The following is a 109,879-nucleotide window of genomic DNA, read 5'->3' as shown; positions in this document are numbered from 1 at the left end:
GCGCAGATCGTTGTCGAGCTGGTTATAGACCTCCCGGTCGGTCACATAGCGGAACACCTCCGCCTCGATGATCGCCTGGTTGGCTGTGACCGACGTCGCGCCCACCGAAGCCTCGGGCAGGGCAAAGCCAGTGGCGGGATCATAGGGCACGACCACAGGCGGCGGATCGACATCGAGAATTGAGACAGCCGCCGCACTCAGGCATCCGAGAATGCCGAAGATGAGCCCGATCAGCCCAAGGCGCTGCCAGAGCCGTTCGCGGCGCAAGGCACCGTAGACCAGTTCTTCCTCGATGATTTCTTGTTCACTCGCCACCATTCATGCCCCCGCTCGGCGTTTCGAAACAAGCGGCATCGGTTCTTCGCTGCCTCTCGCTGCGCTCGAACGCGAAAACCGATATTTGATATTCTGGGTCAATTTCGAAACGCCCTAGTCAGCCCGCAGGTCCGGCAGCGTGAAGTCCATAAACCGCTGCTCCTCGGCAATGGTGGCGGCATCGATGACGCCGCCGGTGCCATCGCCCACGGTCTGCACCGCTTCGAGCTGCCACATGGCCACGAGCGCGATCGCCAGTTCCGCCGTCACGCGCGTGTTGAGATCGATGCTTTCCTTCATTTCATCCATGTCATCGATCAGCCCGACGAGGCGGTCGACGCGTTCGAGCGATTGCCCGGCATCCTCGTAGCTGTTCTGGGCCGCCGCCGAGACAAGAGCACCGGTGGTGGCTTGGGTCGCCACGCGGTTGGCCCCGGGATTTCCGCTGGTGGCCATTTCCGAGAGGGTGTCGTCGTCAAATCCGAGATCGGCCAGCACCCGATCCATCTGGGTTTCAATCTCGCCTGCTCCAGAACCGGACAGGCCGGAGAAGTCCCCCGTCTTGATGGCCTCAATGGTGGCGAGGATGTCGCCAAATTCTTGGTCGAGCAGACCGTTCAACTCATCTTCCATCTCGGTGCGGATGATCTCGGGAAGTTCGGCGAGGCGCGTCAGTGCCTCATAGGTTCTTTGCAGCTCCGCGAGTTGGTCCGTGAGTGTGGCAAGCTGTTCGCGGAGCTGCGTCAGCTGCTCGTTTTGCAGGATCTCGTCTTCGATCATCTGCTGGAGCTGCTGGATGTTTTGCGCAATATTCTGGGTGTCGACGACGGGCACGCCTTGTGCGAGGGCTGGGGACAGGGTGCCGAATTGAAGGCCAATCCCAAGCGTCGTGGCCAAGGCCGTTCTCAAAAACATTCGTCCCATCAGTCAATCTCCCTGATCGTGAATTCCATGAAGGCGCCCTCGGCCATGCGGGCGCTGGCCTGTGCCAATTCCTCGGCCGAAAGCACGCGGGTCCGCGCCGCTTGAAGACGAATACGCGCGGCGACGAGACGCACGAGTTCGGCGCGGGCATAGGTGTTGAGCGCGACGCTTTCCTGCACGTCTTCCGTCTCAGAAATCCGCTCGACGATGTCCGCAATACGCAAGGCGGCCTGCCTGATCGCCGCAGGGGAATTGTTGCCATAGAAGGCCGCGCCGTGCCCGGTGATCGAGAGGTTCGCATTGGCGAGAAGCGCCGGATCGATCGTGCCGAGCGCTTCGATCCCGCCGATGCGGCTCAGATAGAGATTGTAGCGTTCAGGAATGACCTGGACGTAGTGCTGGGTCTCGGCAAAGGGCGGGACACCGCCATATTCAAAGACCCGGCCGGGTCCGGCATTATAGGCCGCGAGGGCGTTGATGATGTTGCCGTCAAAGGTGTTGAGCTGGGCCGCCAGATACCGCGCGCCGCCATGCACCTGCAGGTAGGGGCTGTCATAATATTCCGGGTTGATCCCGAGATCGCTGGCCGTGCCGGGCATGATCTGGGTGAGGCCAAAGGCCCCGACAGGCGAGCGCGCACCGATGGTGAAGCGGCTTTCCTGCCAGATGAGCGCCTGCATGAGGGCCCGCCATTGGACGGGGGAGAGGCCGGCGCGGCCCACGCCCGCAAAGCCGCTGGTTTCCTGCGCGACGCGGATGATGAGCTGCTCGATGTTTTCCGAGGCGTCCCCGAACATCTGTGCGCCGCCGGGGTTGGGATCGGTTCCGGCATTGCCATAGACGGCCTCGACGGAACGAGCGGGATCGCCGCTTCCGGTTTCCAGCCCTGAAATCATCGCGGGCAGGCCCTGACCGCCGAAGCTGGTTTGGGCATCGAGGATGCGTTGCAGGGTTTCCAGTTGCTCGCGTTCGATCTCGGCGATGAGTTCGCGCACGGAGAGCTTGTCAGCCTGGATGGTAAGGTCCGCCTCCCGGTCACCGGTCTCGACGATATCGCGCGCGGTCAGCCCGCTGTCATTGGTCGGCACACCTTGGGACAGGGCGATGCCGGGCAGCAGGCAAAGCACGAGGATATGGGGCAGTTTAGACTTCAATGCCGCCCTCCGGCGCATCTAGAGGCGTGAAGGTGCAATCAGGTGCTGTGGGTACCGTCGAGGCCAGGAAGGTGAAACAATTGGCCTGTGGCTCCTGGTACTGGGCGCAGGAGGCCAACACACCTAGCGCAGAAAAGAACAACAAGATACGGGTCATGAAAGCCTCCAGAAATCAGGGCGGTTGCGGTAATCGGCGCCCACAAGCGCTTCACCTTTTTCCATGCCGCCGAGGATGGTGAGATTGGGCCCAAGGGCGCTCAGATCGGCATCGACGACGATCGAGCCCTGGTCGTCGCGGATCAGCGCGAGGCGGCTGTCGCTGCCGGTGTTGAGAAGCACATCGAGTTCCTTCTCATAGAGGTTCAGCATCGCGTAGTCTGCGGCATGGGCTCGGATGTTCGGAAGCAGGATCTGCGTCGGCACGGCCTCGACGATGGTCTTGCCGGTCCGAGTGCGTTCGAGCTGGCTGGCATATTGCGTCATCATCACCGCGACGGTGTTCTGCTTGCGCGCGGTCACCAGCCAGTTCGACAGCCGCTCGGCGAAATACGCGTTGTCGAGCGCCTTCCAGGCCTCGTCGATCACGATGATGGTGGGGCGACGATCCTCGATCTCGCGCTCGACCCGGCGGAAGAGATAGGAGAGGACGGCCATGCGTTCCTTCTCGGCCTCGCTGTCGAGAATGCCGGTGAGATCAAAGCCCACCACATCGCCTTCGAGCGAGAAGGTGTCTTCCAGCGTCTGTCCGAAGATCCAGCCGTATCGGCCCTCTTCCGTCCATTCGAGAAGGCGCTGGTGCAGATCGCCGCCATCATCGGTGGAGACAAACAGCGATGCGAAGTCCCGCCAGTTCCGCAGGGCCGGATTGGAGGCCTGCGCGTTCTGGCGCACGACTTCCTGGATGCGGTTGGTCTGGGCAGGTGTGAGCGGTTTGTCGGCACGGTAGAGCAGGGTGGCGAGCCAGTCTGAAAGCCAGGCCGTGCCGCGCGCGTCGACCTCAGTCCAGAGCGGGTTTAGGCCGGTGGGTTGTCCGGCTTTCAAAGACGCGTAGCGCCCGCCATTGGCGCGGACCGCCATCTCCATACCGAGACGGTAGTCGAAGACGAAGATCCGCGCCCCTGCTCGACGGGCTTGCGTCATGAGGAATGCGGAAAGCACCGATTTGCCCGAGCCGGGCCTCCCCATGATGAGCGTATGCCCGCTGGTCGGTTCTTTGTCGGGCGAGCCTTGCTCGTGATAGGAAAACCGGTAGGCGCTCTGTTCGGGGGTGGGCAGATAGGTGATGACTCGGCCCCAGGGGGTTTTCGTGGCGGGTTTGCCGAGTTGGGTCCGGTGGAAGGCCGCGAAATCCGCGAAGTTGCGATTGGTGATCGCACTGGCGCGCACGCGCTTGGGCTGGTTGCCAGGATGCTGGCTGAGGTAATGCGCTTTTGCCGCGACGCGCTCGCCGATCATCTTCACGCCTTCGGCGGCGGCGGCGTTGACAATTTCGGCGCTGAGCGTCTGCAGCTCATCGATTGTATCGCAGAAGATCGTCACGATCATATGGTGCTCGCCAAAGCTCTGGCGCTTGGCCTCGAGATCATCTGCGGCGATGTCGAGCGCTTCCATGAGCGACAGGGCCGCGTCCTGCGAAGCCTGCATCTGGCGCTTTTGCCGTTTGATGCGACCCGCCATGAGGTTCGAATTGATCGGCGTGAAGGAGTGCGTGACGATCATGTCGACAGGCAGGTTCAGCATGTCGAACATGGTGCAGGAGGTGGCCTCGGAATATTCCCCGATGGTGAAACTCTTGCCGTAGCGATGTCCCACGACGCCTTCGGATAGCTCGAAGTGATCTCCGTGAAACGTCACCCGGGTATTGGCGATGTTGAAGGACAGGAAGCCGTAGGTGTTTGCCGGATAGAGCGGCAGTTCCGTTCCCGTGTTGAGCGCCCCCAGAAACCCGATCAACTCGCCGCTTTTGGCGGTCAGTACGCGCGGATTCAGCTCCGTCAGGCCTGACAGGAAGACACTCACGGCCTCGCCCAGACGGCGCAGGCGCTTCTCGGTTGCTTCTTTGAGGCGATCCGGCGCGCTGCGGTTCAGGAATGGCAGGACGCTTTTTGGAGGCGGGCGATGGATGATCGTAAGGGTGAGCGTCTTGTCGCGCAGCCCGCTGGTCTCCAGCTTCGCGCGCCAGAGACGGTCAACTTCTCCAGCAAAACTGTCCTCACGCACGGGTTCGAGGTCCGGCGTGATCGCTTTTGAGACCTTATGGACGTAGTAGCTGAACTCCGGCCCCAGCTGCGCGATGATCCGGGCGAAGAGCGCGGTCACCTTGTCGAGATAGGCATCATCTGTCGTGTAGCTGTTGACCCCGTCGAGCCGGATGCACTGGAAAAGCTCGTTCACTCGGGTCCGCACGGTCTGGTCATCAACTAAGCTCACATAGGGCAGCATATGCGCGAGGCGGGTTTCGCGGGCATACCAGTCCGGCGTCATCGTGCGGAGATCGAGCGCAGCATCACGGGGCATAGCTGTCCCCGCCGTGAATGCTGCGGTTCCGCGTGGGCGGGGTTTCCTGCAGCGCCGTCATCATCACGTCGATGAAGCGCGGATCCCAGTCTGCGGCCTTCCAAAGCACCGGGTAGAGCAGGGCCGCGACAGCCAGCACCGCGATATGCTGGACCCAGACGAACAAGAGCACCGAGCCGAAGAGCCAGACCATCGCATACATGATGGGCAGGCCCAGGAGCTTGGGCGGGCGCACGAGGCCGAGAAAGAGAGGCGAGCGCTCAGCCACCGGCAAAGACCGCGGCAACGATGGTGGGGGCGGCGGCGACACCAGCGATGCCAACAAGCACCCAAAGCGCTTGGCGCAGGTCGATGATGTTGAAGAACCAGCTCAAGAAAACGCCGAGGACCGCGAGTGTGGCGATGACGACGCCAAGCGGGCCGGTCAACGCATCGACGATACCTTGCAATAAGCTTTGGATCGGGGAGAGATCGATGCTTTGGGCAAGGGCGGGCTCGGCAATGAGCAGGAATAGCGCCAAAGAGGCTACGAATAGGTTTGAAATCTGTCTCATGAATTTGATCCTTCCAATCGGGCCACGACGGCCATGACGCGGGCCACGTGGTTCTGGGTTTCTCTGTAGGGGGGAATGCCGCCGTACTGGCGGACCGCATCGGGTCCGGCGTTGTAGGCTGCAAGGGCAAGGCGTGGATCGCCGAACGTGTCCAACATCATCGCGAGGTAGCGGGCGGCCCCGTCGAGGTTCTGCAGCGGGTCGCGTGGGTCAACGCCGAGATCGCGGGCAGTGGCGGGCATCAGCTGGCCAAGGCCAATGGCACCTGCACTTGAAATCGCATCCTGCCGGTAGGCGCTCTCAACCTCGATATTGGCCCGATAGAGAGCCAGCCAATCCGTCACGGAAAGCCCCGCGCGACGCAGGCCGGGATGGCCGGCATAGCGCAAAGCCGTGGTCTGAATCCCGGAGAGGACATCTGCGTGGGGCAGGGGAGTCGGGCGGGCAAGGGCCGCGACTTGGACGCCCTCTTGCTCGGCCTCTAACTCGCCGAAGATAGCGATCCCATCGTAGGCCGAACCCTGACCAATGCCGTCATTGTAGTTCCGGGCAATACTGTTCTGAGACCGGGATGGGGTCAGAGAGCCGTCGCTCTCCATGACCAGGACCATTTGCGCTGAGGCTGGCGCGGCGACCAGCCAGAGACAGACAAGGCTAGGTGTCAGCGCCCTTGTCTGATGGGGCTTTTTCTGACGGCGCAAGTTTGTGCGTACGGCTTGTGCCCGCCTCAAGCGGCAGATCGACATGCGCAAAGCCAAGGCCAATGAAGAATGACACCACGCCGGAGATCGTCTTGAACTCGCGGATCTTGATATCGTTGTAGGTCGTCCGAGTGCGGGCGGTGACGAGGAGCTTTTCCACGCCTTCGTTGGAGACCACACGCATGATCCAGACCCCGTAATAGCTGGGGCCTTTCTTGTGTGCCGATTCTTGGCACAGGATTTCTGCGCTATAGCCGCTTTCCACGAGTTCGCGGAAACGTGCTTCCGTAACCACATTTGGTGCTTCGATGTCCCAGTTCATGGCCCGGCTCACGCTTTCTCCAATGGCGCGACCCTAGGCATTCCCACTTGAAGCCCAGAGTTACGATAGTATATTATCAACCGCAAGATGTAATATCGTGCTTTGGCTGTAGTTTGGTCACGCAAACACTAGTCTCGGCCAGTGTCCGCGATCAAGGAGATAACAGGTTTGAGAAACCCGAGGTTGATATGCCTGCTCCCTTTGCAATCTCTGGCCCTTCTGATCTGCGTTCCCGGGCCGGTTTTGGCGGAATCCTGCTTCGCTCCACCCCGTCCCTTCCTGCCAAGTGATTCGCAGGCCGCGCGGGACTATGCGGCTATCATCCGCAGCGATTTCGAAAATTACATCCAGGATATCCAGAGCTATTTCCGTTGCCTCGACAGCGAACGCGCCCGCGCGTTCGAAGAAGCGCGGGAAGTCAGCGAGGACTATGGCCGATTTCTGCAATTGGTAGGGGATTGATGGGCAGCCTTGGGAGCATCGGACTAGCAGCCCGTGGAAATCAGACGCCGATAACACCTTCAAATATCTACTTTTTAGATAACAGATTTCATCCGCTAGCGACGTCACAAAAGGTATGTGACGCGTGGCAAAAACAATCAGAACAAATGGCCAGTTGGCGCTCGTCCGTGCGTTGGTTGATGCACGTCGGAATGCGGGTCTCAGCCAGCAGCAATTGGCGGCGAAGCTCAAACGCCACCAGTCGTTTGTGGCACGTCTCGAAAGCGGGGAGCGTCGTATCGACGTCGTGGAGTTTACAGTTCTGGCGAGGGTCATTGGCTTTGACAAAAATGAAGTCCTGTCGATTGTCGAAGCCGCCACGGAGGCCGACCACAAGATTTGAAATCAATGCAATTTTAGGGCTTACCGCATTGGTTATCCCCTCGTGAGATCAGCTACCTCAAGGAAGAGCAGTTAGCCAATATCCACCACGTGCGGCCTGCGGCGCGAGCTGGCGCCTTATGACACAATGCCGCAAATTTAGCGCCACAGTGCAGGAAGTCAGTAAACAGTGAGCGATGATAAAGGTGAGGGCGTCGCGATCGCCAATCTGATCGGGACCGATGGGTGCAGCATTGTTGGTTGGGTGTATCGATGGACGACAGGCGCGCATGCGGTGATGTGGGACGTCCACGGCCCCCAGCCGGTGTCGGAAACCCGGCCGGATCTGACTACGGAACAGAAACTGGAAATCGACTTCGATGGTTTGAAGCAGATTGGAAGAGACGAGGGCGGATAAGCTTGTCAGCTAATCGCCAGCTCATTTGGAAGGGAAATATCCGCTGGCACACCGGACATTTGAGCAGATGGCGGCGAAGGACGCGAAAGAGCCCAGAGTGCTGAATGCTGCAACCGGAACAAATGGCGGCTTTTCAAAATACAGATCGCACGATTTGAGTGTGGATGGCGCTAAATGCCGATGATCGACACCCAATACAGCCACATCGTGAAGAACCACGAAATACAAAACAGTCCATATTTTGTGGTCAGTAAATATCCGAAAAATGCTCCGATGGGAGAATAGCCTTCCCCCATGATATCAGCTCGCCGAACGCTGGAAAGCAACACGCTGAACGCCAAATAGCAGAGCCAAACATGAAACGGGAAATAAACTAAGAAGCCGGGGATCATAACAGGCCTCCCAAACACAACATGCGGCACGACGCCGAGCGCAAGTCCCAAAGCGAAGCCCAAGAAAAAGGCGTTTGCAACGCTAAGGCGTTCCCAAGTCGGACGGATGCTCAAAATCAGGTTTCTCACGGTGCCACCTACCAAGCGCGCTCTTTCATCATCGGATTTACCACTGGTAAAGCTCAATACCATGCCCTGAAAATACGGCTAGTCCTTAACCCCTCGCCAAAGCGGACCTTGGCGCAGCCGCAGCGAACTGGTGCTTTGTCCCGCGACCTGTGAGTTGCCCTAAAAAAGCTCGCTGCGCGATGTTCGAATGGGCGAGTTTGGAGCCGCGCTGCGGCACGCCAGACTCAGCGCTTGCAGAAATTTCTACGCTGCGAGCGCACGCAGCGGAAAATAACAATGGCCGGGTTGGGGCTCAAAGCCGCCTTGCGGCAGCACAGCGGGCTCCTCACATGAATAAGCCGGCGCCGTGCAGCAATCGGCCCTTTGCGGACATTGGCCGTTGCTATCGACGCTGCGATGCAGCTTCCCGAAAGCCGACATTGGCGAAGGAGCGCAGCAATCTGATACGCCCGAGGTCCGCTCTGCGGGAGGCTTTTTTGCACAAATCCCGGTAGGGATTCATCTCGCGAATCCAGCATGATAGCTGGAAGGCATGAGCAGTTGGGCCCCTACGAAGTACAAGACCACGAATTGGTCGTCCTACAATAACGCACTGAAGCAACGCGGATCATTGTCGATCTGGCTTGACCCGGAGATGGTCTGGGTGCCACCACCGCGCGGCAAGCGTGGGCGCCAACACCAATTCAGCGATGCCGCGATCCAGGCCTGTTTGACCTTGAAGGTGCTGTTCGGAATGCCGCTTCGGCAGACGACCGGTTTCGTGGAAAGCCTTTTGCGGTTAGCCGGGCTGGACTGGGCCGTGCCGGACTACAGCACCCTGTGCCGCCGCCAGAAGACGCTGAGCGTGACCCTTCCATATCACCTTGGAACCGGCCCTCTGAACCTCCTCATCGATAGTACCGGCATCAAGGCCGAGGGCGAAGGCGAGTGGAACGCACGCAAGCATGGCGGCCCGAAACGCCGGATATGGCGCAAGATACACATAGGGATCGACGAGGAAACACTTGAGGTCCGAGCTGTTGAGGTCACCACCAGCAATATCGGTGATGCACCGATGCTGCCGGAATTGCTCGACCATATCCCGCCCGATCAAGACATCGGATCAGTGACCGCAGACGGGGCCTATGACACGCGCAAATGCCATGATGCGATTGCCGCACGCGGTGCCCATGCCGTAATCCCACCGCGCAAGAATGCCAAGCCGTGGAAGCCTACCAGCGCCGGGGCCATCGCCCGCAACGATGCGATCAATGCCTCACGTTATCCTGGTCGAACCATCTGGAAGCGTTGGAGCGGATACCATCGCCGAAGCCGCGTCGAGACCAAGATGCATTGTATCAAACTTATGGGCCAAAGCCTCATGGCGCGGGACTTCGACCGGCAGGTAGCGGAAATACAGGTCCGCATCGCGGTGCTCAACCGTTATACCGCACTTGGCATACCCGTCACTGTGCCCGTAGGATAAATCCGTCTGGGGAAAGGGGAAGACCGCCCTTAAACCGATTTGTGCAACAAAGCCTCTGCGGGACAAAACGCCATTTCGCTGTGCCTGCGCAAGTGGCTGCTTTCGGGAAACAGAAACTGGATGTTCGGTGGCGTCGGCGATACGCGCCGATTACCTAAATCGCCCTATCCTGCAAAAAAACCAGCTCCTGGACGCCACGGAATATCCGTAGCACCATAATCAATACCCATGGAGTGCAACGCACTGGTGACTTGACTACGATGGTGGGTTTGGTGGTTGAAGAGCTGCACCACCATCACCCAGCGTGGGATCGCAGGCAAGTCATCACCATGTGGGTCGCGATTAGTGGTTTTCTCGGCCAGCCAGTCCTTAGTCCACTCTTGACCGCCTTTCGACAGAAGATCGTCCTGTTCAAGACGAACGGATTTCAACTCTTCCCAGTCGGACCATACCGCATGACCGGGTGGGTTTCGTTCTGGAAGGGTGCCATTGAGTAACGTCAGGATAGAGCGATTGACCACACATATGTGGTCCAGAGTATTGTGGATCGAACCGAAGAACATGCCGCGATCCCGCTTTCGTTCTTCCGGCCCGATCTCTTCGCAGCACCTATAGATATTATCGTTCTGCCAGCGAGCGTAGGTCGCCATCTCGTCGATGTATTCATTTGTGATCATTGTTAAATTCTCAAATCTGTCTGATGGTTACCGACGCTATACAACGCCGTCGGGCTTTGACTAAGAACAGTGTTATCGTCGCCCGCTAAGAATTGATAGATGCAGACATTCGAGCAGGCCGCAGCATCGGTCAAATATGGGCTCATTCCGGACCTCTGCCGCGCGCCGCACCTATGCCTGCAACGCGGACAAAGTGAGCTTTCGCTGCGGGCGCTCGATCGACAGTTCTTGGCTTGTCGCGACAGCGATCTAAGGCTGGCCGAGAAATGCCTGGACATACGCAACGCAAACGGTACGAGTCGGACACGCTGAAAATCGATCAGTCGGCATCCGAGTTGAGGTGGAACCAGCTATTATCGGAGTTTCCGCAAAGGCGCTGCGAACCATGTACCCTGCATCATGAAGAATGAGTTGAAGGTAGACAGGCGCTGCAAGATACGTACAGACGGGCCCGACGAAATGGTCGGGCCCAATCACTTTAGTGGTCTTGTTCCAATAGCCGCCCGCCGTGCGGGTTGTCGATCACCATCTTCCATCCTCCATCGGGCTGCTTTCGCAGGACCGCGACGGACAGCCCGGATTGCTCGACGGTCTGGCCGTCAGGGCTCTGGGCTGTCATTGTCCAGGGCGCGATGTGGACCGCGATGTCGCCACTTACGATGACCTCGTGCCCCGCGGGGTAGGTGAACTCCGGGCCCATTGCGGCCATCCCTGCGAACATCTGTTCAAGCTGGGCGGCATCCGAGACCGGCGCTTCCGGCTCGAACACAACGGTGGCTGCTGGTTCATAGCTCTGCATGACCTCGGCCAAATCACCGGCCTGAAAGCCTGCCGTCATGGTTTCGATTGCGCTGAGCACGTCTTGTTGGTCCTGTGTCATTTTTTGTCCTTCTGCGGTTGAAATATTGGGGATCGTGACGGCAAGCGCCATCAGCCATGCGAATGCATGTTTCATGGTTTCTCCTTGGGTTGGTTTGGGTATTCGGGGGCTAGCCGGGTGGGTTCACGATGTTCAGAACCTCAGCGGCATAGTCACTCTGCGGCGTCAAAGGGCCGGTCGCGCGTTGCAGTTTAGCGGCGATAAGGTCAGCCTGCGTTTGGTATGCCTGTTTCTTGACCTCAGCGAAGCTCGGAGCTTGCGCAAACTCGGGGGACGGTGCGGTGCTGACCCGCCCCATCTCCATCGCTGCGGGCAGACGTTTGCGGCAGGAGCAGCGCGCACCGGCGCCCGCAAGGCCGCAGTATTGCGCTGTAAACTCCTGCACCAAGACGCGCGCCCGCGACAGGCGCTTGCGAAAATTCGCCGGGGAAATGTCGAGCGCCTCTGCTGCCTCGGCGTGATCAAACTCGATGATCTCGCCCAGAACATAAGCCGCGCGACGCTTTTGATCGAGGCAGAGCAGCATCGCCATCGTGCAGCGCAGCCGCAATTCGTTGAGCATCACGTGGTCTTCCGGCGCGGCCTGCGCCTCGTCGGCCAACCCGCCCAGCAAATCCTCGCCAAACATCTGGAACGAGAGGCCGGGGTCATTGGCGGTGATCTTGCGCGCGGTCAGCAGGTAATTTGTCGCGACCCGATAAACCCAGGTCTCAAACCGGCTGTCCTCGCGGAATGTCGAGAGCTTGGTCACGATCCGAATGAGGATTTCCTGTGTGGCGTCCTGCGCAGCTGCTGGGTTGGCCAACATGCGAAACGCTAGCCTGTACACGTTACCTTGCACAGCGCGCACCAGCGCTTCGAGCGCTTTCGCATCGCCCTGCTTCGCGGCGGCGATGTCGGCTGTCTGAATAGGGTCCATCTTTTTCGCGCCTCTCGTCTTCCTGATACATTGTTAGACAGCCACAAGAGCCGGAGTGTGACAAAAAAAGTTCGATCCGATCAGCCGATCATAGGGACGTCTTCAAGTCGCCTTCAAAACCTTGCTTGCGTGCGCCTCGACTTCCGCCGCAAGCGCCGCAATCACCTTCGATCCCCGGCTGTCTTGGTTGTGCAAAAGCCAGACCGAACGCGCCGCGCTGAGCGGGGTCGTCTGGCTCAGCACTGCGCCGCGCAACCGGCCGCCCACTGCTCTGGGCAAGGCCGCCACACCCATCCCGTGTTCCACGGCGCTCGCCAGTGTCGAGAAATCATTGACAACAACGACCGACTGAAACCGGTCAGGGTCTACTGGCCATATCTGAGCGTGGCGCTCGGCCTTCATACGGATGAGGCAAAGCGTGTCATACTCGCCTTGATCCAACGCCGCGATATGGTCCGCATGACCAAAGACCCCCATGGACAGGGTGCCAACGGACCTCCCCAAAAGATCCTCTGGCGGCGCATCCGTAAAGCGCAGGGCAATATCCGCCTTGCCGCTTTGAACATCCACCGGATTGTCCCCCGAAATTAGATCGAACGACAATGCCGGAAAACGGCGGCGAACAGCGGCCAAGGCCGGGAGAACCAACAGGTCGAACCCCCATGTGTTACAGGCGATAGACACATGGTCGATGGCATCGGGGTGCTCACGGCGCGCGAACTGGGCCATCTCGTCAACCACGGCGTTCATCTTGCCCGCGTGATCACAGATGACCTTTCCGTTCTCGGTTAGGGTCCAGGGGTGGCGCTCCCGATTGACCAATCGCAGCCCCAAAGCGCGTTCCAGCGCGGTGATGCGCCGCGACACTGTTTGATGGCTGAGCCCGAGCGCACGCGCGGCCGGGGTTGCGCCCCCATAGGTCCGCAGCGCCAGAAGGACCCGCAGATCGGACCAGTTGAGGCCGTTTAGATCGTCCATTTTTGAACCTTCTTTGTTCAGGCTTGTCTATTTTTGCACCAAAGACGCCGTGATAGACAGAGAAAAAGCAAAGGAACCACTATGAGTATGTCAGTCATTTTGATCGTCGCGGGCCTGTTTCACCTGCTCCTGCTGATCGGTCACGGCACGCAAATCGCGTTGAGCCATGGCATTTGTTGGGGCACGGGGCGACGCACGGTCGCGCCCGTTCTGAGTGACCTTGACCGCCGGTTTGACAGAACGGTCACGAACAACACCGAAAGCATGATTGCCTTTGTGCCCGTGAGCGTTGCGGCCCTGACACTTGGTGCCGAAACGGCCCTCGCGCTCGTTGCCGCGAAGGGTTTTATTGCTGCGCGTATTGCCTTTGCCGGGTTGTACCTTCTCAATATTCCCTACGTGCGCACGCTGGTCTGGTTTATCGGAAACCTGTGCATCGCGGCCATCGCGTATGAGACAGTTGCCGTTGTGGGATGGTGATAGCACCAGCGCGACCATTTGTTCCCTGATTTCCGCAGGGTACAGGCTCCTCGTTATCGGCATGAAAAACACTCTCCTTCATCAAGTGAAAAGTGTCCATCAAGCCGGGGAAACTCCATATCTATCACCGATCAGTCTTCGTTGTTTGGCGTGACTATGAGGGAAGCCATGATTTTGAACAGGTGAACTGCTAGCGACGTCAAATACAACCTTGCCATCAAACCGCAGAATTTTGGGCATGCTGAGTTACTCAAATACCGGCCATTCGCTGCTGTCGGCACCAAGGTCCGGCAAGCGGGACAAAGCACCATTTCGCTGCACTTGCGCCAATGTCTGTTTTGAGCGACTGGTGAAAGACAATGACACTTAGAAAATTCGGTAATCTCACTGGTACTGTCGGTGTGCTCGTAGCACTGTCTGCGTGCTCTTCAGAGTACATTTCTGTCGCCAACCTTCACGGAAGCGCGACCGTCAGCATGGCTGTGACCCCAATGTTCGGTATACACAGCGACTGGAACAGAGCACTCACCATTAGTGACGGCGACACAACGGCTTCCATCGACCTTTTCGGAGATACAGGATGGTGGCGAGGCTCACACTTATATCTCCACCCTTCAGGCACTTATGTTGTCCACGAAGGGCAAAATGGGTGCTTTGGCTTTACCCTCGAGCCCGTTTCGTTTGCCTCTCGCACCTCGATATCTTGCGTCAAGATGGCTGATACGGCTGCTCGGCTCTCGGCTGACAGTGCGGAACTGAATGGATATCCAGCATCTCGATACTACGTCGGCTTGTTTTACGTCGGTAGGTTTGTTGAAGCTGGTCGTGTACCAGAATTACGGGACACGCGTGCGGAAACACCGATCGTGTTTCAAACATACGAGCAACAAGCCGAGCCCGAACTCCCAGAAATCCTTTAGCGGCTATTCGTGCGCAACGCAGCATCAAGCACTTTGGGCTCTAAACTGCCCTTCGCTGCAGGTTTTCTGAACGGCGGCTTAGGGCCGATTGCTGCACGGCGCCGGCTTATTCATTTGAGGAGCCCGCTGTGCTGCCGCAAGGCGGCTTTGAGCCCTTGTCGTCCGTTGATCGCTCTGCACCCAGCGTGTAACATGCCTAGATGGAAACGCCCAAGAAAGTATGTCCTGTTGTTTTTCGTCTGTGCGATGGACAGCCGGAGGTTCTGGCTTTCACGCATCCTTCCGCGGGCAAGCAATTTGTGAAAGGAGGGATCAAGGCCGGAGAGAGCCCTGTCGAAGCAGCCATCAGAGAGCTTCGCGAGGAGAGCGGCATCAGAGCCTCATTGCCATTGGACTCACTTGGTCATTTTCAGATCGGCGAAACGCGCGCACGATGGCTTTTCTTTGCGGGCAAAGTGCCGGATCTTCCTGACAGTTGGCGGCACCAAACCGAGGATGATTTTGGCCATACCTTCGCGTTTTTCTGGCACCCGTTGAGCCAACCGCTTAACTTGGATTGGCACTCTGTCTTTCACGAAGCATTTGCGTTCTTCGCCCCACGTCTCTTAGCTAAAAGACCGCAAAATTTACGATCCTGAACCGTGCCCGACATAATCACCTGTTATTTGCCCACTGTGCTGCCTCAAATCGGCTTTGAAGTCTGATTGACACATTCTATACGGAACGCTAGCGACATATTCCGGGTCGCAGTGCCCTACAGCCGAGGTGTTTATCCAAGTGGGCGGAAATCATGCCAAATTACGTTCCATTCATCGAAGCGCATGAAATATTGGAGCAAGCGAACAGAGTTCTCGTGATCGGCTGTTCAGGTGGCGGAAAGACCACCCTGGCGCTGCGGATTTCCGAAAAATATGCTCTCGCATATCAGTCTATCGACCGTGACGTCAGATGGCTTCCTGGGTGGCAGGTCCGTGATCGGACCGAGCAACGACAGATCATCAGTGAATTGGCGGGCCGAGACAGGTGGGTCATGGACGGCACCAGCCCTTCGTCTTTCGATATCCGCGTGCCAAGGGCCGACCTTATCGTCTGGGTAAGGCCGCCGCGAAGGATCGCAATTGCCGGTGTGGTGAAACGTGTTTTAGTGAATTACGGCAAGGTCAGAGTGGCTATGGCAGAGGGTTGTCCGGAGCCCATCCCAGACCGAGAGTTTCTTTCGTACATTTGGAGCTTTGAGCGAAAATCCGCGCCCAAATTGATCACGCAGATCGACAAACATGGCCCAACAGTTCCAGTTGCTGTCCTGAAATCGCGCGCGGACATCGCGAACCTGGTTGTAGGCGAATGAACCTTCCACGGTCTGATCGAACGACTAAAACGTTATCAATTATTGGTTCAGCCCGTTTCAATGCCTCAGTTTGGTAAAAAGGCGATGGGTCGCGCTTTGATGCTCCACGCGTTCAAAACCTAAGGCGTCATAGAACAGACCAGCGGAAGCGTCCGAGGTTCGTAGTCTGACAACTTCAAACGATGATTTGCTATGCTCTAGCAACTGTTGAACAAGGGCCGCTCCGATACCCTGTTTTCGATACGCACGCAGCACGTATAAGTGTCGAAGGCGCCCAACCACTCCAGTTACATATGGGTCCCTATTTAGGCCGCCGCATCCGATGAGCATGCCGTCAGCAATAGCCCCCAAAAAGCACTCACCCGGTCTTTGGAAACCGTTCTCACCAGAGCGAACTTCTGCAGCCAAGCGATCCATAAAGAAATAACCGTCTTGACGTGCCTCATCAGAAAGGTGCTCAAGGTGCTGCCCGTGGGGGTCGATTGGTTTTATGTGGAAGTTTTCCATCATGGGTCTTCCTACCATTTGACACACCGAATGTCAGCTTTAGTCCGCTCTGCCGACTTTCGTCCTCCGAAGATGCTGCACCATGGACGAATGGCCGGTGTGGTGAAGCTGTCGCGCAGCATCGGCATGGTGGCTGGACGGCGGCTCTGGGCCGTGAGCATTAGTTGGTGCGCGAGCTATCAAGCAAAATGCTGCAAGGCGGAGAATGGCCGCCACGAGCCCAATGAGACGGATGCTGCGCGGCGCGCGGAGGTCCGCTGTTTGAACTCCTCGCCACACGCTGGACCTAGTCTACAGATCAGCCAGACGAAAACCCGTGTTTTCTCGCTTTTGATCTTCTATAGTTGCGATCATGACAATGATGCAGCTTACACCATTCCTTCCTGTTCGTGATGTTGAAGAAGCAGTGCGGTTTTATGAGGCGGTTCTTGGGTTCAAATGCACCGCGCGTCGAGCTGGCTACGCGCACCTGAAGCGTGATCAGGTAGCTTTGCGCATCATATCCGCGGCAGCCGGCAAGGACATGGGTTCGCCGGACAGCCAGCTGCACCTCTACGTTGATGTTGATGATGTTGACCAGTTATACAACGAATTGAAGGAAGCACTTTCAGAGCTGCCCGAAAACCGCTGCAAGCCGTTGTTTAACACGACCTATGGGCGACGCGAGTTCCACGTCATCGACAACGATGTCACTCTGATTTCGTTCGGCTCACCGCAGAAGCGAGAGTTCGAATAGTGTGACGCAGTTCTCTGTCCTACTGTCTTTGGTTGGCAACTCAAAGTCTGATCTTCAGCGCCAAAACCGGACATTTGCTTGTGAGCTACTCCCCATATATTGGACAATATCAGGCGTAGTTTAAGCTACTCTTTGCACCTGCTGATCGGGTTGGGTTGTTTCATTTCGCTGCCAATAGATCACAGCGGGTGGTTGGCCGCCAAGGGTTGAATGAGGGCGCTTGGGGTTGTAGAGCGCGATCCACTTACTGACGCCAGCTTTGGCCTCTGATCCGGTCTCCCATGCATGCGGATAAACGCATTCGTATTTCAGAGATCGCCAGAGCCGTTCCACGAAGATGTTGTCGAGGAACCGCCCCTTGCCATCCATGGAGATACGCACGCCGGATCGGCGCAACCGGTCCGTCCAGGCGAATGACGTGAACTGGCTGCCCTGGTCGGTGTTCATAATTTCTGGCGGGCCGAACTTATGGATGGCTTCGTTCAGCGCATCGACGCAAAACTCTGCTTCCAGCGTGTTTGAGATACGCCACGCCAGCACCTTGCGCGTGTGCCAGTCCATGATCGCGACCAGATACAAGAAGCCGCGCCGCATGGGCAGGTAGGTGATATCCGAGCACCAGACCTGATTGGGCCGATCCACACGCAGACCGCGCAGCAGGTAGGGGTAGATCTTGTGCCCTTTCGCGGCTTTGCTTGTATTGGGCTTTTGATAGATCGGCATGAGGCCCATCAGCCGCATGAGACGTCTGATCCTCTTCTCGTTCACGAGATGGTCGTCATTCCGCAGGTGCCATGTCATCTGGCGCACCCCGTAAAACGGGGTCTCAAGGAACTGCTTGTCGATCACGCGCATAAGATCGAGGTGGACCTGCCACGGTTTTGTGCCGCTCCAAGTGCTCGTTTAGGCCACTTTCCGTTCGAAGGCGACCGGGCTTTTCCAGCTCAGTGCTGAATGGCGTCGGCGTGGATTGTAGAAACCGTTGATGTATTCGAAGATCGCCATCTCAGCCTTGCGTCTTGTTTCCCAAGGGTGGCGCCAGATCAGTTCAGCCTTGATGGTTTTGAAGAACGTTTCGACGGCAGCATTGTCGTAGCAATTGCCTTTGACACTCATCGACACTTTGAAGCCATGCTGGCGCAGGAGCTTCTGGTAGTCGTGTGAACAATATTGCGACCCACGATCCGTGTGATGAATGCAGCCATTGGGCGGTTGCCGGAACGCGATGGCCATCTTCAACGCTCGGATCGCCAGGTCACGTTTCATCCGATTGCTCACCGCCCAGCCGATCACACGCCTTGAATGAAGGGCCAGGATCACTGCCAGATAAAGCCAACCCTCGCGTGTCCAGACATAGCTGATGTCACCGGCCCATTTCTGGTTGGGCGCATCAGCGTTGAAGTCTCGATCCAGCAGGTTCGGCGCAATATTGAACTTGTGATCGCTATCGGTCGTCACCTTGTGTTTGCGGGTTCTGACCACTGATATGCCGTTCTGGCGCATCAGACGACCAACACGACGATGGCCAACATCCAAGCCGATCTCTTTCAGCTCTTCCGTCATGCGTGGTCGACCATAGCTGCCCAAACTAAGACGGGATTGTTCTTTGATATGGGCCAACGTGATCAAATCAGACCGCTGTCTGCGGCTGGCTGGACGGCTGCGGAACGCACGCAAACCACGTGAACTGATACCAACAACCTCGCATAACCGATTGGCTGGAAAGCTGGACCTATGTTCTTCGACAAACCTAAACCTCATTGCTTTAGGCCCGCGAAGAACTGGGTGGCCTTTTTTAGAATTTCCCTCTTGCCGCGGGCAAACAGTCTCCCGGACTGTTTACTGATCCTTGCAAGTCCTTGAGAAGCCGGATCTCGCGTCGAAGCCGCTCATTCTCTTTGGCGAGATCTAAATCTTCTTTCGACACCACGTCAGTATCTCGATGCGCGGTGATCCATTTGTTCAGTGTCGACATGCCGACACCCAGATCGTCAGCCACCTGCCTGCGTGTAAGCCCACTTGTCAGCGCGATACGCACCGCATCAGCGCGGAATTCGTCCGTCCGTTTCAGTCCCATAGTTCGTCTCCTTTGCTGCAATAAATGCTATCAAAGGAGCGGCATCAAACCGCGACAGGTCCAAGGTTCATCTCACTTTCGCCCTTGGGCTCGTAGTAAAACGATGATCGCGAGATCGACAGCAGCTTGCATTGCTTGCTGATGGACAGGTTGGCGTTGTCAGGCTCAATCATCTTGCGCTTCACTTGCCGGTCCAGGGTTTGAGCTTTCTGGCCAAAAATCGTTGGCGACGGCCAACTCCCCAATCTTGGCATGCAGGTCTTTTATTTGTTCTTCATCGACTTCCGGCGCCTTCCGGCCACCGCGCTCAAATACGCCTGACGCGCCCTCAAGCAACGCACGCTTCCATTGATGGATCATTGTTGGATGCACCCCAAACCGACTGGCCATCTCGCTGACTGTTTCTTCGCCTTTCAGCGCTGCCAACACCTTCTTGGCTTTGAACTCTGGGTGATGTTGCTTCCGTTTCGACATATCTGATCTCCTGCGTGTTGAAGATCAGCAGACTACAAATCGCAGCTTACGTCAGTGTCCGAATTTCGGGAGGTAGCTCAGAGGCCGAGGCTGCCACACAAGAGGACAACGTTCGGGCCTCTGTTAGTGCGGCGTTGAGCCTTGCGCTAAGCCACCCTTTCGCGGGCGAATTGGCCAACCCTCGGCAGATGACGCCCTATACCTATGCGGACAGTCCCATTGTGTCGGCTGATGATCCGGCGTTTGCGGGCGGCCCAATCCCCGGTGCGCCGCTGCCTGAAGCGCGGGTGCCGGGTGGGTATCTGTCCGACCAGCTTGGGCGCGGGTTTACGCTGATCACCACCAACCCCAATCTTGCCGTTCCGGGCATCCACGTTGTCGTGATCCAGCCCACGTCCGAGGCTGCCCAAGTGCTGGGCGCTGATCCCAACAGTGCCTATCTTGTTCGGCCCGACAGCCACATCGCGGCCCGGTGGTTTGACGAAACCACCGCCGCCGTTCAATCCGCCCTGTCTCGCGCCATTGGAGAGACCGCATGACCCCGACCGACCTAGAAACCGTATACGAGGCTTTGGCTCGGCAACTTGACAGCGTCAGCGCTGACCAACGAGAGCTGTTCCTTACGAAACTGGCCCTGCTTTTGGCGCATCAGTCAGGGGATGCCGGCGCTGCGTGTCAGGCCATTGCCAGCGCCGCGCGCGACCTGTCGGTTTAATGCTTACGACCCGCCCGGTGTTTCGACATCGGGCGTGACCTCGTCCAGATCATAGTTCGCGCGTTTTAGCTTTTGCGCGATCTCTAACCCTTGGGCGGCGGCGCGATCCACGTACAGGCGGCCCAAGTCGGGATCATACGGCACGCCAAACCCGCGCAGCAGGTCCAGCCCATAGTTATACTGACCCACAGGATCGCCGGCATCCGCAGCGCGGCGGTCCCAATTCGCGGCAGAGGCCAGGTCTTGGGGGCCTCCGATCCCGTTGGCGTCGAACTGGCTGATCCAGGTCATGGCCTTGGTGTTGCCCGCCTCGGCACAAACCGTCGCCACATAGCGGGCGCGAGGGTGGTCATCGTATTTCGTGGTGTTAAACGCCAACGAGCAGGTCACGGTGTCCCGCGCGCCCATCTCTATTTTGCGGATCAACATCTCGCGCCCAGTATCGTCGGGGTTCAGCGATCCATAGTCGTCTTGCACCTTGACCGGCGGATCGGCAAAGGCAGGGGTGGCTAAGGCCACCAAGGCCAGCAGATATCGTTTCATTCTTCGCCCCTTGGCCATCAAAACAGGCGCTGTTCGTATTTCCACTCATCCGCATCCGGTGTCACCGAATCCAGATCAAAGTCATTGTCGATCAGGTGTTGCGCAGATGTGTCTCCCATTGCGGCGGCCTGCCGGATGATCTGCTCGCCATAGGCCTGATCCAAGGGCACACCTCTGCCTCGCAGCACGTCCAACCCATAGTTGAAGGTCGCGACCTCTGAACCCAGCTCCATCGCTTTGCGATCCCACATGGCGGCGGCTTCGGGGTTTTCGGGGCCTGCGAGGCCGTTGTCCTCCATCCACGACAGCCATGTTATGCCCTGCACGTTGCCACGCGCGGCACTGTCGGTGAAGATCTCGCGCGCCATCTCGTGCATGCCCGCCTTGGCCGCACCATAGCCCAGTGCGCTGGTCATCGGGTGCCACTCGCCATGACGAAGCCGATCTAGCGCCCCGCGCAGGGACAGTTCCTCGGGGTTGTGGGTGCCATAGGCATCAGAAACATGGGACTCGATTTCCTGCGCGGCAGCGGGCGCGGCTATCGTGGCGATGATCAGGGTCAAAGGTTTCAGCATTGGGGGTCTCCTGCGGTCTAGATTCCCCCATTCTGTCGCAAATTCGCGCCCGGCCTGTGCAAGGTTTACGTAAGAAATGCGTCAGGCGAGCGTTAAAACTGCCTACACCACCAGTTTATAGCCCGCGCCGCGCACGGTTTCGATCAGAACGGGTCGCGATTTGTCTGGGTCCAGCTTGCGACGCAACGTGGCGATGTGTTGGTCCAACGCCCGCGAGTTCGGCATGAAGTCGCGACCCCATCCGGCATCGTAAAGCTCGTCCTTGGTAACAACAGCCCCCGCGCGGGCTTGCAGCAGGATCAACAGCTTTAGATCGCGTGGTGTCAGGGCGATTTCCAAAGTCCCGCGCGTGGCACAATGACGATCAGGATGCAGATGAAACACGGCCTCGGTCGGGGTGGGTTTCGTTTGCGGCCAGATCGCGACGGCAAGCGCAGCCAGACTGGCCAGCGCTAAAACGACAGCACGCCACGGCCCGGTGGGGTCGTCCAACAATTGGCCGGGTGGCATCGACAGGGCGGCCTCTAACTGGGGACGAAGATATTCCACGCATATGGCCGGGGCAGGGCGGCAGTGAAACTGGGTCCGGCCGGTGGCATCAAGGCGGAACCATTGCGGCTGGGTCAGACCGACGCGTAACTGTGACAGTTCGCGGTCTAGGTCCTCTCCGATCTTATAGGGCACAGGGGTAAACTGTTCCGTCGGAGGATAGCGCCGGTCGCCCTTGTCATCCCACAACACCGCCCGCGCGATCGCCGGGTCTTCGGACAGGCGCCAGCCGATGCGGTCGGGCTGGTCGATCAGGGCAGCTAAGCGCGCCGTATCCGCAACCGCACGTCGATCAGCTGCGGCCCAAGGATCGGGCCACAGCGCAGTGGCAATCGCGCCAACCGCTAGGATCGCACCCAAAAGATAAGCGAGCCGCCTCATTTGGACAGGCTAGGTGGATCGCAGCGCTACTGGAATGCGGCTTTGGTCTTAGCGCCAGCGTGTTCCAATGCTGTTCAAAGAAGTTGGCCTCCCATTCCGCAACGATGGACACGCGCAAAGCCACCTACGCCGCGTGCGCCAACTCGACCTGCACCACATCGCAGCGGCCGGTTTCAAAGGCGGCGGCGCAACCGTCTAGGTAGAACTGCCAGCACCGCAAGAAGCTGTCATCATAGCCCAAACGATGGATGCGGGATTTCTCTGCCATCATGCGCTGCGACCACTCGCGGCAGGTTCGGGCGTAGTGATCCTCCCCCACTGAAGTGGTCCGCCGCTATGTTTATGACAATCTCGAGTTGGCCTATGTTGCAGAGTGTGAAAGCGAATTTTAAGGCGGTAACACCGAATAGAATGTCAAACGAAGTTGAGCCGGGCGCGGCCCGAAGCGGGCTTTGATCGCCTGCTAACATGCTGCAGCGCGGCTTCCGCAAAACTGTCATTGGCGAGTGAACACAACAGCCCCTCCAAAGCGCACCCACAGCGCTTCACTCAAGCCGCGCATATCGAATACGTCGGTCATGAAATCAACCAAGCCTGATCCGATTTAGTGCTAGTGAGGGGCACCTCAAAATGACTGTTTGAAACTGCATTAAGAAGAGAACTGCCTTTGGAATTTGTTGTGCAAAATGCATTTGAGATCGTTTCAATCCTGATTGCCGCTAGCGCATTGATCTACGCGGCGCTTGCGTTCAGCGCCTCAAAGCAAGCAATCAAAGCTACAAAAGAATCAGAAATCACAGTTCTGCAGGTTAAGGCGCAGGACGGCATCTCGGATGCGAAGCGTAGTTTCTTACTACTTCAAGAGGCTTGCCTTCTAACGCGACGGGAATGGGAAAATCACAAGAGCCGGCACTTTCCTGTATTAGGCAGTGATCTAGGGCGCTCGATGTTTGCAGAACCGGACGAAACACGACACATCAGCGAAATTGAGCGAACAGGATCGAAAACGCTTAACGAGCTACTTGCTTCAATACCCAAGTTTGATGCGCCGACTTCTTCAGAATTGCATCGGTTCATTGCAAGAGCACAGTCTGCGTCTACTCAGATCGAAAGGCTTAAATTGGGCCTTGAAGGGCCAAAACCGCTCCGACACTGACGGCCCAAAATAGCCCTTCGTAAACAGCGCGGCGAACGACAACTCTGAGCCCAATGTGTCCGATGCTGCATCTGTCATGAATGTCGGCTTCAAGGATCAGTTAGCTTTTGGGACGATGCTGTTGCACACATCGCTTCGAGGCAATCAAGGTATTCGCGGAACGCCGCAGCCCCACTTTCAGAGAGGCAATAGACGGTATGTGGCCTCCCTTCGATTACCATTCGGCTGTGGAGGTATCCGACCGCGCCTAGCTTCTTCAAATGGGCGTCCAGATTACCGTCAGTAATAGAAAGCAAAGCTTTCAACTGTGAGAAGCTTGGCTCGCCACGGTAAAGAAGCAAACTGAGGCGCGTTCGGACAGGTTGGTGGAAGATTGCATCAAGGATAGGAGGGGCGGTATTCATCAGATTGCGCGACGCAGGAACTCTGCGGTCTCTTTGTCCCAAGTCCAGATCGCACCGAATTCCACAACGTTCACGCCTCCGAGCCACCCGTCGCGCTGCATCAGGTCAAAAGCGTCTCGCATGCCATTTAGCACCCTGCACCCCGCCTCTGTAATGCTAAGGTGTTGCATGTTGAATGCGGCGTGCTTTTCACGCGAGTACGATGGAAAGCGGAACGGTGGAGGATTGCATGCGGCAAGCCCGCTGGCGCACAAACTGTCCAGTGTTCGGTAGGTTGGCCAATCCCCGATGAAAAGCGTTGTTTCCATCTCCATGTTTTGCAAGAACAACTGTTGCGGAGCATGAACACCGTCGGCCATCAAACCGAGCAATTGCCTCTCCGTTCTGTTCAAACCCGTTGAGGCGTCTGGGAACTCCTCAATATGACGGCGCAACGCTGCGGTCAAAAAGGGTAGTTCACTAAGGTCATGATTTAGAAAGGCCAATAGATCGCGAGGATCGTTGGAGCGAAATGCGGCCCAGCCGGACGTCGCAATCGCCAGCATATTATCTGTCACCGGTTGCCGTAGCTCCGTCAGCGACGCCATTTCCTCTGGGGAGAGTTCGCCAATTCCTCTGAACCGGGACTTTCCCGGAAACCTGTCGATACAAATCATATCGAGGATCGCACCTTGTGTGCGTGGCCCTGAGAACCAATCGAGAATTTGCAGTATCTGAAGCTGATCTAGAAGGTCATGCTCGAACCACAGAGTGATTTTGTCGTAGTTTTCTGAGGCTCGCAGATGTTGATCCCTGAGTTGAAAGTCTCTCTCAATTTCTGTCGGGTCTGCATCCGGACCAGCGAGATAAGCAGCGCGCAGCTTGCCCAGTTCAGCAAGAGACAACTTTGATGGAAACGGGCCATGGTGCATTGGGTCTCGCCACGGCAGAACATCCCCAACCACAGTGCTTTGCTTTATGATGTTTGCGGCACCATCGCCGTTTGTGATGTTCAGAATTTTCATGACGACCTCAGAGTTGCTTTAAACTCTGTACAGCAGAGTCACTCTGAAGTACAGAGTAAATTCCCCATTCCTAGTGGACTGCTCGCTAAGGTTTTGCCGAAGGAAAAAGCTGACATTGGCCCAGCCGCAGCGAATTTCGGCTCCGTCCCGCTCAGCTGACCTTGGTATCGACAGCAGCGAACGTCCGGTGATTGAGTAGCTCCGGGCACTTGGGCCGACACGGATGAATCCCAACACTGTCTTTGTCGGCGCTAGTAGTTTACCTGCTCAAAGCCGTAGTTCCCTTCATAGTCACGCCAGTCGACGAAGACAGAACGGTGGTAGATGCTGGGGCAATTCTGGCCCCATCGTTCAAGGCCCGCATGGGCGGCGGGTAGGGCAGCTATGGAAGACCTCTGCCAGGCGAAATCACCTTGGATACCATAGGTGCCGAGGACCACGGTGGCGCTACGGTTGCAGTCACCATCACGTCCGGATTCGTGCTGTCGCGCATACCGGACATCAAAGACGCGGATTGATCGTACGAAGTTGAACTCAGGTCCGCTGATATCGATGTCCGCGCGATCTTGAACGAGCTGTAGGGCTTGGTCGGCAGGAACGAAGTCACTAGGTGCTTCTGGAATGCGCCAAACAGCCATAATTGGAACAGCGGTATCGCGCGCTGGAAAGGATTGTCGTGGTCCAGTGCTGTTGTTCAGGAACAACGCTTCAAAGATGCGGTCTGCACTGTTTACTGTTGGAGCGGTCTCAAAGGACGCGCCCATAGGACAGCGCCAGATTTGAAGCGGCGGTTCCACTGGCCAAGGCGTGATGCGTCGGATGAATTCGGCTCGAGCCCTTGCGCATGGTTGGGAAGCAGGCCAGCCGCCAGACAAACACAAGAGGATCGCGCAATCGATCGGGTACGTCTGCGCGCGGACGGACATCGGCAGCGAAAGGCCTGTCACGGTCAAGGCAACTGCGACCGAGGGGAGGAGCTTCTTGAATAGATGGTGCATGCTGAGGGTCCTCTGTGACAAGGCTCAGCATACATACGAAAATATACTATCGCAACATTAAGTATAAATACGTATAATTAAGTTTATGTAAATTAAACTTTGAAAACACTGTGATGATCATGCGGTGGATCATCAGCACAATGGCGACTTGAGGCCAAAACATTCCACAAAAAGAATGTGTTGGGCGTTTGATTCAGGTCAAAGTTGTTCGTGCGATTGAAGTTTAGATGCTTTTGGAACTCGACACTGGCGGGGCTCCGATGAGGTCACTGGAAGGCAGACGAAATTTCCTGCGCGGGCGTTTCCGGCAGAGCGATGGGTTGGCGATGTATCCACCCGGCGCACAGGAGGCGTTTGCCGACCTCTGCACAAACTGCGGCGACTGTGCCACCGCTTGCCCCGAAGCCATCATCGTCAAGACCGGTAGCGCACATCCCGTCGTCGATTTCACACGTGGGGCCTGTACGTTCTGCGGCGAATGCAGCGCAGCTTGCCCCAGCGGTGCGCTGTTGGCCGAGAAAATCACTCTTTGGCCTTGGCGCGCGACGATCCAGACCAATTGCCTTTCATTTCAGGGCATCGCCTGCCGCGCCTGCGAAGATGCCTGCGAGCCTCGCGCCATCCGTTTTCAATTGATGACGGCCGGTCGCGCCGTTCCCGAGATCGACACGGATCAGTGCTCGGGTTGCGGCGAATGCGCGTTCACGTGTCCGGCGCAGGCCGTGCGGTTTGAACATGTCGAACATGCCGGGAAGGAGACTGTCCAATGAACATCTGTGGATGCCTGATCCATGTCGCACAGGCACAGCTGCCCGTTGCGCGGGCACGCATGGAAAGCACCGATGGCGTCGAGATCCACGCCGCGACCGACGACGGCCGCCTTGTCGTCGTGGTCGAAGACACGAACGAGGCGCGGGCTTCGGAGATCATCATGGGCCTCCATCAGATCCCGGGCGTGATCTCGTTGTCCCTCAACTACCACCATTTCGAAGACCTGTCGCAGGCGGCACCCGCCGCCGACCCCGTCCTTCAGCCGGAGATCTGACATGACCGTATCTGAATCCCGCCGCACCTTTCTCAAGGCCACCGCCGCTGCATCGACTGCCGCCGCAGCAGGATTGACCCTGCCGGGCGACGCTGTTGCTCAGGCTGCCGGCATTGCCGGCATCCGTTGGGACAAGGCGCCCTGCCGTTTCTGCGGCACCGGCTGTTCCGTGCTTGTGGGCACCAAGGAAGGGCGTGTCGTCGCCACGCAGGGCGATCCCGAAGCACCGGTGAACCGCGGTCTGAACTGCATCAAGGGCTATTTCCTGTCCAAGATCATGTATGGTCATGACCGCCTGACCATGCCGCTGCTCCGCAAGACCAACGGAGTTTACGACAAGAATGGCCAGTTCGAACCAGTGTCTTGGGATGAAGCCTTCGACATCATGGCCGAGAAGTGGAAAGAGGCGCTGGCCAAGAAAGGCCCGACCTCGGTCGGCATGTTCGGCTCGGGCCAGTGGACCGTGTGGGAAGGTTATGCCGCCGCCAAGTTGATGAAAGCCGGGTTCCGGTCGAACAACATCGATCCTAACGCGCGGCACTGCATGGCGTCTGCGGTGGTCGGCTTCATGCGTGCCTTTGGCATCGACGAACCGATGGGCTGCTACGACGACTTCGAGCACGCGGACACGTTTGTCCTGTGGGGGTCGAACATGGCCGAGATGCACCCGATCCTGTGGTCTCGCCTGACGGATACCCGCCTGACCAAGCCCGGTGCCGAGGTCCACGTTCTGTCGACCTACGAGCACCGCAGCTTCGAGCTGGCCGACAATGGCATGGTGTTCCGCCCGCAGTCCGATCTCGCGATCCTGAACTACATCGCGAATTACATCATCCAGAACGACGCGGTGAACTGGGATTTCGTCAATAAACACGTCAACTTCAAGCGCACGGATACCGATATCGGCTATGGCCTGCGCGACGAACACGAACTGCAACAGGCCGCCGAGAACCCGAACTCGGGCAAGCTATCGGACATGACGTTCGAGGAATACGCGGCCTCCGTGGCCGAATACACTGTCGAGAAGGCCTCCGAGATTTCTGGCGTTCCGGCGGCGCAACTGGAACGCCTGGCCCAGCAATACGCCGATCCGAACCGCAAGGTCATGTCGCTGTGGACCATGGGCTTCAACCAGCACACCCGCGGGTCGTGGGTGAACGGGTTGATGTACAACGTGCACCTTCTGGTGGGCAAAATCTCCGAGCCGGGCAATTCACCGTTTTCGCTGACTGGGCAGCCGTCGGCCTGTGGCACTGCGCGCGAGGTCGGCACCTTTGCCCACCGCCTGCCCGCCGACATGGTGGTGATGAACGACAAGCACCGTGAGATTTGCGAGACCGCGTGGAACATCCCCGCCGGAACCATTCCGCCAAAGCCGGGCTTTCACGCCGTTCTCCAGAACCGGATGCTGAAGGATGGCGTGCTGAACGCCTATTGGGTGCAGTGCAACAACAACATGCAAGCCGCGCCCAACATGAACGAAGAAGGCTTCCCGGGCTATCGCAATCCCGAGAACTTCATCGCGGTGTCGGACCCCTACCCCACCGTCACCGCATTGGCCGCCGACCTGATCCTGCCCACCGCGATGTGGGTCGAAAAGGAAGGCGCCTATGGCAACGCCGAACGCCGTACCCAGTTCTGGCGCCAGCAGGTGAATGCGCCGGGCGAAGCACGGTCGGACCTGTGGCAAGTCATGGAATTCGCCAAGCGGTTCACCGTCGAGGAAGCCTGGGGCGAGGAGCTGCTATCGCAGAAACCGGAACTGCGCGGCAAGACCCTGTACGAGGTCCTGTTCGAGAACGGCAAGGTCAACGCCTACCCGCTGTCGGAAACCGCCGAAGGCTTCGAGAACCAGGAAAGCAAGCATTTCGGCTTCTACGTTCAAAAGGGCCTGTTCGAGGAATACGCGGATTTCGGTCGGCATCACGGGCACGATCTGGCCCCGTTCGACATGTATCATCAGGCGCGCGGTCTGCGCTGGCCGGTCGTCGACGGCAAGGAGACCCTGTATCGCTTCCGCGAGGGATACGATCCCTACGTCGTAGAGGGTGCCGACGTGCAGTTCTACGGTCGCCCCGACGGGCGCGCGAACATCATCTTCGCGCCCTTCGAAGAAGCCGCAGAGGTGCCGGACGAGGAATTCGACCTGTGGCTTTGCACCGGGCGCGTGCTGGAACACTGGCATTCGGGTTCCATGACTCGCCGCGTGCCGGAGCTGCACCGCGCTTTCCCGAACGCCGTGGTCTTCATGCATCCGGACGACGCGAAGGACCGCAATCTGCGGCGCGGGCAAGAGATCATGATTTCCACCCGTCGCGGCGAAATGCTGAGCCGCGTCGAAACCCGTGGCCGCAACAAGCCGCCGCGCGGTCTGGTCTTCGTGCCGTGGTTCGACGAGGGGCAGCTGATCAACAAGCTGACGCTGGATGCCACCTGCCCGCTGTCGAAGGAAACCGACTTCAAGAAATGCGCCTGCAAGGTCGAGCGCGTGTAACCCTTTTCGGAGACTGAAAAATGCCCGGTCCCACACCCATGTCCCCAGCCCGCCGGAGGTTTCTCACGGACACCGCCCGCATGGCTGGCGGTTGCGCGGTGGCGGGGCTGGGACTTGCGTATCTGGCCACCGATGCCCGCGCGCTACCAGCCGAGGCGCTTCGACCGCCAGGCGCCCTGCCGGAGGATGACTTTCTGGGGGCCTGTATCCGGTGTGGGTTGTGCGTGCGCGATTGCCCATACGACACGCTGTCCTTGGCCGAGCTGGGCTTTGATGGCCCCGCCACCGGCACGCCTTTCTTCACCGCGCGCACCGTCCCCTGCGAGATGTGCGAGGACATTCCTTGTGTGGCCGCCTGCCCGACCGGGGCGCTTGATCCTTCGTTAACCGATATTGACGACGCAAAGATGGGCACCGCTGTGCTGGTCGATCAGGAAAATTGCCTGAACTTCCTCGGCCTGCGCTGCGACGTCTGCTACCGCGTCTGTCCCGTTATCGACGAGGCGATCACGCTGGAGCTGTCGCACAACGACCGTTCGGGGCACCACGCCATCTTTGCGCCGACCGTCCACGCCGACCGCTGCACCGGGTGCGGCGTCTGCGAGAAATCCTGCGTCCTGCCCGAGGCCGCGATCAAGGTTCTGCCGATCCGCCTCGCCCGCGCCACAAGCGCCGACCACTACCGCAAGGGCTGGGAAGAGCAGGAGCAGAACGGCGCGCCCTTGGTCGACGGGCTGATTGACCTGCCCGATCGTCTTCCGGGTCCGGGAACGGACAACCTTGCCTCACCCGGAGGCTTCGAGCCGGTTTTCCAGCTGCCGGGAACGGAGGCGGGCCAATGAGCGCGAAGACACGGCTCCCCACCGGGCAAGAGGCGATTGCCGCCAAAGGCTGGTTCGGGGCGCATAAATGGCTGCTGGCGCGCCGCGCATCGCAGCTGTTCTTTCTGACGATTTTTCTTGTCGGACCGTGGTTCGGATGGCGCATCGTCGACGGCACGCTGGCGGGATCGCGCACACTGAACGTGCTGCCGCTGACCGACCCGTTCGTCGCGGCCCAAGGCATCGTCGCGGGCCACTGGCCGGAACTGACCGCCCTCATCGGTGCGCTGATCGTGCTGACGACCTACGCCCTCATCGGTGGGCGCATGTATTGTTCCTGGGTCTGTCCGATCAACCCGGTCACGGACGCCGCGCACTGGCTGCACGCGAAATTCGACATCCCGAAGGGCTGGCAACCCAAGCGCCACACCCGCTTGTGGCTGCTTGGCACCGTACTGGTCGTCTCGGCCCTAAGCGGCACCATCGCCTGGGAAGTCATCAACCCGATCACAATGCTGCATCGCGGACTGGTCTTCGGCATGGGCGCGGCATGGGGCGTCGTGATCGCGGTTTTCCTGTTCGATCTGTTCGTGTCCCGGCGCGGCTGGTGCGGGCACCTGTGCCCCGTCGGAGCGTTCTACGGCCTGCTTGGAAAACGATCCTTGCTGCGGGTCAGCGCCTCGAAGCGTGCCGCCTGCGACGACTGCATGGATTGCTTCGCCGTCTGCCCCGAGATGCAGGTCATCACACCCGCCTTGCGTGGAAAGGGCGACGAAACGCCCCTGATCTTGAGCCCCGATTGCACCAATTGCGGCCGCTGCATCGACGTGTGTTCCGTCGATGTCTTCACCTTCACCCACCGGTTCGACCATCGCATCGATGATGCCACGCAACCGGCCAAGCCTCATGCCGCGGAAAAAGCCGCCTAACCGAAAACACGGAGAGCATAGATGAAACTTCTTGCCATATTGGGGGTCTCCGCCTTCGCGTCCACCATTGCCCTTGTGGGGCTGTCAGTGGCTCAACAGGCGGCCAACGTACAAACCCTGCGCAATACCAACATCGACGGCTTGAACATCGTCGATGACGTCTATCAGCAACAGGAAGGTCGCGAGGCGCGCAACTATCGCCAACAGCCGCCGATCGTGCCGCACTCTTTGGACCAGTATCAGATCGATCTGCGCACCAACCAGTGTCTGACCTGCCACGATTGGTCCAACGCAGGCGACCGCGGTGCGCCGACCCTGTCCATGAGCCACTATCTCGACCGGAATGGCACGCAGCTGGACACGGTCGCGGGCACCCGCTGGTTCTGCAACCAGTGCCACGTTCCGCAGGCAGATGCCCCGGCACTGGTAGGGAACACGTTCCAGCCATCGAATTCGCGCTAAGGGAGACGATCCATGTCCGAACCGACAGAAAAGCGCCGCCTGATCCGTCGCATCTGGGATGCCATCTGGACCCCGACCGCCGTTCTTTCGACTGGCTTTCTGCTGATTGCAGGCTTTCTGGCCGGTATCCTGTTCTGGGGGGGCTTCCACTGGACGCTGGAAATGACCAATACCGAAGAGTTCTGCACCTCGTGCCACACGATGGAAACGAACCTTGGCGAGTATCGTGAAACCGTCCACTACAACAATCATTCGGGCGTGCGGGCCATTTGTTCGGATTGTCACGTACCTCATGAGTGGCAGTACAAGATGAAGGCCAAGATCATGGCCGTAAAAGACGTCTATCACGAGATGCTCGGCACGATTTCAACACCCGAGAAATATGAGGAACGACGTCTCGAAATGGCGGCCGCCGTCTGGAAAAAGATGAAGGCTTCAGACTCGCGCGAGTGCCGCAATTGCCATGCCTTCGAGTACATGGACTTTACCATTCAAGAGACCCGCGCGGCGGACAACCACCAGAAGGCCATTGATACTGGTATGACCTGCATCGACTGCCACCAGGGCATCGCGCATGACCTGCCGCCGGGCTATCTTGATGAATACAATCACGTCGTTGAGACCCTCGCAGAGGCAACGCGCGAGATCGATGGCGATATCGCTGCGATCAGGTCCTATCTCGGTTCGGTCACCGAGTGACGATGATGAAGGAGACTCACCATGCTTAGTTTACTCGACCTTCTCGGCACAATCGGCGCCAGCATCCTTGGCCTGCCCGGCATCCTGGGCGTGGCCTTGGGCATGATGACCCGCAACCTGATCATTGCCGCCATTCTGGGCGGCGGGGTCGGCGTCGTCTCGCCACTCTTGCTGGGCGGATCACATTCGACCCATGTACCGATTACCTCGTTGGAATACGGCATCGCGCTGGCGATCGGTGTCCTTGCTGGACTGATCGGATGCGCGATCCGGCGCAAGGGCGCAACCGTCTGACAAACGCATGAAACCCGGTCCATCAGGCCGGGTTTCCATTCGACGGCATCCGGGCTTGTGCTGCGGTCAGGCCGGAACAGGGGCGCTCAGCCAGTCGTGCAACACGTCCTCCCGCAGGTCCAGTCGCGTGGCCAGACCTCCGGCAAACTGCACGAAACCATCGTGGTTCAGCCGGTTGACAGAAGTGAGGACGGGGATGCCGCGCGACATTGCCAATGCGATGGAGTCGCAAAGTCCGCGCCCCTGGCATTCCTGCGCGCCGAACTTGTTGATAATCAGCGCTTCCGCACCAGCTTCGAGCGCGTGGCACACCGCGATCGAGGCAGCCTCCAGCGACGCGGGATCAAGCCGGCAGCCACGTGACCCGATGCCAAGTTTCTGGGCAATGGCTATGCGCGGACCGGACGGCAGAACGGCAAGGTCCATATCGCACGGATGGTCGGACCCTTCGGGGGCACGGCATTGCACAAGCCCCGCCACGACCCGGCCTTCGGATTGCAACCGCGCGGCAAGGGCCGACAGCATGGTATCCGCACCGCCGCGCGTGTCTGGCAGCACATAGCCAAGTCGCGTTTGGGCAATCTGTGACATCGGTCAAATCCTTTGGTTGAACGGCAAGAAGTCCACCATATCACCGGGGGACAAGGCTTCGGCGTCGGCGGGGATCAGGACGCAGCCATCGGCCAGCACGATCGGCGTCATCCGTCCCGAATGCACCGGACCGCCAATCGTTACCGAACAGCCGGTCGCGTCGAGCACCGCTGGCCGGACCTCAGAGCGGCCGGGTTGGTGCCTGACCGTGTTCAGCACGCGCACCCGATGCAAGCGCTGCGCGCCGGGCGTTCCGCAGAGCGCGTCAAGCAAGGGCAAGCCCAGAAGCGTGACAGTCACAAAGGCCGACATGGGATTTCCGGGCAGGCCCAACCAGCGCGCAGCGCCGATCTGCCCAACCTCCACGGGTTTGCCGGGTTTGAGGGCAACCGATGGAATGTCGATGCGTCCGTCCAGCAGTGCCGCGGCGGCCCGCATGTGATCCTCGACCCCAACCGAGACGCCACCGGTGGTCACCACCAGATCAGCCACGGCGCTGGCCTGTGCAAGCGTTTCGAGATGCGCGTCGAGCGTATCGGGCACGTGCCTGTGCATGACCAGGTCCGTGTCGGGCCGAGACAATAGCGCCGCCAGCATCGGGCCGTTCACATCCGGGATCTGCGCATCCGACAAGGGCTCGCCCGCTGGTTGCACCTCATCGCCCGAATTCAAAAGGGCGACCCGGACGCGGCGGCGCACCGTGACGCGCCCAACACCGCCCGAGGCTGCCACGGCGATGGCTCTGGGTGTCATCCGGCAACCGATGGGAAGGATTTCAGCCCCTTGGGTCACTTCCTCGCCCTGTCTGCGGACATGCGCGCCTTTCACCGGGCGTCGATTGATCTGAACACGGTCGCTGACCAGCACGACATGTTCCTGCATCACAACGGTGTCCGTGCCTTTGGGCAAGGGTGCACCGGTGAAGATGCGCACGGCATCGCCGGAGGCGACCGGAGCGCCCGAGAAACCCGCAGCGACACGGCCTGTCACCCGAAGCTCCCATGGCCCCGCGCCCTCCAGCGCCGAACTGGACAGCGCAAACCCGTCCATCGCGGAATTGTCAAAGCGTGGGACAGGAAAAGCCGAACACACGGGCTGCGCCAGAATACGACCGGCGGCCTTAGACAGCGCAATGTCCTCGACCTCGGGCACCGGCTCGGCCAACCGAGCGGAAAGCGCCATCGCGTCTTTCAGATCAAGGCTTTCGGACGCTGTGCATCCGCAGCGGCAATCCTGTTCGGCGGTCATGTCTTTCATCCGAGCCTCCGGGCCATCTGTGTCGGTAAATCCTATAAAGATGATTTTCGAGGGCAGATTTAACAGATCCGGCAGCGCGCGATTTAATCTGGATCAAACCGCACGAAGGAATTGCTGACACGGGTCATCGCGCAGCCCGAGAAACGGCTTTCTGCGCGACCTTGGCTTGCAGAAGCCAAGGCCCAAGCCGCCACGCCAAAATTGCAAAGGCAACGGTCCAGGCAACCGCGGCAAGGTCAATGCCATCCAATCCGCCAAGCGCGACCTGCGCTGCCGTGACCCGGAACACCATCGCAACCAGCACAAATGCAAATGCGATGGACAGAGCGCGCCCGGCAATCAACGAACGACCGGTGTGCCCCATCGTTGCCCGCATCATGACGGCCACGGTCATCGCCGTCACGGCCCCGATGCCCAGCACATGTGCTCCGACATTCTGCGCGATCAGGTCCAGCGCCGAGGCCGCCACCGATGCCAATCCCATTGGAACCATCAGGTAGGCAAGATGCAGCATCAAAAGCAGCGGCGAACGCCAGGTTGCGTGACCACGCCAGCGGACAAGCCGAAACAGATGCAGGACGGTGGCCAAGCCTGCAACAACCGCGGTGGCCATGCCGACAGGTGCGGCAACCCAGCCGACCAAAGCAGCGGCGCCTATGACAAGGCAAACTCCATCGAACCGATTGAACGCAGTTGGAAGGGATTTAGCGGCGCGCTGCACCAACCAGTTCCGGCTGAAGCTTGGCACGATACGGCCACCAATCAACATGATGAGGAAGATCAAAAGCGCCATTCCAAACCGGCGGCCATGGTCGGCGGTGCCCGCGTTCATCGCTTCGACGTGAAACAGGACATTCGCCAACCAAAGCAGCGACACAGGCACCAGAACCTTGAGATTGCGCCAGTTTTTCCCGGCCACGACCTCGCGCGCGATCATCGCGGCCACGGCTAACAGGAAAACCTGATCCACTAGCAACACGAGTACCGGCCCAAGCCCGATCAGCCCGGCCACAGACAGACGCCCCGCCAGCCAGAGCGCCAGCAGGACAGCCAGCGGCCAGCCTCGCGTGGGCAGCCGTCCGGTCCAGTTTGGCACGGCGGTGAAGAGAAAGCCTGCGACCACGGCAGCGCCGTAGCCGAAAATCATCTCGTGGGCGTGCCAGTCCGTCGGCGCAAATGGACCGTCAAGAACGACGCCGCCGCGCCAGACCGACCACCACAGTGGCAAGATCAACACCGCAAACACAGTCGCGGCCAGGAAGAATGGCCTGAACCCGTAGGAAAACACGGCTGGTCCGGCAAAAGGCGCGCGCGGGGTCATGGGGCAACTCCTTCAATAAGATCGGGCGACGCTGACGTGTCGCCCGAACAAGTCTGATGACGCGGGACGATGCGTCATTCGACCTGAGCCAGAATATCCGCCATGCGGGCCTTGGCCTTGCCCTTTTGCTTGACCGCAGCGGCCGCATCGAGGTTCACCGGATCACCAACCTGGATCACCGCGACCATGCCCATGGAATAGTGCGGCGTGCATTTGACTCCGTAGACCCCTTCGGCATCCACTGTCAGCTCGAACGCGTCATCGAACTTGGTCTTGAAGCTTTCGACGCCCTCGGGAAGCATTCCGTCGATGCTTTCGACATTGTGCCCCTTGTCGGTGGGCACGAAGTGGATCACGTCGCCCGGCGCGGCCTTCACGAAGGCGGGTTCAAAGACCATCACACCCGCCTCACCCTTGTTCTTCATCTGGATCTCGAAGGTCTCGGCGCCCGCCACGGTGGCGGTCAGGACAAGTGCGGCAGTCATCATCATGGATTTGAACATCGGAGCATCCTTTCTGCGTTTCCGTCTATTTCGTTTGCCCCTGATTTGCCGTAGAAGGTCGACACGAACGTTGCTCTTGCACAAACTCCGGATACGAAACCGTGCCGAAACTCGACGAAAGCCTGCTGACCGGATTGCCACCGTTTTCCCTGCTGGACCGGGCGCAGATTCGCGAGATCCTCGATCAGGCCACGTCACGGCTCTATAGCGAGGGGACGGCGATCTTCCGCGAAGGGCATGACGCCGATCGGTTCTACCTGTTGCTGGATGGTTACCTGCGGGTGATCCGGTCGACTCCAGGGGGCGACCAGATCATTGTACTGCATATTTCCCCGGGACAGTTTTTCGGCATCGCCCCCGCCTTGCAGCGCGACACCTATCCGGCGACCGCCATCGCCGCGGCAGAGTCTATCGCGCTGTCATGGCCGGTCCGGGTTTGGGACGATTTCATCGCGCGCTATCCCGGCTTTGCCACCGAAAGCTACAAGACACTTGGCCAGCGCCTTGGGCAAATTCAGGAAACCCTGACGGAAATGGCGACGCAGGCCGTCGAAAAGCGCGTCGCCTGTGCGCTGTTGCGGATGGTCCACCAAAGCGGGCGCAAGTCGGACAAGGGAATCGAGATCGCCTTTCCGGTGACACGGCAGAACATCTCGGACATGACGGGGACGACATTGCACACGGTCAGCCGCCTGCTGTCGGCGTGGCAAAAGGACGGGATCGTGGAGTCGACCCGCAAACATATCGTGGTCACCGACCCTCATGCGCTGGTGGTGCTGAGCGAGGCGTAACGTCTAAGGCTTGATGCGGGCCTGCAATTCTTCGCGAAACGCGCCTTCGTCCAGATCATATTCCAGACAGGCGTCGGTGATGGCGTGAAACGGCGCGATCAGGCAGCCAGGGCAGAGCATCCGCCTCTGCATGAAGCTTTCTGCCATATCCGGCCATGCCATAAACAATTCGGTCAGGGGCAGATCAGGATCATCGAAATCGGGCTGTGGCATGGGCGGTCCTTTCATAGCCACATGGTGCCCGCACCTTTCGTCCGCTTCTTTGCGTTTGCACAACAAGCGGCCCGTCAGCCCCCGGTAGACAGCGGTTATACGAAACAATTCGACAGGACCGCGACATGTCTGAATTTCTAACCAAATCGCGGGCGAGGAACGTGTTCTACGGGGGATCCATATTCTTCGTCGTCGTGTTCGTGGCCCTCACGGCACAAAGCCACCGCCACATCGTAGACAACGCCACCGCCGGGATGCCGCTGACCGAAGAGGTCGTGCTTGGCAAACATGTGTGGGAGCGGAACTCCTGCATCAATTGCCATACGCTGCATGGCGAAGGTGCCTATTTCGCCCCCGAGGTCGGCAACGTGATGACCCGCTGGGGCGTGGCCGACGACCCTGAAGGCGCCTACGAGATGCTGGATAGCTGGATGGCCGCACAGCCCTCGGGGATCGAGGGGCGCCGCCAGATGCCGCATTTCGAGATCACCGAAGAGGAAATGCGCGGGCTCGCGGAATTCCTCCGCTGGGCCGATCAGACCGACACCCAGAACTGGCCGCCGAACGACGCGGGCTGAGGGAGAAAAAACCATGAAATACCAATCGCAAAAGGTGGCCTACGCCTATTTCCTCGCGGCCATGGCGCTGTTCGGCATACAGGTCCTCGGCGGACTGCTGCTGGGCTGGATATACGTCTCGCCCAACACGCTGTCCGAGGTCCTGCCCTTCAACATCGTGCGCATGATCCACACCAACGCGCTGATTGTCTGGCTGTTGCTGGGCTTCTTTGGCGCGGCCTACTACCTTGTTCCCGAAGAGTCCGAGCGCGAGATCTTCTCGGTCAAGCTCGCCTATATCCAGCTCGCGATCCTCGTGGTCGGCACGCTGGGCGCGGTCGGGTCCTACCTTGTCGGCATCCACGGTGGGCGCGAGTTCCTTGAACAGCCGCTCTGGGTCAAGTTCGGCATCCTCGTCGCCGCCGTGATCTTCCTTGTGAACGTCTCGCTGACCTTCCTTGCGGGGCGCAAGACGGCGATCACCAACATCCTGATGATGGGCCTGTGGCTGCTGTGCCTGCTTTGGGTCTTTGCCTTCATCAACCCCGACAACCTGAGCCTCGACAAGATGTACTGGTGGATGGTCGTGCACCTGTGGGTCGAAGCCACGTGGGAGCTGGTCATGGCCGCGATCCTCGGCTTCCTGATGCTGAAGCTGACGGGCGTCGACCGCGAAGTGATCGAGAAATGGCTTTACGTCATCGTCGCCACCGCGCTTTTCTCCGGCATCCTCGGCACCGGGCACCACTTTTACTGGATCGGCACGCCGGGCTACTGGCAGTGGATCGGCTCGATCTTCTCGACCTTCGAAGTCGTTCCGTTCTTCGCCATGATGTCTTTCGCCTTCGTCATGGTCTGGAAGGGCCGCAAGAACCACCCGAACAAGGCCGCGCTGCTGTGGTCGCTGGGATCGTCCACCGTCGCCTTCTTCGGCGCGGGCGTCTGGGGTTTCCTGCACACGCTGCACGGGGTGAACTTCTACACCCACGGCACGCAGATCACCGCCGCCCACGGGCACCTTGCTTTCTACGGCGCCTATGTCGCCCTCAATCTTGCGATGTTCACCTATGCGATGCCGCATCTGCGCCAGCGTGATCCCTATAACCAGGTGCTGAACATGGCGAGCTTCTGGCTGATGACCGGCGGCATGGCCTTCATGACCTTCACCTTGACCTTTGCCGGGACGATCCAGACGCACATGCAGCGCATCGTCGGCGACTACTACATGGATGTGCAGGACCAGCTGGGGCTGTTCTACCTGATGCGCTTCGGGTCCGGCATCGCCGTGGTGCTGGGTGCGGTGCTGTTCATCTACTCGATGCTCGTGGTGCGCCGCGAGGTGGTGAAACCCGGCCCCGTGGCCGTTCCGGGAGAGTGAGCCATGAAAGACCTGACCCATGCCGACCTGCCGTTCTACCATGCGCAATCCGATGAATGCGCGGTGTTCCAGACGGCCTATGAAAACTGCCTGCCCCTTCTTCTGAAGGGGCCGACAGGCTGCGGCAAGACCCGCTTCGTCGAACACATGGCCGCACGGCTGGGCCTGCCGTTGCACACCGTCGCCTGCCATGACGACCTGTCTGCGGCGGACCTGATCGGGCGTTACCTGTTGAAAGGTGGCGAAACCGTCTGGGTCGATGGCCCGCTGACCCGCGCCGTGCGCGAAGGCGGCATCTGCTATCTCGACGAGGTAGTCGAGGCGCGCAAGGACGTCACCGTCGTCCTGCACCCGCTGACCGATGACCGGCGTCGTCTGGTCATCGACCGCACCGGCGAGGAATTGCAGGCGCCGGGGCCCTTCATGCTGGTCGCCAGCTACAACCCCGGCTATCAGAACGTGCTGAAAAAGCTGAAGCCGTCCACGCGGCAGCGGTTTGTCTCCATCGGCTTCGATTTCCCGACACCCGAGGTCGAGACCCCGGTGGTCATACGTGAAAGCGGGCTGGACGAGGCGCGCGCCTTGGCGCTGGTGCGGCTGGCGGGCAAGATCCGCGCGCTGTCCGGCATGGACCTGGAAGAAGGGGTGTCCACCCGCCTGCTGATCTATGCCGCCACGATGATCGCACGCGGCATGCCAGTGGACCGCGCCATCGAGGCCGCCATCATCGAACCGCTGTCGGATGAGCCCGACGTGCAGCAAGCCCTGCGCGACCTGGCCGCCGTGATCTACGGGTGACGCCATGATCCACGTCCTCGACCTGATGGAGCCCGAAGAAACCGTCGGCAACCTCTGGCACGACATGGCCACGCGCTGGGGGGCGGTTGCGGGCAATGCGGACCGCGCAGTGACGTTCGAGGCCATGCGGTCTTCGGTGCTGGCGCTGTTCCGGGCGTTGGGCGGCGCGGCGGGGGTGGAAATCACCCCGGCCCCGCTGACCACATCGGACCACCGCCCCGACCGGCTGAGGCGCATCGGCACGCCGCGCGAAAAGGCGCATGTGGCCGATTTCGACGGTGACCGACTGCGCCTGCCGCCGGTGATCGACACCTTTCCCACGCGCGATCTCAACCGCGCCTGCTACCTGTGGCTGACCGCCCTGGCGGCGCTGGTTGACCTGCCCGACACGCAGGCCGATCCGCTGGCCGCCGACCGGGCCGAAATTGCCGCGCTGGCGCAGGCCTCGGACCGCGCCTATGTTGCCTGCCCCGGTCTGCGCGTGCCTCATACCGCGTTCTGCACCCACATCACCCTGCATCGCCACCGTACCGGGCTGCCGCGTTGCGAAGCCGGGATCGAGCGGATGCTGCTGGACCAACTCTGCGGCCACGCGCAACAGCGCGAATGCCTGACCTGCCCCGCCCCGCGCGGTTACCGCAGCTTTGCGCCGCTGCCGATCTGGCCGCGCCTGCGCACCCGCATGCGCAGCGACCAGCCCGCCGCCGCCAGTGACGAGGCCCCCGCCCCAGCCATGGCCCTGCCCACCCGCAAGGAGGCCCGCCGCGAAGACCGCGATCAGGCCAACCGCAATGACAGCTTCATCGTGCACCGGTTCGAATCGATCATGTCCTGGGCCGAAAGCCTGAACATCAACCGCATGGTCGATGACGACGATCAGGACAACGCCGCCAAGGCCGCCGAGGATCAGGACCACCTGACCTTGTCGCAGAATATCAAACGCGCGGCGACCCGGCTGCGCCTGTCGCTGGACATGTCGCCGCAGGATGCCGATCACGAACGGCTTGCCGGGCGTTTCACCTATCCCGAATGGAACCGCCGCACCGGCATCTACATGCCGGATCATAGCCGCGTGCTCGAAGCGGAGGCCGTGCCGCGCGCCGACTACGCCCCCGATCCGCGCCTTGTCGCCCGCGTGCGCCGCCAGTTCGCGCCCCTACATCCGCGCCGCGTCATCCTGCCCCGGCAACTGGACGGCGACGATCTGGATCTTGACGCCGTCGTGACTTCGCAGACCGACATGGCGTGCGGCCAGCAGGGCAGCGACCGGGTCTGGCAATCGGGCCGCCCGATGGCACGTGACCTGAGCGTGGCGATCCTGATGGACTGCTCGCGGTCCACCGAAGCGGCCCTTGGCGACACCTCGGTGATCGAAACCGCACGCGAGGCATTGGCCGCGTTGGCCTGCGGCATCGACACGGCGGGCGACCGTCTGGGCATCTGGGGGTTTTCATCCCTGAAACGCGACCGGGTGTTCCTGCACCGCGCCAAGACCTTTGCCGAGCCGATGTCCAATGCCGTCACCACCCGTATCGGTGGCTTTCGCCCCGGCCACTACACGCGCCTCGGGGCGGCGATCCGACATGTTTCCGCGCAACTGGCGGACGAAGGCGCAACCCGCCGCCTGTTGCTGGTGCTGACCGACGGCAAGCCCAACGATCTTGACCATTACGAAGGCCCACATGGCATCGAAGACAGCCGCATGGCCGTCCGCGAGGCCCGCGCGCTGGGTCAGGCCGTGCATGGCGTGATCGTCGATCAGGACGGGCAGGACTGGTTCGCGCGCATCTTTGGCCGCGCGGGCTTTACCCTGCTGCCCGATCCCGGACGCCTGCCCCGCGCCCTGCCCGACATCTACCAGACCCTGACCATGGAGAGCTGACATGAAACGCCTTTTCGCCCTTGCCGCCCTGATCCCCGCCCCGGCGCTTGCCGGGTTCGAGCGGCCCATCCCGCAACCGCAGAACGACGTGGCCGAGTTCTGGTTTTTCGTGGGCTCCGTCGCTCTGATCGCGGCGCTGGTCGCCGTACAGATGCTGGTCAGCCGTCGATGAGACCCTCGTGGAAGCTGCTCGCGGCGCTCTATCCGTTTGGCGCGGGCGCGATGGGAGTGAACCTGTTCTTTGCCTCGCTGATCGGGTCGTGGTTGGGCTGGCCGGTACTGTCGCCTTGGCAGTCTGCCGCCGGGGGGCTGGTGATCGGTCTCCCGGCAACCTTTGCCTTTGCCTGTCACATCACCCGACTGATGAAGGAGGTCGACGAAGCATGAGCGGCTGGACCGAATACACCCTTGCTCTGGCGCTGTTCGCGGCCAGCCATTTTGTGCCCCGCCTCGGTGGCCTGCGCGAAAAGCTGATCGGTGCCTTCGGTCGGAAAGCCTATTTCGCCGTCTATGGCGTCATGTCGCTGGTGCTGCTCGTCTGGTTGATCGCCGCCGCCGGGCGCGCGCCCTTTGTCGAGCTTTGGCCGCAGATGTCCTGGACTCGCTGGGTGCCGAATGTCGCGATGCCCGTGGCGCTGGTGCTGGTTGCTTGCGGCGCCGGGATGGCGCAACCCTTTACCCTGGGTGGACGCAAGACCTTCGCCCCCGCCCAACCCGGTTTCGCCGCCGTCTCGCGCCATCCGCTGTTCCTTGCGCTGGCGCTGTGGGCCGGGGCGCATCTGGTGCCGAATGGCGATCTGGCCAATGTGATCCTGTTCGGCAGCTTCACCGCCATGGCGCTGACCGCCATCCCAGCTTTTGATGCCAAGGCGCGGCGCACGCTTGGCCCTGCGTTCTTCGATCAGACCGCGCTGTTTTCGCTGAAGCCCTTCGCCGACCCGAAGTGGCGTCGGGCCAACCTGCGCCGACTGCTGATCCGCTGCGCCATCGGTATGATCCTGTGGATGGCCTTGCTGCATCTTCATACGGCGGTGATCGGCGTTTCGGCCTTTCCGGTCTGAAGTTGATCCTGCGCAAAGTCGCGGCGTTACAAAAAGCGCATATCACGCATATGAAACAGATCGACCGCCTCAGAACCCTTGGCCTGTTCGACAGCCGGGTGCCCCGCTACACCTCGTACCCCACCGCCCCGGTCTTTTCGCCCGGGGTAGGCGCGGCCGACCAAACCCGCGCGCTGGCCGCGCTTGACCCGGACCAACCCGTCTCGGTCTATATCCACATCCCGTTCTGCGAACGCCTGTGCTGGTTCTGTGCTTGCCGCACTCAGGGGACAAAGACCTTGTCACCGGTGGAAAGCTACCTTGGCACGCTGGAACAGGAACTGGCGCTGCTGAAGCACATCCTTCCCAAGGGCCTGCGCATGGGGCGGATGCATTGGGGCGGCGGCACGCCGACGATCCTGCCGCCAGAGATGATCCATCGGCTGGCGCAGGCCGTGCGTGCGGTGATCCCGCCGACCGAGAATAACGAATTCTCGGTCGAGATCGACCCCACGATGGTCGACCGCGCCAAGATCGCGGCTCTGGCATCCGAAGGCATGAACCGCGCCAGCATCGGCATTCAGGATTTCGACCCGCTGGTGCAGCAGTCCATCGGGCGCGAGCAACCCTTTGACATCACGCGGGCCTGCGTCGACGATCTGCGCGCTGCCGGAATCCGGTCGCTGAATGCCGACCTCGTCTACGGCCTTCCGCACCAGACCGCCGCGCGGCTGGACGACACCGTGTCCAAGGTGCTGGACCTTGCCCCGGACCGTGTCGCGCTGTTCGGCTATGCCCATGTGCCGTGGGTCTCGAAACGGCAAAAGCTGATCCCCGAAGATGCCTTGCCCGCCGAAGAGGCCCGCCACGCGCTGGCCAACCTTGCCGCTGATCGCTTTATCGGCGCCGGGCTGACAGCCATCGGCATCGACCACTTTGCCCGTCCCGAAGACGGGCTGGCCCGCGCCGCCGCCAGCGGCCACCTGAGGCGTAACTTTCAGGGCTATGTCGATGACACCTGCCCAACGCTGATCGGCCTGGGGGCGTCGTCGATCTCTCGCCTGCCGGAGGGCTATGTGCAGAACGCGTCCGCCACAGCCGCCTATATCCAGCGGATCGAGGCCGGGCAGCTGGCGGGGGCGCGGGGCCACATTATGACCGGCGACGACCTGCTTCGCGCCCGCGCCATCGAGATGCTGATGTGCGATTTCCGGCTCGACCGCGCCGCGCTGCGCCGTACATTTGGCGCGCTGGCCGCGACGCTGGATGCGCAGATCGCACTGGTGGGCGAACGGTTCGGAGATCTGGTCGCCGTGACGGACGACGCGCTGAGCATCGCCCCGGAGGGCCGAGCCCTGACGCGGATCATCGCCAGCGCCTTTGACGCGCATGTGCCGGACGGCATCCGCTTCAGTCAGGCATCATAGCGGGGGTCACTCCCCCCGCACCAACCGAAACCCGAGGTGATCCGGCGGCAGCCCAACGGCACAGCCGCCGCCACTGGCGTCGCGGACAAAGTCGATCACCGCCGCCCGGTGGACACCCCCCGCGATACGGACCCCGCAATAGGGATCGGTCTTGGCCACCCGGCCATCCTCCGTCAGCGTGCCGGTCTGCATACACCCGTCCGTCCATTCCCAAATATTGCCCGAAACGTCCGCCAACCCATTGGAATTCAATCCGAAGGTTCCCGCAGCATAGAGCGCCGGATCGGCCTTGAGGCGCAGCGTTGCGCCGTTTTCGTAACTCGCCAGCATCTGCGCGCCGGGATCGGCCGCCGCAGGGTCCGGCGCACTGTCGCCATAGCGTTCCGCAGCGGCCAATTGCCATTCGACGTCCGAGGGCAGGCGCCAGGACGCTCCGGTCTGCTGCGAATACCATTGGGCAAAGGCCGTGGCGTCCTGCCAGTTGACGCCGGTCTGCGGCGCATCCGGGGCCAACACGCGCGCGCCTTCGCAGGCGCCATCGGCGACACAGGCGGCATATTGCGCGCCCGTCACCTGGTATTTCATGATGTCAAAGCCCGGCACGGTCGTTTGCACGACCCTTGGCGTGCGTGTCTTGCCGGACAAGGCAAAATTCCCCAAGGGCCTGAACGCAATCTCTCCTGTGGCGACACGAACCATCTCCGGCGGGTCGAACGGTGGGTCCGAGGGGCGTTTCGCCCCCACGCCCAGGACCGTCACAAGCCCGACCGCAGCCATTACCAACGTAACTTTCATCGAAACCTCCTTGAAACGGCAAGGGGGGCCGCATTGTGCAACCGCCCCTCTCCCGTCCTCTCCGTGGTTGCCTCAGAAGGCGTTCAGGTCGCTGGGCGCAAGGACCTGTTCCATCAGGTCGTTGTTCCACTCACCCTCGACCTTGACGTGGGCCGTCGCGCCAAGGTTTACCGCCTCGATCAAGTTGTGGTTCACGTAGGCGTAGACCCCCGGTTGCAGGAAGGTATACAGCGCCGCCCCGGCCGAGCCGCCCCGAATGAACCATGTCTCCATGTCGCGGTCGGGGATGTTGTTGAACTTGCCGTGTTCCCAGACCAGGTCGCCATGCCCGCCGATCAGGTGCGGACGGGTGTCGCGGTTGGCTTGGCTGTGCACGAACAGGACCCGTTCACCGACATTGGCGGTCATTGCGTTGTCGCCGGTCAGCGCGCCGACCTTGCCGTTGAAGACCACATGCGTCGGGATCAGCCCGTTCATGACTTCGAGCGTGTCAGGATAGCTTTCGCCCGGATCGGCGTAGCGCTTGTAATTGCCATCCTCGTCCTTCGGAATGTAGAACTCATTCTCGCCGATATAGTAGACGCGGTCATAGCCGACGGGCTTGCCCTCGTGGTCCTTCAGCCCGTCGCGCGGCAGCACCATGATCGTGCCGGCCATGCCGGACGCCACATGCCACGGGATCATCGGGCCACCTGGTGCGCAGTGATAGACGAAGGTGCCGGGACGGGTTGCCTTGAACCGCAGGATGGTCTTTTCGCCCGGGTTCACGTGGGTCAGCGCACCACCGCCCAACGCGCCGGTCGCGGCGTGGAAATCGATGTTGTGCTGCATCAGGTTGTCTTCGGGGTTGATGAGGGTCAGTTCGACGTAGTCGCCCTCATGCACCACCATCATCGGTCCGGGGATCGACCCGTCAAAGGTCATGCCTTGCAGATAGGCCCCGTCATCGACCTCGATTTCCTTTTCGATGATCTTCATCTCGAATTCGACGATGCGCGGCGCGCCCGGCGCGACCTGTTCGTGATCATGCACAAAGGGAGGCGCGACCAGTTCGCGCTTTACACGGGTGAGGCTCGACAGGTCCGCAGGAGCGGCAAGCGGCGCGGCCTCCGTCTCGGCATGGACGGCCTTGGCCAGGATCGGAAGTGACGCAACCCCGGCTGCGCCCATCAGTGCGGCTCTTCTCGTAAACATGTTCTCATTCCTTTTTCGGTACATCTGCGCGTTGAAGAGAAGTTACCCAGAGGTCCGGCGCGGAACGTTGCGAAAATGCAAACTCCGCCCAATTTGCCGCGAATTCTACTCGTGCGGAGCAGGGGCTTGCCGGCTCGGTTCCGTACAAAAGGAAACGCCCCCACGGGTTGCGCGGGGGCGACAGGTGAGGGGTTCAGTTTTTTCAGGCGCGCACGAGGTCGACCCCGACCTTGTCGAGCAGGTGAAGCCGATCATCAGGCAGGACGACGGCAGCAGTCGACGCGGCATCCGCCACGGCAGCACTGAAGTGCAGGGCACTGACAGGACCGGACCGGAGCACGGCCCCGCCATTCGGAGCGAAGATGTGCCCAACCCCAAGAGGCGCCGAGATCAAGGTCCCGGCAGCGTCCGACGTCGCGACAGCCCGGTCCGTCAGGGTCAAGCTACGCCCCGAAGGCAACCGCACCGGCCAGCCTTGTCCGTTCAAACGCCCCATGGCGCGGATCTCGCCCGCGTTCACCATGACATCGCGCAAGCCCTGTCGGCGCATGAGCCGCGACAGGCTGTCCGTGGCATATCCTTGCGCAATTCCGTTCAGCGTCAAGGCCATCCCGGCCCGCCCGAGGCGCACGGAATTTTCATCCATCGACACGCGGTCAAATCCGACCAGAGCTTGCGCCGCCGCGATGTCGTGGGGCAACGCCGCCCGACCCAAAGCGGCCGCCTTGGCATGGGCATCGAACAGCGGCTGCACGGTCGGGTCGAATGCGCCTTCGGTCGCGTGATACATCTCGCGTGCCAGCGATAGCAGGGCCAGCATGTCGGGATCAGGCGCACGCAACACGCCGTCCCGGTTCAGGCGCGATAGGGCACTGTCAGAGCGATAGAGCGAGAACAGCCCTTCGATACGGTTGAGTTCCGCTTCGATCGCGCGAAAGATTGGGGTGGCTTCATCCTCGGAGATACCGGAAAGGGCAACCTGCGCTGTGGCCCCAAGCGCGGTTCCGCGCCAGACGGCCACCGGCGTGCCTGCGGTCAGCCGGGTGGCCGCACAGGTTGCACCAGCCAGTGTCAGAAAACGTCTTCGGGTCAGCGTCATTGGCCTGCTCCCGCGTGCGCCGGATGGCCGGACATCTGCGCCATGTCAGGTCGGACATAGGTTTCGGGCACCGCATCCCACGCGACGACCCTGCCGCCGTGGTCCGCCACAAACGCCGCCGCCGCATCAGTAGAGCCAAAGGGGATGACCTCGGGCACACCCATCCCGCCAAGCCGGTCGCTTTCGATCACAAAGGCCGCGCTGCCAGACGCCAGCCAGTTGTCGAGGCCGGGCAAAGCCCAGCTTTCGGCGCGAGACATGTCGGACACGAAGACGCCCATAACCTCGGCATCGCGTTCCGGGTCGTGCATATAGGCCACCGCGTCAGAGACCTGGCTGAACCACAGTGGGGCAGAATGACCCTTCAGGTGGACCTGCGCCTTGGGGCCGGGATGGTCGGCGACGAACATCTGGCAATAATGGCCAAGCGCCTCATCCGTCATCTCAACCGGGGCAATGGTAGCGATGTCCTCCTTGCAGGCAGCAAGGCCAAGGACGAGGATGGCGAGGACAACAGGTTTCATGGGACGATCCTTTTCGTACGGCGAATGCCAAGTGCCAGCACCGCCAAAAGCCAGAGCCCCAGCACGGCAAGCGCCGCTGTCGGCGGGAATGGCAGGGTTGAGGCAAGCCCGTCGATCCCGGCCACCGGCGCGGTGTCAATCAGAGCGAGGTTGTACAGGCGAAACGCGTCTGCTGGATTGGCAACCACCAGCCAAGGGAAAACCTGTGACGCGAAGATGCCCTCGCTTGCGGCCATCACACTGCCGAGCAGCGCAAGATCATAGATCACCACCAGGACCAGCCAGAGCCCCACAGCCGATGCTGCGGCAGTCGCCGTGCGCCCGGCCATGGCAGACAGCATCAGGCCAAAGCCGACAAAGACCGACCCCAGGACAAAGGCCGTGGCCATCAGGCGCATCCATGCGGCAATGCCGGATGGCCCGGTGCCAAACGACAGCGCCAGAAATGCGCCCGCAGCGCCGAAGGCCAGAAGCGTTGCCGCTCCGACAGCCAACGACTGGGCCGCGAACTTTCCGACAAAGATCTCCCACCGTCGGACGGGGCTGGCCAGTGTCAGGGCCAACGCACCGCGCTCGATTTCTCCAGCGAAGGAATCGTAGGACATCAGCAGAGCGATCAACGGGATCAGGTAGACTGACAGCGTCGCAAGGCTCGCCGCCGTCAGGGTCAGGGCATCGGCGTCCAGCGCGGCCCCCTGCCCTGCGCCGAAAATGCCCAGCACCACGGCAAACAGGCCCAAGATGCCGGTTGCCAGTCCGACCCACAGATTGCGCCGGGCCAGCCTGAACTCCTGCACAAAGATCGTGCCGATACGCGTGGTCATGCCTGATCCCCCTTGGTATCCGAAAAATGGCGGTAGATGTCGTTCAGCCCGGGGGCCAAGACGTCGACCTCGTGCAGGGCATCCCGGTGCTGACCGAGTTGAAGCAACACGCCAAGTTTGGCATCGGGTGCGCAGTCGATCTCAAGTCGACATCCGTTCACCCGACGCCCGCCCAGATCGGATTGCAGTTGGTCTGCCTGCCCCTGCTTTGCGGTCACGCGAATGGTCGTGCGCAGCGCGGCGGCGGCGGCAAGCTCGGCCAAAGTCCCGGACGCACGCAGGCGACCCCGCGACAGGATCGCGACGCGGTCGGTCTGGTCCTGAACCTCTTCCAACCCGTGCGAGGAGAGCAGAACGGCGCAGCCGCGCGCCGCGGCCTCGGCGATGACGGTGTAGAAATCGTGGCGCGATACAGGGTCGAGACCGCTTGTCGGCTCGTCCAGCAACAGCAGGCGGGGCGCGCCGATCAGGGCCTGTGCAAGGCCAAGCCGCTGTCGCATGCCTTTGGAATAGGTGCGGACCCGGCGGTCGGCGGCGTCTGCCAGTCCAACCCGGTTCAGCAACCCGTCGATCTCGGACCGGGACGCCCCCCGCAGACCCGAGAAATAGGCCAGCACTTCGCGCCCGGTCAGGCTTTGCGGAAAGGACACGACTTCGGGCAGATAGGACATGGCAATCCGCGCCGCGTCCGAGCCGGGCCGGTGTCCCGCCACGGTGATCGCCCCCTCACCCGGCGCAAGAAACCCGAGGATCGCCTTGAACAGCGTGGATTTGCCCGCACCGTTATGGCCCAGAAGCGCCAGACGTTCGCCGGGCGAAACGGCCAGTGTCACGCCGTCCAGCGCTTTGAGCGGGCCAAAGGGCAGGCTGACATCGCGAATGTCGAGAATGGGCTGTGTCATGAGGGATCTCCCTGCGGAAGGCCTGCACCCTCGGGCGAGACCAAAGGATGGCTGTCGATCACACCGCCGGGCAGAAGCCCCGGGAACCGCGATTGCGACCAGCGGATGAGCTGTACGGCCGGGGTGCCCATCAGGAGACGCGCCGCCGGTTGTGACCAGACCAAACGATCAATACTGTCGTTGGGGCGGTAGGGGCTGTCGACCAATCCGTCACCGTTGACGTCAAAGCCCGCCTGATCGGACCAGTAGTTACCGCGTGCGCCGTCTGACCATTCCAGCCAGCGGGTTCCGACATATTTTACCTGTGTCCGATTGCCGACAAAGGCATTTCCTGTCAACACGTTACCCTGACTTCCAGCGGTGAAATGCACGCCGATCCCACAACCCTCAAACAGGTTCCCGTCAAAGACGTTTTGGTTGGAGTTGTAGACGAACAAGCACTTCTCGCCGCCATTACGGACTTCGTTCTGCCGCAGCTCGGCCTTGTTGGCGAAGTTCATGAAAAAGCCGTGGTTGGCGTCGCCATTAGATAGATTGCGCTCCACGGTCAGCCGGGTCGAATACATGAAGGCAAAGCCCATGTCGTTGCCGTGGCTGATGTTGTCCGTCACCTCGATCCGGTTGGCATACATCGAATGAAAGGCAAATCGCAGGTCGCTGAAATGGTTGCTCCGGTAGACCGCCTCGTTCGAGGTGGTGATGAAAACACCGTCGCGTCCCTTGGAAATCTGGTTGTCCTCGACCAACAGGCGCGGTGCATTCCAGACGTAAATGCCCGGACCCCGTTCAGGCACCCGAAGGTCGTTGCGGCCCTCGATCCGGTTGCCTCGGATCGTGACACCCGTGGCGCCATGCACGTCGATTCCGATCAGGTTGCCGGTCAGGGTCACGCCTTCAACCCGAGCGCCCTTAGCGCCCTTCAGCAGGCGAATACCGCTGTCGAACTCGCTCAGCCGCGCGCCAGCGCCGGTGATCGTGACGCCGGAAATCGTAACGTCCGGGGCCGTCACGGTGATGACCGATCCCTCGCCCGGACCGTCGACCCGGGCGAGAGCCCCCGTGAGGGCAAGTGGCTTGTCGATCTGCACCGGCCCGGCATAGGTGCCTTCACCAAGCACCAGTTCATCGCCGGGCCGGGCGGTCGCGATTGCCCGCGCCAGCGCCCCCTTCCCCGGTCGCACCTCGACCCTTTCCGCCAAACAGGCGAACGGGGTGAGGATCATCAAAAGGACCGGGATCAGGAAACGCATGACGGGCCCTCCTCTTACGCGACCGGCTTGACCAGCATCCGGCCGCGCATCTCCATGTGGAGCGCGTGGCAGAACCACTGGCAGTAGTACCAATGCACGCCGGGCCGGTCGGCGGTGAAAGTTACGGAAGCAGTGGCCTGCGGCCCGACCTCGAAGGCGACGCCATGATTGCCAAGCGTGAAGCCGTGGGTCAGGTCGTCCACCTCGTCCATGTTCGAGACGTAGATCGTCACCTCGTCGCCCTGGTTGACCTCGAACTTGTCGAGGCTGAAGGCTGGCGCGACCGAATGCATGTAGACTCGCACTTTGTTGCCGTCGCGGATCACGTCGGCGCCCCAGTCAAGGTCGACACCGTCCTTTTCCGCCTGAACCCGCGCCTCTTCCCAAAGCGGATCGGCCCGGTCATAGACCGCCGCCGGGTTGACCTTGTCGGCGCGCACCAGAATGCAGTCATGCGGCTCGGCAAAGGTCGGGCCATCGTGCACCAGTTCCATTCCGCCGCCGGAAATGTCGATCAACTGATCGTTCTCGGGCTTCAGCGGGCCGACATTCAGGAAACGGTCCTTCGAGAACTTGTTGAGCGATATCAGGAATTGCCCGTCCGCCTCCAGCGTCTCGCCCATGGTGGTGTGGTTGTGGCCGGGTTGGTAATGCACATCGATCTTTTTCAGGATCGGGTCCACATCGGTGCCGTCATAGGCACGCACCGCGTCTTCGATGTTCCACATCACCATCTGGCTGTCGAGGAACAGCGTCGTATACGCGTTGCCCTTGCCGTCGAAGGCGGTGTGAAGCGGGCCAAGACCCAGTTGCGGTTCCGCCACCACGGCAGAGCGCGGCTCTGCCCCGTCGAACACCGCCTGAAGCTTGGTCACGTCGATCACGGTGACGGTGGGGGACAGCTTGCCGTTGATGCACAGGTGCACCTTGTCGGGGGCCATGTTGCAGCCATGCGGGCTGTTGGAGACGGGGATATACGCGGTGTATTTCGACCCGTGCCGACCGTCCAACACCTTGACGCCGTTATATTCCTTGTAATCCCCGGCCTGGATACCCGCCTCGATGGCGGCGATGCTGAAGACGACGACCCAGTCCTGTTCGTTCTCGGTCATCTCGGCCAACGTCACGCCCTCTTCGGAGTTGTAAGAGGTCGAGAACGCCCATTTGCCCTCGTAATCCGCATCGCAGTTGTCGAGATTGCCGTCGACGATCACCTGCCAGGCGATCTCCATCGTGTCGCCGTCGATGGCGGTGAAGATAGAATGGTACTGCTTCGGATCATCCAGGATGGCCCCGTCATTGGGCAGCGGGATGCGGTGTTCGCCATTGGCAAAGACATAGCCGGTGCGCGGATATTTCTGCGGCCGCAGGCCGTGGATGTCCGAGGTGTTCGGAATCTCGATGATCTTGTCGGTCTTCATGATGTCGCAGCGGATGCGCGCGACGCGGGTGTTGGCCTTGTCGTTGGCGAACAGGTAGCGCCCGTCATAGGTGCCCTCGGTAAAGGACATGTGCGGGTGGTGCAGGTCGCCGTTGTCATAGGTGACACGGCCCCGCTTGGCGAGGAACGCCTTGGTTTCCGGCAGCAGGCCATCGGTCAGGATCTTGAGGCTTTCGTTGGTCGAGCCCCAGCCGGTTGCCGAACAGCGGTTGAACACGGGGATGCGCATCAGCTCGCGCATGGACGGCACCCCGATGATGCGCACCTCGCCCGACTGGCCCGAGGACCAGAAGCCGTAATAGCTGTCCAACTGGCCGGGGGCGATTTCGGGCGCGCCGGTCGCCGCATAGGCGCTGCGCGCCGAGGCCAGCAGGCCAAGCCCGCCCGTTCCGGCAACGGTGGCCAGCGCCGCTGCCCCGGCCGTGCCCTTGAACAAGCCCCTGCGGGATACGCCGTGGGTTTCTTCGGTCATGGGGTTCTCTCCTTCATTTCATGTTTGAAAGCTGGTTGGGATGGCCGAGGTTCAGCCGGTCGGCGTGGGCAGTCAGTGCCGCTGCCGAAGCCGCATCCCGTGCGCGTCGCTTGTCTTTCTTGATGACGACCGGGCAGCGCGCGTGATCCTGGTAAAGCACTTGGCAATTCAGGCAGGAAATGCACTCGTTCGGGTTGATCTCGCCGGTGGGGTGGATGGCGTCGACCGGGCAGTCGCTGGCGCACAGCTGACAGGGGTTGCCACACTCCTTGTAGCGCTTGAGCCAGCGGAACATGTGCATCCGCGCTGGGATCGCCAGCCCGCCGCCCAAGGGGCAGACGTAGCGGCAGTAGAACCGTTCGATGAACAGACCCGGCAGCAGGAAAGCGAGCGCGATCAGCACATAGGACAGCGGGCGCGCGAATTTCAGGATGATCGCGGTCTTGAAGGGCTCAATCTCGGCAAAGCGTTCCGCCAGTTCCAGCGAATAGAGCGACATCCCGAATAGTCCGAGGAAGAGGATGTATTTCACCGCCCAAAGCCGTTCGTGCAGCCCCCAGGGCAGCGTCACTTGTGGCACCCGGAACCGCCGCGCGATCTTGTTCGACAACTCCTGCAAGGCACCGAACGGGCAAAGCCAGCCGCAATAGGCCCCACGCGCCCAGAACAGCAACGCGGCGGCGACGGAAAACCACAGGATGAAGATCAGCGGATCCATCAGGAAGGTGTTCCAGTCGAAATCGCTGAACAGCGCGTTCACCACCGCGAGGATGTTGACGACCGAAAGCTGCGCGTTGGCGATCCAGCCGACGAAGACCAGCGTGAACACAAGATAGGCATTGCGCAGGATGGCGAAGTGGCGTGCGTGCCGGGTGGCAAAGCTTTGGAAGAAGAAGACGCCGGACAAAAGCGCGAGCGCTGTGGCCAGCACGATGACCTGAAGGCGCTTGGTCTGCCAGATGCGTTGCCACAGGGCATCGCGGGCGTCGGCGTCGGTCAGCTCGGGTTGGGTCTTGGCGACGGGCACCGGGGCAATTGTGCGGGTATAGGTTTGGGGCAGTTCGTATCCCAGATCATAGGTCAGAAAGACCTTCTCGATCGGCCCGACTGCCCGGCTGACAAGGAACTGCAACCGGAAGGGTGCGGCAGGGTCGAACCTGGCGTCAGCCGGAATGACGAAGATGTCCATCTCGGTCAGATCGGGCGCGCCCTCGGCGGCGGCTTGCACGATCCGGCTGTGGTTTCGGTCGTGGAACCGCACGGAAATGTCACCCTGGATCAGTTGGAAGCGATCGAAAATTCCGCCACGCACATAGCCCGATCCCTTGAAGGACCAGCGCCCGGCCCCAAACACGGCGATGGCTTCGTCGCCCGGTTCCAGCCGCGCCGACAGGTTCTCCCACGCGGCGTCGCCCAGCAAAGACCGCCCGATTGCAGGCTGGCTGACCACCGCCGTCCAGATATCGACATAGGGATCTGTTTCTGGCCCCGGCTCGGCATTCTTCGCAGTGCGCGAATCGCCAAGCGCCGCGAAATCCGAATTGATCAAAGCCACGTCCAGCGTCAGCCGCCGCAAGGCGCCATTGCCCGCCAGCGTCTGCCAATCGGTGACTTGACCGGCGTCGCGATCAATCTCGCGCACGGGCCCACGCGCCTCGGGTGCGGTAAAACCATCCAGACCCAGAGCCCGCGCGGCCTTGACCCCGGCGCGCAGGATCGAGTCGTCGATCACCATGATTGTGACCGTCGCACCCGAGACGATTTCCAGTTCATCGGCGTCACGCGGACCGGAAACGCCGCGCAGGTCGAACCCCGTATAGTGTTCGATCACGGCGCGAATGTCAGCCTCGGGAATGCCGACCAGAACGATCGGCTCCGAGTGTTTCAACAATTGCGCGCCGGTCAGAACGGCGTCCGGGGAAATCCCGACGGCGACATGGATCGGTTTGCCGGAATACCCTGTTGTTGGCACGAAATCCGACGTCAGGAATATCCAGCCTACCGTTTCAGTGCCTTTCAATGCGGGCACAAGACCGTCTTCACGCACCGGCCCGAGACTGGTTGCGCCGGGCACAACCGAGCCGATCTCCAGTTTTCCCAGAAACTTGCCGATCAGCGGATCGGCTGTCACCGAAAACGCGCTGCCCCACAGCAGGACCAACGCAATGAGCATGCGGATCATCAAGTGTTGCATCGGTTCTCGCATCGCCTCGCATCAGGGTCGTCCTGTCAGGCAAGGCGTAGCGGCGATCGGCCGGTCGAAGTTTGCGTTTCCGCAATATCGCGGACGATTTGTGCTGGCCGAAAATGCAAAACGGGGCCCCGATCGGCCCCGCTGGTCGTTGTCTTTACCCTGTCCGACGGCTTTGTTGCACAAATCGGAGCGTGACGGCACTTCCCCTTTCCCCGGACGGATTTAGCCTACGACCTCAGTAACAGGTATGCCAAGAGCGGTGTACTTGTTGAGGACGGCAACACGGATCTGGATTTCTGCGACCTGGCGGTCGAAGTCCCGCGCCATAAGGCTCTGCCCCAGCAGCTTCACCCAGTGCATCTTGGTTTCGACATGGCTTCGTCGGTGATATCCGCTCCACCGTCGCCAAATGGCACGGCGGAGATATCGTGATGCGTTGACGGCCTCGTTGCGGGCTATTGCACCGGCGCTGGTGGGTTTCCAAGGCTTGGCACTCTTGCGTGGAGGGATGACAGCATGGGCATTACGGGCAGCAATCACGTCATGGCATCTGCGTGTGTCATAGGCCCCGTCGGCGGTCACTGGCCCGATGGTCTGATCGGCTGGGATTTGATTGAGTAGCTCTGGCAGTATTGGCGCGTCACCGACATTGCTGGTGGTGACTTCAACGGCGCGAACTTCCAGCGTTTCCTCGTCAATGCCAATGTGTATCTTGCGCCAAATCCGGCGCTTGGGGCCGCCATGCTTGCGAGAGTTCCACTCGCCTTCACCCTCAGCTTTGATGCCGGTGCTGTCGATGAGGAGGGTCAGCGGGCCGGTGCCTCCGCGATAGGGTAGGCGCACGTTCAGGGTTTTCTGGCCCCTCTCGGCAGATTTGCCATGCAAATCGCCTGCCGGGCAGTGGGACGGCACAGGGTGCTGAAATCTGGCACCGACCAATCCAAGCCGATGAGCTGCAACAAGCTTTGGACAAAGCCCGTTGTCTGCCGAAGCGGCATCCCAAACAGCACCCTCAGCGTGAGGCACGCCTGGATCGCAGCATCACTGAAACTCTGTTGCCGGCCGCGCTTGCCGCGCGGCGGCGGCACCCAAACCATCTCAGGATCAAACCAGATCGGCAATGATCCGCGTTGCTTCAGTGCGTTATTGTAGGACGACCAATTCGTGGTCTTGTACTTTGTAGGGGCCCAACTGCTCATGCCCTCCAGCTATCATGCTGGATTCGCGAGATGAATCCCTGACCACGATTTGTGCAACAAAGCCCTAGACCTGTACAAATTGCCGCGGTCAAACTGAGAACGCTAGCCCTTTTATCCGTGGCCACATTGGCGGCTGCTCTTTCGGCTTCAGAGCAAGGTTGCGGCCAGATCTTCGTCAATCACCATGTGACTGGGATAGCCGCCCCGCAGTGCGGCGTGCGTGGCGCTGGATTTGGCCAGACCGCTGACGACCAACAGGCCCGCCATATCGCGCATCAACCCCTGATCTGCGCCGATCATCCGGTCATCCAGATCGCCAAGGACGGGCGCGCCGCCCTCGTCGATGAACCGGCCCGCGATGATCCCCACCGCGCCGCGCTCGGCATAGGCCGCCACATCCGCAGGCGTGGCGATGTTGAACTGTACGACATGGGTATCGGCCGTGCAGGGGCTGAGGGAATAGATCGCCTTGGTACAATCGTGCAAACGCGCCAGTTGCTCGGCAATGATCGGCTCGGACTTGAGGCTGGATGCCAAGGCGGGGTCGGTACAGACCGCAGGCGCGTTCAGGTTGATACATTGCCCCGACATGCGCCGCGCGATTTCCGTGGTGCAGCTTTCGCAGGTCGGTAACAACGGATTTGCAATCGAGCCGATCAATTGCCGCACGATCAGGCCGTCAACCGGCCACCATGGCATCCGCTCCGATACAAAGGACACCGTCTGGCCCCAACTGACCCCAAGCGTTTCACCGGCCTCGACAAAATCCGGCAGGAAATGCGCGGCCGCGTCACAGACCTGCAACATGCTGTCCATCGGGTTTTCACCGGCGGGCACGACATAGGCCGAGGTCAGACCATAGGTTTCACACAGACGGTCGGCCAGATCGTTGACGCGGAAATGCTCGCCCGAGATTTTGACGCCCACGATCTGACGGTCGCGCGCAAGGCGCAGATAGGTGATCACCGTGGGCCGTGACAGCCCCAGTTTCTTGGCAATCTCGGCTTGATTGAGGCCCTTCACGTAGTAGAGCCACGCCGCCTCGGCAACGGTCCGATCAGATGGGTGATTGGCGCGCACCATTAACATTGCCTCCTGTGAAAACGGCGTGATCGCAGGATGTTATACGCCCGCTTCAGCCGCGTCAAAACGCAGAACCGGCGCGGTGACGCGGACATCTTCGGCCAAGGTGCGATCGGGTGACAGTCCCGCGCGTGCCAGATCGTCGTGATAGCCCTGAACCGCCTCAAGCGCGCTGATCTGACGATCGGCCACTCGGCGCATCCATGTGATCAGCGTCGTCTGGCATTCGGCCTGATTGATCTTGCGCCCAAACAGCGCAAGCCGCGCCCCGTGGCGTTCCGATTGTGCGATCAATTCAAACGTATCGCGGTGCGTGGCCCCCGCCCCGCCCAGAACCCCGACCACCATCGACGGATCGTGACGGCACAGCTCGGCCATGGCATCGGGGCCGTTATAGGCGACTTTGAGGAATGCGGGTCGTTCGGCGCGGGTCAGGCTGGCCATCAGGCGGATGATGTTGTCATTCACAAAGGCCCCCATATCGGCCTCGGCCACCACGTCCGGCACATTGGGGTTGAACACCTCTAGAAAATGCTGAGTGCCACGCGCCCGCGCCTCGTCGCGAAAGGCTGCATAGGCCTCAAGCGCGCGCACGTCACGCTCTACATCATTCACAAAGGTGATCGAATAAAGGCACAGGTTCGCGGGCGCCAGCATCAGATGCGCCCCGCGATAGGGCTGCGAGGGCGCGGCGTTATAGGCCGCCCCACGGATGTTACCCCAGACACAGGTCGTTTCATTGGCCCGAAAGGCCGGTTCGATCCCCGTCCCCACAAAGGCGCGCGCGTCTTGCAGCACCTCCATCGTTCCGGCGGCGGTCAACATGATGTCGACCACGTCCTGCGCGATGACCTTGCGCACCTCGTCGATAAATTGCGCACGGGTGCGCGGTGCAATGGCCCGCCCGCCCGCATCGCGGTGCATCCCAAGCGCGGGCACACCCCCGGTCACCTCGGTATCCTTGGCATCGGCGATCATGTAATCGCCAACCTGATAGTCCCCGGCGCGGATACGGGCGATCTTTTGTTCAAAGCGTGTTTGCATGGCTTATTTCCCCAACAGGCTCTGGCCCGTTTCGGGGTCGAACGCATGGATTTGATCGGGGCGCAGGGCGAAATGGACCGCATCCCCCGGTTTGATGGTGCGAAACCGGGCGGTGACGAACGAAATCTCGCGCCCTGCAACGTCGGTGATAACCTGTCCCTCGGCCCCCATGTTTTCGACCAGAACCACGCGCCCCGTGATCGCGTTGGGCGCATCCGGCGCGGCCAGATCCATCGACGCCGGACGCAGGCCCAGTTCGACACTTTGCCCCACGCGCAGACCCGGGAACAGATCGGGCGACAGGGACAATGCCATCCCGTCCGCGCGGGCGACATGGTTCGGTTCGATCACCGCATCGACGAAATTCATCGCGGGTGTGCCGATGAAATCCGCAACGAAATGCGACGCGGGTCGTTCGAAAATCTCGTCCGGCGTGCCCATCTGTTCGATCTCGCCGTCGCGCATCAGGACAATGCGGTCCGCGATGGTCATCGCCTCTAGCTGATCATGGGTCACGAAAATCGTCGTGGTTTTCAGCTGTAGGTGCATCTTGCGGATTTCCGTGCGCAGCTTTTCGCGCAGCTTGGCGTCGAGGTTCGACAGGGGTTCGTCGAACAAAAACACCTTGGGCGTCTTGATCATCGCGCGCGCCATCGCGACGCGCTGTTGCTGACCGCCCGACAGGTTCTTGGGGCGCCGGTCCAGAAACGGTGCAAGGCCCAGCATCTCTGCAACCTGCGCAAGGCGCGGCGCGATTTCGGCCTTTGACAGGCCCTGACGGCGCAGGCCAAAGGTGATGTTTTCGGCCACGCTCATATGTGGATAGAGCGCATAGCTCTGGAACACCATGGCGACGCCGCGATCCCCCGGCGGCAGGTCGGTGACATCTGTTCCCCCGATTTCGATGCGCCCGCCGGTGACCTCTTCGAGGCCCGCGATCATACGCAACATCGTCGATTTCCCACAGCCCGACGGCCCGAGAAAGACCACGAATTCATGGTCAGGGATGTCGAGATCCAGTTGGTCGATCACAGGGTAGGCGCCATAGGATTTGACGATTTTGCTACAGGTAATATTGGCCATTTGTCTGTCCTATTTCCGGCCGCTCTGGACCGAGGTATTGAGAAGGCCCATCAACAGGCCGATAAACACAAGCGGGGGGATCACCAGCACCACGGTGGCGGCATTGATCACGCCCCATGGCACCTCTTTGCCCAGCGACGTGATCGAGGCGGCCACCACCGGCAGGGTGGCGTTTTGCGCCGCCAGCGTCAGCGCCAAGAGCAGCTCATTCCACACCAAAACAAAGGTGAACACGATCGCCCCAAAGAGAGAGGGCGCAGCGACCGGCAGGGAAAAGCGCCAGAACACCTCAAGCGGTGAGCACCCCTCCATCGCGGCCGCCTCTTCGATGTCGCGCGGCACCCGCTCAAACGCCGGCACCGACAGCCAGATCACCGTGGAAACCGTCGTGACCAGATAGACAAGGATCAACCCGAACAGCGTGTCGTAAATCCCCAAATCCAGATAGATCACGATGAACGGGATCGCGATCGCGACCGGTGGCATAAAGCGCAACGACAGCACAAAGAACTGAACGTCATCGCCAAACCGGCGCGCGTGACGGGCCAGAGCATGGGCCGCCGGTATCCCCAGAACCGCGCCGATCAGGACCGCAACCGACACAACCACCGCCGAATGCAGCAGCCCGTCGCGAATGGTCGGATTGCCCAGAATGGTGGCGAAATTGTCCAGCGTCGGCTCAAAGATCAGCTTTGGCACCGGTGTCACGATATCGCGCAGCTCTTTGAACGCGCCCAGAACGGTCCACAAAATCGGCCCCAAGGCCACGAAGATCAGCAGCGCCAGCACGCCGCGCGACAGGGTTGCAGAAACTATGCGGCCCATTTTTTCCCCGCTTTCCAGATGATGGTAAAGGCGATGGTCGTCACAAGCAGCAGCAGCAGAGACATCGCCGACGCATAGGAAATCCGCCCGCCCATATTGATCCCCATCTGATAGGCATAAAGATCCAGCGTCTCGGTCGCCTTGCCCGGTCCCCCGCCCGTCATGACAAAGATCAGATCAAAGGACCGCAGGCTTTCGACCGCCTTCACCAAGGCCAGACTGATCAGTGGCCCCTTGAGCATCGGCAGCGTGACATAGGCGTGGATTTCCCAACGTCGCGCATTGTCCAGCATCGCCGCCTCGATCGGGTCGCGCGGCAGGGTCTCCATCAGCTTGAGCACGATGACCGTGAAAAACAGGCCCCATTGCCAGATATCCACCACCGCCACCGACATCAGGGCCAGCGACGGGTCGGCCAGAAATTCCACCGGCCCGATCCCGACCAGACCGCAGAGATAGTTGATGACCCCCAGAGAGGGCGAATACATGAACCGCCAGATGAACGCCGCCGCAACACGCGGCAACAGGACCGGCACCAGAAAGGCAAAACAGATCACATTGCGCCAAAGCGGTTTCTGGACGGTCTCGTAAATCAGCACGGCCAACAGCACCGCAAGACCAAGCGTGCCGGTGACCGTGATCAGCTCCCACTTGGCCGAGATTTCCAGCGCGTTGAAAAAGCGGCTGTCGCGCAGGAGGCGCAGAAAATTATAGGCGCCGACGAACTCATAGTCGGGACTGCGCAGGGTTCGGTTCGACAGCGCGAACCAGATCGCCCCCCCGATCGAGACCAGCGCAAGCGTCGCAAGCAGCACAATCGCAGGCACAAGCGTGAGCCGGATAAAGGATGTGCGGGTCATGGTGTTTCCTTGAACGGGACGCCGCACCGGAACAGACCCGATGCGGCGCAGCGTGTCATTTCAGGCGCGCAAGGCTGTCCTCGGCGAAAAAGGCGGCCTCATCCAGCGCGCCCTGCACATCGTCGCGCGTGCCCGAGAACACTTCTTCAAGCGCAAGGCCAAGGTTGTCGCCGATTTCGGGCCACGCCGGGCTTGCCATGATCAAGAGGCTGGTCTTGGGCCCCGTGGCCAACAGCGCGTCGATATATTCCTGCGGCACGAGGGCTTTGTACCCATCGCTCTGCAGGGTCGAGACGCGACCGATATCGGATGCGATACCTGCGTTGATCCGGTTCTGCTCCATCTCTTTGGATGTGGCCCATCCAACGAAATCGCCGGCGATGGTTTTGCTGCAGTCTTCGGCGGCGCCGACCTTGGACACGGCCCAACCATGCGACCAGCCCGCCGAAGGCAGCGGCGCAGGCGGCGGGGCATATCCGACCTTGCCCACGATCGAGGATTTTTCAGGATCTTCCATCCACGGGCCGAACACGTCGCTCTCGATCAGGATCGCAACCTGACCGCCGCGGAACGCCTCAACCGAGTCCGACCAGTTAAAGGTCGCCACGCCCGGCGGGGCATAGGTCATCAGATCGGTATAGAGTTCGGTCGCCGCGACGGCCGCGTCGCTGTTAAAGGCGGGGGAATCCCCGTCCATCCATTCACCGCCCATCGCGCGGAAAAACGGGGTCCAGCGCCAGACGTTCATGCCCGATCCGCGTTGACCGCGCGCCGACCAGCCATAGGCGCCATTGTCGGCGGCGCTGAGGGTTTTGATCGCCGCGACCATATCGTCCAGCGTTTCAGGCGCGGATAGTCCCGCCGCCTCAAACAGGTCCTTGCGATACATCATGACATCGCCACCGCCGACAAAGGGCGCGAAATACTGCACACCATCTACGGTCGCGACATTGCTGAGGTCCGTGCGGAAATCGCCAAGATCATAGGTGTCCGGCACCACATCGCCCAGCGGATAGACCCAGCCCGCCTCGACATATTCGGCAAGGTTCGCCTCGTCGATATAGATAACCTGATAGGACCCTGCCCCGGTCGAGGCATCCAGGCGCGACTTGGCGCGGCGCTCATTCTCACCCAACAGGGTGATTTTGACCTCGGTGTCCCATTTGTCGTTGAACTCGGCCAGATGCGCGTCCAATGCGGTAACCGCGGGCATGCCTTGGGCAATCACATTCAGCGTATCCAGCGACCCGACACAGGCATCCTGTGCGAAAAGGGGCGCTGCAATCGTGCATAATGCCGTGGTTAGGCCTAGTGTTTTGATATCCATTTCTTCCTCCCATGGATTGTTTCAGATACCGCGTTCTGTCGCGGGTCGTTGTTCTGCCAAGGCCAACAGATGCGCATCCAGCGCCGTGAACCGGGCAAATCTCTGGTCATAAAGGTCGGCAAGGGACGGGTCGGGCACATAGCGATGCGCAACGCGCGTCATGTGCGACACCGCCTGATGCAGGTCGCCATAGGCCCCCGCCGCCACCGCCGCGCAAATCGCCGCGCCAAGCGCGCCGACCTCTTGGGCATCGACGGCCTCAACCGGACGCTGACACACGTCGGCAAAGATCTGACACCAGACCGGCGATTTCGCCGCGCCCCCCGCCAGACGGATCACCGGCGGATGCGCCCGCCCGGCCAAGGCGACCGTGTCCTGCGCGTGACGCCGCGCCTGAAAGGCGACACCTTCGTAAATCGCACGCAACATGGTCCCCAGATTGTCGGCGGCACTTATATCCAAGAACCCGCCCTGCTTCGGCGCGGGGCCAAAGACATAGGGCAGGAACTGACACCGTGTGCCCACGACCGGGGATTGCGCGACCAAGGCATTCGCGGTTTCCAGATCGACACGCCCGCCCAAAGCCGTGTCCAAAAACCAGCTCAGGTTCGCGGCCGAGCACGGGCTGCCCTCAGCCACCAGACGATGTCCGGCAGGGCCATAAATCATGTTCAGGATCGGATGGGCCGTGCCGGTTGGCGGCGTGTCGACCTCAATCGAATTGATCGACCATGTGCCTGCGATCATCGTAAAGACATCCGCGCCATAGGCCCCGGTGCCAAGGGCGCAGGCGGCCACATCCATCATGGACCCCGCCACCGGCACCCCCTCGGGCAGACCGGTTTCGGCGGCGGCCCGTGCGGTGATGTGCCCCGCGATGGCGTCACTTGGCACAATCGCAGGCAGGCGATGGGCATGCTCTGCCAAGCCCAGAAGGTCCAGCGCGCTGTTGGCATAACCGCCCCGCTGCTGATCCATCAGACCGCCGCCGCTTGCATCCGTAGGATCGGTCAGGGCCTCACCGGTCAGCATGAACCGGATGGCATCTTTACAGGCCAAAATCCATCGAGTACGCGCCATGACGTGGGGTTCTTGCATCGCGAGATGACCAAACAGCATCAGGGACTGCCCGCCCCATAGACGCGAGCCGGTGATATCGGAAATCTGCGCGCCCTCTCCCGTCTGGCCAAGGCGATCGACCAACGGCGCGGCGCGATGATCCACCGAAACGATGCCCCCGCGGGTGCCATGGCCATCCTCATCCAACAAGAACAAACCGTTACCAAAACCGGTACAGGCCACCGCGATTATTCGGTGATCGGCACAATCGGCCACGATGGTGCGCAGGGCGACAACCGTCCCCGCCCAGAACTGGCCAAAATCGCGTTCGACCCGCCCGTCACCCAGATGCGTGGTCTGAACATCCGCCGCCCGTGTGGCGACCTGAACACCGTTCAGATCATAGGCCACAACCTTGACCGCCGTTCCACCCGCGTCGATGGCTATGATGATATCCGTGCTCATGCCGCGCCCTCTATCGGCCAAGGGCGCAGTCCGATGATGCGGGGATCGCACAGCGCGGCGTCGCATTCGGCGCGGATCTCGGCCGCGTTCCGCCCGGTTTCCCGGCGCAGGATCTCGGCAATGTCGCTCAAGGTGCGCGCGGACAGCCCCGCGCCATAGGTCAGCCGCAACCGTCGCAACACGATGTCCTCAACCTGCAACGCCCCGCGCGCATGGATGGCATAGACCACCTCGCCGCGACAAAACTGGGGGGCATCGACCAGAGCGTTGGCGCCCTCACCGTCGCAATAGCGGGCGACATCCCGCGCCAGCGCGCCATAGCGGTCGATCAAACGCGCCCCCAAATCAGGGGCGATGCCAAGGGAAGCAAGATCAGCAGGAACAATCGGCGCGGCACCCGGATAGGCCCGGTCCCGCGTCGATGTTTCCCGCCTGCGCCCGAGCAGGGTCAAAACCCGATCTGCCGTCTCTTCGCCAAAGGCGCGAAAGGTCGTCCATTTTCCGCCGACCAACGACAGGACCGGCGGCGTAAGGCCTGAAATCCGGTCCTCTTCCAAGGCGTGGTCGCGCGCCGCGCTTGTTACCGATGCCCCACCGTCACCACGGCGCAGCGGACGGATACCCGTGGTCAGGGCAACGATATGCTCCCGCGTGATGGTGATGTCATCAAACAGCGCATTGATCGCCCCCATCAGATAGGTGATTTCCGCATCGGCAATGCCGCGATCCTCGGGGGAGGTCGTTTCAACCTCGGTCGTGCCGACAAGGACATTGTCCCCCACCGGCAGCGTGATCACCATCCGCCCCGTACCGTCGTCAAAATAATAGGCCCGCCCGTCCATACGCGCGTGCAGACCGGAATGATGTAACACCAGATGCGCCCCCTTGATCCCGCGCAGATAGGACGTGCGCGCACCCAAATCGGCGTTCACCAGATCAATCGCGGCACCGGTTGCATTGACGATGACACGCGGGCGCAGCGTCATTCGCTCGCCGCCGATCGGATCGGCCACGGCAATCGCGTCGCCTTCCCGCATCCATTGAACGTGGTTCAATGCGCAGGCGTTCCCTGTCGCCAAGGCCTCGCCCAGCATTTCAAACACCAGACCCTCGGGCTGAATAATCTGGCCGTCGTAATAGGACACCACGGCACGCGTGTCGCGGCCCAGACCCTTGGGAAAGGCCGACCGGCGCAGTACTGTGCGATGCGATGGCAAGGGATGGGTGCGCCGACCCAAGGCCTCATAGACGCGTAACGCACCTTCAAGGGCAACGTAGGACAATGGCCCGCCTTGCCGCGTCAGCCCCATAAACCGCCCAATCGAACGCGCAAAACCCGACACCAGATGGCGCAGCGGTACTGTGATTTCCAGCGGCCTCACCAAATGGGGCGCATGCGCGATCAGCAAATTCCGCTCACGCGCGGATTCGGCAACCAACCTGAACTCTCGCCCTTCGAGATAGCGCAACCCGCCATGCGCCATTCGGCTAGAGGCACTCGTCGCACCCATACAGAAATCTTCGGCGTCGATCAGGGCACAGGACACCCCGTTCAGGGCAAGGTCCCGCAGCGTGGCGACACCATTCACCCCGCCCCCAAGGATCACAACCTCGGGTCCGGTCATCGCCGCCGCAAACGCAAGATTGTCCGCCCTAAAGTCCTGCATGTAGCCCCTCCCTGCGTCATGCACCTGTACTTTCGGATGTCAGACAAGCAAAATATCTTCCTTTTGTAAATACTCTTTGTCATTTGTAAAGCCAAGGTCGCAATTGGACCCGTTTGCGGGCCGTGACCTCAAAGGAACCGCAGGGCAAACACGGAAAACCCGGCCGTAGGCACGGCCGGGTCCGTCTCGCGTCGTTCGAGTGCAATTGGTCAGGCAGATGCCGTACCCTTGGCCGTGTAAAGGATCTGCACATCGGGATGGCGGAAATTCACGGGACGCTCATCCGCACTGGGTTGGACAAACTCAAGTTCGCAGCTGTTCATGGTGACAAGGCGTTCGATCACGGCTTCCATCTCGGCCTTGGCCAAGAGGTGCCCCGGACAGGAATGCTTGCCCGTGCCGAATGTCAAATCGACGGTGCGGCGCGCGCTCGCCGACATCGGACAGTCCGCATTTCCAGCGACAATATTCACATGGACGATATCGCCTTTGGCAAAACGCTGCTCCTCCACGGTGACGTCTCGCTTGCAATAGCGCGTAGCCAGCCCCAGAGGCGGATCGTTCTTCAGATGGCTCAGGATAAAGCTGTCCATACCGTTCGCGGCCAAGGCATCGTGAAACTGCTGATTGCGCGAAACCCAGAACAGCAACGTACATTTCAACGCGACCATCGTCGTCTCGGCCGCCGCATAGGCCAGCAACATCAGCTCTCTTTCTCGGTCCTCTTGCGCAAGAGGTGCAAACAAATCGGGCGCCGCGCCGAACGGCCCATCGCGCAGATAGGTTTTGGCCGCCATCACCTCTGGGGTTTTGACGTTTGTTTCCAGATAGTCCGTAATCGGGCGCATGCGGTCGTGATGGTCGAACGCGTCGATCTGCGGACAGCCCAACAGATCCAAAACAACGCGGTTGGGAATATAGACCGCCGCGACCATCAAATCCCCCCGCTCTTTGGCAAGTGCAAACCCGCGCGCGGTCGCGGATTTTACAATTCCCTGAACCCGATCCGAGGACATGGATTTGCCTGAAAACTCGGCCAACCACGCCTTTTTGCGCGCGACATGTGTCTCTCCTTCGGTGTCTAGGACATTGGGGCCGAACAACTGACGTGTTGCGCGAAAAGGGTGGTCCACCCCAAAGGCGGAATCGCGCAGGATTTTGAGACCGGCCTCATATTCATTTATATATATTGTCGAGCTTTTCGTGGCAAACATCGTATACTCCATTAAAAATACTTACCAATTTTGGTTAATAAAAATTCTAATACTAATGGGCAAATTTAGGTAGCAATTCCTGCCCATTTTCACGACTTTATGCCTTGTTTTACCGTCGATTCGCTAAATATCGCTTAGTCCATTCGTAGTATTGTCGAGAATTGAAAATGCCCCTTTAATGCGATCACAACTTTGAGAGCGCGGACAATTTCGCCATATCGTTTTTTGTAACCAATGTCATTTCACGACAGTTTCATCGGTAAGTATATGAATTTTCGTATTTTTTAGGGCGTTACAGTCCAAAACCCCGCACGCGCGCTTATGACTTCCCTCGCGCAGCGCTCAGTCAAAATAAAATTAAGTTCAGACTTCGAGAAATAAATTCTCGGGAACTGGATTATTTATACCGCCGGTCAATTCATTGGCCGACCAATAGTACCTCACGCAATTGCGTGGAGTCGCCATTTTTGCTTTGGAGGAATGCATTTTGGAAAACCTACTCTTGCTGATTTCTCAATTTAACGAGAATTCCGAAATCAATATCACACCTACAACCGAATTGATCGATAGCGGCATTGTCGACAGCATGAACATTGCCGAACTGCTGGCCTATATTGAGGGCGCGACGGGACAGGCCGTCGAGGTGTCCGATCTGGATCTTGCGGATCTTGCGACGCCGCAAACCATCGCCGCAAAATTCCTGAGTGAGGGGACGCTGGGATGACCGCGCTGGATCTTGCCATCGATGCAACGTTTGAACGCCGTCTGGACCATGACCTGTCCTGCCTGCCGTGCTTTGGAGGGGCGGTTGAGCGTCGCCACGCCCCCCTGTTGCCGCGGGATTTCGTCTTGGCGGCGAACTATCTGAAATCCTTTCCCCAGCACGGATTCACCTTGGACAACACCATCCAGCCGGATGAGCAATACCTGCTGTCCCCGACGTGCTGTTATCCGGTGTTCCACGCCATGCGCGGCACGACGCACGCCGAAACCACTCTGATCACACATAAAAACCTCTGTTTCCGCTGTGAGGAATATTATGAAACCGGCACCCGCCAGATTTCATACATGATGCGCGAATACATCATGCTCAGCCCCGATCTGGACCGGATCAACGCATGGATCGAGGACGTTAAAACCGAGGTCGCAACCTATCTGACGTCCCTTGGGGTCAAGGTTGAGGTCGAAATCGCCACTGACCCGTTTTTCAACGCAAATGACTACAAGCAAAAGTTCCAGCGCGACCAGAACCTGAAATCGGAATTCGTCGTGAATGGCGTGGCCTGCGGTTCCGTCAACCTGCATCTGCGCGCCTTTGCAAAGGCCTGCGCCATCGAAAGCGACGATGGCGCGCCGATGTACACCGCCTGTTTCGGTCTCGGCTATGACCGGATTTATCACCAATTCCTCTTGGCCCAGCAGGCCGACGCGCCCGCAACGCTTGAGCCCGCGGAATAAGGAGACCCCCATGTACAACACCAATTTTCTGGCCACACGTCTGGCCGAGGCGGGCGCATCCCGCCTGAACAGCCCGTTTATCGACCAACCCGATCTGGGCCGCGTCACCACATTCGCCGACTTTTTTCTGAACGCGGAACGGATTGCACAGGTTCTGGTCGACCAAGGCGTCACGCCCGGTGATCGGGTGCTGGTCTATGCGCCCAAATCCGCAACCTGTATTGAGCTCTATTTCGCCTGTCTGATTGCGGGTGCGGTCTATACCTCGATCAACCCCGCAATCCCGTTTGATGATGTGGATTATTTCGTCAACGACGCCCAACCCGCACTGATCGTCACCGACGCCGAACGCTATGCGGCCGTGTTCCGCGACCGCGCGGGCGGGCCCAAGGCCCTGACTGTCAATGCGGATGAAACCGGCACGCTGGTGGACCTGCGCGACGGGCATGCGGGCGGGTTCACCGCCATTGCGCGCGATCGGGATGATCCGGCGGCGATCCTCTATACCTCGGGCACGACGGGACGGCCCAAGGGCGTAGTGCATTCGCATGGCGCGCTGTGGTCGAACGCCGATGTCCTGCGCGCCTATTGGCGGTTCGCGGCGGACGATGTCCTGTTGCATTGCCTGCCGATTTTCCACCTGCACGGGCTGTTCACAGCGATGAACGTGCTGTTGGCCAGCGGGGCAAGCTGTAAATACATCCCCGCCTTTGACCGTGACGCGATCCTGAACCTGATGCCCGGCGCGACCGTGATGATGGGGGTGCCGCCCTATTATATGGCCCTGCTGAACGATCCGCGCCTGCCCGATGCGGCGCGAGGAATGCGGGTGTTCATTTCGGGTTCGGCGCCGATGTTGCCCCAAACCCATGCGCAATGGCGCGCCGCGACGGGGACCATGATCCTTGAACGCTATGGCATGACCGAATGCAGCATGATCGCCTCAAACCCCTATGACGCCGAGCGCCGCCCGAACAGTGTTGGCTTTCCCCTCCCCGGAACCGAGGTGCGGATCGTCGACATCCAGACCGGCGCGCCCCTGCCTGCGGGCGAGATCGGGATGATCGAAATTCGCGGTCCGAACCTGTTTTCAGGCTATTGGCAAAAGCCCGAAAAAACCGCCGAGGACATGCAGGACGACGGGTTCTTTATCTCGGGCGATTTCGGGAAATATGACGCGGACGGGTATTTGTACGTGATCGGCCGGGTCAAGGATGCGGTGATTTCACCCGACGGGATCGTGTTTCCCAAAAAGGTCGAGGAACAAATCGACGCCCTGCCCGGCATCGCCGAAAGCGCGGTCGTCTCGGTTCCGCACCCCGAACGCACCGCCGTTCCCGTGGCGATCATCGTTGCGAACGGCGACGCGATTGCCGAAGAGATGATGCGCGACGCGCTGCAGGGGCACCTAGACGCGCATGAGGTGCCTGCGCGGTTCATCACCGTGGGCGAGTTGCCGCGCAATGCTATGGGCAAGGTGCAAAAGGTCGCTCTGCGTGCGCAATACAACACCCTGTTCTCGGCCTGAGCATGGCGGATCAGGGACAAAATACGGATGTGATTTTGGACCTCGACGGTCGTCTCGCCCTGCTGGTATTCAAAGCAGGGCGGGCCGCCTTTGCCAATTACATCTATGCGGTTTTTGACATCCGGTCGCGCGACGCGGTTCTGATCGATCCGGGATGGGACGGCGACACGGTTCTGCGGGTGATTGGCGAACTGGGTCTGCGCCTGCGGGCGGTGGTGGTGACCCATTGCCACGCGGATCACGTCAACGCCGTGCCCCATATCGCGCAGATCTCGGGCTGTCCGGTCTATATGTCGATCCAAGAGCACAAGAGCCTCGACCTGCCGCGCGCCCAAATCCGGACATTAGACGGGGATTATTCGTTTTCGGCGGGAACAGTATCTGTTTTGGCATTGGAAACACCGGGGCACACATGGGGGTCGATCACCTATGTGATCGGCAAACGGATGTTCACGGGCGACACCCTGTTTGCCGAGGGCTGTGGCCTGTGCGCCGCGCCGAGCGGAAATTCCGACGATCTGTTCCGATCGTTGCAAAAGCTCAAGTCGCGCGCCACGGGCGACACCCGCGTCTATCCGGCCCATCGTTATCGCGCAGTGCCAGGACAAAGGTTCGACCGGGTGCAATCAATCAATATGTATCTACGTCTGACCGACCCCGAGGCGTTTCGCGCCTTTTGCAACCGCCCCAACCGCAGCGCGAAAAAACCGCCCCTGCCCGGCACGGTTCCGGTCATGACGACGATCTATGACATGACCCCCATCGCAGCACCCGCAACCGACCTATCCTAATTTTCAGACCCGGACGATCCGTCCATCATTTTATTTAAGGTATTGATTGGAAACGTTATGGCAGATGATCGCGTGATCAAAAACTTTCCACCCGAAGGATCAATTCTGGACCATGTGGGCGACACGCCCGTGGTGCGTCTGCATCCGGATCGTTGGGGGGTTGAAGCCGAGATCTTTTTGAAACTCGAACATTTTAACCCGTGGCTGTCGATCAAGGACCGCGCCGCCAAAAGCATGATCCTGACCGCGGAACGCGACGGCCGGTTGACCAAATCCACCCCGATTGTCGAGGCCACGACCGGCAACACTGGCGTGTCCCTTGCCGCGATCGCGGCCCAACGCGGCTATGTCATCACGATCGTCATGCCCGAATATGTGTCGCGCGAACGGATGGTTCTGTTGGCGATGCTGGGCGCGCGGATCGAACTGACCCCTGCGCATCTGGGCTATCGGGAAACCGTGCGCCGCGCGCAGGAACTGGCGACGCGCACGGGTGCGTTTTATATCGACCAATCCAACAACATGGCCAACCCCGCCGCGCATACCGAAACGGGGGCAGAGATCTGGGCGCAGATGCAGGGCGACATCGACGTCTTTGTCGCAGGCGTGGGAACGGGCGGACATATTTCGGGGGTCGGGCGGTATCTGCGTGCACGCAATCCCGACGTCCGAGTGGTGGCCGTCGAACCACAGGGCGCGGCGTTGTTGTCGGGGCGGGACAGTTTGGACAGCGCGCGCTCGACCCACGGCATTCTGGGGATCGGGCCGGGGGCGGTGTTCGCGACGACCGACCGATCCGCAATCACGGATGTCTTTGTCACGACCAAAGACGACACCTATCGCGTGGCGCGTGATATCATCCGCAATGAGGGTCTGTTGGTCGGCATATCCAGCGGCGCAACCCTGCACGCGGCCCTGACCTTGGCCCGTCAGCCCGAGTTGCGTGGCAAACGGTTCCTGTGCATGGCCCCCAGCCAGACCGAACGCTATCTGTCCACCGCCCTCACGGATGAGGCCGACGCCCATGTCGATGCCCTGTTGTCCGAAACGGCGACCAGCGAGGTCTGAGATGTCCCAATCATACAAGAACCGGATCGCCATCGTCGGCGGTGGTTTTGGAATGGTGGCCCTTTTGGACGGGTTGCTGGCGCGTGGCCTGACGCGGACCCGGATCGATATCTACGCCAAATGTCACGATGAAATCGGTGAGGCGTATAAGGCCGTGCCAGACGTTTTCATCATGAACACGCAGACGGCGGCGCTTGGGATGTTTGACCACATCCTGCCGCTTGGGGACTGGTTGAAAACCGGGGTGCGGGTGGCGCCCGCCAATCCCGATTACCTGCCTCGGCGCATCTTTGGCCAGTACCTGAATCAGGTGCGCGCGCGGCTGATCAATGCGCACCGGTTGCAAGGCAACGAGGTCGAGTTGCTGCCGGCGGTGGATTTTGTGGATGGCGATGGTCAGATCCACGACATCAACGGACGAGTCCATGCGACCGGGTGCACGGTTCTGTCGCTTGGGTTCGGGTCGGACACACAGGTCGCCGACACCGCGCGCCGCATCCTGAGCGTGCCACAGGGCGGTCGGCTCTCCATCATCGGATCGGGCCTGACGGGCATCGACATGATCCTGCTCAGCACCTATCTGCGCCCTGATCTGTCGATCGACTGCTATTCGCTATCGGGGCGTTTCCCACGGGTGCGCAGCAATTTCGCCACCGGCCTGCCCTCAGTCCTTGGCGATCTGGTGACGGCCCCGGATGTGCGTCTGCGCGACGTGCTGCACCGGATTGAAACCTGCGCCAGCGACGCCGACGATCTGGCCATGTATCGCGGCGATCTGAACCCGTCGGACGAAATCGCCTATGCCAAAGAGCGCGTCTCGCTCGCCCAACAGGCCATGTATAACGCGACCCGCGATTATGCGGATGTGTTCCGCCGCATGCCCGACGCCGACCGCAGCATCATGATGCGCCATCGCCCCACTTTCGTCGAACGGCGCGTGATGTATCCGCTGTGCAATGCAACGAAAATCCAAGACCTGTGCGCCGATGGGATCCTGCGCCTCCATCGCAAGGCCGTCAATCCCGGCGACATCAATCCCGAAACCACCTTGCGGGCCTATAACGACAGCACACCCCTTGGGCGGTTCGCGGCGCGTTCGGGGTTGCGGGCCAATCCCTTTGGTGGCGTGATGGGCCAAAGGGACGGCTGTGTCTGTGACAAACGCGGGATTTATGCTCTGGGTCCGATCACCAACGGGTTTCGCTATTTCACCGAGGCCTCGTCGATCACCAAGCGCGACGCCGAATTGGCCTGTGACGCGATGATGGCGCGCCTGTCCCAGACAACAGAACGGATGGTGGCCGACCTATGAGCAGCGTGAATATCCAAACCGACCTGACCCGCATGGCGGCAGCGCTAGATCAGGTTGAGGTGATCGATCTGGTCTCCTTTGGCAGCTGTATTTCGCCCGAATACCTGTTGATGCTGCTGGCACAGGCCGATCTGGGCGCGCGCCGGTTCGGGTTTGTGGGCACCTCCCTGCCCGGAAACGGGTGGACCGGCGGGTTGAACCATGTCCTGTTGGCCCAAAGGGCGCGCTGGATCATCGGCGGGTTTTACGCCACCGTGCGCCACGCGGGGGTACAAGCCGATGCGGGTGGCCTGTCGGTGGTGAATTTCCCCCAAGGGGTGATGGCCAAATTGTTGACCTGCGCGGATCGTCGGCACACCTGCCCTATCGGTGTGGACACGTTTATCGACCCCGACCGCCGCGCGGGCGTGATAGCCCTGCATGACCCGAAACTGGCCGGATTGGGCGATCTGGTGTCAAACGCGAGCGCAGGTCTGCTGACCTATCATCTGCCCCAATCTCAGGCCGTGTTCCTGCGCGCGGCGGGGCGCACGGCGGGTGGGGCCATCGTGGCCGAAACCGATCCGGTCGATCTGGACGCGTGCGCCGTGGCCAAGGCCGCCCACGCCCGCGGGGCGCGCCTGTTCATTCAGGTGCCCGCCGGTGTCATCCTGCCCGACACAATCCAGATCATTGAAACAACCGACAGCGATCTGGTGTTCGACGCGCCAACGGATTTGCACACGCTGGGCTTTTTCCCCAACCGGTATCTGCGCCCCGAGGCCGCCCCCCACGGGCGGCGCGGCGCCATTGTGGACAGGCTTGGGGCACAGATCCTGCCACGTATCGCCGACGGGGATCAGTTGATCGTCGGCATCGGCCTGCCCGTTGCGGTTCTGCAAACGCTGGACGGGCGACATCGCGGCACCGTCAATGTCGAATCCGGCAATATCGGTGGCACGCCTTTGGATGGGACCGGATTTGGCTATAACATCGGCGCGGATCGCCGGATCTCACAGCTGCAGATGTTTGAACGGATCTGGTCGGGCGCGGTCAATCATGCGGTTCTGGGGATCGGGGCCAAGGACGCCAATGGCACAATGAACGTCGCCCGTTTGGGCAAGAACCTGAACGGGGTGGGCGGCTTTATCGATATCTCGCAATCCCTTCCCAAGATCTCGTTTTGTGGCGCACGCAAAGACATCGTGCCACCGCTGAGCGACTGGCACTGCTTTACGCCCTGCGACGGGAAGGACATCGCGATGCTTGAGGCCTGAGCGATGGACAGCATCTGGATCGGTCTGGGCCTGCTTGCCTTTGGCATCACCTCGCCCGGGCCTGCGTTTTTTGCCGTCCTGTCGGCCGCTCTGGGTCAGGGGCGCAGGGCGGGTGTGACGACGGCCTTGGGGATCGCAACTACGAACGCGGTCCTGTCCGTGGCGATTTTGGCTGGTCTGGGGTCGGTTCTGGGCCGCGCGCCCCAATGGTTTACGGCGGTCCAGATCGCGGGGGCGCTGTATCTGATCGTCATGTCCGCGCGAAGCCTGATGAAAACCCTGCGCCCGCGTCCCATTGGGGCACGGGCCGCCACCCCCCTGCCCCACAACGCCTTTTGCTTTGGCATGCTGTTTCAGGCGGCCAATCCCAAGGTATGGCTGTTCTTTCTCAGCGCGCTTGGCACCGCCACGACCGCCGGCACCCCTATGACGACACGGGTCGCGTTTGTCGCTTTGATCGCGGTGTTCAGTGCAACATGGTATGGCGGCGTTGCGGTTTTGTGCGGGATGTTGCCGCTGGCAAACTGGTCTGGGCGGATTGCCGGTGTCTCGGCTGGTCTGACCATCCTGATGGCTCTCGGGGTGCTGGCCTATGTTGCAACCGCCGCCATCATCCCCTGACCGCCCTATATCGACGCCGCCGACCGCAGCGCCCAAAGGGCGGGTTTTTTCACATTTATTTACAATAGGTTATGCCATTGGACTTTGCCGGTTGGCACTGGCTTTGTTGCACAAATCCCGGTAGGGAATCATCTCGCGAATCCAGCATGATAGCTGGAGGGCATGAGCAGTTGGGCGTTGCCGACAGATGTCTGATCCGATACTGGCTCCCACCGCGGAGCACCACCAATCGGGCAGCGCGTGGAAGATATTTATGCCTGTCTGACCTGCGGCGGCACGGCGCGGCGGCGTCTTCTATCGATCAGGAGAGTTCGCCAAGCATGTCTTTCATCTCTGGTGATGCAATCAGAGCTTGACCGTTGCTGGCGACGTGATGAGCGCAAAGCCGCTCACGAAAGACCTCGCGGACAATGGTGTGTAGGTCCAGTGCGGCAGGTGAAAGGTCGTGTCCTGCGATCAGATGCAGGTCGATCTTCGGCAGCGGCGGAAAGAGCGGCGCATGATGCACGACATCCAGATCATCCGGGCATCCGTATGTTGTCCGGACCGTGACACCTAGGCCGGTACGTAATGCAGCCCACACACCCTGAAGACTGGGCGTGGTAAGCGCCGCGCGCCAGGGTTGTCCAGCGGCTTCCAGTGCCTCGATCGCCGCCTGCCGAAAAAGGCAGGGATGATCGAACATGACAAGCGGCATTGCATTGTCGGCTTCGTCCGAAGGGGCTTTCCATGGTGCTAGCCAGACCATATTTAGGCGCGCAATCAGCGTGTCGTCCTTGCCCGAGCCTGCCAAGGCGAACAAGATCGCAATGTCCAACCCCCCATCCGACACATCTGTTTCCAGTGAATAGTTGCGTCCGGCCCGCGCTTCGATATGGACCCCCGGCCATTTGGAAGAGAACCGTTCCAATACCATCGGCAGGATGTCTTCTGCGAAGTCCTGCGGAAGCCCAAGCCGGACTGTCGCGCCAACAGCAGTCGCGTTGACTGAGGCGGCGGCTTCGTCATTCAACGCAAGGATGCGCCGTGCATAAGCCAGAAGCCGGTCGCCAGCTTCCGTCGTGGCAAGTCCACGACCAGCCTTTCGGAACAGCTGCTGCCCTGCCTGTAGCTCCAACTTTTTTAATTGCATGCTTACTGCAGACTGTGACCTGCCGAGGCGATTGGCGGCCCGCGCAAAGCTGCCCAACTCGACGCCGGCAACCATCGTGCGCAGCGCATCCATGTCGAAGGTCGGACGCATAGTTTCGATATCCTGCAGGGTTTCTTCAAAACTATTCGATAGTCGAAATTAATTGTGCTGGCTAGTATCATCCGTAACGAGATGCCGCGCGGAGGGCCAAATAGATGACGAGTCGTTATTCCTACACACCACCATTTGCGCCTCGAGGTAGAGCGGGCGTAGCGCCGACGCCACCTTGGCACTATGCGGCCGACTTCCTCACCATCGCGTTTGAAGCCTCGCAGGAGGCAGTCGCCGCGGTTCTGCCCAAAGGTCTGGATGCCGATGCCGAAGACGGTCGAGTGCTCTGCACGGCCTCTTTCGCAGCGTGGCAAGCCTGTACAGATGAGGGCGACGAGTTTCTTGATCCGAGCCGGTCGCAATATAGCGAATGCCTGATTTTTGTGGGGGCTCGTCTGGGTGACGAGGCTGTTTTTCACTGCCCCTACATTTACGTTGATTCCGATCTGTCCATGGTGCGCGGCTGGCTGCTCGGCTATCCAAAGAAGTTCGGGAATGTGCACACCACGCGTGCCTTCAATCTCCAGTCCCCAGCAGCTCCAGCTCTCGGACCGGAGGGCAGGTTCGGCGGAACGCTTGCCCTTCACAGCCGACGTCTTGCTGAGGGGACCGTGTCCATCGAACATGAAGCGGAGCCCGATGCGCCCATCTTTGGCAGCAGGCCGATCATTGGTCGCCGCCATTTTGCATCGCTGTACGAGGGTGAACAAGGGGCTCCGGCAATCGACGAGTTGACCCGACTGCGCGGCGAGAATTTCCAGATATCGCAGATCTGGGAAGGTGCCGCGACTCTAGATTTCAATGAATCTCCGACCGAGGATTTGGACCTTCTTGGGCCGGTCAAGGTTCTGCGCGGCTATCGCTACAGTGTGGCGATGTCCAACAGGTACAATATCAGGGTCGAGAATTTGAGGGCATCGGCATGAGCAGTGATTTGATCGCGCGGTTGCAAGGGCTGAGTACCCCCCATCTGGCGGATGCCTGTCTGAGGACCGGCGTTGACGTGAGGTGTGCGCCAAGCGGCCTGCGCCCCATTGACGTCAGGATGCGCTGTGCCGGTCGCGTCCGTCCTGCCCGACACTTGGGCAGCGTGGATGTCTTTCTTGAGGCGATGGAGATGGCCGCGCAGGGGGATGTCCTTGTGGTCGATAACGGGGGGCGCGAGGATGAAGCCTGCGTTGGTGATCTGGTCACATTGGAGGCCAGCAATGCAGGCTTAGCGGGTATTCTGATCTGGGGCTTACATCGTGACACCGATGAACTCCTTGAGATCGGGATGCCGCTGTTCTCGATGGGGACCATGCCAACAGGTCCGCAGAGGCTTGATCCGCGTTCACCCGATATCCTTGATTGGGCTCGGGTCGGGAATTGGGTGGTCAGCGCGGGCGATCTGGTCGTTGCCGATGCGGATGGAGCGATCTTCCTTCCCGAAGACCGATTGTCCGGGATCGTCGATGCCGCAGAAGCAATCCGGACAACCGAGCGGCGTCAGGCCAGCGCGATGCGCGCGGGGCAGAGTTTTCGAGAGCAGGCTGCTTTTGGCCAATATCTGGAAAAGCGGGCACTTGATCCCAGCCATGGCTTTAGGGATCACCTCCGCCAGATCGGTGGCGCAATAGAAGAGTGATGTGGCAAATGCCCATCCCGGGGGACATCCCCGGGGTGGCATCTTTTGACACGTGGTCGCTGCCGGCTAACGCGTGGGCTCGAGGCATCTGGCGGTCGCGGCAAGCGTGGGCTCGAAATCGAGGCCTTCGACATCAACACCGGCAAGGCGCGCCCGACAGCCACGTTGTCAGGCGGCGAGACCTTTATCGCGGCACTGGCCCTCGCGCTTGGGCTCGCTGATGTGGTCGAGAGCCTTTCGGGCAAGATCCGGATGGACACAATCTTTATCGACGAAGGCTTCGGGAGCCTCGACACCGAGAATGGGGCGGGCACGCTGGATCAGGTGATCCAAGTTCTTGCTGCGCTGACAGAGGGCAGCCGGGCTGTGGGCCTGATCTCGCATGTGGGGCTGGTGCAGGAGGCCATTCCACAAGGCTTTTATGTGCGCTCGACCCCAAGCGGCAGCCGGGTCGAGGAAAGAACGGGTATGGGATGACGGGCCGCTGGTATTACCGGAAGGCACTCACCCGCCGACTGTCGTCAGGGCGCACGGTATCCGTCCGCGGCGGTTGGGCAGTTCGGGGCGATCGCGAAAGCAAGAGGGGCGCATCGTTCAGGCGGACTTGTCCAATATGTGGGGCGCTGATCGTAAGTGTGGGCATGCCCAGAGGAGGGGGGGGCATTTTGAGAGCGGCAAAGGCCTGACACGAATTAAGCACCCTTGTCTGCATCTTGGCGAGGGTCTGAGCAGGCGGCGCGACGAGGACACACCGGATCTTTTCGAAAGGCTGCCATAGCTCGTTGCCGGTTCACACAGAGCGATTCTGACCAAGACACCTAGGTCGATATTCAAACCACCCTTTGGCGACATCGATGAACGTAAGCATTGGCGGTAAGCGCTCCTCCCTCAATGAACCGAGAAGGTCCCTGTTGCTGGATCTGATCACAACGGTCTAGTCCTTGATCCGCCACATCCTGAATCGTCCTTGTTGCGTCACTTCTCGGATCAAGCCTCTCTCTTCCATCCAGGCGAGGTTCCTTTGAACCGCCGCGCGACTTGCGCCTGTTAATGCCTCCGCCATCGGGGCTGACACCAAAGGCCACTCTGTCAACGCCGAACGAAGCGCCGCCGGAGTTCGCCCCGAAAGCTGAGACATGACTCCTTCCGCCCGAGCACTCCATGTCTCGGCATCGTCTAGATGCCGCATCGCCGTTAGAATTGCGCTGTTCATCCCATCCAACCAGCGGACCAAACGTTCGGGTGGTAAGCCCGAGACACGCAGCCCCCCTGCCCCGCCCAAAGCCAGCGGCGCGAAGACGGCGCCGCTTCCGTCGCAGGCCGCGATCCTGGACGCGGTGACGGCGGCTTCCATCTGGTCGCCGTGCTGTCCGAGGCCCGCCAGGCTCCAGAGATGAAAGCCCATGCAAGCCCGCGTGATTGGGTGGAGCTCGGCTGCTGCGGCCATTACGTCCAGCCATCCGCCCGCGCGATCTTCGAAACGCTCAGCGCTGCCTTCAATGATCTCGGGATCGCGGCGATCCAGGAAGGCGGCCAAGTCAGCCTTCGGTCCGGGACCGCCTGTCAGACGCCGAACAGCCCATCCAACTCTTGCCAGGGCATTTGGGTCATCCTGTGCACCTGACAGCCGCATCGATACCCAAAGGGCCAGACGATCAGCACTGACCCGATCCCCTGCGAACCAGCTGAGGTCTGCCGCCTCGATCAGTGCGAGGCGGTGCCGCCAGCCTTCAGGACCGCGCAGCAGGCGGTCATCCAGAGCACCCAGGCGTCCAGCGACCCGTGCCAGTCGCGCAGCGTGAACGCTTTCTGCCTTTGCCCAGTCTTCGATGACATCAGTGTCGGGCGGTTCTGCCCGTGGCCCGGGAGGCAAATCATCCGGTTCTTCATCGAGGGGCCCAGGCAGAAACCAGAGATCCTCTTCGCGAGCCTCTTCATCCTCCTCGATGGTGACGAGGGGGGCATCGAAATCATCAGTTAACGCGGATGCTTGGGCCTTCATATGTGCAAAATACTCTTCTTTTGCACATTGCCCAAGTGATTTTGCGGCGGTTACCCTTGCTCTTTATATAGTATGCGCGCGCGACTGCTGATGGAACCTCTCAGATCGCCCTCAGCGCAAGGAAACCAAGGGTTTTGGGACGAGCACGACGAGAGAGCACCTACTTGCACTCGTTTACAAACGGTCGTTTATTGGTGATACATAAAATTGCAAACGGCCCGTTTTCATGTCCCTGATAGGCTATGCCCGCGTTTCCACAGAGGATCAGACCCCCCTGCCCCAGTCTGAGGCCCTGCAAACTGCGGGTTGCGTCGAGATCTTTGAAGAGCACGCCTCGGGCGGCAATCGTGCGCGCCCGGTGCTGGCACGCGTGCTCGAACGTGTCCAGAGCGGCGACACGCTGGTCGTTGTGCGGATCGACCGGCTTGCGCGGTCTCTGTCGCACTTGTTGGAGGTGATCGAACGTCTCGAGGCCAAGGGGGCTTTCTTCCGCTCGCTTCAAGACCCGATCGACACATCCTCACCACAGGGCAAGTTTACGCTGCAGGTTCTGGGTGCCGCGGCCGAGTTCGAACGCGCTCTGATCCGCGAACGCACCAAGGCCGGGCTTGCTTCTGCGCGGGCCAAAGGGCGCGTAGGCGGCAATCCTGGACTTCGCGTCAAAGACCCCGCCGCGCTGCGCAAGGTGCGGCTGGCGCGACAGGACGGTTACATGGAGCGCCTGAACGAAACTGCGCAGGATTGGGTGCCCCATGTGCGCCGTTTGCGCCCCGATATGGCTTGGGAAGACGTGCTGCGGATCATCAACGGCCCCCTGCCCCCAGATCGCCATTGGACACAAAGCCGACTGCTCCGTGCCGTGAAGGCCTATGTCAGAGACGGTTTCCTTCCTGCCGAGGTGCTTGGCCGCGCCGGACGCCGCGAAACCGATGACCGCCTGCCGGCCATCGTGGCGGCCATCAAAGGGTTGGACCCAGATATCACGCTACAAGCGATCTGCGACCGGTTGGAATCCATGCGTGAGCGCACCCCTCGAGGCCGCACCGGCTGGCAACCGTCCTCCGTCAGGATGCTGTTGGAACGGGCGGAGCGACTTGGATTGCTGGTCAGCTAAGTTGATTGACGATGCTCAGCCGGCTTTCGATGAGCAACGTGTTGTGAAAGTTCTCGCTCCACAGCGTCGTGCACCCGGCGATCAGCGCGGCAGACATGAACATCGTGTCATAGACCGATTACTCATACTTCTCTGCCAGCTCGCGACCGGCTTGATGGGTTTGAACCGTTATGTCCACGAAAGGCCATAAGGACTTCATACCATCAAGAAGCGCACCGGTAGCTTCCTAGCTGAGCCGAGTTTTCCGCCGGCAATTGACCATCGCCTCGTTGAGGACCTGGGCGCTTGCCCGAGGCCCCTGCCCTAGAATTTCCACTGTTCTCTCAGCATTCGGATCATCGTCAATTGGGTAGAGCACAACAGTTGTGTCTGCGAATTCAGCGCTCATGGGTGGCGTCGCGGCATAGACGCGCGTCCTTGGGCAGTTTCCCGCGAAATCGCCTTAACCCTTGCAGGACTTCATCGGCGCCAGGTTGGCGCCTGACCAGAATGGTTCTGTCTCTCTTTACCAGGTCGATCTGGTCGCCTTTCTTTAGGCCCAGTTCCCATACAAGATTCGCGGGTAGCCGGACGGCAAGGGAACTTCCCCGTTTGGCAACTCGCATGATGTCCTTTCTGGCATGGATAAACATCCGTGTATGCCTAAAACTATCAGTAGGTAAGCTTTGCTTCGTTTAAGGCATTGTCCTGTCTACGCCGTGCTTTGTGCCGGATTCTGCTTCCGCGAAGCGAGCTATCGCGATGCCCCCTACCCTGCCGAGGATCATTGACGGCTCAGATGACAGTGCTTTGACCATAGGTTCCAAGGCAGCGCCGCTATCTGATCGTCTGGCCTCAGGACTTGAGTATCAATACAACTATGAATTTGATCCGATTGGGCCATGGATGTGCCGTAGGTCTGTAGGCGCGTTGTCTGATCCGATCTGGGTTCACGATATCTCTCGCTAGCCGGATTTTCGATCGAGACACCTATGTGAAACCGGGCCTCAGCGATATCTAGTCGGCGCAAGTTGCACTCGTGAACCGCAGGTTTGTGAGTGCTGTTAACAGCTGTTAACTCGGGAAGGTGCGTGGCTTCTCTAGTAGCGCTTTGGTTCAACAGCACAATTTGTGGATATAATCCTTGACTTAACAGGGTGAATCACGGCCATTAGAGTCAAGTTGCGCAAATAAGCGCGTTCGAGCAGAGAAATTGCAACTATGTTTCAGACGGCACCCATCGAAGCGGCGTCCCAATCCGAGCTTACAAGCCAGATGGCCGCGCGTCTACACACGGCGCTCTCGACGCATCTTCAACAGGCCTACGCGCCCGATCAGCGTAAGAATTTGAGACTATTCAGCGCAACAGAGACTGCTGACCTACTCGGCGTAACCGGACAATTCTTGCGCAAGTGCCATAGCGATGGGTCGTTGCCGGAGCCGGAAGTCATCAAGAACGGACGGCGCTTTTATTCCGGGGTAGAAATCCTGCAAGCGCGCCATTTTCTGGAGGCAAGCTCTCGAAAGCCGGGCAAGTATCTTCCTGGGCGTCGCGAGGGTGACAAGCTTCAGGTCATTCAGCTGATGAACTTCAAAGGTGGATCTGCGAAGTCTACCTCCGCGATCCATCTGTGTCACTACCTTGCTTTGAGTGGCTACCGGGTGTTGGCGATTGACTTGGACCCACAAGGGAGCCTCACAGGCTTTTGCGGAATTCAAACTGAACTGGAGTTTGAGGGAGCGTCGATTTACGACGCACTGCGATATGATGATCCGGTGCCGATGTCTGAAGCTATCGTGGAAACCTATTTCCCTGGCTTGCATTTGGCGCCTGCCCGCCTTGTGCTGAGCGAGTTTGAGACTGAAACAGCGGTCAACGCTGGGCGCGGCGTCGCATTTTTTGAGAAGCTCAGTCTAGCGATCCAGTCCGTTGAGAGCGACTACGATGTTGTGGTGATCGACAGTCCGCCAGCTCTGGGGTTTTTGACTTTGACCGGCCTTTATGCTGCGACCTCCGTCATCGTGCCGATGACGCCAAGCATGCTCGATCTCGCCTCTACACAGCAGTTTGTCGAGATGACATCCGCATATCTCGGGGTGATCGAGGACACGGGCGTCAAACTCGATCATGATTTTTTCTCGTTTCTCATTACTAGGGACGATCCGAGCGACATCCCCAGTCAGCAGATTGTGAGCTTGATGCGTGCCTTGTTCCAAGATCGTGTCGTTGGGGCGACGGGACTGCGCAGTACGGCAATTGGCGATGCGTCGATGCTCAAGATGTCGATCTACGAGGTTGCACGATCCGAGATGACGCGGTCAACCTATGATCGGGCAAAGAACAGCATGGATGCAGTAGGTGCGGAAATCGCAGGGATGCTTCAACAGGCATGGGGACGTTAGTCATGGCAATGGGGAAGAATAAAACCGGTATCATGGCGGCGATCACGGCGGCAAGCGAAGCATCGAAGGAGGGTGCGTCCGACCGGGCTCATCGGACCTTGCCGAAGGGGACTATCGGTTCGGTTCGTGCAGGCCTCGGGGGCATTCAGGAAATCGACACCAACTTGATCCTCGCCTGGGGCCCGAAGGATCGGATGGATATCGAGTTAACAGCTGTTAACAGAGATGCGCCAAATGAATCCATTCAGGACCTAGCCACCAGTATCGCTGAGTCGGGACAGCAAGTTCCAGTGCTTCTGCGTCCCTCAAAGGATCGTGACGGTCATTTTGAAGTCATCTATGGCCAGCGACGCATACTTGCGTGCCGCCATCTAGGCATGCCGGTGCGGGCTCTGATCCGCACACTCGATGATACCGATGCTCTCATGGCGAAGGGGCTTGAGAATGCCGGCCGTGCGGAGCTAAGCTACTATGAACGTGTTCGGTTCGCACAGGCGATCCTCGAGCAGGGATACGCCCGAGCGGAAGCATGCCAAGCTTTGGCGATCAGTAAGAACACTCTTTCACAGCTTGAACGCATCAATCGGCTTGTGCCCGTGGCGGTTGGTGAAGCCATCGGCGCGGCCCCGGGCGCAGGGCGTCCCAAATGGATGACCCTCGCTACAGCGTTCGAGAAGGACCAACTTTCGGAGGCGCGTGTATTGGAAGTGCTTGGTCAATCTGGTGCCCTTGATTCCGACGGGCGGCTGGACCTCGTCCTCAAAGAAATTGGCAAACGAGGCAAGCAGGAGCGATCTGTCGAAGAGCGCTCGCCTGTTCCCGGTGTGCAGATCAAGAGTGGAAAATCGGGGCTCTCAGTGACCGTAAAGCGGGTAGGGGAGAACACACGATTCGCGAATTGGCTGGATCAGAACCTGGACCAGCTCATTCAAGATTCCTTCGATCGGTTCCAATCAGAGAGCAACGAAGGATAGCGGCGGTTAACAGTTGTTAACCGTCAAGACGGAGGCACTGAGCAGAAAGGAGGACGGCACAAAAGAAAAACCCTCGAAACCGAAGTCCCGAGGGCTGCTGCGCACAAGGCGCGATTTGTTTTGACACTACAATCCTAGCAGCCCGCGAATCGCTAAACAACGAAAAACGTCTTTGGGCGAACAGGTTTTCTGTGCCTAGCTAGAAAATGACAAAATTCAATGATGCTCCGCATGGAGCGACTGGGACAGTCATGCCTCAGAACTGTGGGGGTATGTCCAATATTAACCAACCCTCGGGGTGGCGCAAAGCGACGGCCGGACTCGCGGTCGCTGAACAACACGCACAAGCTGGTGAAAAATCAACCGTGCCCAAGTCACAGGCCTTTGTCGCCGTGAAACGCGTTGGCGCACATATTGGCCTTAAGGCTGGCGACGTGCTGCTTCTCGACACGCTTGGGGCCTTCACACAGGCCCAGGACTGGGAGGAGGGACAGCGTCCGATCGTCTGGGCGTCCAACGCCTATCTGATGGAGCAGACAGGTTTCTCGCTCTCGGCGCTCAAGCGCCATGCGCGCCGCCTGGCTGAGATCGGCGTGATTGCCTTCAAGGACAGCCCCAATGGCAAGAGGTGGGGCCACAGAGACGCTGACGGTCGTATCATCGAGGCCTACGGCTTTGATTTGTCGCCACTGTCGGCCCGCGCCGAAGAGTTTGAGCAGCTACATGCTGAACTGCAGGCCGAGCGTGAACTCTGCCAGCGCCTGAAACGCCAAATCACAGTTGCGCGTCGAATGATCCGAGCGAGGATCGAAGCGGCCCTCAGCAGCGCTCTGGGAGGCCCGTGGACACAGCTCTCAAGCCTCTTTGAGGATCTCTTGGACCGCCTGCCACGCCGGAACACGGCCTCTGAGACACTTGCGCGGCTTCTAGAATGGTTCAGGGAACTCCAGGAGCGCGTTGAAGCAGCCTATCTTAAGGCGGTGCGTGCGGATGAGGTTGTGGAAAACACACCTGAAACCACGGAAGAAGCCAGTGAAAAGACTCAAGAATTGAACCCCAGGGAGGTCAATTCTGAACCTCATATACTAATTACAACCCAACTTAATCCTGTAACCTGTAATCGCTCAGAAACTGAGCAAACGGCGGCCGTGGTGCCAAATGCGCCACCGGAAGAGAAGGTGGATAGGGAGCTCGAAGATTGGGTGGCTGAAACACGTAAAAAACGTGGTGCGGCGCTTGATTTGCCGACCGTGATGCAGGCTTGTCCTGAATTTGCGTCCTGGGCACGTAATATGGGCGGGTATTTGAAGGATTGGGGCGATCTTCATCGCGTTGTCGGGCAGCTCAGGCCGATGATCGGCGTCTCAGAGCACGCTTGGAACCTCGCTCAGGACCGTCTCGGGCCCCAAGTCGCGACAGCAGCGTTGGTTCTGACCTTCGACAAACACTGCGCCGGCGAAGTGGCGTCTCCCGGCGGTTATCTGCGCGGCATGGTCGAGAAGGCCGGGGCAGGGGAGCTGCATCTTGAGCGCAGTTTCTATGGCCGGTTGAGCGGACAGGCAGCGTGAAGCAATGCGCAATCAATTGTCCAGCGGTCCAAGTTCCAGGCGGGGCATGCGGAGATTGCCGTCTGTATTCTCCGCAGTTATTGCGGTGGATATTGTTGTCTTGCGGAGAAAAAGCGGTATAATCTCCGCAAAGAGTGCGTAATATATGACCTACATCCACGAACTCCCTGTTTGGCCGCAGTTTACCTGGGATAAGGCCGAGCTGTCTTCACAACTTGCCGCGGTCCGTCACCGTCAAGGCAAGCTTTTGGGGCGCATGGAGGGTCTTGGCTTTGATCTTCGCAACGAGGCAATGCTGCGCACTCTTACCAGTGATGTCGTGAAAAGCAGCGAAATCGAGGGGGAGACGCTCGACAAGGATCAGGTGCGCTCGTCCATCGCGAAGCGGCTCGGGCTCGAAATTGGCGGACTGATCCCGTCTGATCGCCATGTTGATGGTGTCGTCGAGATGATGTTGGACGCGACCCAAGCGTATGACCAGCCACTGGACGCTGAGCGCCTGTTCGGCTGGCATGCGGCCCTTTTTCCGACTGGGCGAAGCGGGATAACCCGGATCACGGTGGGCAATTGGCGGGGCGGCCCCATGGAAGTTGTGTCAGGTTCCTATGGCCGTGAACGTGTGCACTTTGAGGCGCCAGAAGCCGTGCGGCTCGACGCTGAGATGACGCGGTTTCTGTCATGGTTCAACCAGGCACCCGACACGGATCCTGTCATTCATGCGGCTATCGCGCATCTGTGGTTCGTTACGATCCATCCTTTCGACGATGGCAATGGGCGCATTGCGCGCGCGATCGCCGATATGGCGTTGGCGCGATCCGAACGCAGTTCACAGCGGTTCTACAGCATGTCGACCCAAATCCGGCAGGAGCGGAGCGCTTACTACGACATGCTCGAGACGACCCAGAAAGGGGGACTCGATATCACTGCTTGGCTCGTTTGGTTCCTGGATTGCCTGGATCGTGCATTCGATGGTGCAGAGATTATCCTAGAGACCGTGTTCCAGAAGGCGCGGTTCTGGGAGCAATACGGAGCGGCCAACATAAACGACCGCCAACGGGACATACTCAATCGCCTGCTTGATGGGTTCGAAGGAATGCTCACGACGTCGAAATATGCGAAGATTGAGAAGTGCTCACAAGACACGGCATATCGCGACATCCTCGATCTGATCGACTTGGGCGCCCTTGAGAAAGATGAGGCTGGCGGACGTAGCACCAGTTATTCCCTGTTAGTAACATAGAGAGGCTTGTCACAGGCGCGGTATGCGAAAAGTTCACCCCGTGAAAATGTCAGCCAATCACCTCACATTCGTGACAGCCGTTCTTCGTCATCCACGACGTCAAGTGAACCGCTCTTGCCATCCCAAGCCCACAGGACGATGTTGAAGTCCGATGACGACGCACCCTTCGCAAAACTCTTGATCAAGAGCCCCGCAAACCGATCTGCTATGAGGGCGCGTGCTAACTCCTGTGTCGGCACCAATTGGCCATCGAGCATCTTCATGCGCCATGCAGGGTCGGCAAGCATCGCCTCGGTCGCGCCATACCGGTCAAGTCCGTCCTGATCGCGGGTATCGAAAATAGGCCCAAAGTCGGCCTTGTAGGACACCAGGATCGTGGGTTGCAGGTGGCCTGCCTGGTTGGCTTCTCGGAGAGCAGTCGTTGGATCCAGCGAGGTGTAGAGGGCAGGGGTGCCCTTTGCGTTAAAGCGCCCTCCATAGAGTTCAGCGCCTCGTCCGGACAGAGGCGCGCGGGCATAGACCGGGTTCAGGGCGCGATAGAGTGGCCCTGTGTAGCGCCCATCTTTCAGAGGCATCTCAGCGTCCCGCCATTGAACGAAAAAGTATGTGGCACCGATGTCCCGAGAACACGAAGTGTGACAGGGTATTGGTGTCTCATGTCTGGGCGGGGCGCGCTTTAGGCAAAGACGCCCGCATCGACCGCATCGATGTATTCCAGAACTTGCTGAGCTTTGCCTTCCTGCACTAGCTGCATGGCTGTCCGGCCATCAAAGCCGGGCAGGGGCTCTGACCGGTACCATGCATAGGCCATCAGTTCCGAGCCGAAGCGGGGTTCGACCTTGTTCAGTACCTCCACCAGTTCGCGCAAGCGGCGCTGTGTCTTGTCAGAGCCGATGCGGGCTCGCCTCTGTAACGCGTCCTTGCCCAAACCCACGGTCAATGCGATTTCCTCAGCCGAAGTGCGCAAGGCTGCGGCGATCTTGCGAGGTTCGAATTGCCCAGCTTCAGCAAAGTTCGTGATATGCATGATCTATGCTCCTACGGTGATACTGACGGTATATAGCGGCAATATTGCCGAAATTCAAGGTGTCAGGGGTGCTGCGCCTTCGTTTCCCAAGCTAATCCGTAACGCTGCAATGCGCTGAACGCCGGAAATCCTGATTTTTGGGCCTGAAAAGTCGCAGTAGGCGCGTTTTTTGCCGATCGAGAACGTCAGATAAGTTATTGATAATAAGCCAAAGACTACTGCGGTCGGGCTGGGGTTGCCGATATACCTTGCCGATCTTGGACCCCAACCGGCACTGACTGCATGAAGTCCTTGGGAACCGCGGTGGTGTCGGACCCTTGTCAGTTTCCACGGTCCAGTTGGCGGTTGGAAAGTGAAAGTGTCCTTCGGGTTTTGTGACTGACGGATGAGGGCCTTTGGGGTCCCTCAGATGGGTCCGGGCCGGGTTCCGGTCTGTTTTTCCGGATGAAGGGCATTCCCATGCAAACAGGTGTCTTGCGCGTGTTGCGCGCGACCGCTGCCTCTTGGTGGCGGCATAGAGAGCTGCGCCGAGCCGGTCAGACAGGGCTGGCACGGAAGCTCGAGCGGAAAGCCGTTCTCCGCGATCTCGGCTATCTCAGGCAGGCGGCGTCATTGCCAAACGCGCATGTGATCTGCGGGGAGGGTGGGACATTCATCCATCTCGGTTGGACCACCGTGTCGAGTTTCGCGCCGACCGAACGATTTCCCTTGGCCGCTCTTGCGGTCGCACTCGGGGCGCCCTTCATCGATATCCGACCCGTCACCGATGTTATTGCCTTCGCGAACCTGCCGCGGGTGGTGCGAGGCGGATCGGTCGACCCTGACCCTTCGGGTGACGGCACCTCCGTCTCGCTGACCACCTACATCGACTTAGTCGAAGAGCTTGGTGCCAGGATCGTCAACGATCCACGCCCCAGTCGGCCAGCCTGATCACCATTCCCTCTCACTAACACTCAAAAGGAGGCCAGCCATGGCCCGTTCCCGCACGCCCAAATTCGATGCCTCCGAGGTCATCACGAACGAAATCATCCGCATCATCGAGCGCGGCGTCCTGCCGTGGCGCAAACCCTGGAGCGCAGGCGGCAGCTCACGCCCCCTGCGCGTGGGCGGTGAGCCCTACCAGGGGGTGAACAACTTCCTGCTGACCATGCGCACCGTGATGGCGGGCCACAACTCTCCCTTCTGGATGACGCTGCCGCAGGCCAATGCCTTGGACGCAAAGGTTCGCAAGGGCGAGAAGTCCTCTGTCGTAGTCTACTACGGTCAAAGCCGGAAAGACGCCGGCGGCGAGGATGACCACGGGGAGAGGGATGATCACTCCGAGGAGGCCCGCATCTTCCGCTTCCAGAAATCCTACCGCGTGTTCAATGCCTGCCAGATCGAGGGATTGCCCGAGAGCTTCTACCCTGACCCGGAGCCCGTGCCCGAGCATCCGCCGTCCGAGCCCATCCCGCACATGCAGGCGTTTTTCGATGCCATCGACATCACGACCGTCTTCACTGGCACGGAAGCGTACTATTTGCCGCCCGTGGACAAGGTCTACATGCCGTCGATCACTCGGTTCCACGATCCGCGCAATTTCTACGGGGTTTGGGCGCATGAGCTGGCCCATGCCACGAAAGCCCCCCATCGACTGAACCGTGATTTCGGGCTCTCGAAGTTTGGCAACACCTCCTACGCGCGCGAGGAGATCGTCGCGGAACTTACCTCGGTGTTTCTGGGTCAGACGCTCGGCTTCACGGCGCATACGCTCGAGATGAATGCCGCCTATCTCCACAACTGGTTGCGCGTTCTTCGGTCGGACAAGGGTGCGATCTTCAAGCACGCCGCGGACGCACAGCGCGCCTGCGACTATCTGATCGCCAGATCGGAGACGGGCAGGGCAGGGCGCAGTGCCGAGGCTGCTTGATGGAACTGCGGCAGCGATACAGAAAAAGCCAGCTGTCAGCCAGAAAGGGAGCGGACCTATCGCTTTCGATCCAATTTTACCTTCACCGCGCTGCGGACGAGCTTGCCGAAGGCGCGATCCTTTTCGCGACGCTCGGCGAGGCTGGCGGAGTTGAAGGTGTCCTCGGCCTGGAGCTTACGCCAGCGGTTGAATCGAGCTGGATCGAGACTGCCGTCGTCGATCGCGGCCAGGACGGCGCAGCCCGGCTCGGTCTCATGCTGGCAGTCGGTGAACCGGCAGCTTGCAGCCAGCGCCTCGATATCCTCGAACACGTCAGCGATGCCAGTCGCGGCATCGGTCAACTGCAATTCGCGCATGCCCGGCGTGTCGAGTACGAGGCAGCCGCCGGGCGTGGCGTGCAGTTCGCGCCGGGTCGTGGTGTGCCGGCCCCTGGCGTCGTCCTCGCGGATGCCTTGCGTGGCTATGGCCTGCGCGCCGAGAAGCGCGTTGGTGAGGGTGGACTTGCCGACGCCGGAGGAGCCTAGGAAGGCGACCGTCCGTCCCGGTTTGCACCAGTCCGCCAGCACCTCCGCCGGTTCTTCGCCGCGGGCGTCCAGCGCCACCACCGGCACCCGGTCCGAGACCTTCCGTGCCGCGTCGACATAGGGCTCGGTGTCGTCAGCGAGATCCGCCTTGGTCAGGACGATCACCGGCTCGATGCCAGCCTCGAAGGCGAGCGCGACGTAGCGCTCCAGCCGCGCCACGTTGAAATCCGCGTTGCAGGAGGTGACGACGAAGACAGTGTCGATATTGGCCGCGATCAGCTGCACCGCGCGGCCCGTGCCCGGCGCACGGCGCTTGATCAGGCTCTTCCGCTCCAGCACCCGGCTCGACCGGGGCCGCGCGCGGTCGTAGAGCAGCCAGTCGCCCACCGTGGCGTCCAGTCCCGGAGGGATCGTCTCGTCGATGCCGTCGCCTGCCACCTGCAACCCGCTGCGATGCACGGCGACGACGCGCACCGGGGGCGTCGCGGTCAGCGCATCGGCATCGATCTGCCTCGCGAACGCCGGGCCCCAGCCGAGAAGTTCCAGCGCCGTGGGCTCTCGCCGTTGCGGTGTGCCACCGGGCAAGAAGTCGGAGTAGTCGCGGACCATGGGCCTACCAGAGCGCGGGGTCGTCGAACGCGGCGACGCAGCGCGCTGGCCCGGCGAGCGGCGTCAGCGGAGCCTCGGTCAGGGATTGCGCGATCCAGCCCTGCGGCTGGTTGAGCGGCTGGGGCGCCGGCAGGTCGGTCTCCGAGACGGACTTGAACCCCACGCGGCCGTAGAAGGCGGGATCGCCATAGGTCACGGCGATGTCCACGCCTTCCCGCCGGAGCGCGTCGAGACCGTGGGCGATCAGACGCTGCCCGATCCCTTGGCCTTGATGCTCGGTGGCGACCGCCACGGGCGCCATCATGAAGACCGTGCGCGGATCGCCGGCGTAGGTGAGGCGCGTGAAGAAGATGCCGCCAAGAAGCGTGCCGTCCTCCCAGGCGGTGACGACGCGCAGATCCCCGGCGGGCGTCTCCGCGATCAGCCGGCGTACGAGGGCGCCGATCAGCGCGCCTTCCTCCGCGCCTTCGGAGGCGGTGAAGGTCGACGCAAAGAGGTCCGCAATCGCCTCCGCATGGGTGGTGTAATCCGTTGAATAGTCCATCTCTCGATCCTTTCTGGTGCCAGGCGGGGTCAGACCCGCTCCAGCACGAACATCTCGTAGCCGAACTGGCCGCGTCCGGCCTTGAACACGGCGATCTCGCGGCGCAGGTCGTCGAGGACACGGCTCCCCGCGAGAGCCGGCTCCAGGGCCTCAAGCCGCGCGGCGAGCGGGCGGTAGTAGGTGTCCATCGCCTCGCGCCCCATGTCGAAATGTCCGAGGACGCGGTAGCCCGCGCGCCTGGCCTGCGCGACGCGGGTCGTGGGCGTTGCCATCGTGGGGTATTCCGCAGCCCAGAAGGCGCGGACCTCGTCGTCTGGTTTGTCGATTCGCCAGACCATGTCGGAGAACACGAGGACGCCGCCGGGGCGCAGGAGCGCCCGCCAGTCCGTGAGCGCCTTTTCAACGCTAAGGATATAGGCGCTGCCCTCGGACCAGATCACATCCCAGGGACGCTCGGGGGCTAGAATCGCGGCCATATCGACGTTCTGCACCTCTATCCGGTCATTGAGGCCGCGCGCCGCGATTCGCGCTGCAGTCGCCTCAGTCAGCGTCATCGTCGCCATGCCGGGACCACAGCCGATCTCGAGGATCGTCTCGGGCGCAAAGGGCACCAGCGAAAGCGCCCGGCGTGTCGCCTCGGCCGTTCCCGGGCCCCACCAGTCGAGGTCGGCAAACACTTGCATGAACCCGGCCATGTAGGCGTCGTGCGCGTTCATATCCTTGGAGACCAGCGCGACCAGCCCCGCCTCCGCGCTGGAAAATCCTTGTGACATGAGCCAAGCGCGGTGCAGATCGGGCGCGACGCGCTCGACCTCTTCGTGCCAGTCCTTGAGGCTCGACTGTCCGAGCAAAGCCGCCAGAAGGTCCCGCGACTTGCCCTTCTCTGCGATCTCCGCGTCCAGCACGGCCAGGCGCTGGCCCAGCATCTCGCGGTCGAGCTTGCCATCGAGGCAGGCCTGACATTCTTGCAAGCTCAACCCGCCCGCCTGGAGTTGCTGCATCAGGCGTAGGCGCTGCCGGTCAGCGTCGGAATAGACGCGATAGCCGTTCGCTAGGCGCTTGCCCTTCAGCAGCCCGAGCTTCTCGTAGTAGAGCAGCGTCGCGCGCGAGAGCCCTACGCTCTCCGCCAATTCCGATATCTGATACATCTGCTGCCTTGTCAGATTGCGTTGATTTCCAGCTTAAATGCTGTCCTAAGGTGTGAAGCCGTAGACAGGTCAAGCATTGATCGGACTGGTTGTCTGCTTTTTTGAATAGCCACAGCCGAATTTCCTGAAACCAAGGGCAGGCGGAAAAGAAAAAGCGGGCTTTGGGAAGGGTGTTTCAACTTCTCAAAGGAGAGCCCTATGACCATCACCGCACAACCCCAGACAGACTGCCCGGATCCGAGTGTGATCGCGGCGCAGAACGACGCATTTCGCAAGCTCGCGTGCCTTGGAGTGGCGCCCGCGCAGCCGATCCCGGGCCGCATGCACGTCACCCGCTCGCTTATGGAGGCCGGCGATGGCTTCATGGCCGAGGCGGTGAAGGCGACCGGTGAGTTTGCCACATTCGAGCCTGAGAATGATCCCGAGGGATGGCACGATTTCGGGGCGGTCGAGATCCGGGGAGAGACCGTGTTCTGGAAGATCGATCTCTATGAAGCAGACTCGGACTTCCGCTATGGGGCTGAGACCCCGGACAATCCTGCCACCACCATGCGCGTGCTGACCATCATGCTGGCGCGCGACTGGTAGGGCAGGGGACTCCTCACCCTGACATCTGAGACTATGAAGGCCCGCTGACCCCTCAAAGGGAAAGTGGGCCTTTTGTCGTGGTGATCCCCTCCTTTGGGGATTGACCGCGCATCTGAATGCGTGGGCCGCTCCAAATCCATCGAGAAGGATATCCCATGACTGCAAGTTTTAAACCCGTCTCCGTCGCTATTGGCGATCTGACAGCTCACCCCGCAAATGTGCGGGGCAACTCCCCGGAAACCTACGACCCCGAGAACATTGTCCATCTTAAGGCCAGCATCGCCGTACTGGGCCTGCTGCAGCCGCTCCTCGTCCAGAAGCTTGACGGCAAATACGCCGTGCTCGCCGGTGGCCGTCGGCATGCCGCGCTGAAGGAGCTGGTCGCGGACAAGGCCGCGAAAGGCTTCACGGCGAAGGCCAAGATCGACTGCCGTCTTGTGCCAGAGGATTGCGATGTCACCACGGCCCTGTCGCTCGCCGAGAACGTCACCCAGGCCCCCATGAACGCGATCGACGAGTTCGAGGCCTTCGCGCGGATGATGGAGGTCGATGGCCAGACCCCCGAGACGATCGCCAAGACCTTCGGCACCACAGTCGCTGCCGTGAAAGGCCGCCTGCGCTACGGTCTCATTCATCCCGACATTCGCGCGGCGGCTCGCGCGAAGACAATCACACTCGACACGATGAAGGCCTTTGCTGAGCATCCGAGCCAGGAAGTGCAGCGCGAGGTCTTCGAGGCGCTCACCAAGGAAGACAGCTACTTGCAGGCCTACACCGTCCGTCAGGCGCTCAAATCGCGCGGGGTGCAGGTCAGCGACGACATCGGTACCTTCGTGCGTGAAGACTACGAGGCCCGCGGCGGAGCGATCGCGGCCGATCTCCTGGAAGAGCATTCGGTGCTGGAAGACGCTGCGCTGGTCGAAACCATCCTGCTCGAGAAGCTCGCGGCCGCCGCCGAGGAGGCCCGCATAAAGCTGGGCTTTGCCTGGGCCGATTCGGTGGTCCGCTACGATTACGCGACCATGGCCGACTATGGCCGCGTCTATCCCGGCCCGATCGAGCCGGATGAGACCGCCCAGAAGCGCATCGATGAGATCACCGCCGAGCTTGAGAAACTGCAGCTCGAGATGGAGGATGAGGGGCTCGAAGACGATGCCTACAATGCCCTTTACGAGCGCGTGGACGCTCTGGAAGAGGAGGCTCGCGATCTGCAGGAGGCCTACAGCGCCGAGGACCTCGCGCGGTCTGGGGTGATCGCGTCGTGGCAGGGTGGGAAGATCACGCTCCATGTGGGCCTCGTCCGCCCGGAGGACACCGTGAAAGAGAAGGGCGCGCCCAGTTCCTCGACCAACACCACGGGAGAGGAGGCCCCCGACGCTGGCGAAATCACCTATCCGGCCTCATTGGCCGAGGATCTCAAGACCGAGCGGGCCATGGCCCTTGGCGCCGCGATGGCGCTGCATCCCGAGGCTACGCTCGATCTGACGCTCTTCAAGCTGGTGAGTGATGTTCTGGCCAGCGGCATGAGTGTCACGCAGGCGATCAAGATCGATGCCCGCAAGGAATACCGCAGCCATGCCAAAATGGACGAGATCGACGAGACCTCGCTCGAACAGGTGGCGGCGGCGCATGATGCGCTGGACCTGTCGTGGCTCGATGACAGCCGTTCGCCCGCCGATCAGTTCGCGGCGTTTCGCGCGCTGGAGGCAGGTGAGAAGGCCAAGCTCGTCGCCTATGCCACCGCCAGCACGACGCAGTCCTGTTTCGCGCGGGACCGGCAGCGTGACAGCCTGATGCATGAGTTCGAGATCGAGATCATGCCCGACATTCGCGCGCATTGGACGCCGAACGCGGCGCTCTTCAACCGCTTCAAGAAGGCCTGGCTCCTGAAGATACTCGGCGAGGATCTGGGCCTCGCTCAGGAGGCGGTAACGTTGGCCTCGTCAAGCAAGAAGGAGATCGTCGCCTTCTGCGACAAGCTCTTCGCCGAGCCCTTCGCCACACTCACGGAAGCGCAGCGCGCTGCCGTGGCCGCCTGGTGCCCCCCTATGATGCAGACCGCCGGTGTCGCCTGTGATGAGGCGGAGCCCGCTGCGGAACCCCCCGAGCCTGACAGCGAGGTCGCGCAAGCGGCCTGAGCCATCACGCGACCCGCGCCAGGCTCAAACACCGCGCGGGTCGACCCTCCCACACCCAACGGAAAGACATCCCCATGGCTATTCTCAAGTTCTCTGCGTCCGCAGTTTCGGCGCAGATCGCCCATGCGCGCGCTTGCAAGGCCTTCCTGCCCAACTGGAACGGGCCCGTGGACAGGCCGGCCCTGATCCTCATCGTCGGCAATGGCGTGCATCTGCGCTCCAATGGCATCGATGGCACGACCACCCGCATCGTCACGACCGAACAGGCCGATCCTTCCTTCGCCTTCGCCGATGGCATGAACCCGTTTCGCGACACCAACTGGATGGCGCAGCGCCGCATGGCGTTTCGCGATCTGACCGGCCAGTTCTACACCGACATTCTCGACGATGTGCAGGTGCTCATCGACCGCGGGCACGGTGCCATCCGGCTCGCCACCGATGGCCACAGCATCCGGGTCTTCGTGCGTCGGGCTTCGGACTATCTCATCGGCGGAACCTACGAGGTGCCCTCGGGCCTCGGCGGCACCTTCCGGGTCATCCTCAAGGATGCCTGCGACACCTTCGCGATCGTTCAGAACTGCGGCAATTGCGAGGATTTCGACGCCATGCAGCCCTACCGCGTGCCGCTCGATGCCCTGATGGAAATCGATGACCGGAGGGCAGCGTAACGCGCCCTTTCTCAAACAAGCATCGCCAATACCCTGCCGGGCCTGCGGCCCTCTCGGGACATTGGCGACAACAATTTCCCCAATGAGAGAAAGGACTCTGAAATGGGTTGGCTGTTCTACACCGACCGCCGCGTCAAATCCTACGCGGATGAGAAAGCGGAAATCACCCGGCTTTGTACCTTCGAAGGCGAAAGGCGCAAAAACGAACTGGTCAAGTCCTGCAAGGTCGGCTCCACCTGGTATGCGGCGGCAAGGGTCACCAATCTCGACGGCTCGCCAGTCGAGGACGCGACCTATGTCACCGACACGGATGGCTCGATCACTTTCGCCGCCGTCTTCCTCACCGCTTACGACGATGGGTGTTGGGGCTACAAGGATATGGAGGAAAGCGCTGGCCCGAACGCGTCGCGCGCGCCCCTTGGGCTGATCGATCTCCTCTCCGACCTGAAAGACCCGGACAGCTACGCCCAGGACTGGCGCCAGCGCTGCCGGGAATGGGCGTCGATCCCGAACTACGCGGAAGGCGACAAGATCAAGCTCGCAAAACCGGTGACGCTCACCGATGGCAGCACTTGCCAGATTGTCACCGCGACCCATTACAGGCGCGGGCGGCAAAAACGGCGTTGCTACCGCATCGAGAAAACCGGTGGGCTCGTACGCCTCTCGAAGACCTCACTTGCGGGTTCGGAGCTGCTCAGTTCCGCAAAGGGCGCGGCCAGTCCTGTGCTGGCGGAATTCCTAGCGGGGCGGGACGCTTAGGGGCGCACTGCGAGGAGCGCGCGCACTGTCGCGATTTCCAGCACCCAGTTGCTGGTTGTTTCGTTGCGCCATCTTATGCAGCGGATGATCCGATCAAAATCATCCTGAAGGGCGCGCGGAAAAACAGGCTCATGGTGTGCGATTCTGTTGCGAAGCCTCCTCACGGCTTCAATGTCAGACCTTAATTCTGATCGGCGCTGGCTGGCAGCGACACCACGAGGCGCGTCCGGAAACACTGCGTAGAAATGATCGTCCCACAGTCTGCCTTGGTGCCTGTTTGTCAGCATCTTCTCCCAAAACACGAACTTCAGTTCGGCGACGACCTTTCCGGCAGTGGGTTGCTGTGCTGCGCAACCTTCGAGGTCTCGTTTGGGGCTGTATGCCGGACCGCGCGGGTTCGGTAACGAACGGATGAAGCCTTGTGTCCAAGGCCATGTTCCTCCATGGACAGCTTCGATTGCTTCCACGATCGCATTTCGCAGCGCAACTTCCAAAACATGGAGTGGAACCATGAACGCGGCTGATACTTGAAGATTCCAGTGGTATAGGTGGAGAGCTCGCGTCCTATCATTGCCGGTTTCGCGCAAATAGGTCGCAAACCTAGGTGCGGATAGGACGTTCGGAAGGTGGTGTTCTTCATCAGCCGTGAACGGTGGATACATTGACAGTAAAGACTTTCGGTGCCATATAAGTCATGAGCATTGAGACTGCGGGCACTATGCCTCCCCTCATCGCACAAAGAAAGCAAAAGCCCGTCGCATTGCGGCGGGTTTTTCAGTTTTCGAGCCCGACTCCGAAGAACCGTTTGATTGGCCGGTCGACGACAGCAGATCTTGCGGCTTGTCTTGATAATGTAATGCAAATGCATTACCTATCGCAGGCAGCAAAGATCCCCATTCTTTTAGGAGACTGCCATGACAGCGCTCGCACAAGATGTCTCGAAACTCACGGACCGGTATCAGACGACCGTGCCGGCTGGTGTGCGCAAACAGCTAAAGTTGGGTAAGGGCGACCAGATTCGCTACTGTACCGAGTCGAGTGGCAGGGTCTATATCGAGCCCGTGCGCATCGACGAGGATGACCCCGCGCTCGGCGCCTTTCTCGATTTTGTCGAGGCCGATATCAAGGCGCATCCGGATCGCATTCGGGCGTTCGATGGGGCTTTGCATGATCGTCTTGCAGCACTGGTCGGAGACGTTGAGGTCGATCTCGATGCGCCGCTATCGCCCGAGGATGAATGACCGGCGATAGCGTGCCCGCCCACGCGCCTCTTGTCGTAAACGGATGGTCAATTTACGCGCATCCGCTCTTTCCGGACCAGCTCGAAGGGCTGATCGAGGAAGTTGAAGCGCGTAAGGCGCGCGATCCAAAGACCTGGCGCAAGAAAAACCCGACGAAACGGCTGGCCGCCATCTTCAAGCTGGTCACCGAGGCCATACCGGCAGATCCGAGTGCCGCAGCCTTCCGGCAAGGCGGCACATTCGGTGATCACCGCAAGCACTGGTTCCGGGCGAAATTCTTCCAGCAGTATCGGTTGTTCTACCGGTTCAACAGCGATGCGAAGGTCATCGTGGTGGCTTGGGTGAACGACGACAAGACTCTGCGCGCCTATGGCAGCAAGACGGATGCCTATGCGACCTTCAAAGGGATGCTGGAAGATGGCAATCCACCGGACAATTTTGACGCGCTCTTGAAAGAAGCTGCGGCGGCGTACAAGCGGTTCGAGGCGTCCCTGGACGCGGTACCTGATCGGTGAATGGCTCGGTTAGCTGTGAACCTTACGGCCTTGCCGTTTACGGCACCACTGTGGGTGATGTAGCATCGACCCATCGCATAGTCGGAGAAAGCGCAATGGACCCAACGGGTAAGGAACAGCCACACCTCGGTCTCGAGGAGAATTTCCGTGGTCGCTGATGCGAATTCGTATGACGCCTGGTTTTGCGCGCAGGTACAGGCCGCGCTTGAGGATGCACGCGCTGGAACTTCTCAGGTTCAGGTAATGCAGGCCGCGCAGGCTTTGATTGATACGAAGCGCCAGGGCCAATCCAAGCCCTGACCAAGCCTTGAAGGTCAGCGCGGGCTGATAGCTCCCCCCCGAAAAGCGAAAGTGGGCCTTTTCTCCTTTGGAACTCAGACCCTGATCCAAAGGAAAATCCCCATGACCAAGCCCAAACCGGCGAACCCGACTCTTTCAATCTCCGACGCTAACCTCACCTCTGCCCTCGCGCAAATCGGCGCGGAGATCGACCATCAACCCCTGCGCAGCTCGGCGCTTGCGCGCATCATGCGTGAGACGTTTCATGGCAGCGATGCTGGCGGCGCCTGGGACTGGCGCTTGGCCTATGACCTGATGCAAGCCGCGGCCATCCAGGAGCTGCTGCGGGAGGCCGACGCGGCAGGTGACATCGCCGCTGCAAAGCTGCTTGCCTCGCGGCTGCTGACGGAAACGCGACGGTCAGAGCAGCAGATCCGGCTGCAGCAGTTTTCCACGCCGTTGCCTTTCGCGACAATGGCCGTGCGGGCGGCAGCCATTCGCAAGGGCGAGACCGTGCTGGAGCCCTCGGCTGGCACCGGTGCCCTGGCCGCTTTCGCCGCCCGGGCCGGTGCCACGCTTTTGCTCAACGAGATCGACCCCTTTCGCAAGAGCCTTTTGCGCGCGGTCTTTGGTGGCGAGGTGACAGGCCATGACGGCGAGCATATCGATGATTTGCTGCAGACGCCGGTTCTGCCCGACGTCGTGGTGATGAACCCGCCCTTCGCCTCCTCGGTCGATCGCTCCCGGGACAAGCACATCGCCGCGAAACATCTCATTGCGGCTGCAAAGCGCCTGGCACACGGTGGGCGGCTGGTGGCGATCATGCCGCCGGGATTCACGCCCGAACGCGATGCCGCGCATTGGTCCCGCGCTTGCGGTCTCCTGAAGCCGCGCTTGGCCCTCACGATGCTGGGACAGATTTACCGCAAGCTCGGCACCTCTGTGGAAACCCAGCTCATGGTCTTCGACAAGGTGCAGGAGGACGGCGAGATGATCCGCGCCAGCGTCAGGGACTTGGATGAAGCCCTTCCTTTTATCGACGCCGTGGCCGCAACCCGGCCCGAGGCGCGCCCCGCCCAACGGGCTGCGACAAACCCTCATGCGCGATCGGTCGGTCCAGTACCTGTCACGCGCAAGCGCCCAGTTGCCACAGTCGCCGCCTCCAAACCCCGCGCCAATGCTGCCATCCCGCTCAGCTTCACAAGCTTCGATGTCCCGCGCGACAACACGCCCGTCTCGGACATCTATGCGCGCTACAGCCCACAGCGGATCGAAATCGCGGGCGCGCAGGAACATCCCACGCCCTTGGTCGAAAGCATCGCCATGGCGTCGGTCGCGCCGCCCGTGCCCTCAGGCCGGGCTAGTGCGGAATTGCGCCTGCCCGCCAAGCTGATCGAGGAGGGACATCTCTCCGAGGCGCAACTCGAGACCATCATCATGGCCAATGATGCCCACGGGCGTGACCTCCCGGGGCGCTTCACCATCGACGAGGACCAAACCAAACTGACGCGCGCCGATGATGATCCAGACGCACAGGCCTATCGCCTCGGCTATTTCCTCGGCGACGGCACCGGCTGCGGCAAGGGGCGCGAATGCGCGGGGCTCATCCTCGTGAACTGGCTTGCCGGGTGCCGCAAGGCGATCTGGGTCTCCAAATCCGCCACGCTCATCGAGGACGCGATCCGCGACTGGACCGATCTTGGAGGCTCGCCCGCCGACATCCAGCCGCTCTCCAAATGGAAACCGGACCAGCCCATCCCGATGGGCGATGGTATCCTGTTCGTGACCTACGCCACGCTGCGCTCGGCGGGCAAATGCGGCACCACGCGACTGAGCCAGATCCTTGCCTGGATGGGCGACAACTTCGAGGGCGTGCTGGCTTTCGACGAGGCCCACGCCATGCAGAACGCCGCCGGATCCGAGCAGGGCAGGGGGGCCAAACCCTCCCAGCAGGGCCTTGCGGGCCTGCGGCTGCAACTGGCAGCACCCCGCGCACGCGTCTTCTACATCTCGGCCACGGGTGCCACGAGCGTGCACAATCTCGCCTATGCAGCGCGTCTTGGTCTCTGGGGGCAAGGCCCCGAATACCCTTTCCCGAGCCGCGAGAGCTTTGTCTCGGCAATGGAGGCGGGCGGTGTCGCCGCCATGGAAGTGGTCGCGCGTGATCTCAAGACGCTCGGGCTCTACACGGCGCGCGCCCTCAGCTTCGATGGTGTGGAGTATGACGTGCTCGAACACGCGCTCACCCCGGCCCAGATCGAGATCTACGACGCCTATGCAGGCGCGTTTCGGACGATCCACCACAATCTGGAAGCGGCATTGACTGCGACTGGCGTCAACGATGCCTCGGGGGAGACCAATGCGTCGGCCGCCCGCGCGTCGGCCAAGTCCCGGTTTGAAAGCACCAAGCAGCGCTTCTTCAACCATCTCCTGATGGGCATGAAGGCCCCGACCATCATCCGCGCCATCGAAGATGACCTCGCGGCGGGCAACGCCTGCGTCATCCAAGTGGTCTCGACAGGCGAGAGCTTGCTGAAACGCCGGCTTGAGACGATGGAGTCCGACGATGAGCTCGTCGAGGGGGCCTTGACGCCGCGCGACTATGTTCTGGGCTACCTCGAACAGGCCTTCCCGATCCACGCGCAAAAGCTGGTCGAGATCGACGGCAATATGGTGGCCGAGCCGCTCAGGGACGAGACCGGCGCGCTCGTTGTCTCGCGCGAGGCGCTCGCCCTGCGCGATGCGGCCATGATGGAGTTGATGACGCTGGCCCCGATCCCGTCTGCGCTTGACCAGATCCTCTGGGCTTTTGGCGACGACGCCGTCGCTGAAGTCACGGGTCGGTCCATCCGGCCCCTCAAAGCCGCGGATGGCCATCTCTTCATCGAGAAGCGCAGCGCCAGCAGCAATTCCTCCGAGACCCAAGCCTTCATGGACGGCGAGAAGAATATCCTGATCTTCTCCGATGCAGGCGGCACGGGCCGGTCCTACCATGCGGCGCAAACGGCGAAGAACCAGAAGCGGCGGCGACACTACCTGCTGGAGCCCGGCTGGCGCGCGGACGCGGCCATCCAGGGGCTGGGCCGCACGCATCGCTCGGCCCAGGTCAGCGCGCCCTTCTTCCGGGTCTGCACATCGGACGTGCATGGCGAAAAGCGTTTCACCTCGACGATTGCCAAGCGCCTCGATCAGCTGGGGGCCCTGACCAAGGGTCAGCGCGAGACCGGCTCGCAGGGCATGTTCCGGGAGGAGGACAATCTCGAAAGCCCGATCGCGCGGGCGGCCCTGCGTGGGTATTTCGGCGATCTTGCCGCAGGGCGCGCCGAGGCAATGAGCTACGAGAGCTTCACCGATTGGACAGCCTTGCGGCTGATCGACAAGGACGGGGTGCTGCTTGAGGAGCTGCCGCCGATCCAGCGGTTTCTGAACCGGGTGCTGGCGCTGCCCATCCACATGCAGAACGCGCTCTTTGCCGAGTTCATGCGCCGGATCGCTGATCAGACCGAGCGGGCGCGCGCGGCGGGCACGCTCGATCTCGGCGTGGAAACCCTGCGCGGCGAAAAGATCGAACAGGTCTCCACCGAGGATCTTTGGACCTGCCCGAAATCCGGTGCGGTCACGCGGATCATCGGGCTCGAGGTCACCGACCCGGTCCATGTACTGTCGGCAGATGACGCCCTCTCGCGCAATCCCGACAAACAGCCGATGATCAATCGCGCCTCCGGGCGAGCGGCGCTGATCTCGGCACGGCCCATGCAAATGTATGACGAGGACATTGTCACGCTGATGCGCAAGGCAGTGCGGCCCAACGGGTCGAACTATCTGGAGGAGACGCGGTTCGCGTCCTCGGCCTGGGAAGAGATCGTCAAGCCCGATTTTGCACGGCTTTGGGATGCCGAGGCTGCGTCCCTGCCGAAAACCACCACGACCAAGCTCTACCTGCTGACCGGGCTGCTGTTGCCGATCTGGAAGGACATTCCGACCACGAATGAACGCATCTACAGGGTCACGCCTGACGGGGCGACGGCCATGATCGGGCGCACGCTGAGCGAGGAAGGGGCGGCCGCGCTGCGCGCCCGCTTCCTCGTCTCCAACCCGGAAACACCGCAGGAGATGCTGATCGCCGCCCTCGGCACCACCGCACCGGTAGATCTGGGCCGGGGTCTCACCCTGACCCGTCGCCGGGTCGCAGGTGAGATGCGCCTCGAGCTGAGTGGCGCGGACAAGGGCATGATCGACGGTCTGAAGGCAATGGGGTGTTTCACGGAGATCATCGCCTTCCAGCTGCGGGTGTTCCTGCCGCATGGAGACGGGATCGACACAGTGGGCATCCTCTCCCGGATTGTTGGGCAGGGAACCAGCAAGGCGGCAGAACAAGCCGCCTGAAAAGTTAAAGGGGGTTTCGGGTCGGGCGGCGTGGATCGGGACTTGGCCGGTCCGCGCGTTCTGGGCGCGGGCAGGCCACTGCCACGCCCGGCTCCCCAACTACAGATAAGAGGACAGACCCATGACCATAGAAACGCGAATGACAGATTTGGCGTTCGTCTCAAAACGACCTCAAAAATTTGTCGACTTCGGATTTCCACCCTACGAGCACATGACGATTTTCTAGCAGCCAATCCCGCAAAAACACTGCCCGCTCAATCCCATCGGCCAAGAGGTCTTGCTGTTCGGAAAAGCTTCCTTGGTTGTCGACTGGCGCTGTTGGCAGCGACATAACCAAACCGGGATTTGGTCGAGACTTGTTTGGTTTTTTCGAAGTAAATTCCACTTCTAGTCCCGCGGTATCCGCCTCTAGTACGTCGCGAATAGCAGGCAGCGCGGCACCCCAACCCGCAAAAGTTACGGCGACATAATTTGCCCGGCGATCCGACCCTCGCCCGAGTTCATGGGCAAATCGGCTTGGGCGAATATCCTCCTGCAAACCACGCAGTGTTTTCTTCTGATCGAAAATCATGGACGTGCTTTCACGTGGATTTGCAGGCTTCAACATGCTGTTTCCAGGGATGATCTGCGGTGCAAGCTCAGCCAGCATCTTGACATACTTCGCGTTGAAATCACCCACCACGCTGTCAGGTATCGAAGTATATCCCCGTCGATGTTTGTGAATGGCCTGATCAAACAACTCGGCTCTTAGCCGATATCTCAGGGTAGCCTCATTCCCTGCTTCCGATTCTGCTTGGATAAACCAGTTCCGAATGGATTGATAAGTCAAGCAAACATCAAATTTTGAAGTAAATTCAAGATACCTGTCCCGATACTCTTCCGGGCATACGATTATCATCGCAGTTGTTTGATAGTTCGGTGCAAGGACTCCGAGTTCATCACGGTAGCTTTCGGCCTGATCTGGCTGCTCGGAAGCGTCAATCTTGTTTTCGATCAATAAAGCAGAACGTGTTTGATCTGAATTGAGGATTTCGATGAAGATATCGATCTCGCGTCGTGAACGAGTTCGTCGCTTACTGTGTTTGACTTCCCATTGCCAGATAGGCTTGGTCAGTCCCGCGTTCATCGCCATCCAGTGCACGAAGTCTATTGAGGAGTACAGTTCCTCGACAAGCAGCAGATCCACATCGCGTTCTGTCGCGTGTGTAAACGTGGGAATGAAATCATTGTCGTTCATGGCGTCCATTTCGTAGAATTTTTTTCTGGAGGATCGCATGACACTCGATGAAATCAAGGCCGCCGTCGATGCCGGGCAGACCGTGCATTGGGTCAATACCGGCTACGTTGTCCACAAGGACCGGCTGGGTCAGTACCTGATCACCTATCTGCCGAACGGGAGCTGCATCGGTCTGACCGACCGGGAAGGGAAACGGTTGAACGGCAAAGAGGCGGAGTTCTTCATCGCGCGATCGGAGGACGGCGCAGAAAATCCGGGCAGCCAATCAAGACCAGACGGGCAGGGGAGGGGCGTGGCACCCGGAGGTGTGGGGGCACATCCACTTGGACGGCAGCTCTGACCCATGGGCGGGGCATAAAGGGAAAGCAAGCTTTCTGATTTGTGACCCTAGGAGGGGTCGAGAAAGCAATCCCGGATGCGCTGGCAAGAACGCCAGGCACTGGCCAATCCAAGAAGGAACTATCCCATGTTCGCAGGAAACCTCACCCGCAATGCCGAAACCGCAGCCGCCGAGTACACCGGCATGATCCACTCGTCACGCTTTGACATCGCCATCCAGCTTGAGGCACGGGCCAAGATGTCCGCGCGCAGTCCGGATTACGACGTGACAGCAGTCAACAAATCGGGCCGCAAGGTCCGCATCGGCACGGCCTGGAACGAGACCGGCAATACCAGCGGCAATCCCTACATCTCGATGCAGATCGATGTCGGCCTGGGCCCGTTCCGGGTCAATGCGGTGCAAACGAAAGAGGCGCGCGCGGCCCAGAGCGGCGAATTCGAGATCATCCCGCTGGTCTCGAACGGCCTGATGAAATCCGGCTCGATCTCGGGCGAGCTCACCGCCATGGACGCTGACAACGCCTTCACCGGCTACATCGCCAACATGATGTTCGATCTGGAGTTCATGCTGATCGAGAACAGCTACAAGAACGAGGAAACCCACCCCGACTACCGGATCGAGCTCAGCTCGCCCCGGGGCACGCCGATCCGCGTTGGCTCGGCGTGGATGGCCAAGAGCAGCCGCACGGGTAATGACTACCTGTCGCTGCTGATCAACACGCCCGATGGCGACCTGCGCGTCAACGCTGTGCAGAACGAAGAGCAGCGCGGCGGGCAGACCTTCTCGATCATCCCGTTCATCGATAGCGTTGAGCAGCCGCAGGACACCGTCGCGGGGCTGTCGCTGGTCGCGTGATCAACGCGCGAGGTGAGACGATCTGAACCGAAAGGGGAGCCGTGGGTCCACGGTTCCCCTTTTTCCATGTCCGTTTGCGTGAAGGACGCCACCTGCTTGCGATCAGGTGCAAATGCTATACAATAATATATTAACGCAATATTGAGGGCGGGTGCGTGGCGGCTAGATCAGGGACGGTTCCATGGTTCGAGAGCTTTGATGTTGAGGCAGAGGTTGAAGATCTCCTCGCCCACATCGAGCGCTGTACCGGATTTGCGCTACCCGCCCGAAAGCGCGATGTCATCATGTCATTTGCCAAGTCGAAATTCGACAAGACCAGGCACGCATATCTGGAGGCCAAGGTTGCGGGGCGACCGTTGTCTACATCACGCCGCGCCTATCTGACCGACCTGCAAGACACGATCTTCATGGCGATCCCGGTAGAGAACCTCGCGCGGATGCCCCTGAGCGAGCAGGTTCTGAACGATCCATCATTTTACGCGGACGCCATGCACCACGCCGCTGCGATCAGCGAGGAAGAGCTCTTCATGGCGCTGTCCTCTTCGCTGAAAGACATGACAGTCCAAGACGCCCGCGCATTCGTCGCCAAACTTTGGCACGGCACGATTGACGACAATGCCCGCAAATACGCCGAAGCCCTGAAGCGCCCAGAGCGTGAAACCATGCCCCTGCGGCCGGGGAACACCGTGTAAGATCGAAGCCATTATCTTAGCTTGGGCTGTGACCAAGTAAGCCGCCGCGAACCCCCTTTCCCAAAGGTGGCACCCTGTGCAGCGCTCGAAAGCCGTTGAAGGCGCTGTGGTGACGTCTACTGTCGCCAACATGATGAACCGGGATCACATGCGCGCTTTCTTGCGGCGCGCCGCAACGCTTGCCGCTTTTGTCGCGCTGCTCTGGGCGGTTCAGGTCGTCAATTGGATTATTGGTTACGGCTTGAACCCGGCCTTCGGCCTGATCCCTCGGCACGTTAGCGGATTGGATGGTGTTATCACCATGCCCCTCCTGCATGGAAGCTTCGCGCACCTTATGGCGAATACGCCGCCGCTCCTAGTGATGGGTGGGCTGCTGGTGGCAACGACCACGCGAGCCTTGGTGCCGGTGAACGCCTTGGCGATCGGCCTCGGCGGCGGTCTCGTCTGGCTGTTCGGCAGCTCGGCCATCCATATTGGCGCGTCAGGGCTGATCTTCGGCTGGTTCGGCTTCCTCGTGACGCGTGGCTTGGTGGATCGCTCACTGATCACGCTGGGCGCGGCACTGGTGGTCGGTGTCCTCTATGGCTCCATCCTCTGGGGCGTTCTTCCGGGCCAACACGGCGTCTCGTGGGAGGCGCATCTCTTCGGCGCCATTGGGGGTGCTGCCGCTGCGTTCCTAATCCGAACGCATGTACATGCGCCGCGCTTGGGCGGCGTCGATCTGGACTGAAGCCGTACGCCAGACGTGGTCGGCCCTTTGCGGACATCGGCCGTTGCTATCGACGCTGCGATGCAGCTTCCCGAAAGCCGACATTGCCGAAGGAGCGCAGCAATCTGATACGCCCGAGGTCAGCTATACGGACTGAGCTGCCATTCGATCAAGACGGGCACAGCAAACTAGCTCTCGTCAAAGCGTTTCCAGCCAATTGCAGACAAATCCGTCCAGGACAATTTTTTCCGAGCCATCTCTTCAATATCCTTCATTTGTTTTTCCGAAATGGAAAGCGCCGTTTCGGCAAAGAACTCGTAGGTTAAATCACCGTCTTTTCTAAGCGATACGTGCAGAAACGGTCCAAAGCCACGGTCGGACACTTCAAGGATGGAGGTACACCCCTCAGGCGGATAAAGCATCTGAAACTCAAGGTCGCCAGCTTTATGGAAGTTATTTTTCAGCGGCTTCATCCTTTTGGATCAGATCGAAAATATGACGCGATTGAATATGCCTCACGCATTTATCAGTGGTCAATAAGGGCTCGTGGCGGCCATTCTCCGCCTTGCAGCATTTTGCTTGATAGCTCGCGCACCGACTAATGCTCACGGCCCAGAGCCACCGTCCAGCCACCATGCCGATGCTGCGCGAACACCGGCCATTCGTCCATGGTGCAGCATCTTCGGAGGACGAAAGTCGGCAGAGCGGACTTTCCCGACATTGATGATTGGGTATGGTGCTGACGAAGCATTCGTTTGCACTCGCGGCAGGCGATACTCGGCTTTGCAGCAACTGTCGTCAGACCGGTCATTCGCGGGCATGGTTTTGACAGGAACCGAGACCGTACCTTCGCTGCAGCCAAGTCAGACACAACAGACGCGGGACGAAGCGGCTGTTGATCTTGATGGCGTCAACGGCAGCTTCGCCGGGCTGCACTATCGCACTTTCTTCTCAAAGGATGCCTTAGCTTTCCCGAACGCCGCCTCTACGATCTCGTTCATAATGCTTAAAGTCTCGTTTGACGGGTTCAAAACGGCGACCCAGCTCATCCAGCCATAGACAGGATGCGGCGTGAGCGTGTCGGCGGCGGTGAAGTCCCACGGACCATCGACCACCCCGCCCTTACCGGGGCGTGAAGGGGGCGGACCGAACCGTTCCAGAAACAGCGACTTCGTTGTCCCAACGTTTAGGCGAAACACGCCCGCGCGGTCCAGGTGAGAGGCCTTGTCGTTCTCTCCGTCCTTTTCCTTGACGGTTGCAAAATAGACCCCGCGCGGCAGCATGAGGCCGGGGTTGTAAAAAATCGACCGTTCTCCCCAGGCTTCGACAACGCGCGTGCCCTCAAACCGGTCCAGCAGATGCTCAATGATGCTGTCGGGTGTGGGATTAGCGCCCATTCTCTTCAATCCTTTTCAAATAGTCCTGGATGGTTTTTCCGCGCTCAAGACGGAACCCGTCTTCCGTGAGATGCACTTCGTCCATGCGATCCAGTCGAAAGGTCCGAAAATCCTGACGGTCTTCGCACCATGCCGTGAGGGTCAAAACGCTTTCCCAAACTTGAACTTCCAAAGGTCGAACAGAGCGCGTGGACCGCTCCTGACGCAGCGACAGATAGTCAAACCGCACCTTCGTCCGGGACAGAATTCCTCGCCTGACGACCTCAAGCGTATCGCGCTCGGCATCAGAGAATTTGGTGTGGTAGACACCGATGCACCCACGATGCGGGTCGAGCATTTCAGGACGCGGCAGCACGGCACGCACTTTGTCGCCTAAGGTCTTGGCATCCGCTGATGTGACCTGCCCGAAGGACGCCTGAACCAGGGCGAGCCCGAGTTCAAGAACCTCAAGCTCGCCCTGAGTGATGTTGAGCGGTGGCAGAAACACCGGACCTTGCATCAGATATCCCACGCCGCGTTCGCCCGTAATGGGGACGCCGGATGCCACAAGCGTGTCAATGTCGCGGTAGATGGTCCTGAGAGAGACCTCCATACGCTGCGCCAGTTCTTCGCCTTTATGGAGCTTTCCATCGCGAAAAACCTGAATGATATCAAACAGTCGGTCCGTGCGTCTCATGCCTTATTCTAGCACAACCGGTACCTGATAGGTCAAAGTCATCGTTTCAGGATCGACGGACATGATGAAGGGAAGCAAGNCCGTGCGTCTCATGCCTTATTCTAGCACAACCGGTACCTGATAGGTCAAAGTCATCGTTTCAGGATCGACGGACATGATGAAGGGAAGCAAGGCCTCATTCTCCATCGACGCGGCCATGGCAGCTTGCGCTGCTTCAGTATCTGTCCATCTCACATGATCAGTCCATGACCCATCTTCGCCCTCAGACAAAACCCGCCCGATAAAGCCATCCATGGCGCAGAGTGTTGGCATGGTGTTCGCCGCTTCCGCAATGAATTGATCTCGGTCCACGCCGTCTGCCAAGCGGAATTGAACGATCTCGACAATGCCAACCTCG

General features: G+C 60.4%; 119 protein-coding genes and 3 pseudogenes (1 of these 122 cut by a window edge). 58 read left to right on the top strand and 64 right to left on the bottom strand.

The window, feature by feature from the left end:
• From R1W00_RS16355 to R1W00_RS16315, 9 genes are all read right to left on the bottom strand, one after another.
• Positions 1-318, bottom strand: partial view of a type IV secretion system protein gene (locus tag R1W00_RS16355; protein WP_317263836.1) — the beginning only. Its footprint begins 339 nt before the window's first position; only the first 318 of its 657 coding nucleotides appear in the window; its start codon is at positions 316-318; its stop codon lies off the left edge, out of view.
• Between the two features lie 111 nt (positions 319-429).
• Positions 430-1,239: a type IV secretion system protein gene (locus R1W00_RS16350; protein WP_317263835.1), complete on the bottom strand. Its 810-nt coding sequence runs from the start codon at positions 1,237-1,239 to the stop codon at positions 430-432.
• Positions 1,239-2,327 carry a lytic transglycosylase domain-containing protein gene (locus tag R1W00_RS16345; RefSeq protein WP_317263868.1) on the bottom strand — a complete coding sequence of 363 codons (1,089 nt, stop codon included), beginning with the start codon at positions 2,325-2,327 and terminating at the stop codon, positions 1,239-1,241. Before R1W00_RS16345 ends, R1W00_RS16350 begins: the two co-directional genes overlap by 1 nt.
• A gap of 55 nt (positions 2,328-2,382) precedes the next feature.
• A complete protein-coding gene (locus tag R1W00_RS16340) occupies positions 2,383-2,550 on the bottom strand; it encodes a hypothetical protein (RefSeq protein ID WP_317263834.1) in 168 nt (55 codons plus the stop codon).
• Positions 2,547-4,910 (bottom strand): type IV secretion system DNA-binding domain-containing protein, encoded by a 2,364-nt coding sequence (locus tag R1W00_RS16335; protein WP_317263833.1) that lies wholly within the window; start codon positions 4,908-4,910, stop codon positions 2,547-2,549. Before R1W00_RS16335 ends, R1W00_RS16340 begins: the two co-directional genes overlap by 4 nt.
• Complete coding sequence (locus tag R1W00_RS16330; RefSeq protein WP_009808059.1) at positions 4,900-5,178, bottom strand: type IV secretion system protein VirB3; 279 nt, start codon at positions 5,176-5,178, stop codon at positions 4,900-4,902. The genes R1W00_RS16335 and R1W00_RS16330 overlap by 11 nt, the downstream gene beginning before the upstream one ends.
• A complete protein-coding gene (locus R1W00_RS16325; RefSeq protein WP_012187323.1) occupies positions 5,171-5,464 on the bottom strand; it encodes a TrbC/VirB2 family protein in 294 nt (97 codons plus the stop codon). Before R1W00_RS16325 ends, R1W00_RS16330 begins: the two co-directional genes overlap by 8 nt.
• The gene (locus tag R1W00_RS16320) at positions 5,461-6,075 is read right to left on the bottom strand and encodes a lytic transglycosylase domain-containing protein (RefSeq protein ID WP_317263832.1); all 615 of its coding nucleotides are present in this window, start codon (positions 6,073-6,075) and stop codon (positions 5,461-5,463) included. Before R1W00_RS16320 ends, R1W00_RS16325 begins: the two co-directional genes overlap by 4 nt.
• A gap of 43 nt (positions 6,076-6,118) precedes the next feature.
• On the bottom strand, positions 6,119-6,487 hold the full coding sequence (locus R1W00_RS16315; RefSeq protein WP_089423648.1) for a hypothetical protein: 369 nt from the start codon (positions 6,485-6,487) through the stop codon (positions 6,119-6,121).
• Between the two features lie 210 nt (positions 6,488-6,697).
• Between R1W00_RS16315 and R1W00_RS16310 the strand changes: the two genes are divergently transcribed.
• The 3 genes from R1W00_RS16310 to R1W00_RS16300 all read left to right on the top strand — a co-directional run bounded on the left by R1W00_RS16310 (position 6,698) and on the right by R1W00_RS16300 (position 7,727).
• A complete protein-coding gene (locus tag R1W00_RS16310; RefSeq protein WP_133358606.1) occupies positions 6,698-6,949 on the top strand; it encodes a hypothetical protein in 252 nt (83 codons plus the stop codon).
• A 124-nt stretch (positions 6,950-7,073) separates the two neighbouring features.
• Positions 7,074-7,331 carry a multiprotein-bridging factor 1 family protein gene (locus tag R1W00_RS16305; RefSeq protein WP_317263831.1) on the top strand — a complete coding sequence of 86 codons (258 nt, stop codon included), beginning with the start codon at positions 7,074-7,076 and terminating at the stop codon, positions 7,329-7,331.
• 168 nt (positions 7,332-7,499) lie between these two features.
• The gene (locus R1W00_RS16300) at positions 7,500-7,727 is read left to right on the top strand and encodes a hypothetical protein (RefSeq protein WP_317263830.1); all 228 of its coding nucleotides are present in this window, start codon (positions 7,500-7,502) and stop codon (positions 7,725-7,727) included.
• Positions 7,728-7,897: 170 nt separating this feature from the next.
• On the opposite strand, the gene R1W00_RS16295 is transcribed toward R1W00_RS16300, so the two are convergent.
• Entirely contained in the window at positions 7,898-8,305 is a 408-nt protein-coding gene (locus R1W00_RS16295; RefSeq protein WP_317263829.1) for a hypothetical protein, read from the bottom strand.
• 475 nt (positions 8,306-8,780) lie between these two features.
• Between R1W00_RS16295 and R1W00_RS16290 the strand changes: the two genes are divergently transcribed.
• A complete protein-coding gene (locus R1W00_RS16290) occupies positions 8,781-9,713 on the top strand; it encodes an IS5 family transposase (protein ID WP_317263828.1) in 933 nt (310 codons plus the stop codon).
• 164 nt (positions 9,714-9,877) lie between these two features.
• Here R1W00_RS16290 and R1W00_RS16285 read toward each other — a convergent pair whose 3' ends face one another.
• The 4 genes from R1W00_RS16285 to R1W00_RS16270 all read right to left on the bottom strand — a co-directional run bounded on the left by R1W00_RS16285 (position 9,878) and on the right by R1W00_RS16270 (position 13,167).
• Positions 9,878-10,390, bottom strand: a complete 513-nt coding sequence (locus tag R1W00_RS16285; RefSeq protein ID WP_317263827.1) for a DinB family protein — start codon at positions 10,388-10,390, stop codon at positions 9,878-9,880.
• A 478-nt stretch (positions 10,391-10,868) separates the two neighbouring features.
• On the bottom strand, positions 10,869-11,345 hold the full coding sequence (locus R1W00_RS16280) for a YybH family protein (protein WP_317263826.1): 477 nt from the start codon (positions 11,343-11,345) through the stop codon (positions 10,869-10,871).
• Between the two features lie 34 nt (positions 11,346-11,379).
• Positions 11,380-12,189 (bottom strand): RNA polymerase sigma factor, encoded by an 810-nt coding sequence (locus R1W00_RS16275; RefSeq protein WP_317263825.1) that lies wholly within the window; start codon positions 12,187-12,189, stop codon positions 11,380-11,382.
• 102 nt (positions 12,190-12,291) lie between these two features.
• A complete protein-coding gene (locus R1W00_RS16270; RefSeq protein ID WP_317263824.1) occupies positions 12,292-13,167 on the bottom strand; it encodes a LysR family transcriptional regulator in 876 nt (291 codons plus the stop codon).
• Between the two features lie 99 nt (positions 13,168-13,266).
• Between R1W00_RS16270 and R1W00_RS16265 the strand changes: the two genes are divergently transcribed.
• The 3 genes from R1W00_RS16265 to R1W00_RS16255 all read left to right on the top strand — a co-directional run bounded on the left by R1W00_RS16265 (position 13,267) and on the right by R1W00_RS16255 (position 15,915).
• On the top strand, positions 13,267-13,647 hold the full coding sequence (locus R1W00_RS16265) for an MAPEG family protein (protein WP_317263823.1): 381 nt from the start codon (positions 13,267-13,269) through the stop codon (positions 13,645-13,647).
• 1,120 nt (positions 13,648-14,767) lie between these two features.
• Entirely contained in the window at positions 14,768-15,205 is a 438-nt protein-coding gene (locus R1W00_RS16260; RefSeq protein ID WP_317263822.1) for an NUDIX hydrolase, read from the top strand.
• 152 nt (positions 15,206-15,357) lie between these two features.
• A complete protein-coding gene (locus R1W00_RS16255; protein WP_317263821.1) occupies positions 15,358-15,915 on the top strand; it encodes a hypothetical protein in 558 nt (185 codons plus the stop codon).
• Positions 15,916-15,972: 57 nt separating this feature from the next.
• Here the strand turns inward: R1W00_RS16255 and R1W00_RS16250 are convergent, their stop codons facing one another.
• Positions 15,973-16,425, bottom strand: a complete 453-nt coding sequence (locus tag R1W00_RS16250; protein WP_317263820.1) for a GNAT family N-acetyltransferase — start codon at positions 16,423-16,425, stop codon at positions 15,973-15,975.
• A gap of 349 nt (positions 16,426-16,774) precedes the next feature.
• Between R1W00_RS16250 and R1W00_RS16245 the strand changes: the two genes are divergently transcribed.
• Positions 16,775-17,158: a VOC family protein gene (locus R1W00_RS16245; RefSeq protein WP_317263819.1), complete on the top strand. Its 384-nt coding sequence runs from the start codon at positions 16,775-16,777 to the stop codon at positions 17,156-17,158.
• A 120-nt stretch (positions 17,159-17,278) separates the two neighbouring features.
• Here R1W00_RS16245 and R1W00_RS16240 read toward each other — a convergent pair.
• The 4 genes and pseudogenes from R1W00_RS16240 to R1W00_RS16225 form a co-directional block, all read right to left on the bottom strand.
• Positions 17,279-18,025, bottom strand: a pseudogene (locus R1W00_RS16240) (IS3 family transposase); the annotation flags it as partial.
• A 36-nt stretch (positions 18,026-18,061) separates the two neighbouring features.
• A pseudogene (locus R1W00_RS16235) lies at positions 18,062-19,235 on the bottom strand (IS3 family transposase).
• Between the two features lie 44 nt (positions 19,236-19,279).
• The gene (locus R1W00_RS16230) at positions 19,280-19,408 is read right to left on the bottom strand and encodes a hypothetical protein (protein WP_317263818.1); all 129 of its coding nucleotides are present in this window, start codon (positions 19,406-19,408) and stop codon (positions 19,280-19,282) included.
• Complete coding sequence (locus R1W00_RS16225) at positions 19,401-19,709, bottom strand: transposase (RefSeq protein WP_317263817.1); 309 nt, start codon at positions 19,707-19,709, stop codon at positions 19,401-19,403. The genes R1W00_RS16230 and R1W00_RS16225 overlap by 8 nt, the downstream gene beginning before the upstream one ends.
• 170 nt (positions 19,710-19,879) lie before the next feature.
• Here R1W00_RS16225 and R1W00_RS16220 point away from each other — a divergent pair, with 170 nt between their 5' ends.
• Together R1W00_RS16220 and R1W00_RS16215 are read left to right on the top strand one after the other, a co-directional pair.
• Positions 19,880-20,248 (top strand): hypothetical protein, encoded by a 369-nt coding sequence (locus R1W00_RS16220; RefSeq protein ID WP_317263816.1) that lies wholly within the window; start codon positions 19,880-19,882, stop codon positions 20,246-20,248.
• Positions 20,245-20,424 (top strand): hypothetical protein, encoded by a 180-nt coding sequence (locus tag R1W00_RS16215; RefSeq protein WP_317263815.1) that lies wholly within the window; start codon positions 20,245-20,247, stop codon positions 20,422-20,424. Before R1W00_RS16220 ends, R1W00_RS16215 begins: the two co-directional genes overlap by 4 nt.
• A gap of 3 nt (positions 20,425-20,427) precedes the next feature.
• Here R1W00_RS16215 and R1W00_RS16210 read toward each other — a convergent pair whose 3' ends face one another.
• From R1W00_RS16210 to R1W00_RS16195, 4 genes are all read right to left on the bottom strand, one after another.
• Positions 20,428-20,967, bottom strand: a complete 540-nt coding sequence (locus R1W00_RS16210; protein ID WP_317263814.1) for a sel1 repeat family protein — start codon at positions 20,965-20,967, stop codon at positions 20,428-20,430.
• Positions 20,968-20,984: 17 nt separating this feature from the next.
• The gene (locus R1W00_RS16205) at positions 20,985-21,542 is read right to left on the bottom strand and encodes a sel1 repeat family protein (protein ID WP_317263813.1); all 558 of its coding nucleotides are present in this window, start codon (positions 21,540-21,542) and stop codon (positions 20,985-20,987) included.
• A gap of 102 nt (positions 21,543-21,644) precedes the next feature.
• Positions 21,645-22,472 (bottom strand): winged helix-turn-helix domain-containing protein, encoded by an 828-nt coding sequence (locus tag R1W00_RS16200; RefSeq protein ID WP_317263812.1) that lies wholly within the window; start codon positions 22,470-22,472, stop codon positions 21,645-21,647.
• A gap of 124 nt (positions 22,473-22,596) precedes the next feature.
• On the bottom strand, positions 22,597-22,791 hold the full coding sequence (locus R1W00_RS16195; protein ID WP_317263811.1) for a class I SAM-dependent methyltransferase: 195 nt from the start codon (positions 22,789-22,791) through the stop codon (positions 22,597-22,599).
• Between the two features lie 348 nt (positions 22,792-23,139).
• Between R1W00_RS16195 and R1W00_RS16190 the strand changes: the two genes are divergently transcribed.
• Positions 23,140-23,628 carry a hypothetical protein gene (locus R1W00_RS16190; RefSeq protein WP_317263810.1) on the top strand — a complete coding sequence of 163 codons (489 nt, stop codon included), beginning with the start codon at positions 23,140-23,142 and terminating at the stop codon, positions 23,626-23,628.
• Positions 23,629-23,717: 89 nt separating this feature from the next.
• On the opposite strand, the gene R1W00_RS18230 is transcribed toward R1W00_RS16190, so the two are convergent.
• The 3 genes from R1W00_RS18230 to R1W00_RS16180 all read right to left on the bottom strand — a co-directional run bounded on the left by R1W00_RS18230 (position 23,718) and on the right by R1W00_RS16180 (position 26,034).
• Positions 23,718-24,032, bottom strand: a complete 315-nt coding sequence (locus R1W00_RS18230; RefSeq protein WP_410901568.1) for a transcriptional regulator — start codon at positions 24,030-24,032, stop codon at positions 23,718-23,720.
• Complete coding sequence (locus R1W00_RS16185; RefSeq protein ID WP_317263809.1) at positions 24,032-25,036, bottom strand: hypothetical protein; 1,005 nt, start codon at positions 25,034-25,036, stop codon at positions 24,032-24,034. The genes R1W00_RS18230 and R1W00_RS16185 overlap by 1 nt, the downstream gene beginning before the upstream one ends.
• A 251-nt stretch (positions 25,037-25,287) precedes the next feature.
• Positions 25,288-26,034, bottom strand: a complete 747-nt coding sequence (locus R1W00_RS16180) for a hypothetical protein (protein WP_317263808.1) — start codon at positions 26,032-26,034, stop codon at positions 25,288-25,290.
• Positions 26,035-26,261: 227 nt separating this feature from the next.
• Here R1W00_RS16180 and napF point away from each other — a divergent pair, with 227 nt between their 5' ends.
• The 8 genes from napF to R1W00_RS16140 are packed head-to-tail and all read left to right on the top strand — an operon-like array spanning position 26,262 to position 32,778.
• Complete coding sequence (napF, locus tag R1W00_RS16175; RefSeq protein WP_317263807.1) at positions 26,262-26,804, top strand: ferredoxin-type protein NapF; 543 nt, start codon at positions 26,262-26,264, stop codon at positions 26,802-26,804.
• Positions 26,801-27,079 carry a chaperone NapD gene (locus R1W00_RS16170; RefSeq protein WP_317263806.1) on the top strand — a complete coding sequence of 93 codons (279 nt, stop codon included), beginning with the start codon at positions 26,801-26,803 and terminating at the stop codon, positions 27,077-27,079. Before napF ends, R1W00_RS16170 begins: the two co-directional genes overlap by 4 nt.
• A 1-nt stretch (position 27,080) precedes the next feature.
• Positions 27,081-29,573, top strand: coding sequence for a nitrate reductase catalytic subunit NapA (gene napA / locus R1W00_RS16165; protein ID WP_317263805.1), 2,493 nt, complete (start codon positions 27,081-27,083; stop codon positions 29,571-29,573).
• A 20-nt stretch (positions 29,574-29,593) separates the two neighbouring features.
• The gene (gene napG, locus R1W00_RS16160; protein ID WP_317263804.1) at positions 29,594-30,415 is read left to right on the top strand and encodes a ferredoxin-type protein NapG; all 822 of its coding nucleotides are present in this window, start codon (positions 29,594-29,596) and stop codon (positions 30,413-30,415) included.
• Positions 30,412-31,323, top strand: a complete 912-nt coding sequence (gene napH, locus R1W00_RS16155) for a quinol dehydrogenase ferredoxin subunit NapH (RefSeq protein WP_317263803.1) — start codon at positions 30,412-30,414, stop codon at positions 31,321-31,323. Before napG ends, napH begins: the two co-directional genes overlap by 4 nt.
• A gap of 21 nt (positions 31,324-31,344) precedes the next feature.
• Positions 31,345-31,785, top strand: a complete 441-nt coding sequence (locus tag R1W00_RS16150; RefSeq protein WP_317263802.1) for a nitrate reductase cytochrome c-type subunit — start codon at positions 31,345-31,347, stop codon at positions 31,783-31,785.
• 12 nt (positions 31,786-31,797) lie between these two features.
• Positions 31,798-32,484, top strand: a complete 687-nt coding sequence (locus R1W00_RS16145) for a NapC/NirT family cytochrome c (RefSeq protein ID WP_317263801.1) — start codon at positions 31,798-31,800, stop codon at positions 32,482-32,484.
• A gap of 21 nt (positions 32,485-32,505) precedes the next feature.
• On the top strand, positions 32,506-32,778 hold the full coding sequence (locus R1W00_RS16140) for a hypothetical protein (RefSeq protein WP_317263800.1): 273 nt from the start codon (positions 32,506-32,508) through the stop codon (positions 32,776-32,778).
• A gap of 66 nt (positions 32,779-32,844) precedes the next feature.
• Here the strand turns inward: R1W00_RS16140 and R1W00_RS16135 are convergent, their stop codons facing one another.
• The 4 genes from R1W00_RS16135 to R1W00_RS16120 form a co-directional block, all read right to left on the bottom strand.
• Complete coding sequence (locus R1W00_RS16135; protein WP_317263799.1) at positions 32,845-33,369, bottom strand: DUF2478 domain-containing protein; 525 nt, start codon at positions 33,367-33,369, stop codon at positions 32,845-32,847.
• 3 nt (positions 33,370-33,372) lie between these two features.
• A complete protein-coding gene (locus R1W00_RS16130) occupies positions 33,373-34,626 on the bottom strand; it encodes a molybdopterin molybdotransferase MoeA (protein WP_317263798.1) in 1,254 nt (417 codons plus the stop codon).
• A gap of 124 nt (positions 34,627-34,750) precedes the next feature.
• On the bottom strand, positions 34,751-35,947 hold the full coding sequence (locus R1W00_RS16125; RefSeq protein ID WP_317263797.1) for an NnrS family protein: 1,197 nt from the start codon (positions 35,945-35,947) through the stop codon (positions 34,751-34,753).
• Positions 35,948-36,021: 74 nt separating this feature from the next.
• On the bottom strand, positions 36,022-36,450 hold the full coding sequence (locus tag R1W00_RS16120; RefSeq protein ID WP_317263796.1) for a pseudoazurin: 429 nt from the start codon (positions 36,448-36,450) through the stop codon (positions 36,022-36,024).
• A 101-nt stretch (positions 36,451-36,551) separates the two neighbouring features.
• Between R1W00_RS16120 and R1W00_RS16115 the strand changes: the two genes are divergently transcribed.
• On the top strand, positions 36,552-37,241 hold the full coding sequence (locus R1W00_RS16115) for a Crp/Fnr family transcriptional regulator (RefSeq protein WP_317263795.1): 690 nt from the start codon (positions 36,552-36,554) through the stop codon (positions 37,239-37,241).
• A gap of 3 nt (positions 37,242-37,244) precedes the next feature.
• On the opposite strand, the gene R1W00_RS16110 is transcribed toward R1W00_RS16115, so the two are convergent.
• On the bottom strand, positions 37,245-37,454 hold the full coding sequence (locus R1W00_RS16110; RefSeq protein ID WP_317263794.1) for a hypothetical protein: 210 nt from the start codon (positions 37,452-37,454) through the stop codon (positions 37,245-37,247).
• A 125-nt stretch (positions 37,455-37,579) separates the two neighbouring features.
• Here R1W00_RS16110 and R1W00_RS16105 point away from each other — a divergent pair, with 125 nt between their 5' ends.
• Genes R1W00_RS16105 through hemN form a run of 8 tightly spaced genes read left to right on the top strand, consistent with a single transcriptional unit; the run spans position 37,580 to position 44,536 of the window.
• Complete coding sequence (locus R1W00_RS16105) at positions 37,580-38,032, top strand: cytochrome c (protein WP_317263793.1); 453 nt, start codon at positions 37,580-37,582, stop codon at positions 38,030-38,032.
• 13 nt (positions 38,033-38,045) lie between these two features.
• Positions 38,046-39,389 (top strand): cbb3-type cytochrome c oxidase subunit I, encoded by a 1,344-nt coding sequence (locus R1W00_RS16100; RefSeq protein ID WP_317263792.1) that lies wholly within the window; start codon positions 38,046-38,048, stop codon positions 39,387-39,389.
• Between the two features lie 3 nt (positions 39,390-39,392).
• The gene (locus R1W00_RS16095) at positions 39,393-40,187 is read left to right on the top strand and encodes a CbbQ/NirQ/NorQ/GpvN family protein (RefSeq protein ID WP_317263791.1); all 795 of its coding nucleotides are present in this window, start codon (positions 39,393-39,395) and stop codon (positions 40,185-40,187) included.
• Positions 40,188-40,191: 4 nt separating this feature from the next.
• The gene (locus tag R1W00_RS16090; RefSeq protein WP_317263790.1) at positions 40,192-42,069 is read left to right on the top strand and encodes a nitric oxide reductase activation protein NorD; all 1,878 of its coding nucleotides are present in this window, start codon (positions 40,192-40,194) and stop codon (positions 42,067-42,069) included.
• Position 42,070: 1 nt separating this feature from the next.
• A complete protein-coding gene (locus R1W00_RS16085; protein ID WP_317263789.1) occupies positions 42,071-42,241 on the top strand; it encodes a hypothetical protein in 171 nt (56 codons plus the stop codon).
• Positions 42,238-42,456, top strand: a complete 219-nt coding sequence (locus R1W00_RS16080; RefSeq protein WP_317263788.1) for an NnrT protein — start codon at positions 42,238-42,240, stop codon at positions 42,454-42,456. Before R1W00_RS16085 ends, R1W00_RS16080 begins: the two co-directional genes overlap by 4 nt.
• Complete coding sequence (locus R1W00_RS16075; protein ID WP_317263787.1) at positions 42,453-43,130, top strand: NnrU family protein; 678 nt, start codon at positions 42,453-42,455, stop codon at positions 43,128-43,130. Before R1W00_RS16080 ends, R1W00_RS16075 begins: the two co-directional genes overlap by 4 nt.
• 50 nt (positions 43,131-43,180) lie before the next feature.
• The gene (hemN, locus tag R1W00_RS16070; RefSeq protein ID WP_317263867.1) at positions 43,181-44,536 is read left to right on the top strand and encodes an oxygen-independent coproporphyrinogen III oxidase; all 1,356 of its coding nucleotides are present in this window, start codon (positions 43,181-43,183) and stop codon (positions 44,534-44,536) included.
• Positions 44,537-44,542: 6 nt separating this feature from the next.
• Here hemN and R1W00_RS16065 read toward each other — a convergent pair whose 3' ends face one another.
• The 19 genes and pseudogenes from R1W00_RS16065 to R1W00_RS15975 form a co-directional block, all read right to left on the bottom strand.
• A complete protein-coding gene (locus tag R1W00_RS16065) occupies positions 44,543-45,331 on the bottom strand; it encodes a formylglycine-generating enzyme family protein (protein ID WP_317263786.1) in 789 nt (262 codons plus the stop codon).
• Positions 45,332-45,403: 72 nt separating this feature from the next.
• Positions 45,404-46,525, bottom strand: a complete 1,122-nt coding sequence (nirK, locus tag R1W00_RS16060; protein ID WP_317263785.1) for a copper-containing nitrite reductase — start codon at positions 46,523-46,525, stop codon at positions 45,404-45,406.
• Positions 46,526-46,727: 202 nt separating this feature from the next.
• Positions 46,728-47,624, bottom strand: coding sequence for an FAD:protein FMN transferase (locus R1W00_RS16055; protein WP_317263784.1), 897 nt, complete (start codon positions 47,622-47,624; stop codon positions 46,728-46,730).
• The gene (locus R1W00_RS16050) at positions 47,621-48,148 is read right to left on the bottom strand and encodes a nitrous oxide reductase accessory protein NosL (protein ID WP_317263783.1); all 528 of its coding nucleotides are present in this window, start codon (positions 48,146-48,148) and stop codon (positions 47,621-47,623) included. Before R1W00_RS16050 ends, R1W00_RS16055 begins: the two co-directional genes overlap by 4 nt.
• Positions 48,145-48,972, bottom strand: a complete 828-nt coding sequence (locus R1W00_RS16045; RefSeq protein WP_317263782.1) for an ABC transporter permease — start codon at positions 48,970-48,972, stop codon at positions 48,145-48,147. Before R1W00_RS16045 ends, R1W00_RS16050 begins: the two co-directional genes overlap by 4 nt.
• Positions 48,969-49,874 carry an ABC transporter ATP-binding protein gene (locus R1W00_RS16040; protein ID WP_317263781.1) on the bottom strand — a complete coding sequence of 302 codons (906 nt, stop codon included), beginning with the start codon at positions 49,872-49,874 and terminating at the stop codon, positions 48,969-48,971. Before R1W00_RS16040 ends, R1W00_RS16045 begins: the two co-directional genes overlap by 4 nt.
• Positions 49,871-51,124, bottom strand: coding sequence for a nitrous oxide reductase family maturation protein NosD (locus tag R1W00_RS16035; RefSeq protein WP_317263780.1), 1,254 nt, complete (start codon positions 51,122-51,124; stop codon positions 49,871-49,873). The genes R1W00_RS16040 and R1W00_RS16035 overlap by 4 nt, the downstream gene beginning before the upstream one ends.
• A gap of 14 nt (positions 51,125-51,138) precedes the next feature.
• A complete protein-coding gene (nosZ, locus tag R1W00_RS16030; RefSeq protein WP_317263779.1) occupies positions 51,139-53,037 on the bottom strand; it encodes a TAT-dependent nitrous-oxide reductase in 1,899 nt (632 codons plus the stop codon).
• 13 nt (positions 53,038-53,050) lie between these two features.
• On the bottom strand, positions 53,051-55,219 hold the full coding sequence (locus R1W00_RS16025; RefSeq protein ID WP_317263778.1) for a 4Fe-4S binding protein: 2,169 nt from the start codon (positions 55,217-55,219) through the stop codon (positions 53,051-53,053).
• A 234-nt stretch (positions 55,220-55,453) separates the two neighbouring features.
• Positions 55,454-56,430: pseudogene (locus tag R1W00_RS16020) on the bottom strand (IS5 family transposase).
• Positions 56,431-56,577: 147 nt separating this feature from the next.
• Positions 56,578-57,513 (bottom strand): sugar-binding transcriptional regulator, encoded by a 936-nt coding sequence (locus R1W00_RS16015; RefSeq protein ID WP_317263777.1) that lies wholly within the window; start codon positions 57,511-57,513, stop codon positions 56,578-56,580.
• A gap of 39 nt (positions 57,514-57,552) precedes the next feature.
• Entirely contained in the window at positions 57,553-58,557 is a 1,005-nt protein-coding gene (locus R1W00_RS16010) for a hypothetical protein (protein ID WP_317263776.1), read from the bottom strand.
• Between the two features lie 3 nt (positions 58,558-58,560).
• Positions 58,561-59,640, bottom strand: a complete 1,080-nt coding sequence (locus R1W00_RS16005) for a sn-glycerol-3-phosphate ABC transporter ATP-binding protein UgpC (RefSeq protein WP_317263775.1) — start codon at positions 59,638-59,640, stop codon at positions 58,561-58,563.
• Between the two features lie 9 nt (positions 59,641-59,649).
• Positions 59,650-60,465, bottom strand: coding sequence for a carbohydrate ABC transporter permease (locus R1W00_RS16000; protein ID WP_317263774.1), 816 nt, complete (start codon positions 60,463-60,465; stop codon positions 59,650-59,652).
• Positions 60,453-61,325, bottom strand: coding sequence for a sugar ABC transporter permease (locus R1W00_RS15995; protein ID WP_317263773.1), 873 nt, complete (start codon positions 61,323-61,325; stop codon positions 60,453-60,455). The genes R1W00_RS16000 and R1W00_RS15995 overlap by 13 nt, the downstream gene beginning before the upstream one ends.
• A gap of 55 nt (positions 61,326-61,380) precedes the next feature.
• Entirely contained in the window at positions 61,381-62,652 is a 1,272-nt protein-coding gene (locus tag R1W00_RS15990; RefSeq protein ID WP_317263772.1) for a sugar ABC transporter substrate-binding protein, read from the bottom strand.
• Positions 62,653-62,673: 21 nt separating this feature from the next.
• Positions 62,674-64,176: an FGGY-family carbohydrate kinase gene (locus tag R1W00_RS15985; protein ID WP_317263771.1), complete on the bottom strand. Its 1,503-nt coding sequence runs from the start codon at positions 64,174-64,176 to the stop codon at positions 62,674-62,676.
• The gene (locus R1W00_RS15980; protein WP_317263770.1) at positions 64,173-65,843 is read right to left on the bottom strand and encodes a glycerol-3-phosphate dehydrogenase/oxidase; all 1,671 of its coding nucleotides are present in this window, start codon (positions 65,841-65,843) and stop codon (positions 64,173-64,175) included. The genes R1W00_RS15985 and R1W00_RS15980 overlap by 4 nt, the downstream gene beginning before the upstream one ends.
• Positions 65,844-66,052: 209 nt before the next feature.
• Positions 66,053-67,057: a hypothetical protein gene (locus tag R1W00_RS15975; protein ID WP_317263769.1), complete on the bottom strand. Its 1,005-nt coding sequence runs from the start codon at positions 67,055-67,057 to the stop codon at positions 66,053-66,055.
• A 502-nt stretch (positions 67,058-67,559) separates the two neighbouring features.
• Between R1W00_RS15975 and R1W00_RS15970 the strand changes: the two genes are divergently transcribed.
• Genes R1W00_RS15970 through R1W00_RS15935 form a run of 8 tightly spaced genes read left to right on the top strand, consistent with a single transcriptional unit; the run spans position 67,560 to position 75,091 of the window.
• On the top strand, positions 67,560-67,781 hold the full coding sequence (locus R1W00_RS15970; protein ID WP_317263768.1) for a phosphopantetheine-binding protein: 222 nt from the start codon (positions 67,560-67,562) through the stop codon (positions 67,779-67,781).
• Positions 67,778-68,515 (top strand): hypothetical protein, encoded by a 738-nt coding sequence (locus tag R1W00_RS15965; RefSeq protein ID WP_317263767.1) that lies wholly within the window; start codon positions 67,778-67,780, stop codon positions 68,513-68,515. Before R1W00_RS15970 ends, R1W00_RS15965 begins: the two co-directional genes overlap by 4 nt.
• A gap of 10 nt (positions 68,516-68,525) precedes the next feature.
• Positions 68,526-70,043 carry an AMP-binding protein gene (locus R1W00_RS15960; RefSeq protein WP_317263766.1) on the top strand — a complete coding sequence of 506 codons (1,518 nt, stop codon included), beginning with the start codon at positions 68,526-68,528 and terminating at the stop codon, positions 70,041-70,043.
• Between the two features lie 2 nt (positions 70,044-70,045).
• A complete protein-coding gene (locus R1W00_RS15955; protein ID WP_317263765.1) occupies positions 70,046-70,834 on the top strand; it encodes an MBL fold metallo-hydrolase in 789 nt (262 codons plus the stop codon).
• A 57-nt stretch (positions 70,835-70,891) separates the two neighbouring features.
• Positions 70,892-71,902, top strand: coding sequence for a cysteine synthase family protein (locus R1W00_RS15950; RefSeq protein WP_317263764.1), 1,011 nt, complete (start codon positions 70,892-70,894; stop codon positions 71,900-71,902).
• Position 71,903: 1 nt separating this feature from the next.
• Positions 71,904-73,214, top strand: a complete 1,311-nt coding sequence (locus tag R1W00_RS15945; protein ID WP_317263763.1) for an FAD/NAD(P)-binding protein — start codon at positions 71,904-71,906, stop codon at positions 73,212-73,214.
• Entirely contained in the window at positions 73,211-74,470 is a 1,260-nt protein-coding gene (locus R1W00_RS15940) for a hypothetical protein (RefSeq protein ID WP_317263762.1), read from the top strand. Before R1W00_RS15945 ends, R1W00_RS15940 begins: the two co-directional genes overlap by 4 nt.
• A gap of 3 nt (positions 74,471-74,473) precedes the next feature.
• A complete protein-coding gene (locus R1W00_RS15935; protein ID WP_317263761.1) occupies positions 74,474-75,091 on the top strand; it encodes a LysE family translocator in 618 nt (205 codons plus the stop codon).
• Between the two features lie 301 nt (positions 75,092-75,392).
• Here the strand turns inward: R1W00_RS15935 and R1W00_RS15930 are convergent, their stop codons facing one another.
• Positions 75,393-76,334 carry a LysR substrate-binding domain-containing protein gene (locus tag R1W00_RS15930; protein WP_317263760.1) on the bottom strand — a complete coding sequence of 314 codons (942 nt, stop codon included), beginning with the start codon at positions 76,332-76,334 and terminating at the stop codon, positions 75,393-75,395.
• 104 nt (positions 76,335-76,438) lie between these two features.
• Between R1W00_RS15930 and R1W00_RS15925 the strand changes: the two genes are divergently transcribed.
• Genes R1W00_RS15925 through R1W00_RS15915 form a run of 3 tightly spaced genes read left to right on the top strand, consistent with a single transcriptional unit; the run spans position 76,439 to position 78,438 of the window.
• On the top strand, positions 76,439-77,260 hold the full coding sequence (locus R1W00_RS15925) for an acetoacetate decarboxylase family protein (protein ID WP_317263759.1): 822 nt from the start codon (positions 76,439-76,441) through the stop codon (positions 77,258-77,260).
• The gene (locus R1W00_RS15920; protein WP_317263758.1) at positions 77,257-77,961 is read left to right on the top strand and encodes a hypothetical protein; all 705 of its coding nucleotides are present in this window, start codon (positions 77,257-77,259) and stop codon (positions 77,959-77,961) included. The genes R1W00_RS15925 and R1W00_RS15920 overlap by 4 nt, the downstream gene beginning before the upstream one ends.
• A gap of 45 nt (positions 77,962-78,006) precedes the next feature.
• Positions 78,007-78,438 (top strand): SbcC/MukB-like Walker B domain-containing protein, encoded by a 432-nt coding sequence (locus R1W00_RS15915; RefSeq protein ID WP_317263757.1) that lies wholly within the window; start codon positions 78,007-78,009, stop codon positions 78,436-78,438.
• A 457-nt stretch (positions 78,439-78,895) separates the two neighbouring features.
• On the opposite strand, the gene R1W00_RS15910 is transcribed toward R1W00_RS15915, so the two are convergent.
• Complete coding sequence (locus tag R1W00_RS15910; RefSeq protein ID WP_317263756.1) at positions 78,896-79,963, bottom strand: hypothetical protein; 1,068 nt, start codon at positions 79,961-79,963, stop codon at positions 78,896-78,898.
• Positions 79,964-80,189: 226 nt separating this feature from the next.
• Here R1W00_RS15910 and R1W00_RS15905 point away from each other — a divergent pair, with 226 nt between their 5' ends.
• Positions 80,190-81,077, top strand: a complete 888-nt coding sequence (locus tag R1W00_RS15905) for a recombinase family protein (protein ID WP_317263755.1) — start codon at positions 80,190-80,192, stop codon at positions 81,075-81,077.
• A gap of 377 nt (positions 81,078-81,454) precedes the next feature.
• On the opposite strand, the gene R1W00_RS15900 is transcribed toward R1W00_RS15905, so the two are convergent.
• The gene (locus tag R1W00_RS15900; RefSeq protein WP_317263866.1) at positions 81,455-81,682 is read right to left on the bottom strand and encodes an AbrB/MazE/SpoVT family DNA-binding domain-containing protein; all 228 of its coding nucleotides are present in this window, start codon (positions 81,680-81,682) and stop codon (positions 81,455-81,457) included.
• Between the two features lie 595 nt (positions 81,683-82,277).
• On the opposite strand from R1W00_RS15900, the gene repA reads away from it, so the two are divergent.
• The 4 genes from repA to R1W00_RS15880 all read left to right on the top strand — a co-directional run bounded on the left by repA (position 82,278) and on the right by R1W00_RS15880 (position 87,241).
• Positions 82,278-83,459: a plasmid partitioning protein RepA gene (gene repA / locus R1W00_RS15895; RefSeq protein ID WP_317263754.1), complete on the top strand. Its 1,182-nt coding sequence runs from the start codon at positions 82,278-82,280 to the stop codon at positions 83,457-83,459.
• Between the two features lie 2 nt (positions 83,460-83,461).
• On the top strand, positions 83,462-84,433 hold the full coding sequence (repB, locus tag R1W00_RS15890; RefSeq protein WP_317263753.1) for a plasmid partitioning protein RepB: 972 nt from the start codon (positions 83,462-83,464) through the stop codon (positions 84,431-84,433).
• Positions 84,434-84,705: 272 nt separating this feature from the next.
• Positions 84,706-86,001, top strand: a complete 1,296-nt coding sequence (gene repC / locus R1W00_RS15885; RefSeq protein ID WP_317263752.1) for a plasmid replication protein RepC — start codon at positions 84,706-84,708, stop codon at positions 85,999-86,001.
• A 145-nt stretch (positions 86,002-86,146) separates the two neighbouring features.
• Complete coding sequence (locus tag R1W00_RS15880; RefSeq protein ID WP_317263751.1) at positions 86,147-87,241, top strand: Fic family protein; 1,095 nt, start codon at positions 86,147-86,149, stop codon at positions 87,239-87,241.
• Between the two features lie 62 nt (positions 87,242-87,303).
• On the opposite strand, the gene R1W00_RS15875 is transcribed toward R1W00_RS15880, so the two are convergent.
• Together R1W00_RS15875 and R1W00_RS15870 are read right to left on the bottom strand one after the other, a co-directional pair.
• Positions 87,304-87,816: an RES family NAD+ phosphorylase gene (locus R1W00_RS15875; RefSeq protein ID WP_317263750.1), complete on the bottom strand. Its 513-nt coding sequence runs from the start codon at positions 87,814-87,816 to the stop codon at positions 87,304-87,306.
• A 101-nt stretch (positions 87,817-87,917) separates the two neighbouring features.
• Positions 87,918-88,268 (bottom strand): MbcA/ParS/Xre antitoxin family protein, encoded by a 351-nt coding sequence (locus tag R1W00_RS15870; RefSeq protein ID WP_073037527.1) that lies wholly within the window; start codon positions 88,266-88,268, stop codon positions 87,918-87,920.
• Between the two features lie 444 nt (positions 88,269-88,712).
• Here R1W00_RS15870 and R1W00_RS15865 point away from each other — a divergent pair, with 444 nt between their 5' ends.
• Together R1W00_RS15865 and R1W00_RS15860 are read left to right on the top strand one after the other, a co-directional pair.
• Entirely contained in the window at positions 88,713-89,198 is a 486-nt protein-coding gene (locus R1W00_RS15865) for a hypothetical protein (protein WP_317263749.1), read from the top strand.
• 40 nt (positions 89,199-89,238) lie between these two features.
• On the top strand, positions 89,239-90,177 hold the full coding sequence (locus tag R1W00_RS15860) for an ArdC family protein (protein ID WP_317263748.1): 939 nt from the start codon (positions 89,239-89,241) through the stop codon (positions 90,175-90,177).
• A 56-nt stretch (positions 90,178-90,233) separates the two neighbouring features.
• On the opposite strand, the gene rsgA is transcribed toward R1W00_RS15860, so the two are convergent.
• The 3 genes from rsgA to R1W00_RS15845 are packed head-to-tail and all read right to left on the bottom strand — an operon-like array spanning position 90,234 to position 93,002.
• Positions 90,234-91,310, bottom strand: coding sequence for a ribosome small subunit-dependent GTPase A (gene rsgA, locus R1W00_RS15855; RefSeq protein WP_317263747.1), 1,077 nt, complete (start codon positions 91,308-91,310; stop codon positions 90,234-90,236).
• Between the two features lie 4 nt (positions 91,311-91,314).
• Positions 91,315-91,854, bottom strand: coding sequence for an N-acetyltransferase (locus R1W00_RS15850; protein WP_317263746.1), 540 nt, complete (start codon positions 91,852-91,854; stop codon positions 91,315-91,317).
• Positions 91,855-91,883: 29 nt separating this feature from the next.
• Complete coding sequence (locus tag R1W00_RS15845) at positions 91,884-93,002, bottom strand: MerR family transcriptional regulator (protein WP_317263745.1); 1,119 nt, start codon at positions 93,000-93,002, stop codon at positions 91,884-91,886.
• A gap of 198 nt (positions 93,003-93,200) precedes the next feature.
• Here R1W00_RS15845 and R1W00_RS15840 point away from each other — a divergent pair, with 198 nt between their 5' ends.
• The 4 genes from R1W00_RS15840 (at position 93,201) to R1W00_RS15825 (ending at position 97,155) form a co-directional block, all read left to right on the top strand.
• On the top strand, positions 93,201-93,590 hold the full coding sequence (locus R1W00_RS15840; RefSeq protein ID WP_317263744.1) for a DUF3768 domain-containing protein: 390 nt from the start codon (positions 93,201-93,203) through the stop codon (positions 93,588-93,590).
• Between the two features lie 155 nt (positions 93,591-93,745).
• Positions 93,746-95,728: a ParB/RepB/Spo0J family partition protein gene (locus R1W00_RS15835; protein ID WP_317263743.1), complete on the top strand. Its 1,983-nt coding sequence runs from the start codon at positions 93,746-93,748 to the stop codon at positions 95,726-95,728.
• 74 nt (positions 95,729-95,802) lie between these two features.
• Positions 95,803-96,396 (top strand): regulator, encoded by a 594-nt coding sequence (locus R1W00_RS15830; protein WP_317263742.1) that lies wholly within the window; start codon positions 95,803-95,805, stop codon positions 96,394-96,396.
• A gap of 102 nt (positions 96,397-96,498) precedes the next feature.
• A complete protein-coding gene (locus R1W00_RS15825; protein ID WP_317263741.1) occupies positions 96,499-97,155 on the top strand; it encodes a DUF6927 domain-containing protein in 657 nt (218 codons plus the stop codon).
• On the opposite strand, the gene R1W00_RS15820 is transcribed toward R1W00_RS15825, so the two are convergent.
• On the bottom strand, positions 97,152-97,667 hold the full coding sequence (locus R1W00_RS15820) for a hypothetical protein (protein ID WP_317263740.1): 516 nt from the start codon (positions 97,665-97,667) through the stop codon (positions 97,152-97,154). The two genes, R1W00_RS15825 and R1W00_RS15820, sit on opposite strands and share 4 nt — an antisense overlap.
• A gap of 402 nt (positions 97,668-98,069) precedes the next feature.
• On the opposite strand from R1W00_RS15820, the gene R1W00_RS15815 reads away from it, so the two are divergent.
• The 4 genes from R1W00_RS15815 (at position 98,070) to R1W00_RS15805 (ending at position 103,576) form a co-directional block, all read left to right on the top strand.
• Positions 98,070-98,396 carry a type II toxin-antitoxin system PrlF family antitoxin gene (locus tag R1W00_RS15815; RefSeq protein WP_317263739.1) on the top strand — a complete coding sequence of 109 codons (327 nt, stop codon included), beginning with the start codon at positions 98,070-98,072 and terminating at the stop codon, positions 98,394-98,396.
• Complete coding sequence (locus tag R1W00_RS15810) at positions 98,393-98,911, top strand: type II toxin-antitoxin system YhaV family toxin (RefSeq protein ID WP_317263738.1); 519 nt, start codon at positions 98,393-98,395, stop codon at positions 98,909-98,911. The genes R1W00_RS15815 and R1W00_RS15810 overlap by 4 nt, the downstream gene beginning before the upstream one ends.
• Positions 98,912-99,058: 147 nt before the next feature.
• The gene (locus R1W00_RS18225) at positions 99,059-99,211 is read left to right on the top strand and encodes a StaA (protein WP_410901566.1); all 153 of its coding nucleotides are present in this window, start codon (positions 99,059-99,061) and stop codon (positions 99,209-99,211) included.
• Positions 99,212-99,313: 102 nt separating this feature from the next.
• Complete coding sequence (locus tag R1W00_RS15805) at positions 99,314-103,576, top strand: strawberry notch-like NTP hydrolase domain-containing protein (RefSeq protein ID WP_317263737.1); 4,263 nt, start codon at positions 99,314-99,316, stop codon at positions 103,574-103,576.
• Between the two features lie 160 nt (positions 103,577-103,736).
• Here the strand turns inward: R1W00_RS15805 and R1W00_RS15800 are convergent, their stop codons facing one another.
• Positions 103,737-104,813, bottom strand: a complete 1,077-nt coding sequence (locus R1W00_RS15800) for a PD-(D/E)XK nuclease family protein (protein ID WP_317263736.1) — start codon at positions 104,811-104,813, stop codon at positions 103,737-103,739.
• Positions 104,814-104,850: 37 nt separating this feature from the next.
• Between R1W00_RS15800 and R1W00_RS15795 the strand changes: the two genes are divergently transcribed.
• The 4 genes from R1W00_RS15795 to R1W00_RS15780 all read left to right on the top strand — a co-directional run bounded on the left by R1W00_RS15795 (position 104,851) and on the right by R1W00_RS15780 (position 107,430).
• Positions 104,851-105,153, top strand: coding sequence for a hypothetical protein (locus tag R1W00_RS15795; RefSeq protein ID WP_317263735.1), 303 nt, complete (start codon positions 104,851-104,853; stop codon positions 105,151-105,153).
• Between the two features lie 126 nt (positions 105,154-105,279).
• Positions 105,280-106,008 carry a DUF736 family protein gene (locus R1W00_RS15790; protein WP_317263865.1) on the top strand — a complete coding sequence of 243 codons (729 nt, stop codon included), beginning with the start codon at positions 105,280-105,282 and terminating at the stop codon, positions 106,006-106,008.
• Positions 106,009-106,163: 155 nt separating this feature from the next.
• On the top strand, positions 106,164-106,700 hold the full coding sequence (locus tag R1W00_RS15785; protein WP_317263734.1) for a hypothetical protein: 537 nt from the start codon (positions 106,164-106,166) through the stop codon (positions 106,698-106,700).
• A 148-nt stretch (positions 106,701-106,848) separates the two neighbouring features.
• Complete coding sequence (locus R1W00_RS15780; protein WP_317263864.1) at positions 106,849-107,430, top strand: rhomboid family intramembrane serine protease; 582 nt, start codon at positions 106,849-106,851, stop codon at positions 107,428-107,430.
• A 167-nt stretch (positions 107,431-107,597) separates the two neighbouring features.
• Here R1W00_RS15780 and R1W00_RS15775 read toward each other — a convergent pair whose 3' ends face one another.
• The 4 genes from R1W00_RS15775 to R1W00_RS15760 form a co-directional block, all read right to left on the bottom strand.
• Complete coding sequence (locus tag R1W00_RS15775) at positions 107,598-107,882, bottom strand: hypothetical protein (protein WP_317263733.1); 285 nt, start codon at positions 107,880-107,882, stop codon at positions 107,598-107,600.
• Between the two features lie 462 nt (positions 107,883-108,344).
• On the bottom strand, positions 108,345-108,806 hold the full coding sequence (locus R1W00_RS15770; RefSeq protein WP_317263732.1) for a DUF6194 family protein: 462 nt from the start codon (positions 108,804-108,806) through the stop codon (positions 108,345-108,347).
• Positions 108,796-109,482: a YafY family protein gene (locus R1W00_RS15765; RefSeq protein ID WP_317263731.1), complete on the bottom strand. Its 687-nt coding sequence runs from the start codon at positions 109,480-109,482 to the stop codon at positions 108,796-108,798. The genes R1W00_RS15770 and R1W00_RS15765 overlap by 11 nt, the downstream gene beginning before the upstream one ends.
• 96 nt (positions 109,483-109,578) lie before the next feature.
• Positions 109,579-109,879, bottom strand: a 301-nt coding sequence (locus tag R1W00_RS15760; protein WP_317263730.1) for a hypothetical protein, incomplete at its 5' end; no start/stop codon positions are given.

The sequence above is a fragment of the Rhodovulum sp. FJ3 genome (genome assembly GCF_032918305.1).
In the GTDB taxonomy this organism is placed as follows: domain Bacteria; phylum Pseudomonadota; class Alphaproteobacteria; order Rhodobacterales; family Rhodobacteraceae; genus SAT37.
This window is presented reverse-complemented; position numbering and strand designations above follow the sequence as displayed.

Bases quoted from the DNA above. Each gene is read 5' to 3' on its own strand.
- repA (WP_317263754.1), top strand. From the start codon at position 82,278: ATGTTTCAGACGGCACCCATCGAAGCGGCGTCCCAATCCGAGCTTACA.
- R1W00_RS15790 (WP_317263865.1), top strand. From the start codon at position 105,280: ATGTTCGCAGGAAACCTCACCCGCAATGCCGAAACCGCAGCCGCCGAG.
- R1W00_RS15965 (WP_317263767.1), top strand. From the start codon at position 67,778: ATGACCGCGCTGGATCTTGCCATCGATGCAACGTTTGAACGCCGTCTG.
- R1W00_RS16215 (WP_317263815.1), top strand. From the start codon at position 20,245: ATGACCCCGACCGACCTAGAAACCGTATACGAGGCTTTGGCTCGGCAA.
- R1W00_RS15880 (WP_317263751.1), top strand. From the start codon at position 86,147: ATGACCTACATCCACGAACTCCCTGTTTGGCCGCAGTTTACCTGGGAT.
- R1W00_RS16275 (WP_317263825.1), bottom strand. From the start codon at position 12,189: ATGGACCCTATTCAGACAGCCGACATCGCCGCCGCGAAGCAGGGCGAT.
- napH (WP_317263803.1), top strand. From the start codon at position 30,412: ATGAGCGCGAAGACACGGCTCCCCACCGGGCAAGAGGCGATTGCCGCC.
- R1W00_RS16245 (WP_317263819.1), top strand. From the start codon at position 16,775: ATGACAATGATGCAGCTTACACCATTCCTTCCTGTTCGTGATGTTGAA.
- R1W00_RS16260 (WP_317263822.1), top strand. From the start codon at position 14,768: ATGGAAACGCCCAAGAAAGTATGTCCTGTTGTTTTTCGTCTGTGCGAT.
- rsgA (WP_317263747.1), bottom strand. From the start codon at position 91,310: ATGGTCCGCGACTACTCCGACTTCTTGCCCGGTGGCACACCGCAACGG.
- R1W00_RS16090 (WP_317263790.1), top strand. From the start codon at position 40,192: ATGATCCACGTCCTCGACCTGATGGAGCCCGAAGAAACCGTCGGCAAC.
- napG (WP_317263804.1), top strand. From the start codon at position 29,594: ATGCCCGGTCCCACACCCATGTCCCCAGCCCGCCGGAGGTTTCTCACG.
- R1W00_RS16185 (WP_317263809.1), bottom strand. From the start codon at position 25,036: ATGAAAATTCTGAACATCACAAACGGCGATGGTGCCGCAAACATCATA.
- R1W00_RS15930 (WP_317263760.1), bottom strand. From the start codon at position 76,334: ATGCGTCCGACCTTCGACATGGATGCGCTGCGCACGATGGTTGCCGGC.
- R1W00_RS16015 (WP_317263777.1), bottom strand. From the start codon at position 57,513: ATGGTGCGCGCCAATCACCCATCTGATCGGACCGTTGCCGAGGCGGCG.
- R1W00_RS16335 (WP_317263833.1), bottom strand. From the start codon at position 4,910: ATGCCCCGTGATGCTGCGCTCGATCTCCGCACGATGACGCCGGACTGG.
- R1W00_RS15980 (WP_317263770.1), bottom strand. From the start codon at position 65,843: ATGCAGGACTTTAGGGCGGACAATCTTGCGTTTGCGGCGGCGATGACC.
- R1W00_RS15905 (WP_317263755.1), top strand. From the start codon at position 80,190: ATGTCCCTGATAGGCTATGCCCGCGTTTCCACAGAGGATCAGACCCCC.
- R1W00_RS16280 (WP_317263826.1), bottom strand. From the start codon at position 11,345: ATGAAACATGCATTCGCATGGCTGATGGCGCTTGCCGTCACGATCCCC.
- R1W00_RS15950 (WP_317263764.1), top strand. From the start codon at position 70,892: ATGGCAGATGATCGCGTGATCAAAAACTTTCCACCCGAAGGATCAATT.
- nirK (WP_317263785.1), bottom strand. From the start codon at position 46,525: ATGTTTACGAGAAGAGCCGCACTGATGGGCGCAGCCGGGGTTGCGTCA.
- R1W00_RS16315 (WP_089423648.1), bottom strand. From the start codon at position 6,487: ATGAACTGGGACATCGAAGCACCAAATGTGGTTACGGAAGCACGTTTC.
- R1W00_RS16140 (WP_317263800.1), top strand. From the start codon at position 32,506: ATGCTTAGTTTACTCGACCTTCTCGGCACAATCGGCGCCAGCATCCTT.
- R1W00_RS15835 (WP_317263743.1), top strand. From the start codon at position 93,746: ATGACTGCAAGTTTTAAACCCGTCTCCGTCGCTATTGGCGATCTGACA.
- R1W00_RS16085 (WP_317263789.1), top strand. From the start codon at position 42,071: ATGAAACGCCTTTTCGCCCTTGCCGCCCTGATCCCCGCCCCGGCGCTT.
- R1W00_RS15775 (WP_317263733.1), bottom strand. From the start codon at position 107,882: ATGAAGCCGCTGAAAAATAACTTCCATAAAGCTGGCGACCTTGAGTTT.
- R1W00_RS15795 (WP_317263735.1), top strand. From the start codon at position 104,851: ATGACACTCGATGAAATCAAGGCCGCCGTCGATGCCGGGCAGACCGTG.
- repB (WP_317263753.1), top strand. From the start codon at position 83,462: ATGGCAATGGGGAAGAATAAAACCGGTATCATGGCGGCGATCACGGCG.
- R1W00_RS15815 (WP_317263739.1), top strand. From the start codon at position 98,070: ATGACAGCGCTCGCACAAGATGTCTCGAAACTCACGGACCGGTATCAG.
- R1W00_RS15825 (WP_317263741.1), top strand. From the start codon at position 96,499: ATGGGTTGGCTGTTCTACACCGACCGCCGCGTCAAATCCTACGCGGAT.
- R1W00_RS16205 (WP_317263813.1), bottom strand. From the start codon at position 21,542: ATGCTGAAACCTTTGACCCTGATCATCGCCACGATAGCCGCGCCCGCT.
- R1W00_RS15810 (WP_317263738.1), top strand. From the start codon at position 98,393: ATGACCGGCGATAGCGTGCCCGCCCACGCGCCTCTTGTCGTAAACGGA.
- R1W00_RS16045 (WP_317263782.1), bottom strand. From the start codon at position 48,972: ATGACCACGCGTATCGGCACGATCTTTGTGCAGGAGTTCAGGCTGGCC.
- R1W00_RS16320 (WP_317263832.1), bottom strand. From the start codon at position 6,075: ATGGTCCTGGTCATGGAGAGCGACGGCTCTCTGACCCCATCCCGGTCT.
- R1W00_RS15870 (WP_073037527.1), bottom strand. From the start codon at position 88,268: ATGCATATCACGAACTTTGCTGAAGCTGGGCAATTCGAACCTCGCAAG.
- R1W00_RS16350 (WP_317263835.1), bottom strand. From the start codon at position 1,239: ATGGGACGAATGTTTTTGAGAACGGCCTTGGCCACGACGCTTGGGATT.
- R1W00_RS16075 (WP_317263787.1), top strand. From the start codon at position 42,453: ATGAGCGGCTGGACCGAATACACCCTTGCTCTGGCGCTGTTCGCGGCC.
- R1W00_RS16270 (WP_317263824.1), bottom strand. From the start codon at position 13,167: ATGGACGATCTAAACGGCCTCAACTGGTCCGATCTGCGGGTCCTTCTG.
- R1W00_RS16100 (WP_317263792.1), top strand. From the start codon at position 38,046: ATGAAATACCAATCGCAAAAGGTGGCCTACGCCTATTTCCTCGCGGCC.
- R1W00_RS16000 (WP_317263774.1), bottom strand. From the start codon at position 60,465: ATGGGCCGCATAGTTTCTGCAACCCTGTCGCGCGGCGTGCTGGCGCTG.
- R1W00_RS16325 (WP_012187323.1), bottom strand. From the start codon at position 5,464: ATGAGACAGATTTCAAACCTATTCGTAGCCTCTTTGGCGCTATTCCTG.
- R1W00_RS15770 (WP_317263732.1), bottom strand. From the start codon at position 108,806: ATGGGCGCTAATCCCACACCCGACAGCATCATTGAGCATCTGCTGGAC.
- R1W00_RS15935 (WP_317263761.1), top strand. From the start codon at position 74,474: ATGGACAGCATCTGGATCGGTCTGGGCCTGCTTGCCTTTGGCATCACC.
- R1W00_RS16290 (WP_317263828.1), top strand. From the start codon at position 8,781: ATGAGCAGTTGGGCCCCTACGAAGTACAAGACCACGAATTGGTCGTCC.
- R1W00_RS15940 (WP_317263762.1), top strand. From the start codon at position 73,211: ATGAGCAGCGTGAATATCCAAACCGACCTGACCCGCATGGCGGCAGCG.
- R1W00_RS16025 (WP_317263778.1), bottom strand. From the start codon at position 55,219: ATGATCCGCATGCTCATTGCGTTGGTCCTGCTGTGGGGCAGCGCGTTT.
- R1W00_RS15820 (WP_317263740.1), bottom strand. From the start codon at position 97,667: ATGGTTCCACTCCATGTTTTGGAAGTTGCGCTGCGAAATGCGATCGTG.
- R1W00_RS16225 (WP_317263817.1), bottom strand. From the start codon at position 19,709: ATGTCGAAACGGAAGCAACATCACCCAGAGTTCAAAGCCAAGAAGGTG.
- napF (WP_317263807.1), top strand. From the start codon at position 26,262: ATGCTTTTGGAACTCGACACTGGCGGGGCTCCGATGAGGTCACTGGAA.
- R1W00_RS16050 (WP_317263783.1), bottom strand. From the start codon at position 48,148: ATGAAACCTGTTGTCCTCGCCATCCTCGTCCTTGGCCTTGCTGCCTGC.
- R1W00_RS16180 (WP_317263808.1), bottom strand. From the start codon at position 26,034: ATGCACCATCTATTCAAGAAGCTCCTCCCCTCGGTCGCAGTTGCCTTG.
- R1W00_RS16095 (WP_317263791.1), top strand. From the start codon at position 39,393: ATGAAAGACCTGACCCATGCCGACCTGCCGTTCTACCATGCGCAATCC.
- R1W00_RS16145 (WP_317263801.1), top strand. From the start codon at position 31,798: ATGTCCGAACCGACAGAAAAGCGCCGCCTGATCCGTCGCATCTGGGAT.
- R1W00_RS16230 (WP_317263818.1), bottom strand. From the start codon at position 19,408: ATGATTGAGCCTGACAACGCCAACCTGTCCATCAGCAAGCAATGCAAG.
- R1W00_RS16105 (WP_317263793.1), top strand. From the start codon at position 37,580: ATGTCTGAATTTCTAACCAAATCGCGGGCGAGGAACGTGTTCTACGGG.
- R1W00_RS16250 (WP_317263820.1), bottom strand. From the start codon at position 16,425: ATGATGGAAAACTTCCACATAAAACCAATCGACCCCCACGGGCAGCAC.
- R1W00_RS15865 (WP_317263749.1), top strand. From the start codon at position 88,713: ATGAAGGGCATTCCCATGCAAACAGGTGTCTTGCGCGTGTTGCGCGCG.
- hemN (WP_317263867.1), top strand. From the start codon at position 43,181: ATGAAACAGATCGACCGCCTCAGAACCCTTGGCCTGTTCGACAGCCGG.
- R1W00_RS16120 (WP_317263796.1), bottom strand. From the start codon at position 36,450: ATGTTCAAATCCATGATGATGACTGCCGCACTTGTCCTGACCGCCACC.
- R1W00_RS15840 (WP_317263744.1), top strand. From the start codon at position 93,201: ATGACCATCACCGCACAACCCCAGACAGACTGCCCGGATCCGAGTGTG.
- R1W00_RS15990 (WP_317263772.1), bottom strand. From the start codon at position 62,652: ATGGATATCAAAACACTAGGCCTAACCACGGCATTATGCACGATTGCA.
- R1W00_RS16110 (WP_317263794.1), bottom strand. From the start codon at position 37,454: ATGCCACAGCCCGATTTCGATGATCCTGATCTGCCCCTGACCGAATTG.
- nosZ (WP_317263779.1), bottom strand. From the start codon at position 53,037: ATGACCGAAGAAACCCACGGCGTATCCCGCAGGGGCTTGTTCAAGGGC.
- repC (WP_317263752.1), top strand. From the start codon at position 84,706: ATGTCCAATATTAACCAACCCTCGGGGTGGCGCAAAGCGACGGCCGGA.
- R1W00_RS16040 (WP_317263781.1), bottom strand. From the start codon at position 49,874: ATGACACAGCCCATTCTCGACATTCGCGATGTCAGCCTGCCCTTTGGC.
- R1W00_RS15985 (WP_317263771.1), bottom strand. From the start codon at position 64,176: ATGAGCACGGATATCATCATAGCCATCGACGCGGGTGGAACGGCGGTC.
- R1W00_RS15850 (WP_317263746.1), bottom strand. From the start codon at position 91,854: ATGGACTATTCAACGGATTACACCACCCATGCGGAGGCGATTGCGGAC.
- R1W00_RS16130 (WP_317263798.1), bottom strand. From the start codon at position 34,626: ATGAAAGACATGACCGCCGAACAGGATTGCCGCTGCGGATGCACAGCG.
- R1W00_RS16125 (WP_317263797.1), bottom strand. From the start codon at position 35,947: ATGACCCCGCGCGCGCCTTTTGCCGGACCAGCCGTGTTTTCCTACGGG.
- R1W00_RS15845 (WP_317263745.1), bottom strand. From the start codon at position 93,002: ATGTATCAGATATCGGAATTGGCGGAGAGCGTAGGGCTCTCGCGCGCG.
- R1W00_RS16340 (WP_317263834.1), bottom strand. From the start codon at position 2,550: ATGACCCGTATCTTGTTGTTCTTTTCTGCGCTAGGTGTGTTGGCCTCC.
- R1W00_RS15805 (WP_317263737.1), top strand. From the start codon at position 99,314: ATGACCAAGCCCAAACCGGCGAACCCGACTCTTTCAATCTCCGACGCT.
- R1W00_RS18230 (WP_410901568.1), bottom strand. From the start codon at position 24,032: ATGAATACCGCCCCTCCTATCCTTGATGCAATCTTCCACCAACCTGTC.
- R1W00_RS15960 (WP_317263766.1), top strand. From the start codon at position 68,526: ATGTACAACACCAATTTTCTGGCCACACGTCTGGCCGAGGCGGGCGCA.
- R1W00_RS15830 (WP_317263742.1), top strand. From the start codon at position 95,803: ATGGCTATTCTCAAGTTCTCTGCGTCCGCAGTTTCGGCGCAGATCGCC.
- R1W00_RS16065 (WP_317263786.1), bottom strand. From the start codon at position 45,331: ATGAAAGTTACGTTGGTAATGGCTGCGGTCGGGCTTGTGACGGTCCTG.
- R1W00_RS15860 (WP_317263748.1), top strand. From the start codon at position 89,239: ATGGCCCGTTCCCGCACGCCCAAATTCGATGCCTCCGAGGTCATCACG.
- R1W00_RS15945 (WP_317263763.1), top strand. From the start codon at position 71,904: ATGTCCCAATCATACAAGAACCGGATCGCCATCGTCGGCGGTGGTTTT.
- R1W00_RS16080 (WP_317263788.1), top strand. From the start codon at position 42,238: ATGAGACCCTCGTGGAAGCTGCTCGCGGCGCTCTATCCGTTTGGCGCG.
- R1W00_RS15765 (WP_317263731.1), bottom strand. From the start codon at position 109,482: ATGAGACGCACGGACCGACTGTTTGATATCATTCAGGTTTTTCGCGAT.
- R1W00_RS16255 (WP_317263821.1), top strand. From the start codon at position 15,358: ATGCCAAATTACGTTCCATTCATCGAAGCGCATGAAATATTGGAGCAA.
- R1W00_RS16005 (WP_317263775.1), bottom strand. From the start codon at position 59,640: ATGGCCAATATTACCTGTAGCAAAATCGTCAAATCCTATGGCGCCTAC.
- R1W00_RS16010 (WP_317263776.1), bottom strand. From the start codon at position 58,557: ATGCAAACACGCTTTGAACAAAAGATCGCCCGTATCCGCGCCGGGGAC.
- R1W00_RS15925 (WP_317263759.1), top strand. From the start codon at position 76,439: ATGACGAGTCGTTATTCCTACACACCACCATTTGCGCCTCGAGGTAGA.
- R1W00_RS16285 (WP_317263827.1), bottom strand. From the start codon at position 10,390: ATGATCACAAATGAATACATCGACGAGATGGCGACCTACGCTCGCTGG.
- R1W00_RS16055 (WP_317263784.1), bottom strand. From the start codon at position 47,624: ATGACGCTGACCCGAAGACGTTTTCTGACACTGGCTGGTGCAACCTGT.
- napA (WP_317263805.1), top strand. From the start codon at position 27,081: ATGACCGTATCTGAATCCCGCCGCACCTTTCTCAAGGCCACCGCCGCT.
- R1W00_RS16035 (WP_317263780.1), bottom strand. From the start codon at position 51,124: ATGCGTTTCCTGATCCCGGTCCTTTTGATGATCCTCACCCCGTTCGCC.
- R1W00_RS15975 (WP_317263769.1), bottom strand. From the start codon at position 67,057: ATGTTTGCCACGAAAAGCTCGACAATATATATAAATGAATATGAGGCC.
- R1W00_RS15995 (WP_317263773.1), bottom strand. From the start codon at position 61,325: ATGACCCGCACATCCTTTATCCGGCTCACGCTTGTGCCTGCGATTGTG.
- R1W00_RS15800 (WP_317263736.1), bottom strand. From the start codon at position 104,813: ATGAACGACAATGATTTCATTCCCACGTTTACACACGCGACAGAACGC.
- R1W00_RS16135 (WP_317263799.1), bottom strand. From the start codon at position 33,369: ATGTCACAGATTGCCCAAACGCGACTTGGCTATGTGCTGCCAGACACG.
- R1W00_RS15920 (WP_317263758.1), top strand. From the start codon at position 77,257: ATGAGCAGTGATTTGATCGCGCGGTTGCAAGGGCTGAGTACCCCCCAT.
- R1W00_RS16210 (WP_317263814.1), bottom strand. From the start codon at position 20,967: ATGAAACGATATCTGCTGGCCTTGGTGGCCTTAGCCACCCCTGCCTTT.
- R1W00_RS16200 (WP_317263812.1), bottom strand. From the start codon at position 22,472: ATGAGGCGGCTCGCTTATCTTTTGGGTGCGATCCTAGCGGTTGGCGCG.
- R1W00_RS16170 (WP_317263806.1), top strand. From the start codon at position 26,801: ATGAACATCTGTGGATGCCTGATCCATGTCGCACAGGCACAGCTGCCC.
- R1W00_RS16150 (WP_317263802.1), top strand. From the start codon at position 31,345: ATGAAACTTCTTGCCATATTGGGGGTCTCCGCCTTCGCGTCCACCATT.
- R1W00_RS15910 (WP_317263756.1), bottom strand. From the start codon at position 79,963: ATGAAGGCCCAAGCATCCGCGTTAACTGATGATTTCGATGCCCCCCTC.
- R1W00_RS15955 (WP_317263765.1), top strand. From the start codon at position 70,046: ATGGCGGATCAGGGACAAAATACGGATGTGATTTTGGACCTCGACGGT.
- R1W00_RS15900 (WP_317263866.1), bottom strand. From the start codon at position 81,682: ATGCGAGTTGCCAAACGGGGAAGTTCCCTTGCCGTCCGGCTACCCGCG.
- R1W00_RS15780 (WP_317263864.1), top strand. From the start codon at position 106,849: ATGCGCGCTTTCTTGCGGCGCGCCGCAACGCTTGCCGCTTTTGTCGCG.
- R1W00_RS15875 (WP_317263750.1), bottom strand. From the start codon at position 87,816: ATGCCTCTGAAAGATGGGCGCTACACAGGGCCACTCTATCGCGCCCTG.